Source organism: Streptomyces sp. NPDC127092 (genome assembly GCF_042722475.1).
In the GTDB taxonomy this organism is placed as follows: Bacteria; Actinomycetota; Actinomycetes; order Streptomycetales; family Streptomycetaceae; genus Streptomyces.
The window spans coordinates 124,095-237,040 of record NZ_JBHXFE010000002.1 but is presented as its reverse complement, the minus strand read 5'-3'; the positions used below and the strand labels follow the sequence as shown (position 1 = coordinate 237,040).

98 protein-coding genes and 2 pseudogenes (1 of these 100 only partly in view) are annotated in these 112,946 nt (G+C 73.1%); 46 read left to right on the top strand and 54 right to left on the bottom strand.

The window, feature by feature from the left end:
• Positions 1-812 carry the 3' portion of a carboxylesterase/lipase family protein gene (locus ACFWJO_RS02675; RefSeq protein WP_386863017.1) on the top strand. It extends 652 nt beyond the left edge of the window, so 812 of the gene's 1,464 nt are visible here — the last part of the coding sequence; the start codon falls outside the window, past its left edge; the stop codon is at positions 810-812.
• A gap of 90 nt (positions 813-902) precedes the next feature.
• On the opposite strand, the gene ACFWJO_RS02670 is transcribed toward ACFWJO_RS02675, so the two are convergent.
• Together ACFWJO_RS02670 and ACFWJO_RS02665 are read right to left on the bottom strand one after the other, a co-directional pair.
• Positions 903-1,409, bottom strand: coding sequence for a hypothetical protein (locus ACFWJO_RS02670; protein WP_386863016.1), 507 nt, complete (start codon positions 1,407-1,409; stop codon positions 903-905).
• Between the two features lie 90 nt (positions 1,410-1,499).
• A complete protein-coding gene (locus ACFWJO_RS02665; protein ID WP_386863015.1) occupies positions 1,500-2,021 on the bottom strand; it encodes a GNAT family N-acetyltransferase in 522 nt (173 codons plus the stop codon).
• Positions 2,022-2,142: 121 nt separating this feature from the next.
• On the opposite strand from ACFWJO_RS02665, the gene ACFWJO_RS02660 reads away from it, so the two are divergent.
• Complete coding sequence (locus tag ACFWJO_RS02660; protein ID WP_386863014.1) at positions 2,143-2,838, top strand: RraA family protein; 696 nt, start codon at positions 2,143-2,145, stop codon at positions 2,836-2,838.
• Positions 2,839-2,982: 144 nt separating this feature from the next.
• On the opposite strand, the gene ACFWJO_RS02655 is transcribed toward ACFWJO_RS02660, so the two are convergent.
• The 3 genes from ACFWJO_RS02655 to ACFWJO_RS02645 form a co-directional block, all read right to left on the bottom strand.
• Entirely contained in the window at positions 2,983-3,462 is a 480-nt protein-coding gene (locus ACFWJO_RS02655) for a hypothetical protein (protein WP_386863013.1), read from the bottom strand.
• A 274-nt stretch (positions 3,463-3,736) separates the two neighbouring features.
• Positions 3,737-4,180 (bottom strand): OsmC family protein, encoded by a 444-nt coding sequence (locus ACFWJO_RS02650; RefSeq protein ID WP_386863012.1) that lies wholly within the window; start codon positions 4,178-4,180, stop codon positions 3,737-3,739.
• A 67-nt stretch (positions 4,181-4,247) separates the two neighbouring features.
• Positions 4,248-5,042 (bottom strand): type 1 glutamine amidotransferase, encoded by a 795-nt coding sequence (locus ACFWJO_RS02645; RefSeq protein ID WP_386863011.1) that lies wholly within the window; start codon positions 5,040-5,042, stop codon positions 4,248-4,250.
• 335 nt (positions 5,043-5,377) lie between these two features.
• Here ACFWJO_RS02645 and ACFWJO_RS02640 point away from each other — a divergent pair, with 335 nt between their 5' ends.
• The 7 genes from ACFWJO_RS02640 to ACFWJO_RS02610 all read left to right on the top strand — a co-directional run bounded on the left by ACFWJO_RS02640 (position 5,378) and on the right by ACFWJO_RS02610 (position 11,582).
• Entirely contained in the window at positions 5,378-5,653 is a 276-nt protein-coding gene (locus ACFWJO_RS02640; RefSeq protein WP_386863010.1) for a hypothetical protein, read from the top strand.
• Between the two features lie 11 nt (positions 5,654-5,664).
• Entirely contained in the window at positions 5,665-6,111 is a 447-nt protein-coding gene (locus tag ACFWJO_RS02635) for a glutaredoxin domain-containing protein (protein ID WP_386863009.1), read from the top strand.
• Between the two features lie 116 nt (positions 6,112-6,227).
• Positions 6,228-8,603 carry a molybdopterin cofactor-binding domain-containing protein gene (locus tag ACFWJO_RS02630; RefSeq protein ID WP_386863008.1) on the top strand — a complete coding sequence of 792 codons (2,376 nt, stop codon included), beginning with the start codon at positions 6,228-6,230 and terminating at the stop codon, positions 8,601-8,603.
• 47 nt (positions 8,604-8,650) lie between these two features.
• Positions 8,651-9,130 carry a (2Fe-2S)-binding protein gene (locus ACFWJO_RS02625; RefSeq protein WP_386863007.1) on the top strand — a complete coding sequence of 160 codons (480 nt, stop codon included), beginning with the start codon at positions 8,651-8,653 and terminating at the stop codon, positions 9,128-9,130.
• Positions 9,131-9,174: 44 nt separating this feature from the next.
• Positions 9,175-9,789, top strand: a complete 615-nt coding sequence (locus ACFWJO_RS02620) for a dihydrofolate reductase family protein (RefSeq protein ID WP_386863006.1) — start codon at positions 9,175-9,177, stop codon at positions 9,787-9,789.
• Positions 9,768-10,694: a LysR family transcriptional regulator gene (locus tag ACFWJO_RS02615; RefSeq protein ID WP_386863099.1), complete on the top strand. Its 927-nt coding sequence runs from the start codon at positions 9,768-9,770 to the stop codon at positions 10,692-10,694. The genes ACFWJO_RS02620 and ACFWJO_RS02615 overlap by 22 nt, the downstream gene beginning before the upstream one ends.
• Before the next feature lie 114 nt (positions 10,695-10,808).
• A complete protein-coding gene (locus ACFWJO_RS02610) occupies positions 10,809-11,582 on the top strand; it encodes a hypothetical protein (RefSeq protein ID WP_386863005.1) in 774 nt (257 codons plus the stop codon).
• A gap of 41 nt (positions 11,583-11,623) precedes the next feature.
• Here the strand turns inward: ACFWJO_RS02610 and ACFWJO_RS02605 are convergent, their stop codons facing one another.
• On the bottom strand, positions 11,624-11,989 hold the full coding sequence (locus tag ACFWJO_RS02605; protein WP_386863004.1) for a hypothetical protein: 366 nt from the start codon (positions 11,987-11,989) through the stop codon (positions 11,624-11,626).
• 150 nt (positions 11,990-12,139) lie between these two features.
• Here ACFWJO_RS02605 and ACFWJO_RS02600 point away from each other — a divergent pair, with 150 nt between their 5' ends.
• Positions 12,140-12,574 (top strand): MarR family winged helix-turn-helix transcriptional regulator, encoded by a 435-nt coding sequence (locus tag ACFWJO_RS02600; protein ID WP_386863098.1) that lies wholly within the window; start codon positions 12,140-12,142, stop codon positions 12,572-12,574.
• A 120-nt stretch (positions 12,575-12,694) separates the two neighbouring features.
• Here ACFWJO_RS02600 and ACFWJO_RS02595 read toward each other — a convergent pair whose 3' ends face one another.
• Positions 12,695-13,828, bottom strand: coding sequence for an NAD(P)/FAD-dependent oxidoreductase (locus ACFWJO_RS02595; protein WP_386863003.1), 1,134 nt, complete (start codon positions 13,826-13,828; stop codon positions 12,695-12,697).
• A gap of 147 nt (positions 13,829-13,975) precedes the next feature.
• Here ACFWJO_RS02595 and ACFWJO_RS02590 point away from each other — a divergent pair, with 147 nt between their 5' ends.
• The 5 genes from ACFWJO_RS02590 (at position 13,976) to ACFWJO_RS02570 (ending at position 19,051) form a co-directional block, all read left to right on the top strand.
• Positions 13,976-14,632: a maleylpyruvate isomerase N-terminal domain-containing protein gene (locus tag ACFWJO_RS02590; protein WP_386863002.1), complete on the top strand. Its 657-nt coding sequence runs from the start codon at positions 13,976-13,978 to the stop codon at positions 14,630-14,632.
• A gap of 209 nt (positions 14,633-14,841) precedes the next feature.
• Positions 14,842-15,870, top strand: a complete 1,029-nt coding sequence (locus tag ACFWJO_RS02585; protein ID WP_386863001.1) for an alpha/beta hydrolase — start codon at positions 14,842-14,844, stop codon at positions 15,868-15,870.
• Entirely contained in the window at positions 15,863-17,032 is a 1,170-nt protein-coding gene (locus tag ACFWJO_RS02580; protein WP_386863000.1) for an acyltransferase, read from the top strand. Before ACFWJO_RS02585 ends, ACFWJO_RS02580 begins: the two co-directional genes overlap by 8 nt.
• 43 nt (positions 17,033-17,075) lie before the next feature.
• Entirely contained in the window at positions 17,076-18,368 is a 1,293-nt protein-coding gene (locus tag ACFWJO_RS02575; RefSeq protein ID WP_386862999.1) for a sensor histidine kinase, read from the top strand.
• Positions 18,365-19,051: a response regulator gene (locus ACFWJO_RS02570; RefSeq protein ID WP_386862998.1), complete on the top strand. Its 687-nt coding sequence runs from the start codon at positions 18,365-18,367 to the stop codon at positions 19,049-19,051. The genes ACFWJO_RS02575 and ACFWJO_RS02570 overlap by 4 nt, the downstream gene beginning before the upstream one ends.
• Positions 19,052-19,223: 172 nt before the next feature.
• Here ACFWJO_RS02570 and ACFWJO_RS02565 read toward each other — a convergent pair whose 3' ends face one another.
• The 3 genes from ACFWJO_RS02565 to ACFWJO_RS02555 form a co-directional block, all read right to left on the bottom strand.
• Positions 19,224-20,036 carry a hypothetical protein gene (locus ACFWJO_RS02565; RefSeq protein WP_386862997.1) on the bottom strand — a complete coding sequence of 271 codons (813 nt, stop codon included), beginning with the start codon at positions 20,034-20,036 and terminating at the stop codon, positions 19,224-19,226.
• Positions 20,036-21,337, bottom strand: a complete 1,302-nt coding sequence (locus ACFWJO_RS02560; protein ID WP_386862996.1) for a VWA domain-containing protein — start codon at positions 21,335-21,337, stop codon at positions 20,036-20,038. Before ACFWJO_RS02560 ends, ACFWJO_RS02565 begins: the two co-directional genes overlap by 1 nt.
• 88 nt (positions 21,338-21,425) lie before the next feature.
• Entirely contained in the window at positions 21,426-22,025 is a 600-nt protein-coding gene (locus ACFWJO_RS02555; protein WP_386862995.1) for a hypothetical protein, read from the bottom strand.
• 159 nt (positions 22,026-22,184) lie between these two features.
• On the opposite strand from ACFWJO_RS02555, the gene ACFWJO_RS02550 reads away from it, so the two are divergent.
• The 3 genes from ACFWJO_RS02550 (at position 22,185) to ACFWJO_RS02540 (ending at position 26,027) form a co-directional block, all read left to right on the top strand.
• Complete coding sequence (locus ACFWJO_RS02550) at positions 22,185-22,856, top strand: GntR family transcriptional regulator (RefSeq protein WP_386862994.1); 672 nt, start codon at positions 22,185-22,187, stop codon at positions 22,854-22,856.
• Between the two features lie 391 nt (positions 22,857-23,247).
• A complete protein-coding gene (locus tag ACFWJO_RS02545) occupies positions 23,248-24,894 on the top strand; it encodes a glycoside hydrolase family 27 protein (RefSeq protein ID WP_386862993.1) in 1,647 nt (548 codons plus the stop codon).
• Positions 24,895-24,920: 26 nt separating this feature from the next.
• A complete protein-coding gene (locus ACFWJO_RS02540) occupies positions 24,921-26,027 on the top strand; it encodes a ricin-type beta-trefoil lectin domain protein (RefSeq protein WP_386862992.1) in 1,107 nt (368 codons plus the stop codon).
• Between the two features lie 38 nt (positions 26,028-26,065).
• Here the strand turns inward: ACFWJO_RS02540 and ACFWJO_RS02535 are convergent, their stop codons facing one another.
• A complete protein-coding gene (locus ACFWJO_RS02535) occupies positions 26,066-26,782 on the bottom strand; it encodes a flavodoxin family protein (RefSeq protein WP_386862991.1) in 717 nt (238 codons plus the stop codon).
• Between the two features lie 396 nt (positions 26,783-27,178).
• On the opposite strand from ACFWJO_RS02535, the pseudogene ACFWJO_RS02530 reads away from it, so the two are divergent.
• Positions 27,179-28,054 (top strand): annotated as a pseudogene (locus tag ACFWJO_RS02530) (hypothetical protein); the annotation flags it as partial.
• A 204-nt stretch (positions 28,055-28,258) separates the two neighbouring features.
• Here ACFWJO_RS02530 and ACFWJO_RS02525 read toward each other — a convergent pair.
• Positions 28,259-31,909 carry a LamG-like jellyroll fold domain-containing protein gene (locus ACFWJO_RS02525; RefSeq protein ID WP_386862990.1) on the bottom strand — a complete coding sequence of 1,217 codons (3,651 nt, stop codon included), beginning with the start codon at positions 31,907-31,909 and terminating at the stop codon, positions 28,259-28,261.
• Between the two features lie 210 nt (positions 31,910-32,119).
• Between ACFWJO_RS02525 and ACFWJO_RS02520 the strand changes: the two genes are divergently transcribed.
• The 6 genes from ACFWJO_RS02520 (at position 32,120) to ACFWJO_RS02495 (ending at position 40,710) form a co-directional block, all read left to right on the top strand.
• On the top strand, positions 32,120-33,100 hold the full coding sequence (locus ACFWJO_RS02520) for an alpha/beta hydrolase-fold protein (protein ID WP_386862989.1): 981 nt from the start codon (positions 32,120-32,122) through the stop codon (positions 33,098-33,100).
• Positions 33,101-33,114: 14 nt separating this feature from the next.
• Positions 33,115-34,686, top strand: coding sequence for a peptidoglycan DD-metalloendopeptidase family protein (locus ACFWJO_RS02515; protein WP_386862988.1), 1,572 nt, complete (start codon positions 33,115-33,117; stop codon positions 34,684-34,686).
• A 13-nt stretch (positions 34,687-34,699) separates the two neighbouring features.
• Positions 34,700-36,166, top strand: coding sequence for a hypothetical protein (locus ACFWJO_RS02510; RefSeq protein ID WP_386862987.1), 1,467 nt, complete (start codon positions 34,700-34,702; stop codon positions 36,164-36,166).
• Between the two features lie 26 nt (positions 36,167-36,192).
• Complete coding sequence (locus tag ACFWJO_RS02505; RefSeq protein ID WP_386862986.1) at positions 36,193-38,265, top strand: glycosyl hydrolase family 32; 2,073 nt, start codon at positions 36,193-36,195, stop codon at positions 38,263-38,265.
• 209 nt (positions 38,266-38,474) lie between these two features.
• Complete coding sequence (locus ACFWJO_RS02500) at positions 38,475-39,254, top strand: serine/threonine protein kinase (protein WP_386862985.1); 780 nt, start codon at positions 38,475-38,477, stop codon at positions 39,252-39,254.
• Positions 39,255-39,264: 10 nt separating this feature from the next.
• Positions 39,265-40,710 (top strand): serine/threonine-protein kinase, encoded by a 1,446-nt coding sequence (locus tag ACFWJO_RS02495; protein WP_386862984.1) that lies wholly within the window; start codon positions 39,265-39,267, stop codon positions 40,708-40,710.
• Here ACFWJO_RS02495 and ACFWJO_RS02490 read toward each other — a convergent pair.
• The 5 genes from ACFWJO_RS02490 to ACFWJO_RS02470 form a co-directional block, all read right to left on the bottom strand.
• A complete protein-coding gene (locus ACFWJO_RS02490) occupies positions 40,707-42,104 on the bottom strand; it encodes an alpha/beta fold hydrolase (RefSeq protein ID WP_386862983.1) in 1,398 nt (465 codons plus the stop codon). The genes ACFWJO_RS02495 and ACFWJO_RS02490 overlap by 4 nt on opposite strands.
• A gap of 122 nt (positions 42,105-42,226) precedes the next feature.
• Positions 42,227-43,102, bottom strand: coding sequence for a helix-turn-helix domain-containing protein (locus ACFWJO_RS02485; RefSeq protein ID WP_386862982.1), 876 nt, complete (start codon positions 43,100-43,102; stop codon positions 42,227-42,229).
• Positions 43,103-43,169: 67 nt separating this feature from the next.
• Positions 43,170-43,982 carry an endonuclease I family protein gene (locus tag ACFWJO_RS02480; RefSeq protein WP_386862981.1) on the bottom strand — a complete coding sequence of 271 codons (813 nt, stop codon included), beginning with the start codon at positions 43,980-43,982 and terminating at the stop codon, positions 43,170-43,172.
• Between the two features lie 88 nt (positions 43,983-44,070).
• Entirely contained in the window at positions 44,071-45,561 is a 1,491-nt protein-coding gene (locus ACFWJO_RS02475; protein WP_386863097.1) for a hydrolase, read from the bottom strand.
• Between the two features lie 349 nt (positions 45,562-45,910).
• The gene (locus ACFWJO_RS02470) at positions 45,911-46,366 is read right to left on the bottom strand and encodes an Lrp/AsnC family transcriptional regulator (RefSeq protein WP_384422205.1); all 456 of its coding nucleotides are present in this window, start codon (positions 46,364-46,366) and stop codon (positions 45,911-45,913) included.
• Positions 46,367-46,475: 109 nt separating this feature from the next.
• Between ACFWJO_RS02470 and ACFWJO_RS02465 the strand changes: the two genes are divergently transcribed.
• From ACFWJO_RS02465 to ACFWJO_RS02445, 5 genes are all read left to right on the top strand, one after another.
• Entirely contained in the window at positions 46,476-47,537 is a 1,062-nt protein-coding gene (locus ACFWJO_RS02465; protein WP_386862980.1) for an asparaginase, read from the top strand.
• A gap of 407 nt (positions 47,538-47,944) precedes the next feature.
• On the top strand, positions 47,945-49,372 hold the full coding sequence (locus tag ACFWJO_RS02460; protein WP_386862979.1) for an aspartate ammonia-lyase: 1,428 nt from the start codon (positions 47,945-47,947) through the stop codon (positions 49,370-49,372).
• 147 nt (positions 49,373-49,519) lie between these two features.
• Complete coding sequence (locus tag ACFWJO_RS02455; RefSeq protein ID WP_386862978.1) at positions 49,520-50,125, top strand: hypothetical protein; 606 nt, start codon at positions 49,520-49,522, stop codon at positions 50,123-50,125.
• Between the two features lie 49 nt (positions 50,126-50,174).
• Entirely contained in the window at positions 50,175-51,302 is a 1,128-nt protein-coding gene (locus ACFWJO_RS02450) for a CapA family protein (protein ID WP_386862977.1), read from the top strand.
• Positions 51,303-51,348: 46 nt separating this feature from the next.
• On the top strand, positions 51,349-52,617 hold the full coding sequence (locus ACFWJO_RS02445; RefSeq protein WP_386862976.1) for a phosphoribosyltransferase family protein: 1,269 nt from the start codon (positions 51,349-51,351) through the stop codon (positions 52,615-52,617).
• 79 nt (positions 52,618-52,696) lie between these two features.
• Here ACFWJO_RS02445 and ACFWJO_RS02440 read toward each other — a convergent pair whose 3' ends face one another.
• From ACFWJO_RS02440 to ACFWJO_RS02425, 4 genes and pseudogenes are all read right to left on the bottom strand, one after another.
• Complete coding sequence (locus ACFWJO_RS02440) at positions 52,697-53,281, bottom strand: TetR/AcrR family transcriptional regulator (RefSeq protein WP_386862975.1); 585 nt, start codon at positions 53,279-53,281, stop codon at positions 52,697-52,699.
• A 74-nt stretch (positions 53,282-53,355) separates the two neighbouring features.
• A pseudogene (locus ACFWJO_RS02435) lies at positions 53,356-53,484 on the bottom strand (glyoxalase); the annotation flags it as partial.
• Between the two features lie 70 nt (positions 53,485-53,554).
• Positions 53,555-56,374, bottom strand: a complete 2,820-nt coding sequence (locus tag ACFWJO_RS02430) for a SpoIIE family protein phosphatase (RefSeq protein ID WP_386862974.1) — start codon at positions 56,372-56,374, stop codon at positions 53,555-53,557.
• 130 nt (positions 56,375-56,504) lie between these two features.
• A complete protein-coding gene (locus tag ACFWJO_RS02425; RefSeq protein WP_386862973.1) occupies positions 56,505-57,005 on the bottom strand; it encodes an SRPBCC family protein in 501 nt (166 codons plus the stop codon).
• A 138-nt stretch (positions 57,006-57,143) separates the two neighbouring features.
• On the opposite strand from ACFWJO_RS02425, the gene ACFWJO_RS02420 reads away from it, so the two are divergent.
• A complete protein-coding gene (locus tag ACFWJO_RS02420; protein ID WP_386862972.1) occupies positions 57,144-58,223 on the top strand; it encodes an enoyl-CoA hydratase/isomerase family protein in 1,080 nt (359 codons plus the stop codon).
• 9 nt (positions 58,224-58,232) lie between these two features.
• Here the strand turns inward: ACFWJO_RS02420 and ACFWJO_RS02415 are convergent, their stop codons facing one another.
• Both ACFWJO_RS02415 and ACFWJO_RS02410 read right to left on the bottom strand, forming a co-directional pair.
• Positions 58,233-59,027: a VOC family protein gene (locus ACFWJO_RS02415; protein WP_386862971.1), complete on the bottom strand. Its 795-nt coding sequence runs from the start codon at positions 59,025-59,027 to the stop codon at positions 58,233-58,235.
• Positions 59,028-59,143: 116 nt separating this feature from the next.
• Positions 59,144-60,070, bottom strand: coding sequence for an endonuclease/exonuclease/phosphatase family protein (locus tag ACFWJO_RS02410; protein ID WP_386862970.1), 927 nt, complete (start codon positions 60,068-60,070; stop codon positions 59,144-59,146).
• A 133-nt stretch (positions 60,071-60,203) separates the two neighbouring features.
• Between ACFWJO_RS02410 and ACFWJO_RS02405 the strand changes: the two genes are divergently transcribed.
• Entirely contained in the window at positions 60,204-61,121 is a 918-nt protein-coding gene (locus tag ACFWJO_RS02405) for a glutaminase (protein ID WP_384412772.1), read from the top strand.
• 17 nt (positions 61,122-61,138) lie between these two features.
• Here the strand turns inward: ACFWJO_RS02405 and ACFWJO_RS02400 are convergent, their stop codons facing one another.
• From ACFWJO_RS02400 to ACFWJO_RS02380, 5 genes are all read right to left on the bottom strand, one after another.
• Entirely contained in the window at positions 61,139-61,786 is a 648-nt protein-coding gene (locus ACFWJO_RS02400; protein ID WP_386862969.1) for a 1,4-alpha-glucan branching protein, read from the bottom strand.
• Positions 61,787-61,865: 79 nt separating this feature from the next.
• A complete protein-coding gene (locus ACFWJO_RS02395; protein ID WP_386862968.1) occupies positions 61,866-63,311 on the bottom strand; it encodes a GH1 family beta-glucosidase in 1,446 nt (481 codons plus the stop codon).
• Between the two features lie 94 nt (positions 63,312-63,405).
• A complete protein-coding gene (locus ACFWJO_RS02390) occupies positions 63,406-64,260 on the bottom strand; it encodes a carbohydrate ABC transporter permease (RefSeq protein WP_386862967.1) in 855 nt (284 codons plus the stop codon).
• 4 nt (positions 64,261-64,264) lie between these two features.
• Positions 64,265-65,278, bottom strand: coding sequence for a carbohydrate ABC transporter permease (locus tag ACFWJO_RS02385; protein ID WP_386862966.1), 1,014 nt, complete (start codon positions 65,276-65,278; stop codon positions 64,265-64,267).
• Between the two features lie 121 nt (positions 65,279-65,399).
• Complete coding sequence (locus ACFWJO_RS02380) at positions 65,400-66,749, bottom strand: ABC transporter substrate-binding protein (RefSeq protein WP_386862965.1); 1,350 nt, start codon at positions 66,747-66,749, stop codon at positions 65,400-65,402.
• Between the two features lie 292 nt (positions 66,750-67,041).
• Between ACFWJO_RS02380 and ACFWJO_RS02375 the strand changes: the two genes are divergently transcribed.
• Positions 67,042-68,073, top strand: coding sequence for a LacI family DNA-binding transcriptional regulator (locus ACFWJO_RS02375; RefSeq protein ID WP_386862964.1), 1,032 nt, complete (start codon positions 67,042-67,044; stop codon positions 68,071-68,073).
• A 176-nt stretch (positions 68,074-68,249) separates the two neighbouring features.
• Here the strand turns inward: ACFWJO_RS02375 and ACFWJO_RS02370 are convergent, their stop codons facing one another.
• Both ACFWJO_RS02370 and ACFWJO_RS02365 read right to left on the bottom strand, forming a co-directional pair.
• Positions 68,250-70,001, bottom strand: a complete 1,752-nt coding sequence (locus tag ACFWJO_RS02370; protein ID WP_386862963.1) for a glycoside hydrolase family 6 protein — start codon at positions 69,999-70,001, stop codon at positions 68,250-68,252.
• A 17-nt stretch (positions 70,002-70,018) separates the two neighbouring features.
• A complete protein-coding gene (locus ACFWJO_RS02365) occupies positions 70,019-71,578 on the bottom strand; it encodes a cellulase family glycosylhydrolase (RefSeq protein WP_386862962.1) in 1,560 nt (519 codons plus the stop codon).
• Positions 71,579-71,857: 279 nt separating this feature from the next.
• On the opposite strand from ACFWJO_RS02365, the gene ACFWJO_RS02360 reads away from it, so the two are divergent.
• The 3 genes from ACFWJO_RS02360 to ACFWJO_RS02350 all read left to right on the top strand — a co-directional run bounded on the left by ACFWJO_RS02360 (position 71,858) and on the right by ACFWJO_RS02350 (position 76,577).
• Positions 71,858-74,785, top strand: a complete 2,928-nt coding sequence (locus ACFWJO_RS02360) for a glycoside hydrolase family 48 protein (protein WP_386862961.1) — start codon at positions 71,858-71,860, stop codon at positions 74,783-74,785.
• Positions 74,786-74,968: 183 nt separating this feature from the next.
• The gene (locus tag ACFWJO_RS02355; protein WP_386862960.1) at positions 74,969-75,979 is read left to right on the top strand and encodes a LacI family DNA-binding transcriptional regulator; all 1,011 of its coding nucleotides are present in this window, start codon (positions 74,969-74,971) and stop codon (positions 75,977-75,979) included.
• Between the two features lie 31 nt (positions 75,980-76,010).
• The gene (locus ACFWJO_RS02350) at positions 76,011-76,577 is read left to right on the top strand and encodes a SigE family RNA polymerase sigma factor (protein ID WP_386862959.1); all 567 of its coding nucleotides are present in this window, start codon (positions 76,011-76,013) and stop codon (positions 76,575-76,577) included.
• A 44-nt stretch (positions 76,578-76,621) separates the two neighbouring features.
• Here ACFWJO_RS02350 and ACFWJO_RS02345 read toward each other — a convergent pair whose 3' ends face one another.
• On the bottom strand, positions 76,622-77,551 hold the full coding sequence (locus ACFWJO_RS02345) for a poly-gamma-glutamate hydrolase family protein (protein ID WP_386862958.1): 930 nt from the start codon (positions 77,549-77,551) through the stop codon (positions 76,622-76,624).
• A 90-nt stretch (positions 77,552-77,641) separates the two neighbouring features.
• Between ACFWJO_RS02345 and ACFWJO_RS02340 the strand changes: the two genes are divergently transcribed.
• Positions 77,642-78,250 carry an exonuclease domain-containing protein gene (locus ACFWJO_RS02340; protein ID WP_386862957.1) on the top strand — a complete coding sequence of 203 codons (609 nt, stop codon included), beginning with the start codon at positions 77,642-77,644 and terminating at the stop codon, positions 78,248-78,250.
• Here the strand turns inward: ACFWJO_RS02340 and mmsB are convergent.
• From mmsB to ACFWJO_RS02310, 6 genes are all read right to left on the bottom strand, one after another.
• Positions 78,247-79,479, bottom strand: coding sequence for a multiple monosaccharide ABC transporter permease (gene mmsB / locus ACFWJO_RS02335; RefSeq protein ID WP_386862956.1), 1,233 nt, complete (start codon positions 79,477-79,479; stop codon positions 78,247-78,249). The two genes, ACFWJO_RS02340 and mmsB, sit on opposite strands and share 4 nt — an antisense overlap.
• Before the next feature lie 9 nt (positions 79,480-79,488).
• On the bottom strand, positions 79,489-81,075 hold the full coding sequence (mmsA, locus tag ACFWJO_RS02330) for a multiple monosaccharide ABC transporter ATP-binding protein (RefSeq protein ID WP_386863096.1): 1,587 nt from the start codon (positions 81,073-81,075) through the stop codon (positions 79,489-79,491).
• Positions 81,076-81,095: 20 nt separating this feature from the next.
• Positions 81,096-82,205: a multiple monosaccharide ABC transporter substrate-binding protein gene (gene chvE / locus ACFWJO_RS02325; RefSeq protein ID WP_386862955.1), complete on the bottom strand. Its 1,110-nt coding sequence runs from the start codon at positions 82,203-82,205 to the stop codon at positions 81,096-81,098.
• Between the two features lie 3 nt (positions 82,206-82,208).
• Positions 82,209-83,180 carry a hypothetical protein gene (locus ACFWJO_RS02320; RefSeq protein ID WP_386862954.1) on the bottom strand — a complete coding sequence of 324 codons (972 nt, stop codon included), beginning with the start codon at positions 83,178-83,180 and terminating at the stop codon, positions 82,209-82,211.
• Positions 83,181-83,287: 107 nt separating this feature from the next.
• On the bottom strand, positions 83,288-84,322 hold the full coding sequence (locus tag ACFWJO_RS02315) for a zinc-binding dehydrogenase (protein ID WP_386862953.1): 1,035 nt from the start codon (positions 84,320-84,322) through the stop codon (positions 83,288-83,290).
• Positions 84,319-85,473, bottom strand: a complete 1,155-nt coding sequence (locus ACFWJO_RS02310) for a mandelate racemase/muconate lactonizing enzyme family protein (RefSeq protein ID WP_386862952.1) — start codon at positions 85,471-85,473, stop codon at positions 84,319-84,321. The genes ACFWJO_RS02315 and ACFWJO_RS02310 overlap by 4 nt, the downstream gene beginning before the upstream one ends.
• A gap of 195 nt (positions 85,474-85,668) precedes the next feature.
• On the opposite strand from ACFWJO_RS02310, the gene ACFWJO_RS02305 reads away from it, so the two are divergent.
• Entirely contained in the window at positions 85,669-86,442 is a 774-nt protein-coding gene (locus tag ACFWJO_RS02305) for an IclR family transcriptional regulator (RefSeq protein WP_386862951.1), read from the top strand.
• Positions 86,439-87,284 carry an SMP-30/gluconolactonase/LRE family protein gene (locus ACFWJO_RS02300; protein ID WP_386862950.1) on the top strand — a complete coding sequence of 282 codons (846 nt, stop codon included), beginning with the start codon at positions 86,439-86,441 and terminating at the stop codon, positions 87,282-87,284. Before ACFWJO_RS02305 ends, ACFWJO_RS02300 begins: the two co-directional genes overlap by 4 nt.
• A gap of 16 nt (positions 87,285-87,300) precedes the next feature.
• Here the strand turns inward: ACFWJO_RS02300 and ACFWJO_RS02295 are convergent, their stop codons facing one another.
• The 15 genes from ACFWJO_RS02295 to ACFWJO_RS02225 all read right to left on the bottom strand — a co-directional run bounded on the left by ACFWJO_RS02295 (position 87,301) and on the right by ACFWJO_RS02225 (position 104,021).
• On the bottom strand, positions 87,301-88,437 hold the full coding sequence (locus tag ACFWJO_RS02295; protein WP_386862949.1) for a pectate lyase: 1,137 nt from the start codon (positions 88,435-88,437) through the stop codon (positions 87,301-87,303).
• 55 nt (positions 88,438-88,492) lie between these two features.
• Positions 88,493-89,605: a pectinesterase family protein gene (locus ACFWJO_RS02290; protein ID WP_386862948.1), complete on the bottom strand. Its 1,113-nt coding sequence runs from the start codon at positions 89,603-89,605 to the stop codon at positions 88,493-88,495.
• Between the two features lie 159 nt (positions 89,606-89,764).
• Positions 89,765-91,048: a polysaccharide lyase family 1 protein gene (locus ACFWJO_RS02285; protein WP_386862947.1), complete on the bottom strand. Its 1,284-nt coding sequence runs from the start codon at positions 91,046-91,048 to the stop codon at positions 89,765-89,767.
• Positions 91,045-91,884: a rhamnogalacturonan acetylesterase gene (locus ACFWJO_RS02280; RefSeq protein ID WP_386862946.1), complete on the bottom strand. Its 840-nt coding sequence runs from the start codon at positions 91,882-91,884 to the stop codon at positions 91,045-91,047. The genes ACFWJO_RS02285 and ACFWJO_RS02280 overlap by 4 nt, the downstream gene beginning before the upstream one ends.
• The gene (locus ACFWJO_RS02275; protein WP_386862945.1) at positions 91,881-93,221 is read right to left on the bottom strand and encodes an ABC transporter substrate-binding protein; all 1,341 of its coding nucleotides are present in this window, start codon (positions 93,219-93,221) and stop codon (positions 91,881-91,883) included. Before ACFWJO_RS02275 ends, ACFWJO_RS02280 begins: the two co-directional genes overlap by 4 nt.
• Before the next feature lie 76 nt (positions 93,222-93,297).
• Positions 93,298-94,857, bottom strand: coding sequence for a family 43 glycosylhydrolase (locus ACFWJO_RS02270; RefSeq protein ID WP_386862944.1), 1,560 nt, complete (start codon positions 94,855-94,857; stop codon positions 93,298-93,300).
• A complete protein-coding gene (locus ACFWJO_RS02265) occupies positions 94,854-95,747 on the bottom strand; it encodes a PmoA family protein (protein ID WP_386862943.1) in 894 nt (297 codons plus the stop codon). The genes ACFWJO_RS02270 and ACFWJO_RS02265 overlap by 4 nt, the downstream gene beginning before the upstream one ends.
• Positions 95,744-96,907 (bottom strand): Gfo/Idh/MocA family protein, encoded by a 1,164-nt coding sequence (locus ACFWJO_RS02260; protein WP_386862942.1) that lies wholly within the window; start codon positions 96,905-96,907, stop codon positions 95,744-95,746. The genes ACFWJO_RS02265 and ACFWJO_RS02260 overlap by 4 nt, the downstream gene beginning before the upstream one ends.
• A complete protein-coding gene (locus ACFWJO_RS02255) occupies positions 96,904-97,794 on the bottom strand; it encodes a carbohydrate ABC transporter permease (RefSeq protein WP_386862941.1) in 891 nt (296 codons plus the stop codon). The genes ACFWJO_RS02260 and ACFWJO_RS02255 overlap by 4 nt, the downstream gene beginning before the upstream one ends.
• Positions 97,791-98,744 carry a carbohydrate ABC transporter permease gene (locus ACFWJO_RS02250; protein ID WP_386862940.1) on the bottom strand — a complete coding sequence of 318 codons (954 nt, stop codon included), beginning with the start codon at positions 98,742-98,744 and terminating at the stop codon, positions 97,791-97,793. Before ACFWJO_RS02250 ends, ACFWJO_RS02255 begins: the two co-directional genes overlap by 4 nt.
• Before the next feature lie 136 nt (positions 98,745-98,880).
• Positions 98,881-100,602, bottom strand: a complete 1,722-nt coding sequence (araD, locus tag ACFWJO_RS02245) for an L-arabinonate dehydratase (RefSeq protein WP_386862939.1) — start codon at positions 100,600-100,602, stop codon at positions 98,881-98,883.
• Positions 100,599-101,510: a dihydrodipicolinate synthase family protein gene (locus ACFWJO_RS02240; protein WP_386862938.1), complete on the bottom strand. Its 912-nt coding sequence runs from the start codon at positions 101,508-101,510 to the stop codon at positions 100,599-100,601. Before ACFWJO_RS02240 ends, araD begins: the two co-directional genes overlap by 4 nt.
• 2 nt (positions 101,511-101,512) lie before the next feature.
• On the bottom strand, positions 101,513-102,157 hold the full coding sequence (locus ACFWJO_RS02235) for a GntR family transcriptional regulator (protein WP_386862937.1): 645 nt from the start codon (positions 102,155-102,157) through the stop codon (positions 101,513-101,515).
• A gap of 146 nt (positions 102,158-102,303) precedes the next feature.
• The gene (locus ACFWJO_RS02230; RefSeq protein WP_386862936.1) at positions 102,304-103,431 is read right to left on the bottom strand and encodes a hypothetical protein; all 1,128 of its coding nucleotides are present in this window, start codon (positions 103,429-103,431) and stop codon (positions 102,304-102,306) included.
• Entirely contained in the window at positions 103,428-104,021 is a 594-nt protein-coding gene (locus ACFWJO_RS02225; protein ID WP_386862935.1) for a hypothetical protein, read from the bottom strand. The genes ACFWJO_RS02230 and ACFWJO_RS02225 overlap by 4 nt, the downstream gene beginning before the upstream one ends.
• Before the next feature lie 273 nt (positions 104,022-104,294).
• Here ACFWJO_RS02225 and ACFWJO_RS02220 point away from each other — a divergent pair, with 273 nt between their 5' ends.
• Positions 104,295-105,644 carry an MFS transporter gene (locus ACFWJO_RS02220; RefSeq protein ID WP_386862934.1) on the top strand — a complete coding sequence of 450 codons (1,350 nt, stop codon included), beginning with the start codon at positions 104,295-104,297 and terminating at the stop codon, positions 105,642-105,644.
• 1 nt (position 105,645) lies between these two features.
• On the opposite strand, the gene ACFWJO_RS02215 is transcribed toward ACFWJO_RS02220, so the two are convergent.
• Positions 105,646-106,107, bottom strand: a complete 462-nt coding sequence (locus ACFWJO_RS02215) for a MarR family winged helix-turn-helix transcriptional regulator (RefSeq protein ID WP_386862933.1) — start codon at positions 106,105-106,107, stop codon at positions 105,646-105,648.
• A 153-nt stretch (positions 106,108-106,260) separates the two neighbouring features.
• Here ACFWJO_RS02215 and ACFWJO_RS02210 point away from each other — a divergent pair, with 153 nt between their 5' ends.
• Genes ACFWJO_RS02210 through pcaD form a run of 6 tightly spaced genes read left to right on the top strand, consistent with a single transcriptional unit; the run spans position 106,261 to position 111,577 of the window.
• Positions 106,261-107,013, top strand: coding sequence for a CoA transferase subunit A (locus tag ACFWJO_RS02210; protein WP_386862932.1), 753 nt, complete (start codon positions 106,261-106,263; stop codon positions 107,011-107,013).
• Positions 107,010-107,726, top strand: coding sequence for a CoA transferase subunit B (locus ACFWJO_RS02205; protein ID WP_386862931.1), 717 nt, complete (start codon positions 107,010-107,012; stop codon positions 107,724-107,726). Before ACFWJO_RS02210 ends, ACFWJO_RS02205 begins: the two co-directional genes overlap by 4 nt.
• A gap of 32 nt (positions 107,727-107,758) precedes the next feature.
• Positions 107,759-108,493 (top strand): protocatechuate 3,4-dioxygenase subunit beta, encoded by a 735-nt coding sequence (gene pcaH / locus ACFWJO_RS02200; protein ID WP_386863095.1) that lies wholly within the window; start codon positions 107,759-107,761, stop codon positions 108,491-108,493.
• A 5-nt stretch (positions 108,494-108,498) separates the two neighbouring features.
• Positions 108,499-109,080, top strand: a complete 582-nt coding sequence (gene pcaG, locus ACFWJO_RS02195) for a protocatechuate 3,4-dioxygenase subunit alpha (RefSeq protein ID WP_386862930.1) — start codon at positions 108,499-108,501, stop codon at positions 109,078-109,080.
• Entirely contained in the window at positions 109,077-110,423 is a 1,347-nt protein-coding gene (gene pcaB, locus ACFWJO_RS02190) for a 3-carboxy-cis,cis-muconate cycloisomerase (protein ID WP_386862929.1), read from the top strand. Before pcaG ends, pcaB begins: the two co-directional genes overlap by 4 nt.
• Entirely contained in the window at positions 110,420-111,577 is a 1,158-nt protein-coding gene (gene pcaD, locus ACFWJO_RS02185) for a 3-oxoadipate enol-lactonase (RefSeq protein WP_386862928.1), read from the top strand. The genes pcaB and pcaD overlap by 4 nt, the downstream gene beginning before the upstream one ends.
• A 28-nt stretch (positions 111,578-111,605) precedes the next feature.
• Here pcaD and ACFWJO_RS02180 read toward each other — a convergent pair whose 3' ends face one another.
• On the bottom strand, positions 111,606-112,931 hold the full coding sequence (locus ACFWJO_RS02180) for a lipase family protein (protein WP_386862927.1): 1,326 nt from the start codon (positions 112,929-112,931) through the stop codon (positions 111,606-111,608).
• Between the last annotated feature and the right edge of the window lie 15 nt (positions 112,932-112,946).

Here is a 112,946-nt window from a genome sequence, read left to right as displayed (position 1 = left end):
CCGGTGCCGTGACGAGGCCCGACGGGCCGGAGGTGGCGCGGGCCGTATCCCGCCTGTTCACCTCCCGTACGGGCCGGCCTGCCACGGCCGCCGCGCTCCAGGACCTGAGCGACGACGAGCTCCTCGATCTCCAGGACCGGCTCGGGGAGCCCGGCCCGGACCGGGAGGGACTGCCGCCGATGCTGTCCCTCGTGCCCTTCGCCGACGGTGATCTCATCCCCGAGCCGGTCCTGGACGCGCTCACGACGGGCGACGCCGGCGCCGACGTACCGCTGATGCTGGGCTTCACGGCGCACGAGTTCAACATGATTCCCGCGCCCGGCCCGGACGGCCCGCCGCTCCCGGTGCTGCTCGGCGGTCTCGGCCTCAGCGGCGAGCGGGCCGCGGCGTTCGCGGAGACGTACGCGGAGACCGACCCCGCCGGTCACTTCGGCCAGGCCCTCACCGACGTCACGTTCCGCGCCCCGTCCCTGGCCGTCGCCGACGCCCGGGCGGAGCGCGAACGGCCCACCTGGCTCTACCAGTTCGAGTGGCCGTCACCCGTCAACGGCCAGGCCTACCACTGCCTGGACCTGCCCTTCGCCTTCGACCTCCTGGAAGCACCCGGCGTGGAGGCCGCGGCCGGCCCGACCCCGCCCCGGCCCCTGGCCGACGCCATGCACCAGGCCTGGGTCTCCTTCGTCACCGACCAGAACCCGGGCGCGGACTGGCCCGCGTACACGGCGGCCACCCGCACGACGAGGATCTGGGCCGAGACCCCGTACACGGAGAAGGACCCTCTGCGCGCGGTCCGCCGGATCTGGCTTGCGTGAACGCGATGGGTCCGTTCCTCGCCGGCCTGGTCACGGGAGGCGTGGAGCTCCGAGGGCTTCCGGTGGTCCGTGCGTGAACGGGCGGTGGCATCAGGGGAGCGGGTGGGCCTTCTGATGGGGACCAGGCGGGGTGAAGCGGAGACCGTTCTCGTCGAGCGCGTTGAAGACGGTGACCCGGCCCGTCGTGAAGACGAGGCTGACGTCGACGTTGCCCTGCGCCAGGTCCCTGCCTGTCCACTCGAGCAGTTCGACCCCTGTGAGGGACCGGCCTTGGAGAGCGCGCAGTTCGGGCAGAGGCTCGGCGCGCCACTGCAGGTCGAAGTCGGGCCACCGAACCGGGCGACCGGGGTCGACCGTGTTCCAGGTGACGGAAAGATCGTCGAACTTGTGATGATTGATCTCGACCTGCTCGCCCTCGAAGTCGAAGAGGACCGGGCAGTCACAGAACCACTCGTCAGCCTGGAGGTCCCAGACCATCCAGACCCTCGTCAGAGTGCGTCCGACGAGACCGCGCAGGCGCTGCCCGTGCTCCCGCGTGATGTCACTGCGGCGGTTCAGCCAGGTCGGCTGGTAGCCCGCGATGCCGAAATCGAACATGGCGTCATCCTCGCAGAGCCGCCTCACGCCGCCTCACGCCGCCTCACACAGCCTCACGCCGGCACGCGCCGTGGCCTTGCCGCCGGCGCGTCACACGGGTGCCGCGTAGCAGTGGACGGTGACCGTCTGCGTCGGGCTCCACCGCTGGTGGGCCGTGGTCAGGCGGCGCCAGCCCAGGTGCTCGTACAGGGCGATGGCGGACGTATCCGAGGCGACGACGTCGAGGACGGGGTGCAGGGCGCGGCGCCGGGCTTCGGCGCTGGCCTCCGCGATCAGGCGGGCGCCGAGGCCGTGGCCCCGGGCCTGCGGGGCGACGAAGAGCCTGCCGAGGACGGCGGTCGCGTCACGGGAGGCCCCCGTCCGCTCGCTCCAGGCGGTCGGCGCGAGATCGTCGCCGGCGGCGGGTGACAGGGAGGCGTGGGCGACCGGGCGGCCGTCCCGTACGCCGACCCACGCGCCGAGCACGGGGTCGCCGCGCAGCCAGTCGGCGGGACGGGCGGGCCAGTTCAGCGGGTAACCGTCGTGTCGGTGGACGTCCGTGAGAGCCCTGACGCACGCCTCGAGGTCTTCGTCGGTCCGCCGCCGGACGCCGCACAAGGTCTCTTCCGCCATCACCCCGGGATTCCATCACGAACGCGCGGAGCCGGGCCAACTGCCGCCCATTGGCCCTTTTCCTGCGTCGCGTGACGGCTAGCATCCGGACCGCCGCCCGACTTCGACGATGGGAGAAGCCATGCTCAAGCGGTTCGCCGAGCTGTCCACGCCGCTGGTCGCCGACGCCTGCGTACGGCTCGGCGTGCCGCTGAGGGTCGCGCCCGCCGGAATCACGCCCGTGCTGCCCGGGCGACGGCTCGCCGGGCGCGCGCTGCCCGCGCGGCACTACGGCAGCGTCGACGTGTTCCTCGAGGCCTTCACCACCCACGGCGAGCCCGGCGACGTGCTGGTCATCGACAACGGGGGACGCACGGACGAGGCCTGCATCGGCGATCTCGCCGTCCTGGAGGCGGAGGCGGCCGGCGTCGCCGGCGTCGTCGTCTGGGGGCTGCACCGCGACACGCCCGACCTGCTGGAGATCGGGCTGCCGGTCTTCTCGTACGGCGCCCACGCCCCGGGGCCGGTACGGCTCGACCCGCGTGGTCCGGAGGCCCTGCGGAGCGCCCGCTTCGGGGAGCACACGGTGGGCGCGGAGGACGTGGTGTTCGCGGACGACGACGGCGTCGTCTTCGTGGCGGCCGACCGGGTCGAGGACGTGCTCGACACCGCCGAGGGTATTTTCCGCACCGAGCGGAACCAGGCCCGGCGCATCAGGGCGGGGGAGACCCTCCGCGACCAGACCCGCTTCGCCGAGTACCTGGAGCGGCGCGCGCAGGACCCCTCGTACAGCTTCCGCCGGCACCTGCGGCGGATCGGCGGCGCCATCGAGGAATGAGTCCGCGGGCGCGGGGCCCTCGCGGTGCAGGTGCGGGAGCCGTGCGGTGTGGGGGCGGCGTGCCCGTTCAGGCCCCCGGAAACGCGATGAAGGGCCCGGCCGGGTGGCCGGGCCCTTCATCGTGCGCCCGTGGTGCGGGTCGCGTCAGCGGACGATCTCGGCGCGGATGCGCTCGTCAGGGGTGGCGATGTCCCAGTAGTAGGCGGTGCCGCTCGCGCCCTTGTAGGCGCCGGTGCCACCGGTGATGGCCATCTCGAGCTCCGCCGCCCCCCTTTCCCAGAGGGCCTGCATGGTCAGGGAGCCCTTCTCCAGCCGAGCCGTGATCACGCACTGCGACGTCTGCCTGTCGCCTTCGATGCGGACGACCTCGCACGTACCGCCCCCGAGTCCGACCACGCGGCCATCCTTCGACGTGGTGCCCGAGAAGACGTTCACGTCGCCCTGGCTCGGCCCTGCCGCGCCGACGTCGACCGACTCGTACTGCAGGTTCTCGACCTTGAGCTCGAGGACCTCGACGCGCTTCTTCGGTGCCGCCGCCGTGTCGGCGGCACCGGCACTGCCTACGGCGAGGACGCCGAGGGTGGCGGCGGCCAGGGAGACGGCGACGAACCTCTTGATGAGCATGATGAATCCCCTCGCGACGGAATGCCTTGGAGCTGCCTTGGAAACAGCTTTGGAAGCAGCCTTGGAAACAGCCTTGGAACGCCTTGCGGCGTCGCGCACTTGGACTGCTCTGTGCGACGCCTTCGACGTTATGGCGGTCCGGATCACCGCGTCCAAGACGAATATCGCTATGGCGTCATGCCGTGCGTGGCATGACGGGGGGCACGCTCGTCGGCCCGGTCGGCGAACTGGCGCAGCTTCCCGGTACGGGTACCGGGTACCGGGTACCGCCGCCTCAGCCGGCCCGGAAGCCCGTGGTTCCGTCCGGGAGTACGGCCTCGACCTCCGCACCGTGTTCGACGGTCCGGCTCACTGTGCAGTACTTCTCGTGCGTGAGGCGCACACCCCGCGCGAACACGTCCTCCGCCCGCGGGTTGTTGTCCGGAAGCTCGAACTCGTAGCTCACCCGGATCCGCCCGATCCTGCCGTCGTCCTCCGGACCGGATACGCCCTCCACCACGATCCTCAAGTCGTCGTGGTCGACCGCCCGCGCCGTGCGGTCGATCACCAGGCCGCCGCAGCCTCCCATCGCCGCCAGGAGCAGTTCGACGGGCGTGAACGACGGCTGCGCGTCCGCGTCGTCGGCGGTGGCGATCCGCACCTCCGCGCCACGGTCGTTCCGGGCGGTCCAGGTGCGGTAACCGGTGCGGATGGTCTCGATGCGGTAGTCGTCGGCCATGGCGGCGGGCTCTCCTCGGTGGTGCGGGACATGAATCAAAGACGTCCAGTGGCGTCGGTCCATCCCATCACCTCTCTCCGGGCCGAGCCGGCACGGGCACGCGTGCGCCGCGCACCACCGCACCCCACGCCTCCGCCACGGTGCCCCACACCTGGCGGAGCCGTTGCTCCGCGTCCCGTACCGAGCCGACGGCCGCGTCCGGGTCGATTCCGGCGCTCCGCACCTGCGACTCGTCGGCTGCGGCCCAGAACGCGACCGTGTCGGCCAGCACCTCCGGGTGGAACTGCACGCCCCACGCGTGTGAACCGACACGGAAGGCCTGGTACGCACAGTCGTCTCCGGTCAGCAACGACACGGCTCCGGGCGGGAGTTCGCCGATCTCGTCCCAGTGCCACTGAGCGGCGGGCGCGCCCTCCGGCACCCCGCCGAGTACCGGGTCCCCGTCGGCGGCGGGCAGCCGGCGCAGCGGTACGGCGCCGAGCTCCGGGCCCTGGGGGCGGCGCACGACCCGGCCGCCGAGGGCGTGGGCCATGATCTGGGCGCCCAGGCAGATGCCCAGCACCGGAACCCGGGTCCCGCCCTCGACCGCCGCCCGGACCAGCGACCTGACCCGCGGCAGCCAGGGCGCGGCGGTGTCGTCCTCGCAGTTGGCCGAACCACCGAGGACGAGCAGCCCCGCCCAGCCGTCCAGGGACGCGGGCAGCGCCTCGCCCCGCCACGGGTGGACGACCCGTACGTCGAGCCCGGCCGCGCGCAGCCGCTCGCCGACGAGCCCAGGCCCGGCGCCGTCCTCGTGCTGGACCACCAGGACGGGGCGGCCGGCTCGGCCAGGGCGGCCGTAGTCCGTGGAAGTGTCGGTCACAGTCTTTACGCCTCCGTGATCGTCGACCGTCGTCGTTCGTCGATGCCGTGGTAGGTCTCCAGGGTTGCTGAGGAATCGTTTCGGCGCGGGGGGTTTCCAGGACTTGCCGCGGTATACCCGGACCCGGTCGTGATCGTTGCGGGTTGCGGGTTGCGGGTTGCGGGTTGCGGGTTGCGGGTTGCGGGTTGCCGTTCGCCAGCTGTGGCTGAGGCCGTGACTGAGTACGTACTCCCTCGCGGACTGAGTACCTGGTCGCCGGACCCGCCGGCGCGTGCCCCGGCAGTTGAGTACCGCGCCCGATGCCCACGCCCCCGCCCCGCTGGTGAACTGTCGTCATGACCGACGAAGCCACGCGCCCCCGCCCCCTCCGCAACGTCACCGCCACGGCCACCGCCACCGGCTCGGCGCTCGCGGTGGCGCTGTTGCCCGTCGTGGTCGGTGCGCTGCTGGCCCGTACGGCGGGCGGGGACCCGATGGTCTCCGTCAACGCGCTGATCGCCGGCGGCGGCCAGCGTGCCCGGCTCTCCCGCGCGCAGTTGCGGGCCTCCCGCGGCCGGGCCGTCGCGACGGCCCGCGGGGTCCTCGCCCACTCCGCGCTGCGCGAGCGATAGCCTGCATGTTCATGACGCGTGCTTGGCTTCTGCCGATTCTGTTGGGGCTCTGTGGCGTACTGGTCGCCGTCGGGATGGTCGCGAAGGGCAGTCCCGTCCTCGCCGCCGTGCTCCTCGTGGGGCTCCTGGGGATCGCGGGCGTGAACTCGCCGCTGCTGTTCCCGCGGTCCGTCAGCGCGTCGGAAGCGATGCGGCGCAGCGCGGAGGACGGGCGGCCGGTCGTCTACTGGCGCGCGGGCTGCCCGTTCTGCATGAGCCTTCGCGTACGGCTCGGCCGGGACGCCCGCCGCGTGTACTGGGTCGACATCTGGCGGGATCCGGAGGGGGCGGCGGAGGTGAGGGCGGCCAACGACGGGAACGAGACGGTTCCGACCGTCTTCGTGGCCGGCCGGCCGCACACCAATCCCGACGTGGAGTGGGTGCGCGGGCAGCTGCCGCCGCCCTCCTCCCGCTCGTGAGGACCTGACGGGTCAGCCGTGAAAGCTGCGCGGTTCCCGCCCCGCGGCAGGCCCGAACGGGTGATGATCGACTCGGCGCATCCACGCCCCCCGCCGACGTCGAAAGGGCACCCCTCATGGCAGCGCAGGACCGCGCATCCCACCCCGAGCAGGAAGCCGAGCCGCCACTCGGCGGGCGGGCCCTGGGCCGCCGGCGGTTCCTCGGGTACGTACTGGCCGCGCCGACCCTCACCGTCGCCGCCCGGATCGGCGCGGACGCCCTCGCGGCCACCCCCGCGGTGGCCGCCGCCCCGGCCGCCGCGCCCGCCGTCGTGCCGTCGCTCCCCGGGCCCGCCGAGATCCTCGACCTCAATGACCTGCTCACCGCCGCCGCCCTGCCCACGGCGAACCTCATCACCATCCGTCTCGACCCGGACGGCACCGCCCACTTCGCGCTGCCCCGCGCCGAGGTCGGCCAGGGCATCACGACCTCCACCGCGATGATCGTCGCCGAGGAGCTCGACCTGCCCGTCGAGCGGGTCAGGGTCACGCTCGCCGACGCCCGGCCCGAACTGCTCTTCAACCAGCTCACCGGCGGCTCCAACACCACCGTCTCCACCTTCACCCCGATCCGGGTCGCCGCCGCCGTCGCCCGCGACCGGCTGCTGCGCGCCGCCGCCCTCGAACTCGGCGAGGCCGTCTCCACCCTCACGGCCAAGGCCGGCGTCATCACCTCCGCCGCCGGAGTCCGTCTGACCTACGGCGAACTCGCGGTGAAGGCGGCGGCCCTGACGGACGGCCAGGTCGCCGTCACCCTCAAGGACCCCGACGACTTCACCGTGATCGGCACCTCCCAGCGGCGTCTCGACGCCCTCGCCGCCGTCACCGGCCGCAAGACCTTCGCCATGGACGTCCGGGTCCCCGACGCGCTGCCGACCATGGTCTGCCGCCCGCCGACGATCAACGGCACCGTGCGCTCCGTCGACAACCTGGCCGAGGTCGCGGCCATGCCCGGCATCACCGACGTCGCCACCGTCTCCACCGGAGTCGCCGTCCGCGGCCGCACGTTCGGCCAGTGCATCGACGCGGTCCGCGCCCTCAAGGTCACCTGGGGCCCCGGCACGGCGGAAGGGGCGTCCGACGCGACCGTCCTGGAGAAGCTGCGGCGGGCCGAACTGCCCCTCGTCGTGCCGCCGCTCGACCTGCTCACCAAGGCGGTCGACGTGCGCTTCACCTTCCACTTCGCCAGCAACGGCGCCCTGGAGACCAACTGCGCCGTCGCCGACGTGCGCCCCGGCTCCGCCGAGATCTGGGCCAGCCTCAAGTCGCCGATCGTCGCCCAGGAGAAGATCGCCCTCCAGCTCGGCCTGCCGGTGAGCGCCGTGAAGGTCCATGTCACCGAGGGCGGTGGTTCCTTCGGCCGCAAGCTCTTCCACGACGCCGCCGGCGAGGCCGCCGAGATCTCGCAGGCCATGGGGAAGCCCGTACGGCTCATGTGGCACCGCACCGACGACTTCCGGCAGGGGCGTACGCACCCGATGTCGACCTCACGGGTCCGCGCCACCTACGCGCTCGGCGAGGTCCTCACGTACGAGCAGCGGCACACCTCCGTCGCCACCGACTTCGGCCACGGCGTGGGTGAGATCATCACGTCCGAGGCGGCGAAGCTGCCGGTCGCGAACCTCACGTTCTCCGAGACGATGTTCCAGCTCACCCAGTCCAGCCCCTACCACTTCGGGGTGACCACACAGCTGCTCAGCGAGGTCGACCACGGCTTCAACACGGGCTCCATGCGCAACATCTACTCGCCCAACGTGCGCACCGCCCAGGAGCTCGTCGTCGACGCCCTCGCCGCGCGCATGGGACGGGACCCGCTCGCCTTCCGCCGCCGCTTCCTCAAGGACGAGCGGACCCGCGCGGTCCTGGACAAGGTCGCCGAAGTCGGCCGGTGGGGAAGGCAGATGGAGCCCGGCACCGCCCAGGGCATCGCCGTCCACCCCGAATACCACTCCGTCGTCGCCGTCCTCGCCGAGATCGACTGCCGGCCCGCGACCACGGGACGGAAGGTGCCGGACGCCTGCACGGGTCCGCGCGTCACCAAGGTCGTCTGCGCCGTCGACGTCGGCCTCGCCGTCAACCCGCGCGGCCTGGAAGCCCAGATGATGGGCGGCATCAGCGACGGCATCGCCCTCACCCTCACCTCCGGCCTCCACCTCAAGGACGGCCACTTCCTGGAGAGCAGCTGGGACAACTACTTCTACACCCGGCAGTGGAACACCCCGCCGGAGCTGGAGATCGTCGTCATGCCCTCGACCGGTGACAAGCCGGGCGGGGCCGGCGAGCTGGCCGTCGCCGCCGCGGCGGCCGCCGTCGCCTGCGCCTACGGCCGGGCCACCGGCACCATGCCGACCACCTTCCCCGTCAACCACACGGCGCCGCTGACCTTCACCCCGCTGCCCACCGTGCCCCCGATCCCCGCCGCCCCCACCGACGGCCGCGACCGCGTCCTCTGAGCCGCCGCGGGTCCCGCGCGCGAGCGCACCGCAGAACAGGAGCCACCGTGCCCCAGCACACCTTCATCCTCAACGGCAAGGCCGTCACCGCGGACGTCGAGGACGACGTCCGGCTGCTCTGGGTGCTCCGTGACGTCCTCGGCGTCACCGGACCCAAGTACGGATGCGGCGTCGGCGTCTGCAAGGCCTGTACGAGCCACCTCAACGGCAAGGCCTTCACCCCCTGCTCCGTCCCCGTGAAGGAGCTCGCGGACGACGACGAGGTCACCACCATCGAGGGCCTGCCCGGCACCGTCGGCAAGGACCTGCACCCGATGCAGGAGGCCTGGCTCGACATCGACGTCGCCCAGTGCGGCTACTGCCAGCCCGGCCAGATCATGACCGCCGTGGCGGCCGTACGGCGCGCCCACGAGGCCGGCCGGGAGATCGACGAGGCCGACCTGGACCAGATCCGCAACATCTGCCGCTGCGGCACCTATAACCGTATCCGTGAGGCCATCAAGGAGGGCGCCCGCCGCATGGCCTGAACCGGTGTGACGGGCGGCCTCCGTGAACCAGGGGAGTGCCGCCCGTGCCGGGAAAGATCGTCCAGTTCACCACCGTCTCCCTCGACGGCTACATCGAGGGAGAGAACCACGACATCAGCTGGCACCGCGTCGACGAGGAGCTCCACCGGCACTTCAACGAGGAACTCGCCGCCATGGGCGGGTTCCTCAGCGGACGGCGGACGCACATGCTGATGGCCGAGTTCTGGCCGACCGCCGACACCGACCCGGAGTGCACGCCCGCGATGCGGGAATTCGCCGGGATCTGGCGCTCGACCCCGAAGGTCGTCTACTCCACGACACTCGAGCGGGCCGACTGGAACACCACCGTGGTGTCCCGCGTGGACGCCGACGAGGTCCGCGCCCTCGCGGCCGCCGCCGACGGCGACCTCGCCCTGAGCGGCGCGGAACTCTCCGCGGCCTTCCGCGAACTGGACCTGATCGACGCCTACCAGCTCTACGTCGACCCCGTCCTCATCGGCCGCGGCACCCCGCTCTTCCCGCCCACGGCCACCGGAGCCTCCCTGCGCCTGGAGCGGACGCGCTCCTTCGGCAACGGGGTGGTGCTGCTGAGGTACGAACGCGAGCGCGGGACGACCGGGGACGCGGAGCCGGCGGGATCGAGGTTGGCGGCGTCGTAGCCTTCGTCTGCGTCGTCGAGGAGGGCGGTTTCACCAGAGCCGCCGCCCGGCTGCATCTGGCCCAGCCCGGCCTCAGTGCCCAGATCCGCCAGCTGGAGAAGGAGTTGGGGCAGCCCCTGCTCGACCGCACCGGCCGGTCGGTGACGCCCACCGAGGTCGGGCGGGCGGTCCTGCCGTACGCCCGCGCCGCACTGGCCGCGGCGGAGTCGGTGCGGCAGACGGTCGATGCGTACACGGGGCTGCTGCGCGGCCGGGTCACGCTCGGACTGGTCTCCGGCGCCACCGCCCACGCCTTCGACATCGCCGCCTTGCTCGCGGACTTCCACGACGCCCACCCCTCGGTGGAGGTGGCTCTCACCGAGGACACCACGGAACGGATGCAGGCCGCGCTCCTGGCCGGCGAGCTCGACATCGCCATCATCGGAACGGCAGAGGAGACGCCCCCGCCCGGAGCGGCCTTCCAGACGGTGATCGACGTCCCGCTGGTCGCCGCCGTCGCGCCCGGTGATCCGGTGCTCGACCGCGTCGACGGTGCGAGCGTCCCGCTCGCCGAGCTGCGGGACCGGCCGCTGATCTGCCTGCCGCGCGGCACCGGGGTGCGCACGACGCTCGAACGGGGCTGTGCGCAGGCGGGATTCCGGCCCCGCGTTGCCTTCGAGGCGGCAGCCCCGCACGTGCTCTCGCGGCTTGCCGCGCGGGGCCTGGGCATCGCCGTGGTGCCTGCCGGTGAGGACGATCCCCCGCTCGACGGGCACCTCCGCACCCTGCGGATCGTTCGGCCCGAGATGCGTGCCCGCATCGTGCTGGCCTGGCAGGCCGGCGGCCCTTCGAGCCCCGCGGCCAGGGCTCTCCTCGACCGCCTGCGTGACCTTGTACCCGAGCCGTCCGATTCCCAGGCCCGCTGAAGACCATGGATGGCGCAGGAACCACGCGCCCCGTCCGTCCGTCCTCTTCCCGGGAGTCGTCGCCAACGACGCCGCACCCCTGTCGTTCTTCACCGACGAGGACCGAGGAGAGCCATGGTCGACAGCGTCAACTCACTGACCGCCCGTCTGCACGAAGTGCTGGTGACGCTCCTGACCGACGGCGCCGGTGGGGTGGCGGTCACGGGACTCCACGACGTCGTCGCGCGCGCCACGGCGCTCGGACCCGACGGCACCTGGCTCGTCGCCGCCGGACACGTGAGCCTCGGCGGCCTGGCCGCCGCGCACGGGCAGCCCGACCAGGCGGTGTTCCACCTCGACGCGGCCGTCGCGGCCGGCTACAGCGACTGCGTGGCCCTCCACGTCGCCCCTCTGCGCCCGCTGCACGGGGACCCCCGTTTCCAGGCCCTGTACCGGCGGATGCGCGTCACCCAGGCCGACCTCGACGAGTTGTTCTGGCTGCACCAGGAGATGCAGATCGCGGTGAGGGACGCCCGGACGGCGAGCGTCGACAACCTCGGCCGCCTCGACACCGGGGTGTCGCTGCTTCCGCAGGCCCCCCTGCCGACCCGCGAACCGCACACCCCCGGCGTCCTCGCCACCCGCATGGATCTCGCCGCGGTCCAGACCGCGGTCCAACGCGCCTCCGTGGCAGCGGAGTTCCAGCGCAGCTCCGGCAACGTCAGCCTGAGTCTCATCGACGACTCGTGGGACCACGACCGTGCCCTGACCGACGCCCGGCACGCCGAAGACCTGGAGTCCCGGCGCCTGCGGGCCGCGGAGGCCCGAGCCTTCGTCGAACGGCCGGGCGCCGGCACCGTGCTCATGCCGTGCCCGCCGCTCGGCTCGATCACGTACCCGGCGGCGTAGGCGCCCGCCGCCGCGCCGCCGCGCCGGCGCAGTGGCAGGTCTCAGGCCCGGGTCAGACAGTCTTCCTGAAGGCCGTCGAGAACGAACCCGTTCTCGAAGCGCACCCGGTATCCGATCCGGTCGCCGACGACGGAGTCGAACGCTCCCTGCCGGATGAGCCGCTGACGGAGGTCGTCGATCAGGGCGGTCGTGAAGCCGTCGAACCGCTGGCCGCCCAGCTGCTGTTCGAAGCTCGCGAGCGCGTCGTCGGCCATGCCGCCGGCCGCCCTCGCCGAGCCCGTGACGACGCCCTGGAGGCCCTCGGCCAGGAACAGCGGGCCGGGACCGCCGGGCCTGGCCGCCGTGTCGTTCCCGGTGACCTGCACGTCCCTGGTCAGTCTCACCTTCGCGCCGGTCTCGTACGGCATGGCGTACCCCCTCGTCCGATCGTGGTCGTGACCATGGTGAGCGTAGTGGAGAAACCCTAGTTCGTGGGGCGAATTTCCTGCTTTGCGTGACGTCTGCGGCGCTTTCCCGTGGCGTATTCTGGGCCGATGGGGAAGTCCACGGATGAGAAAATGGGAGTCGTCGCCGCACTGGTGCGCACCTCGTTTCTGGTGAACGCGGTGTACGCGGAGTCGAGCAGGGAGTACGGGATCACGCCGCAGCAGGGACAGCTGCTGTGCGTGCTGATGCCCACGCCGTACGGGATGGGCGAGCTCGGCGCGGTCCTGGGTCTCGCGAAGTCCAGCCTCACCGGACTCGTCGACCGGACCGCGCAGCGCGGACTGGTGCGGCGCGAGCCGGATCCGGAGGACGGGCGGGCGGTGCGGATCGTGCTCACCGAGGAGGGCAGGCGGATCGCCGACGCCTTCTACGAGGAGACGTGCCGCCGCATCGACCTGCTGCCCTCGGGGCTCGAGGCGGGCGAGCGCGACCGGCTCGCCGAACTGCTCGGGCGGGTCGTCCTGGACAACGAGGTGCCGGTCGTCTTCGCCGAACCGGGCGCCTGATCCGACGGCGCCGGCGAGCGAGGCGCCGGCGAGCGAGGCGCCGACGGCCGGGTCGCGGGCCGGCGGCTCCGCCTCGCCCGAGGTGCCGGGGACCGCGCCGCCCGAGCTGGTGCGTGACGACTACCGCTGACGGGGAGCGGGGACGGGCGTCGCCGCCGACGCCGTGCCGAAGAGCTCGGTGAAGCGGCCGGTGAACAGGTCCGCGCCCTTGTACTGGGCGACCGTCTCGGCGGGAAGGATCTGCGGTCCCTCCGGGCTCGGCACCTGGCCCACGCCGCCCGTGGGACCCAGCGGCAGCAGGACCGAGGGCACGGGGGAGGGCCGGTAGACGGCGGTGGGCCGCTCGCCGCGCAGGGCCGACGCGATGTTGCGGGCGACCACCTCGGCGTGCTGCATCGCGTATCCGGCCATCTTCGCCTCGGCGAGGTCGGTGACGTCGCCGACCGCGTAGACCCGCTCCTGTCCCTCGACGCGGAGGTGCTCGTCGACCCGGACGCGGCCCTCCGGGGTACGGGAGGAGGCGAGGGCCCCGCTCAGGAAATCGCTCCGGACGTGGACGCCATGGGCCCGGAACCAGATGTCGGCGGTGAGTTCGGCGCCGTCGGTGGTGGTCACCGTGAAGGTCTTCGCCCGGCCCGGTTCGGCGGGCGGCTGCTCGGCGAGCGTGGTGCCGAGGCGCAGTTCCACGCCGAGTGTGGCCAGCTGGGAGAGCAGGTCCGCGCGCAGTTCCGGGGCGAAGGCGGGCAGCAGCGCGGGTGCCGGGTCGACGAGGATCACGTGCTTCTCGGGCCAGACCGCGGTGATCTCGCCGGCGAGCTCCAGGCCGACCGGGCCGGCGCCCGTGATGAGGACGCGTTCGGCCGACGCCAGCTCCTCGTGGGTCTCGCGGAGTGCCGCGAGCGACTCGGCCGCGGAGTCGAGGCCGGACTTGGCCGGCCGCGGGTAGGCGGAACCGGTCGCGATGACGATGTGGTCGGCGGCCACGCGGGCGCCGGACGCCAGGGTGACGCCATGGGCGTCGACGGCGGCGGCGCGCTCGCGCACCACGCGGCCGCGCTGGAGGAGCCGGTCGTAGGGGAAGTAGATGTTCGGCGCCCAGTCGGGCCGGACCAGGGCCCGCAGCGAGCCGGCCGCGTGCTCGAAGGCGTCCTTCGGCTCGATGAGCACGACCTCGGCCGCGGGTTCCGCGTCGAGTGCCTTGGCGACGGCCGCGCCGCCGTAGCCGCCACCGATGACCGCGACGATTCCAGACATGGGGATACTCCCTCGGAAGGTGGAAGAAGACCTACGTAGTTCGTGACACGAACATTAGTAGTTCGTGTCGCGAACTGTAAAGTGATGGCAGATCAGCCATGGCCGGAAATCGCATCTTTGAGGCGATGGCGCTGATAACGTGCGACGGTGGATCACTTCTCACAGGCATGGAACGCCCTGCGCGCGGCGGTCGCCGGACTCGCCGACGAGGACTTCGCCCAGCCCTCCGGCTGCACCGGATGGCTGGTCCGCGACCTGGTGTGCCACCTCGTCATCGACGCCCAGGACGTCCTCATCACGCTCGCGACGCCCGCCGGCACGGCGCCCACCCGCGACGCGGCGAGCTACTGGGAGGTCTCCGACACGCCGCCGACCGGTGACGACCCGCTCGACGCGCTAACCGTACGGCTCGCCGCCGCCTACCAGGACCCCGCGCTCCTGAAGTTCCATCTCGACGACGTGGGTTCGGCGGCCGGCCGCGCGGCCGGCCTCGCGGACCCGGCCCTCACGGTGGGTACGCGCGGCCAGGTGCTCACCGTCGCCGACTACCTCTCCGCGTACGTCCTGGAGTGGACGCTGCACCACCTCGACCTCGTCGCCCACTTGCCGGGGGCGCCCCGCCCGCCCGCCGAGAGCCTGGCCCGTGCGCGCGACCTCGTCGAGCGCATCGCCGGCACGCCGCTGCCCGCCGCACTGTCCGACACGGACGCCCTGCTCGTGGCCACCGGCCGCCGCATACCCAGCGCCCGCGAACAGGCCGCCCTGGCCACGACGGACGTGCGGCTCCCGCTCTCCCTCGGCTGACCCGTACCGCCCCCGGACACGGCGCGGGCGGCTCGCGGGCTGAGCGGCACACCCCGCGAGCCGGCCGTGCCGGCACCGCCCGGCCCTCGTCGAGCACCCGTCATACCTGAGAGCTACCCGCGTGGTTGGCTCCCCGGCGGGACGCCGACCACACGGCGCGCTTCATAGCTTCCGTAGCGGAACGAACCCCCTACGGAAGGAATCGCCCCATGGCGTCCCTCGCCCGCGCCCCACGGACAGCCCGCGCCCCACGGACAACCCGCGCCCCCCGTGCGGGCCGTCTCCGTCGCGCGCTGCTTGCCGCGCTCGTCACCGCCGCCGTCGCGGTGCCGGTCGCGGGGGCGGCCGGGCCCGGGGAGGTGCCGGCTCCCGAGCCCGCGGCCGCCGTCCCGTCGACCGCCACCGGGCCGCCGACGCCGACCGCACGGCTCGACGCTCTGTACGCGCACCAGCGGACGGCTCTGCGTGCCGCCGCGCGAACTGCGGACGCCTACGGCGCCCACGGCCGGGCGGCCTCGCTGCGGACGATGGCCGGGCCGGGGCGCAGCTTCCTCGCGTTCGACGGGCGGGACGGCGGGCGCGCCGTGGAAGTCGTCGGTGATCTGGCCCGCGCCGAGCGGATCGCGGTCCTCGTCCCCGGTGCCGACACCGGCCTCGACCACTACGACCGCTTCCGGGCCGGCGCGGTCGCCCTTCAGGACGCCCTTCGCCGTACGCCAGGGCCCCCGGCCGCCGTGCTCGCCTGGCTCGGTTACCGGCCGCCCGCCACCGCCAGCACCGCCTCCCTCACACCCGGCCGCGCCGACCAGGCCTCACCCCGGCTCCGCTCCTTCGTCGAGGAGATCCGCCGGATCCGGCCCGCCGCCCGCATCACCCTGCTCTGCCACTCCTACGGCTCCGTGGTCTGCGCCCGCGCCGCCGCCGGGACGACCGCCGACGCGATCGTCCTCTACGGCAGCCCCGGCACCGGCTCCGACGACGTCGCCGCGCTGCGCACCCGGGCCGCCGTCTGGGCCGGGCGCTCCAGCGGTGACTGGGTCGCCGACGTGCCGCACGTCCGCGTCCCGCTGCTTCCCGGCACCGAACTCGGCTTCGGCGCCGACCCGGTGGACCCGGCCTTCGGCGCCCGGCGCTTCGCCGCGGGCGACGGCGGCCACAGCGACTACCTCGCCCCCGGCTCCGTACCGCTGCGCAACCTCGCCCGTATCGTCGCCGGGCAGGAGCCCGCCGATGCGTGACGTCGTCCGCCGCGTCAGCGCCGCCACCCCGCCCGGGCGTGACCGGGCCCTCGACGCCCTGCGCGCCCTCGCGATCCTGGGCGTGGTCCTCGGCCACTGGCTCGTCACCGCCCTGGTCGCCGACAGCGGCACCCTGCGCGTCGAGAGCCCGCTCCGCCACCTGCCCGAACTCACCGCCGTGTCCTGGGTGTTCCAGACCCTGGCGGTCTTCTTCCTCGTCGGCGGGTACGTCGCCGCCCGCGGCCACACCGCCGCCCGCGCCCGCGGCGAGAGCCACGGCCGGTGGACCGCCGCCCGGCTCGGCCGGCTCTTCCGGCCCGTCGTGCCGCTGCTCGCGGTCTGGACCGTCGCGAGCACCGTCATGCTCGGCTGCGGCGTGCCCTGGCAGACGGTGTACGCGCTCGGCAAGCTCGTGCTGTCACCGCTGTGGTTCCTGCTGGTACTCGCCGCCCTCACCGCCGCCACCCCTCTCGTCGCCCGCGTCCACCCGCTGTGGCCGCTCGCCGTCGTCCTCCACGTCGACGTGATCCGCTTCGGCTTCGACGGCCCGTCCTGGCTCGGCGGGCTCAACGTCCCCGCCGGCTGGCTCGTGCCGTACTGCCTCGGCGCCCTGCTCGCCCGCCGCGGTCCGCTCGCCCCGGCCGCCGCCTGGACGCTGCTGCTCGGCGGGGCCGGCGCGACGGGCCTCCTGGTCGCCTTCGCCGGGTACCCCGGCGCGATGGTCGGTGTGCCCGGAGCCCCGGTCTCCAACCTCAACCCGCCCACACTGGCGGCCGTCACCTTCGGTCTCGCCCAGTGCGGAGCGGCCGTCCTGCTGCTCGGCCCGCTGCGCCGCGCGCTGCGCCGGCCCGTCGCGTGGGCGGCCGTCGCCGCGCTCAACCTCGGTGCGGTGACGGTCTTCCTGTGGCACCAGACCGCGATGATCGCCGTCACCGCCGGCGGACTGCTCACCGCCGACCGCCTCGGCCACCCACCGCTCACCGGGCTCCACACCGTCCCCGACGGCCACGACTGGGTCCTGGCCCGGCTCGGCTGGCTCCCGCTGTTCGCCGGCGCGCTGCTCGTCTGCGTCGCCGCCTTCCACGCGTACGAACGCACCACCCGCACGGCCCGCGCCCCGAAGCGGCGGCCCGGGCGAAGGACGGAGACCCGACATGCCTAGGCTGTGGCTTCAGGAAGACGGCACCAGCGGGGGGAACGCTGTGGTGAGGGACTCGGCACGGTGGCAGGGCGCGCTGCGCGCCGCCCCCGGCGTCATACGCGCCGACCTGCGGCCCGGGCGGCGCGACCCGCTGCCCCGCCACCGCCTCCTCGGCCGGCTCGCCCACGGGCACGTCGTGCTGTTCTGCGTCCTCATGGGCATCTGGGAGCAGAACCATTACGAGAGCTTCATGCAGCCCGCCACCGCCGCCGTCTCCTTGCTCGTCGTCGTCCAGAGTGCCGCGCCCGTCCTGGCGCTCAGCCGGCCCGCCGCCGCCCTGTGGGTCTCCACGGCGGCGCTCGCCCTCACCGCCTCGCTGACCTCGTCGGTCTTCGGCGGCGCACGGCCGTGGAGCGTCCCGGCCATCGCCCTGCACACGCTGGTGCTGCTCCTGCTCTCCCTGCGGGTGCGTCCCACCGCCGCCGTCGCGGCGCTCGGGATCTCCCTGCTCACCGGGATCGGCGGCGTCGTCCCGCACCCCGTACCCGGACTGGTCACCCTTCCCCAGGGCGCCGTCGCCTTCGCCGCCGCGACCGTCATCGGCGGCTCGCTGCGCGCCGCCCGCGTCTCCCGCACCCGCCTCGTCGAGCAGGAGGAACTGACCGCCGAGGAACGCGCCCGACGCGCCCTCCTGGAGGAACGCGGCCGGATCGCGCGCGAGCTCCACGACGTCGTCGCCCACCACATGTCCGTCATCTCCATCCAGGCCCAGGTCGCCCCCCACCTGGTCGCCGACCCGTCACCCGAGCTCCGCGAGAACCTGGCCGGCATCCGGCAGAACGCCGTCGACGCGCTCACCGAACTCCGCCGCGTCCTGGGCGTCCTGCGCGGCGACGGCGCGGCCGGCGACACCGCCGCGGGTGTACGGCACGCGCCGCAGCCCACGCTGGAGCGGCTCGGCGAACTCCTGGCGAACGTCCGCGCCGCCGGCCTCGACGTGACCGCCGAGTCGCACGGCGAACCCCGGCCGCTCTCCCCGGGCACCGAACTCTCCGCGTACCGCATCGTGCAGGAGGCCCTGAGCAACGCCGTGCGCCACGCGCCCGGCGCCCGGGCCGCGGTGCGGACCCACTACCACCGCGGCGGACTGACCGTACGGATCACCAACAGCGCCCCGGCCCGCCCGCCCGGCCCGGCGCCCGCCGGCCCCGGCGGGGAACCCGGCCACGGACTGCTCGGCATGCGCGAACGCACCGCCATGCTCGGCGGGGAACTCGCCGCGGGACCCACGCCCGAAGGCGGCTGGGAGGTCACCGCCACCCTGCCCGCGCCCCTCGACCCCAAGGACGGTCCATGACCCACGACGGCACCGGCGACATCAGGGTGCTCATCGCCGACGACCAGGTGATGGTCCGGCAGGGCTTCACGGTCCTGCTGAACGCCGAGCCCGGCATCCGGGTGGTCGGCCAGGCCGTCGACGGGGCCGACGCCGTCGCCAAGGCGGCCGAACTCGCCCCCGACGTCGTCCTCATGGACATCCGCATGCCCGGCACCGGCGGCATCGAGGCCACCCGGCTCCTCACCGCCCCCGCCGACGCCACCGTCAAGGTCCTCGTCCTCACCACCTTCGACCTCGACGAGTACGTGTACGAGGCGCTGCGCGCCGGCGCCTCCGGCTTCCTCCTGAAGGACGCGTCCGCCGAGGAACTCGCCCAGGCGGTACGGGTGGTGGCCCGCGGCGACGGGCTGCTCGCACCCAATGTCACCAAGCGGCTGATAGCCGAGTTCTCCCGGCTGAGCGACGGCCCGCGCGCCCCGCTGAAGGACCGCGTCGGCGCCCTGACGGAACGCGAGACCGAGGTGCTCACGCTCATCGCGCACGGCCTGTCCAACGCGGAGATCGCCGCCCGGCTGGTGGTCGCCGAGCAGACCGTGAAGACCTATGTGAGCCGCATCCTCACCAAACTGTCGCTGCGCGACCGCACGCAGGCCGCCGTCCACGCGTACGAGACGGGACTGGTCCGGCCCGGCGGACGCTGACGCCACGGCACCACCTGGACGCCATGGCGCCACGACGCGAGGACGCCGCGTCGCGAGGAGACGACGAGAAGCGGACCGGCCCCCTGTCGGCGGAGCGACAGGGGGCCGGGTACGCCGGACGCGGTCACGCGTCGGGACTGTCGGGCGGTCACGCGGTCAGGCGGTCAGGCCGTCACGCGGTCGGAGGGACCCGGGACGGGCGGCCCGAACCGCGCGTCAGGATGTAGCCGCCGATGCCCGCGAGCGCGGCCAGCATGCCGCCGGCGGCGGTCCACAGCCAGCGGTCGGACCACCAGCCGGAGGACCAGCCGTCCTCGGGCGCCCGGGCCTCCACCGTCTCCGGCGTCGTCGCCCCGGGCACCAGCGGCACGGCGAGCGCGCCGTCCGTCGCGTACGCCCCGCCCATGTCGCGCGAGGTCGCCGTGATCCGCGCCGAGAACGGCTGGCCCGAGTCCTCCTCGGGCAGCGCGGTGGTGGTGAGCCGGATGAAATAGCTGCCCGGCAGCGGGTCCTGGGACCAGGTGTCGGCCGCGGCCCGTACCGGCCGCAGCGTGCAGGCGAGTTCCACCGTGGCCGCCTCCTTGGCCGCGACCCGGGACTGCATGCCGTACATGCACGGCTGACGCCTGCGCAGCCCGTCGTAGACGTCGATCCGCCAGGTCGACGAGCCGTGCCGCAGCGCGGCCTCGGGGAGCGTGACGGTGGCGGTGACGGTCGGCCGCTGACCGGTGTCGGCGGGGAAGACCCAGTACAGGTAGTCACCCGTGGACGCCTGCGCGGTGGCCTGCTGCTCCTGCCGGAAGAAGGCGGCGGTACGGAAGGAGGTGCCGGCCTCGGTCGGTCCGGCCTGCGCCGCGGCGTCGCCGCTCGCGCTGCCGCTCGGCGTCGGGGTCGCGGTGTCGGCGACTCCGGCCGCGGCGGCCGGGCCCAGCAGCGCGGCGCCGGCGAGCGCGACGGCCGTGAGAAGTCTGCGTACGGTACGCATCAGTGGGTCCTCCAGACAGCGATGCGCCAGCGGGACAGCCAGCCCCAGACGAGGCCGCCGAGGAACCCGGCGAGCGCCAGGGCGCCGAGCAGCCACCAGCCGCGGCCGAGGCCGAAGGAGGCGACGTCCGAGGCGGAGCCGGGACCGTCGACGACGTCGATCGCGAGCTCGACGGGCATTCCGGGCGTGGTCTTCACCGACGGGGGAGCGGAGAAGGAGTTGCTGACCTGGAGGCAGACGGTCTCGGCGGCGGACTTCGTGTCGTCGGCCATCGCCTCCTCGTCCTCCTTCTTCGGGTAGCGCAGTCCGGTCGAGATGACGTCGGTGCGCCCGTCGCCGGCCTCGGAGCCGCGGACGATCTCGCGCCCGTGCAGGGTCACGGCGCGCAGGAGCACCCCGTAGTCGTCGTGGACGGCGCGGTCGGCGGAGACGCTGACGGAGGCGCGCAGTTCCTGGCCGGGCAGCACGTCGACCCGGTACCAGCGGTGGGTGCCGATGACCTGCCGGTCGGTGTACAGGCCGGGCTTGAGGGTCGGCGCGTCGGCGCAGCGCGCGGCGCCGTCGGTGGCGACGGGCGTGACGACCGGGTCGGCGGCGCGGTCGACGAGCTGCCGCACGCGCCCGGACAGCTCCTTGGTGCGGTGCACGGAGGTGTAGGTGCCGCCGGTGGCCTCGGCGATGCACATCAGCTGGCGGCGGGTCTTGGCGTCGGGGACGAGCCCGAGGGTGTCGATGACCAGGTGGATGCCCTTGGCCGCGATGTCGCGGGCGACCTCGCACGGGTCGAGCGGGGCGCAGGTGTCCTCGCCGTCCGTGATGAGCACGATCCGCTTGGTGGCGTCGCCGCCCTTGAGGTCCTCGGCGGCGCCGAGCAGCGCGGGTCCGATCGGCGTCCACCCGGTGGGCGCGAGGGTGGCCACGGCGGTCTTGGCCTCGGTCCGGTCGAGCGGACCGACCGGGTAGAGCTGCCGGGTGTCCTTGCAGCCCCGCTGCCGGTCCTGGCCGGGGTAGTCGGCGCCGAGGGTGCGGATGCCGAGCCGCACCTCCTGCGGGACGGCGTCCAGGACCTCGTTGAAGGCCTGCTTGGCGGCGGACATGCGGGACTGGCCGTCGATGTCGCGGGCCCGCATCGAGCCGCTGACGTCGAGCACCAGCTCGACCTTGGGCGGTTCCTTGGCGGTGTCCGCGGCGACGGGTCCGTCGTCGGCGGTGGCGGGGGTGGCGGTGGCCGGGAGGAGCCCGACGGTCAGGGCGGCGAGCAGTGCGCAGGCCCCGGTCGCCAGCCGTTTTCTCGTGATCATCGGAGGATCGTAGGGATGATCGTCCGCAGAACCAAAACCGGGTGGGGGCCGGGCGGGAGCCGCGCGGGGGAGGGGTGCTGACCGGCGGTCAGGACCGGCTGTTGAGGTAGCCGATCAGGGTCGCTCCCCACCAGCCGATCTGGCTGATCCCGGCCGCGGCCGCGGAGCGGACGAGGAGCCGGCGGGGCGCCTGGCCGTGGTCCCGGAAGCGTTCCAGGAGCTGTCCGAGGCGGTGGGCGTGGAGGCCGTTGAGGGTGACGGCGAGGACCAGGCCCAGCTTGACCAGCGTCAGCGGCGAGCCCAGGTCGGGGCGCAGGAAGAGGCCGGTGACCGTGAGACCGCCGAGCCCCGCCCAGATCGGGGTCTGGAGCGCGCACGCCGTGTCGAGGACGGCGGCGAGCGGCCGGCGGCCGCTGAGCCAGAGCACCGCGAGCCAGTCGACGGCGAGCACCGAGCCGAGGCCGGCGACCAGGCTCGCCACGTGCAGGAAGCGGGCCGTGTTCTGCAGCGTGGCGTCGGCGTGGACGTGTCCGGCGGTCCAGAGGCAGGCCGCGAGGAATCCCGCGGTGAGCACGCCGAAGGCGGTGAGCAGCCAGCCGGGTGTGAGGCGGGGCAGGGGTTCCTCGGTGGCTGCCGCGTCCGCGGTGAGGGCTGTGATGCGGGGCGGACGCGGCAGGGTTCTCGGCATGTCGGTGGTCTCTCGGGCGAGGGAAGCGGAGGTAAGGTAAGGCGAAGCTAAGTTGCTCTTGTGTCCACGTCAAGTGGATCGTGACGGGCGTCGCACCACCCGGAACCGGAGCCGCCGCTCGGGTGGCATACCGTGAGGTGATCGACACCGGGAGGACAGATGACCGGGACACGGGAGGCCGACCCCACCGCGCCCGCCCGCGCGGGCGGCTGGCTCCGCGACCAGGTCTGCGAGGGGCTGCGCGACCGCATCATCACCGGGCGGCTCAAGCCGGGCGACCGGCTGGTCGAACGTGACGTCGCGGAGGAGTTCGGCGTCTCCCGCGTCCCCGTCCGCGAGGCCATCCGCATCCTCATCGGCGAGGGCTTCCTCCAGGCCGTCTCCCAGCGCCGGATCGTCGTCCGCCGGATGACCCGGCAGGACGTCGAGAACCTCTTCGACATGCGCGAGGCCCTCGAGGTGCTCGCCGTGCGCCGCGCCTCGGAGCGCCGGACGGAGGCCGAACTCGACACCCTCGGCCGGCTCCTCATGGAGGCCCGGGCCGCCACCGACGACGGCGGTCCCGAACGGCTCTCCCGCGCCAACACCGCCTTCCACGCCCAGATCGTGCGCATGTCGCGCAACGAACTCCTCGTCACCACCCTCGAATCCCTCGAAGGCCGGCTCCGCTGGCTCTTCCAGCAGGTCGACGAGCCCGGCCCGCTGTGGGAGGAACACCGGATGCTCTACGAGGCGATCGGCGCGGGCGACGCGGACGCCGCCCAGCACCTGGCCCTGCACCACGTCGGCCACTACCGCGAGGTGGCCCTCCGCCTCCTCTTCGAGGCCTGAGACGGGGGCGGCGGAGCCCGGCGGCTTGGACGTCGTCGATCTACGCCGGGAAGCTCTCCGGATGGAGTTCGGATAACCGATATACCGAACAGATCGAATTCTTGGACGCGGTGGCGCTGAACGTAATCGGCGCGCCTTTTTCAGGTCAACTTGTTCGAGGGTCCGGATTTTTTGTTATCCGGGTGGGGTGTAACGCGTCGGAGATGTGGCTCGTCGAAAGCGTTGACGGGGCCTCAGCGCGAAATCTATCTTCTGCTCGAACTGTCGCACGCTGTTCGTGATTTCGAACAATCAGGTCCCTCCTTTGCAGTGGCTGATCGACGGCTCATGACCCCCCCGCCCATCCGGTCGGCACAGCGGCTTCCGTTGTGCGGGCCAGGAAGGAATCCTCATGGTTCTCCTGCCCCGACGATTACTGCGTCTCCTCGCGGCCACCGCATTGACGCTCACCGCGTGCGTCACCGCCTCCGCCCGCACGACCGCCGAGGCCGCGCCGGGCAGTCCGGCGCTCACCCCGCCGATGGGCTGGAACAGCTGGAACAGCTTCGGATGCGGGATCACCGAGGCACAGGTCCGCCAGGCCGCCGACACGATGGTGTCCTCGGGCATGAAGGACGCGGGCTACCAGTACGTCGTCGTCGACGACTGCTGGTTCGACCCGCAGCGCGACGCGGCGGGCAACCTCCGGGCCAATCCGGCCACGTTCCCGAGCGGCATGAAGGCGCTGGGGGACTACATCCACGGCAAGGGCCTGAAGTTCGGCATCTACCAGGCGCCGGGCGAGCGCACCTGCGCACAGGGCGTGGGCACCTACCCCGGCTCCACCGGCAGCAAGGGCCACGAGGCCCAGGACGCCGCCGCCTTCGCCTCTTGGGGCGTGGACTACCTCAAGTACGACTGGTGCTCCGGCAGCGGCACCCTCGGTGAACAGGTCGAACGGTTCACGATCATGCGCGATGCCCTGCGCGCCACCGGTCGCCCGATCGTCTACAGCATCAATCCCAACAGCTTCCACGCCCCCACCGGCGCCACGTACGACTGGGGCGAGGTCGCCGACCTGTGGCGGACGACCGAGGACCTGCTCGACATCTGGCAGAACAACAACACCAACAGCTACCCGATGGGCGTCGGCAACGTCCTGGACGTCACCGCGCCACTGGCCGCCCAGTCGGGTCCGGGTCACTGGAACGACCCCGACATGCTGGTCGTCGGCCGCCCCGGCCTGTCACTGACCGAGTCCCGCACCCACTTCGCCCTCTGGGCGCTGCTGGGCGCCCCGCTCATGGCCGGCAACGACATCCGCACCATGTCCGCCGACGTGAGCTCCATCCTGCGCAACCCCCGCCTGGTGGCGGTGAACCAGGACCCGCTGGGCGCGGGCGGACGCAGGGCGCGCGACGACGGCGCCACCGAGGTGTTCGCCAAGCCCCTGGCCGACGGCTCGGTCGCCGTGGGCCTGCTCAACAGGGGAGGGAGCGCGACGACGATCACCGCCACGGCCGCGCAGGTCGGCCTCACCGGCCAGTCGTTCTCCCTCACCGATCTGTGGACCGGCGGCACGTCGACCACCTCCGGCCAGATCTCCGCGAGCGTGCCCGCGCACGGTGTCGCCGTGTTCCGGATGACCGGAGGGAGCCCGCAGGCCGCGACCACCGCACGCCTGCGCGGCACCGGATCGGGCCGCTGCCTGGACGTGGACCGCGCCTCCACCGCTGCCGGGACGCGGACGCTGATCTGGGACTGTCACACCGCCGCCAACCAGCTCTGGACCACGTGGGCCGGAGGCGAGATCCGCGTCTACGGCGACAAGTGCCTGGACGCCTCCGGCCAGGGCACCGCCGACGGCACGCCGGTCGTCATCTGGCCCTGCAACGGCCAGAACAACCAGAAGTGGACCGCGCGGGCCGACGGGTCGATCCGCAACGTCCACGCCGGTCTGTGCCTCGACGTGAACGGGGCCGGCACCGCCAACGGGACCCCCGTCGTCCTGTGGACCTGCAACGGCCAGAGCAACCAGAAGTGGACCACGCTCCCGTGACGCGCGACCCCATGAAAGGGAACCCCATGAGAAGGTCCTGGATCCGCTCCCTGATCGTGCTCGTCGCCGCCGTGCTCGGAGTGACGGCGGCAGGGGCGGCCCCCGCCTCCGCCGCCTCCGACACACCTCTGCGGGTCATGCCGTTGGGCGACTCGATCACGTGGGGCGTGGGAAGCAGCACGGGCAACGGCTACCGGGGGCCGTTGTGGGAAAGGCTCGTGGCGGACGGCCACCCGGTGGACTTCGTGGGCACGGGGCGGGCCGGTTCGATGTCCGACCCCGACAACGAAGGCCACTCCGGATACCTCATCGAGCAGATCGCCGCCCTCACCGACGCCTCACTGACCCGTTACCGGCCCAACGTCGTGACGCTGCACATCGGCACCAACGACCTCGACAGATCCCACCAGGTCTCCACCGCCACCGCCCGGCTGAAGTCCCTGGTCGGCAGGATCACCGCCGCCGCACCCGACGCCACCGTCCTCGTGGCCTCCCTGGTGGTGTCCACCAGCGGGTCCGAGGAGCAGTACCGTGCCGCGTACAACCAGGCCATCCCCCAGATCGTGAGCGAGGCGCGGGCCGCGGGCAAGCGCGTCGCGTACGTCGACATGAGCGGCCTGACCACGGCCGACCTGGCCGACGCCCTGCACCCCAACGACTCCGGCTACCGGAAGATGGCCGACGCCTTCCACCGGGGCGTCCAGGCCGCGGACAGCGCCGGGTGGCTGAGGAACCCCGCCCCCGCCCCCGCGCGCGTGCAGTCCGGCATCGCCGGCAAGTGCATGGACGTCAGCGGCGCCGGCACCGCCGACGGGACCGCGGTCCAGACGTGGAGCTGCGGCGGCGGCGCCAACCAGTTCTGGTCCGCGTACACCGACGGCACCCTGCGCTCCCTGGGAAAGTGCCTCGACGCCGCCGGCTGGGGTACCGCCAACGGCACCAAGGTGCAGCTCTGGGCCTGCCACGGCGGCGCCAACCAGGTCTGGCAGCCGTACAACGGCGGCTACCGCAACCCCGCCTCCGGCCGCTGCCTCGACGTCCCGGGCTCCTCCACCGCCGACGGCACGCAGCTCCAGCTGTGGGACTGCCACAGCGGCTCCAACCAGAGGTGGACCACCCTGAGCGCCGGGTGACGGCCGGCAGGAGCGGCTGACCGAGCGGTGGCCCGCACTCAGCGGTGCTCCGGGTTCTCGAAGTCGAAGCGGCAGCCGGCGTCCCACTCGGAACGCTGGTTGCCGTACGCGGGGATCCCGCCCGCGTCCTTGAGCATCCGGGCGAGGTGGAGCTGGTTCCACGTCATGAAGGTCGTGTTGCGGTTGGTGAAGTCGTTGTCCGGCCCGCCGGAGCCGGGGTCGAGGTACGACGGGCCCGGGCCCGCCTCGCCGACCCAGCCCGCGTCCGCCTGCGGCGGAACGACGTATCCGAGGTGCTGGAGGCTGTAGAGGACGTTCATCGCGCAGTGCTTGGCGCCGTCCTCGTTGCCGGTGATCAGGCAGCCGCCCACACGGCCGTAGTAGGCGTACTGACCACGCTCGTTGAGGATCGAGGAACACGCGTACAGACGCTCGATGATCTTCTTCATGACCGAGGAGTTGTCTCCCAGCCACACGGGCCCGGCCAGGGTCAGGATGTCGGCGGCCATCACCTGCGAGTAGATCACCGGCCACTCGTCCGTCTCCCACCCGTGCTCCGTCATGTCCGGCCAGACACCGGAAGCGATGTCGATGTCCACCGCCCGCAGCACGTCGACCCGCACGCCCTGGCGCTCCATGATCCCGGTGCTGATGTCGATCAGCCCCTGCGTGTGGCTCCGCTCCGGCGACCGCTTGAGCGTGCAGTTGATCACCAGGGCGCGGAGATCACGGTAGGACGTGGCGGTGTCGGTCATGGATGCGTTCCCCTGCGGACGAGTGGGCGGTCGGGCGGCGCGACATGCCCGGCTGCCGACGTCGACGGGGCTCCGGGTCGGGCCGGCCGAAAATCCCGTCCACTGTCTCGCCTCCTCGGACGGAAGGGTCGAACGCCGCGCCAACGACAGCGAAGTCGCCCCCCGATCACCCGCGTGGCCCCCACCAGCGACGTCCTCACGGCCACCGCCGGCCGCCAGCGGTGGCCGCCGTACCTCACGGCTGCGCTCGATCAGTCCTTCGCCGTTGCTCACCCCGGCAGAGCGCCGCTTCAGCGTCCAGTCGACGGAGCAGGCAACGCGGACGGCCGATCCGACGTCTGGCAAGCGGAGAACGAACTGGGCGGACCGACCCCCAGCGTGTGAAGGGACCTGCTTGTGCTCATAGGACTGCTGACCGCCGTCGCCGCCTCGATCTGTTACGGCACGGGATCCGTCCTGCAGGCCGTCGGCTCCCGCAGGTCCGCCCGCCGCGAGGCGGCCGCGGCGGGGCAGACCACCCAGCACGGCGGGCCGAGCCTGTCGTCGACCGCGAAGGCCGCGATGACCTGGGAGTTCATCGTCGGCACGATCCTGGACTTCGTCGGCTTCGGCCTCGGCGCGCTCGCCGCCCGCCTGCTCCCCCTGTTCCTCTCCCAGACCGTGATCAGCGCCAACCTGGTCATCACGGCCGTCCTCAGCGTCAGGCTCCTCGGCATCCGGCTGACCCGCGCCGAGTGGACCTCGATCGGTGTGGTCTGCTCCGCGCTGGTGCTGCTCGCGAGCGCGGCGGGCCCGGAGGGCAGCGGTCGCACCCCGATCGCGACGCACTGGTGGCTGCTCGCGGTCTCGCTGCTGCTGATGGCCGGCGGCACGGTCCTCGTACGGGTGCTCGGCGCCCGGGCGGCGATCCTCGCGGGCCTCCTGTCGGGCCTCGGTTTCGGCGCGCTCGGGGTCGGGGTGCGGATCCTGAACGGCATCGACCCCTTCGACCCGGGCGCGCTCCTGACGGACCCGGCGCTGTACGCGATCCTCGTGGCCGGCGTCGGCGGCATGTACCTGCACACGGTCGCGCTGCAGATCGGCTCGGTGAACGGGGCGACGGCGGCGCTCGTGGTCGGCGAGACCGTGCTGCCGGGGATGATCGGCGTGTGGTGGCTGGGCGACGCCTCCCGCCCCGGCTTCGCCTGGCTGGCCGTCCTCGGCTTCGTACTGGCGGTCGCGGGCGCGGTGGCGGTCGCGTGGTTCGGCGCTCCGGAGAGCCATGGGGCGGAGCCCGAGAGCGATGGAGTGGAGCCCGGAAGCCGTGGGGTGGAGCCCGGAGCCGTGGGGCGGAGTCCGGGAGCCGTGAGGCAGAGCCCGGGCGCGCGCCGGAGCCGGGAAGCGTCCCGGAGCCCGCGCGCGTTCCGTAGGGCGGCGGAGCCGGCGGGGGCCGGTGCAGGGAACACGCCCGGCACCGGCCCCCTTGGTGTGGGCCCGTCACAGACGGACGTGCGTGCCCTGCGGGGTGATCGTGTCGAAGGGCAGTCGGACCACCGTCGAGCCGTCCGCGGGCAGCGGCGCCCCCACGGCCTTGATCTCGTCGTCCGTCAGGAACCTGCGGACCAGCGTGAACTCGTCCATCGAGCCCTGGAACCAGTCCTTGGGCAGCGCGTCCGGACGGGTTCCGAGCAGGATGCCCTGGACGTCGAATCCGTCCTGGTACGTCAGCGAGCCGGCCACGGCTCCCGACGCGGTCGCCAGGAGCCTCGTCCCGTCACCGATCGACAGCGTCAGCTCCCCGGAGTCGCGGCGCAGCACCACGTGCCGCCAGGTGCCGTCGCCGAACACGGTGTTCTCGGGGGCCCTGGCCACCAGGCTGGTGATCCCCTGGTCCGTCTGGACATGGGCGACGACGTCGTTCGTGCCGGTCCTGGCACGGATCCACAGCTGGCGCTCGGTGGTTCCGACCCCGTACGCCCTGACCAGTACCGGTTCGTCGTTCTCTGCCGCCTGGTAGCGGACCCAGGCCGCCAGGGTGAAGTCGCCGTCGCCGAGCGCCTCGGCCTCCCCGTAGGGAAGCTCCACGGAGTCGTCCACCCCGTCGAAGCCGAGGCCGCGGCCGAACCTGCCGTCCGCGTCCGTGACGGTCGCGCCGCCGCGTACGAGGGCGTTGTTGCACTGCGACGAGGCGTCGAAAGTGCTGCGCGCGGCAGGATCGTCGGCGGGCCGCATCACGAGGTGCTGCTCCGTGTTGCCGCCCTCCATGGTCCACCAGACGGTGGGCGCGGGCTTCAGCGCCGGGGCCCAGCCCCCCTTGGTCGTGTCGAGGATGTCGGCCCGCTCCGCGTCGCTCAACGCCCGCGGGTAGAAGCGGAAGTCGTCGAGCTGCCCGGTGAGGATCTCGATGCCCTCGGGTTTCGTGCCGGTGGCGTCGCGCTTCGAGCCGATCCTGACGCCCTCGGGGGCGGCTACTCCGTCCGTGAAGGAGCCGGTGAGTCCCGTCGCGGTGGCCGGGGGTTCGCCGTCGACGCGCATCGTCAGGGTGTCGCCGGCGCGCGTCAGGGTCAGCAGGTGCCACTCCTTGTCGCCGAACGCCCTGCCGGTCTTCGTGTCCTCCAGATCGATCGTGACGGAGGCGGAGGTGGTGACCGCTCGGGCGTGGAGCCGCTTCGTCGACGGCTTCGCGCCGACCCACAGCGACGGCTTCCCGTCGGTGGACCCGTACGCCGAGAGCAGAGTGGCGCCCTCGGGGTTCACCGCGGAGTCGTATTGGAACCAGAGGGCGAAGGTGAAGTCCCCGGTGCCGTTGTCCACGGCCGGGACGTAGGGCACCTCCACACCCGGGAGGTCCTTGGAGACGGCGAGCGCGGCGCCACCGACGCGCCCCGGGACCTGGGCGCTCTCCGGGTTCCGGGTGCCGAGCAGCGTGCCGTCGGCACACCGGCCGGAGACGTCGTCCTGGATGCGGACGTTCGTCAGCGGCGCGGCCCCGGCGGTGTCGACGACCTCGAAGGGCAGGTGGGCCTTCAGCGAGGCCGGGGCCACGGTCTCCCGCCCGGCGCCGCGCAGCGCCGGCCACAGCGTGGGATCGACGGCCTCGCGGTAGAGGCGGAACTCGTCGAGCGTGCCCGTGAACCCGTCGTTGGCGTCGACCTCGGCGATACCGGTGTCGAGCTTGTCGCCGAGGCGGATGCCCTGGACGTCGTCCTTGCGCCAGGGGGCGAGCCGGCCGACGTCGAACGACTTGACGGCCGGGACGAGCCCGTCGACGCCGAGCTTGATCTCGGCGCCCTTGCGGGTGAGCACCAGGTGATGCCAGACGCCGTCGCCGAAGGCCGGCGTGGCCTTCTTGTCGAGCGGCGCTTCGAAGGTCAGCGTCACGGCGCCCTTGTCACCCTCCACGCGCGCCATGACCCGGTTGTACTCCGGCTGCACCCGGGCCCACACCTGCTGTTTCGGATCGCCGACGCCGTACGCCCACAGGAGCGCCTGCTGCGGGGAGGCGGACGTCGCGTCGTACCTGAAGAACAGGGAGTACGTCATGTCGCCCGAGCCGCCGTTCAGCGACGCGGTCCACGGGAGGTCGGCGTGACCCTTGGTGCCGCCGGCGCCGCCGTTGAGCTTCAGCCCCTGACCGAACGTCACACCCCCGAACGCCGCGCCCGGGCCGGAGGCGGTGCCGTTGCCGAGGTAGGCGTCGTTCGCCTCGACGGTCGTGTCGGGCGAAGTCCGCCCGGCAGCCGGCGCCTGCTGCGGCAGGCCGGCGCCCTTGGCCGCGAAGGTGCCCGCTTCGGGAAGCCGGAGCTGGTCCACCGTGAAGCGGTTGAAGTAGATGTGCTGGGCGGAGAACGACGTGCCGCCCTCGTACACCATGCCGATGTCACCGGCCGACAGCTCGGCCATGTCGGAGTAGCCGGCCCGGTCACCGAGGACCTTGCTGACCTGCCCGCCGGGCGCGTCCTTCCAGGTCGCCCCGTCGTCGAGCGAGTAGCGGATCCTCATCTCCTGGCGCAGGTCCGGGTGGGAGGGGCTCGACATCAGGAGCAGATCGCCCGGGGCGGTCCGATAGGTCCTGCGCGGGGCGAGGACGGACACCTGGACGTCGGGGCCCACCCAGCCCTGGGTGTACCCGAGCCTGGGCACCTTGACCTTCGTCTGCCCGTCCACGGGGTCGACCGCCTCGGTGGCGGTGACGTGCATGCGGTGCCGGTCCTCGTACGCCGCCGGCAGCGTCGTGTTGACGCGGACGTCGTACGGGCTGCGGGCACTGACGTAGACGCTGCCGTCGGCGAGCTCGGCGACCACCGGCTCTCCGGGCTTCGCCACGGGGGACTCCGGGCCCCAGTCCTTCCGGTAGGGGTCGGGCGCCGTCGATACGCCGGGGACCTCCTTGGCCCGCAGGAACGAGTCCTCGGTCAGGCTGCTCTTCCAGCTCGCGCCCCGGTCGTCGCTGTAGAGGACGCCGACGCGCTGGTCGTCCCCGTTCACGGTCTCGTACGCGCCGACGACCATCCGTCCCTCGTGCGGATGGTCCTTCTTGAGGATTTGGATGCCGTGGGAGGGCCCGGTGCCGAACCATCCCGTGCCGGTCGTCAGGCGCGGGACGGCCGTCGGCGCCTGGAAGGTGAGGCCGTCGTCGTCGCTCCGCTGCACCCAGGACGTCCGGGTGCCGCCGGGGACGGCCGGCTCGGAGTTGGAGAAGAGGAAGACGGTCCCCTTCTTGTCGGCCATCACGTCGGCGACGGGCGAGGGGTTGCCTCGCACCTGCGCGGGCCCGGCCGCGCCCGCCCGGCCGGAGGAGACGACCCGGATCGGGGACCAGGTGCGGCCCTCGTTGGTGGAGCGGCGCACCACGATGTCGATGGGGCCGCGGTCGGCGCACGACGGCGAGGTCCTGGCCTCGGCGAACGCGAGGAGCGTGCCGTTCTTCGTCGTCGTCAGGGTGGGTATGCGGAAGCAGCCGTAGCCGGCTGTTCCGGATCGGAAGAGGACCTGCTGCTGGACTCCGAGGTTCGCCGCGCCGGAGAGTTCGGTGCCGCTCGCCGCCGCCGGCTGCGCGGCGGCGAGGCCGAGCAGGGAGGCGCAGGAGGCCAGTGCGGTGAGCAGGGCGACGGGCCGTCTTCGCGACCGTGATCGTGACCATTTCATGATCACGAAGGTAGCTGGCTCCCCACCGGTCACTCGACGCAGGCGGGTCACTCCACGCAGGGCCGCCGTCACCCTATAGCCCACGCGGCCGCCGCTGTCAGTCCGTAAGGTTCCGGGTTCTCCGCCGGGGAGGCGCGTCGCTAGCTTCCGAACCGCCCGTTCCACGGCGGCCGGAACGGCCTTCGCCACGCGTCTTCCCTGGAGGTCACGTTGACCGCGCACCACCCCTCCCGCAGGAACATCCTCAAGTCCGCCGGCGGGCTCACCGCCGCCCTGGCCCTGGGCGCCGGCGGCGTGCTCGCCGCGGCGCCGACGGCCGCGGCGGCCGGCGACGGCTTCGGCCTGCGCATCGTCGACCGCAACGAGAGCGACCCCCGCATGTGGTACTACCGCTTCCAGACCGACGCCATCGGCTGGAACCCCGGTGTCAACGTCCTGCTGCCCGACGACTACCACTGGAGCGGACGCACCTACCCCGTCCTCTACCTCCTGCACGGCGGACTCGAGGACTTCATCACCTTCGACGCACACCACGACATCCGGGGCCTGACCGCCGGCAAGCGCCTCATCGTCGTGATGCCCGACGGCGGACGCGCCGGCTGGTACTCCAACCCGGTCAGCTCGGCCGCCGGCCCGCGCAACTGGGAGCACTTCCACATGGCGCAGCTGCTGCCGTGGGTCGAGGCCAACTTCCGTACGTACGCCGAGTACGACGGGCGCGCCGTCTCCGGGTTCTCCATGGGCGGCTTCGGCGCGCTGAAGTACGCGGCAAAGTACTACGGCCACTTCGCCTCCGTCAGCGCCCACTCCGGCCCGGCCAGCCTGCGCGGCAGCAACGGCGCGGTCACCCACTGGGCCAACCTGTCCTCGGCCGCCGTGGAACTCAACGGCGGCAGCGTCTACGGCATGCCGTTCTGGGACGAGGCCCGGGTCAGCGCCGACAACCCGATCCAGCGCATCGAGAGCTACCGGCACAAGCGGGTCTTCCTCGTCGCCGGCACCAGCCCCGAGGACATCCAGGGCTACGCCAACGAGACCGTGGTCCTCGAGACCCAGCGCGAGTTCAAGTGGAACCTCGACCGCGTGGGCATCCCGCACGAGTCGTACGAGCTGCCCGGCGGCCACTACGTGCGCCGGGACATGCTGGAGCGGGACATCAACGGCGTCGTCGACCGCCTGCGCAAGGCGTGACGGGAGGGCGTCACGTGCTGTCCGGTCTTCCCCGACGCGCGCTGCGCGTCCTGCTCGCCGCGACCGCGGCCCTGGCGCCGGGCCTGCTCCTGGCGTCCCCGGCCGACGCACAGACATCGGCGCGGCCGTCGGCCCAGGCAGCCGCGCAGACATCGGCGCGGGCTCCCGCGCGGGTCCTCGGCTCGGCCGTCGCGTGCCCGGCCGCCGGGCCCGTCACCCAGCACTACCACAGCGGCCACAACGGCGTGGACATCGGCGGCGCCTACGGGGCGCCGATCTACGCCGTGGGCGACGGCGAGGTCACCATCTCGGGATACGAGCCCGGCTACGGCCAGTGGATCCGCATCCAGCACCCGGACGGAAAGATCTCCGAGTACGGGCACATGTTCCAGCGCGACGTGTTCGTGGGCGACCGCGTCGTGGCCGGCCAGCAGATCGCCCTGATCGGCTCCGAGGGCAACTCGTCGGGCCCGCACCTCCACCTGCGGATCTGGGGCGACCCGTCCGCCACGTACGGCATCGACCCCGAGCCGTACCTCGCGGAGGGCGGCGTGGTGCTGCCCTGCGTGCCCGGCAGCGGCCCCCGCCCCACACCCCTGGTGCATCCCGTCGAGTCGGGCCGGGTGGTGTCGGCGAAGTCGGCCGACGGACGCCTGGAGGTGTTCGCCGCCGGGGCCGACGGAGTGCATCACGCGTGGCAGACGAGCGTCAACGGTGCCTGGTCCGAGTGGGAGTCCCTCGGCGGCCCGGCCGGCGCGGAACTGGCCATCGGGCCGAACGCGGACGGCCGGCTGGAACTCTTCGCGATCAACGGGAACGTCTTCCAGCACCGCTACCAGCTCCAGCCCTCCGGAGGCTGGTCCGGCTGGGAGAACTTCGGTGGCGGCGGCAAGGACATCGCCGTCGGCGCGAACGGCGACGGGCGTCTGGAGGTCTTCGCCTCCGGACCTGTGGGCGTCTTCCACAAGTGGCAGACGGCGCCCAACGGCGGCTGGTCGGAGTGGGAGTCCGCGGGCGGCGGACCGGCGAACAGCCGGATCGAGATGGAGAAGGCCCCGGACGGGCGTCTGGAGGTCTTCGCGCTGAACGGCGACGTCTTCCAGCACCTGTACCAGACGGCGGTCAACGGCGGCTGGTCGGCCTGGGAGGACTTCGGCGGCGGCGGACGGGACCTCACCGTCGACCACAACCAGGACGGGCGTCTTGAGGTCTTCGCCTCGGGCCCGGTCGGCGTCTTCCACAAGTACCAGACGAGTCCCACGAGCTGGTCCGAGTGGGAAGGCACGGGCGGCCCGGCCGACTCCCAGCTGACCAGCCAGCGGACCGCCGACGGCCGGGTCGAGGTGTTCGCCGTCAACGGCACCGTCGCCCAGCACATCTGGCAGACCGCGGTGAACGCGCCGTACGACCGGTGGGAGTCCTTCGGCACCGGCGGTACGGAGGTCACCGCCACGGCGAACGCCGACGGCCGCATCGAGGTGTTCGGCACGAGCCACGCGGGAGTCTTCCACAAGTGGCAGACCGGCTTCGCCAGCTGGTCCGAATGGGCCTGGCTCAACAACAGCTCCGGCCCCGCCGTCAGTTGAGGAGAAGGATCAGGTGGCAAGCACACAGCGCGCTCGAAGAGCGCCCCGTCGCGTCGTCCTGTCGGCGCTCGTTCCGTTGCTCCTCGCCGCAGGGGTCCTCGTCGGCGCCTCGCCCGCGTACGCCGCCCCGAGCGACCTGTGCGCCCAGGTCGGCTACCGGGCGGGCTTCCGTGGCGACGCCCTGGTGACCGCCGTCGCCGTCGCCCTCGCCGAGTCCAGCTGCGACCCGTCGGCGACCAACACGTACAACAACACGCCGCCGTCCCGCGACCGCGGCCTGTGGCAGATCAACGACTACTGGCACCCCGAGGTCGACGACGCCTGCGCCTACGACGCCCAGTGCAACGCGAACGCCGCCCACGAGATCTCCAACGGCGGCACGAACTGGCAGCCCTGGTCCACGTACAACGCGGGCCACCACTGGCGGCACATGGACGAGGCCCGGGCCGCCGTCGACCGCCTCGGCCACCACGAGCCGGGGCCCGCGCCGCTGGTCTACCCGGCGGAATCGGGCCGGGTGGTCTCGGCGCGATCGGCCGACGGACGTCTGGAGGTGTTCGCGGCCGGTGCCGACGGCATCCACCACGCGTGGCAGACGGCCGTGAACGGCGCCTGGTCGGAGTGGGAGTTCCTGGGCGGCCCCGGCGGAGCCGAACTCGCCGTCGGCCCCAACGCGGACGGCCGGCTGGAACTCTTCGCCATCAACGGGAACGTCTTCCAGCACCGCTACCAGCTCCAGCCCTCCGGGGCCTGGTCGGGCTGGGAGAACTTCGGTGGCGGCGGCAAGGACATCGCCGTCGGCGCCAACGGCGACGGGCGCCTTGAGGTCTTCGCCTCGGGGCCGGTCGGCGTCTTCCACAAGTGGCAGACGGCGCCCAACGGCGGCTGGTCGGAGTGGGAGTCCGCGGGCGGCGGACCGGCGAACAGCCGGGTCGAGATGGAGAAGGCCCCGGACGGGCGTCTGGAGGTCTTCGCGCTGAACGGCGACGTCTTCCAGCACCTGTACCAGACGGCGGTCAACGGCGGCTGGTCGGCGTGGGAGGACTTCGGCGGCGGCGGACGCGACCTCACGGTGGACCACAACCAGGACGGGCGTCTTGAGGTCTTCGCCTCGGGCCCGGTCGGCGTCTTCCACAAGTACCAGACCGGTCCGGCCAGTTGGTCCGGCTGGGAGCCGACCGGCGGTCCCGCGGACTCGCAGCTCACCAGCGAGCGCTCCCCAGACGGACGGGTCGAGGTCTTCGCCATCAACGGAAGCGTCGCCCAGCACCTCTGGCAGACCGGGGTCAACGCCCCCTACGGCCAGTGGGAGACCTTCGGCACCGGCGGCACGGAGGTCACCGCCGCCACCAACGCCGACGGCCGCATCGAGGTCCTCGGGACCAGCCAGGCGGGAGTCTTCCACAAGTGGCAGACCGGCTTCTCCAGCTGGTCCGAATGGGCCTGGCTCAACACCACCTCCGGTCCCGCCGTCAACTGACCCCCGGGTCCCCCTGGAGAACCGTCATGCGACCGCTCAGCAGGCGGAACCTGCTGCGTGCGGCCGGAGCGGGAGCCCTCGCGCTCCCGCTCCCGGCCCGCGCCGCCGCCCCCTCCGCCATCCCCGCGTCCGCCTCCGCCACCCCCGCGTCCGCGGCCGACCCGCCCCACCAGTGGCTCGCCGCCGGCCCCTTCACCCACGTCCACGACCCCTCGCTCCCCGGCCGCCGCCGCTACCTCAACGACCACACCCTCGTCCGCGCCGGCGACCGCTGGCACCTGTTCGGCATCGTCGGCGACAGCGCCCCGCCCGGACAGGCGCCCGACAGCTCCGCCGAGACCGCCTTCCTGCACGCCTCCGCCCCCAGCCCGTACGGCCCGTGGACCGGCCACCCCGACGCCCTGACCGTCGACCCCGCGTACCACGGCGAGGAACACCTGTGGGCGCCCCACGTCATCGAGGCGGACGGCACCTACTGGATGTTCTACGCCGCCGGCGGCCGCTCCGGCGCCGCGATCAACCTGGCCACCTCCACCGACCTGTTCACCTGGACCCGCGTGCCGTCCGGCCCGCTGTTCCGCGGCATCGCCGCACGCGACCCGATGGTCGTGCGGATCGGCGCCGAATGGGTCATGTACTACACGGAGCTGTCCGCCGCCGACGGCCGGCACCTCGTCGCGTACCGCCGCTCCACCGACCTGCGGCACTGGAGCGCACCCGGCACCGCCTTCGCCGACGAGTCCACCGCCTCGTCCGGCGTCTCGGTCACCGAGTCGCCGTTCGTCGTCGAACGGGACGGCTGGTACCACCTGTTCCTCGGGCCCCGCGGCGGCTACGACGGCACCGACGTCCTCGCCTCGCGCGACCCCTTCCGCTTCGGCCTCGACGGCTACGCCGGACACGTGCCCGGACACGCCGTCGAACCCTTCACCGACGGGCAGCAGTGGTACGCGAGCGCCGCCGGCTGGTTCAAGCACGGCCTGTACGTCGCCCCCCTGAGGTGGCAGGACACGCCCCCGACGTGGCAGAGCCCCGACAACCCCGCCGCGGCCCTGGACGTCCAGGGCCGGCTGACCCTGTTCGCCCTCGACGCGGGGGACCGCTCCATGCTGCGGCGCGTCCAGCTCGACGCCGGCACGGACACCTGGTCGGAGTGGGAGCAGTTCGGCGGCCCGGCCGGAGCGGTGCCCACGCTCGGCCGCGACACCGACGGCCGTCTGGAGGTGTTCTCGCTCGCTCCCGGCGGCGCCCGCCTGCACCACCGGGTCCAGCGGCCCGACGGCACCTGGTACGACTGGGAGGAGTTCGGCGGCCCCGCGGGCGCCGCGCCCGCCGTCGCCCGCGACGCCCTCGGCCGGATCGAGGTCTTCGCGCTCAGCCCCGGCGGCACGGTCGTCGCCCGCCGGCGCCAGTCGTCACCCGGAGCCCTGACCTGGGACCCGTGGGACCCCGGCTTCGGCGGTGCGGCGGGAGCGCCGCCGGTCGTCGCCGCCAACGCGGACGGTCGCCTCGAAGTGTTCGTGCTCGCGCCCGGCGGCACGGCGCTCCTGCACCGCTGGCAGACCACGCCGGGAGGATCCTGGTCCTCGTGGAACCGCTTCGGCACCGCCGCCGGCGCCGCGCCCCGCGTCGGCCGCGACGGCAGCGGCCGGCTCACCGTCACCGCGATCGCCCCGTCCGGTGTCGCCGCCTTCCAGCGTCGCCAGTCGGTGCCGAGCGGCGGCTGGGACGACTGGCAGCCGCTGCTCGGCTGGTCGACCGCCGCACCGCTGCTCGTACCCGGTGAGGACGGGCGGCTCGAGGCGTTCGCCCTCGCTCCCGGCGGCGACCGGCTCGCCCACCGCTGGCAGACCGCACCCGGCGGCGGCTGGGCACCCGCCGACGTCTTCGGCGAGGACTTCGGCGAAGACGGCACCGAACTCGCCGCGACCCCCTCGGCCGCGGCCGACGCCACCGGCCGCATCCACGTCTTCGCCGTCATGACCGACGGACGGATCCGCACCCGCGTCCAGGAACGGCCCGGCGGCGGCTGGCTGCCCTGGACCGCCTTCGGCGACCGTGCGATGGCGCCCCTGAGATCGGGCAGCCCCTCTCCCTGACGCCCTCTCTCCCTGACCCCCTCTTCCTGACCCCCTGTCTCCCTGACCCCCTGACCCCCTGACCCCCTGTCTCCCTGACCCCCTCTCTCCCGGTCACCGCGTCCGGCCGAAGTGGCCGATGCCACGCGGTGAATACCCGTGCGCAGGCGGTAACGTTCGCTGTGTCGGACAGCGGTCGGGACCCATGGGGCGGACGGGACGGGGGAGCGGTGAGCGGGATTGTCGTCCACTTACCCGAGGGGAGCGGCGGCGACGCCGTGACCCTGCGGCTCGGGCCGGGGGAGCGGGTGCGGTTCGGCCGCGGCTCGGCCGCCCACCCGGTGGAACTCCGCATCGCCGACGAGGCGGTCTCGCGCCTCGCCGGAGAGATCCGTGCCACCGACGACCACTGGCAGCTGAGCAACCTCAGCACCACCCACGGCTACCTGGTGGAGAACCCGGAGGGCGCGGGCGAGTACCTGCGGGTCCCGCCGCGGCGACTCGGGGCTCCCATCCCCTTCGAGTTCTCCCGCGTGGTGCTGCCCTCGCGCCGCGACACGCCGGTCTTCTTCCAGGTGTTCGCCCCCGACCACGTCTACCTCGACCCGCACGCAGCCGGCGGCTCGTGGGAGAGCCGCACCCTCACCGCGTACTCCCTCGACGAGACCGCCACCTACTTCCTGGTGCTCGTCGCGCTCTGCGAGCCGTGGCTGCGTGACCGGTCACCTGTGGCCGTGCCCACCACGCCCCAGGTCGTCGAAAGGCTGCGCGGACACGCCTCCTGCGCCCGGCTCACCGCCCGCGCCGTCAGCGCCCACATCGACTACCTCGCCGACGAGAAACTGCGCATCGGCGTCCCCGCTCCCGACGCGGCGGGCCGGGCCGACCGCAGGAACGGCAAGCGCGAGGCCGTCGTCGGGCTCGCCCTCAAGTTCGGGATCGTACGGGAGGAGCACCTCGCGCTCCTGCCGCCGCGTTCCGAACTGGCCGAGCCGGACGCCAGGCGGTGAGGACGGCGTGATGCGGACGTCACGGGACCTGGCCGGCTCCTGGGACAGCGACGGGCCGGAACTCCTGCCCCCCGGCCACCGGGTGGGCGCATGGATCGTCGACGAGCCGATCGGCGCCGGCGGCTGGGCCACCGTCTACGCGGCCCACCCCGCCGACGCGGACCGGCACGGCGGGCCGCCGGTCGCCCTCAAGGTCATGCCCACCGCCGGGCTCGCGCCCCGACAGGCCCGCAACGTCGCCGAATCCGCCCGCCGCGAGGTCGAACTCGGCCGCAGGGCAAGCCACCCGAGGCTCGTCCGGCTCCTCGACTCACTCGTCCTCGCCGCCCCCGACCGGCCGTCCCTGGACGGCGCGATCGTGCTCGTCATGGAACGCGCCCGCTGCACCCTGCGCGAGCTGCTGGGCTCCCCGGTGGACGAGGCCGAGGGCGCCAGGCTGATCACCGGGATCTGCGAAGGACTCGCCCATCTCCACCGCTCCGGCTGGGTGCACACCGACCTCAAACCCGAGAACATCCTGATCGGCCAGGACGGCGAGGTACGCCTCTCCGACTTCGGCTTCGCCATCGAACTCACCGGCACCCACGGCTACTCGGCCCCCATGGGCACCCTCGACTACCTGCCGCCCGAGCGCTGGACGGAGCGGCTCGGCGAGCAGGGCGTCCGGGTGCGGCCCACCGCCGACATCTGGGCGCTCGGGATCGTCGTACACGAGGTCTTCGCCGGCGGCGCGCCGCCCTTCCCCGGCGCCACGCCGACGGCACGCGGAGCCGCGGTGCAGGAGTACGCCGAAGGCCGGGCGGCCCTGCGGCTCGACCCGGCCGTCCCGGAGTTCTGGCGCGCCTTCGCCGCCGACTGCCTCGCGCCCACCCACGCCGCCCGCGCCCCGCACACCGCCGAGCGCCTGCTCGCACGGATCGCGGACCGGACTCCCGGCCCGCCGCGCACCCGGCGGCTCCTGCGGCGCTCCGCACTCCTCGCCCTCGCCGCGTGCGCGGCGGCCGGCGCCGCCCTCTGGTCGTACGCGGGACCGGGCGGGGCCGGCGAAGGCCCCGCCCGTGTCCGGGTGTTCAACGCCGAGCGCGGCTGCCAGGACCGCACCGACCGCGCCCCCGAGTGCAGTCTCGGCCTCGCGATCGACCCCCTGCGGCCCTACACCGCCGAGAACGTCGTCCCCACCCGGGTGTGGCACGGCGACCTCCTCGACGCCGACTGCCAGCTCCCCGAAGGCCAGCCCATCATCGACGAGGACGACCGCCGCTCCTCCGTCTGGCTGCGCGTCCGCCTCCCGCGCGCGGACACGGCCGCCACGGCCTGGCTGCCCGCCGTCCGCACGAGGGACCACCCCGCGCTGCCGCGCTGCGCCGGGCCCGCGCACCCCGCCCGTCCGAGCCTCGGCGGCATGGACCCGGACGGGAACCAGGGTCGCGCCGGGCGGACTGCGCCGACGGGCTAGCGCAGCAGGAAGGCCTCCGCCGCGCGGGCGCCGCCGTCGCTGCGGCTCTGCGTGGAGTGCCCCGCGCCCTCGATCACGACCAGTTCGGCCTTCGGGGTGGCGGCGGCCACCTCGCGGGCCCACTGGACGGGAGTCGACAGGTCCCGGTCACCGGCGAGCAGCAGCACCGGCATGGTCAGGGTGCGGCCCGCCGCCGGCGGGTTCGGGCGCGAGGCGGGCCAGGGCAGACAGGTCTGCGGAATGCCCTGCTCGCCCGCCGTCTCCCGCTGGAACGGCCACACCTCGGCCGGCCTGATCCGCCGTACGGCCTCCCGCAGCGCCCGCTCCCTGCCCTCGACCGGCGCCGAGGCGTCGCCCCACGGCCAGCGGGAGTCCGCGCAGAGCGTCGCCGCGTGCAGTCCCGAGCTGAACTCGGCCGGAGACTCGTCGGAGGGGCCGGAGAAGCCGGCGACCAGACCGTCCAGACGGGCACGGTCACCGCCCGCCGACGCGTGCAGGGCGCTCAGGATGCCGAACCGCGGGTCGTTCAGCTTCGGGTCGATGATGCTCGCGATGACGAGGAGGTTGAACACGCCGACGCCGTTGCCGTCGCGCCGGACCACCTTCGCGAGGTCGGCGGCCGGGTCGAAGCCGCACCGCTGCTCCCGGCACGCCGTGCGCAGCACCCGGCCGGAGTGGCCGAACGCGGCCTCGTAGAGCACGCCCGCGCCGTCGAGCGGCACCACCGAGTCGAGCACGAGCCGGCGCACCCGCTGCGGATGGGCGAGCGCGTACCGGCTCGCGGTGAACGTGCCGTACGACACGCCGTCGACGGTCCACGAGCCCACGCCCAGGGCGCGCCGCAGGTCCTCCAGGTCGGCCACCGTGTCGGAGGTGGTGTAGACGTTCCGGCGCGGTCCGAGGCTGTCGGCGCACGCCGTGACGGCCGCCGGGGTGGGGGCGACGGTGTCGCTGCTGCCCACCTCCTTCTGCAGCGCCGGACAGTCGACGGCGGTGCCGCCGGTGCCGCGCTGGTCGATCATCACCAGCCGGTACTCGGCGAGCGCCTTGGGCAGCCGGGAGCGGATCCGCGCCACGTACGGGACTCCCGGCTGTCCCGGCCCTCCGGTGAGGAAGAGCAGGGTGCCGCGGGGCGCGTCGGCCGCGCCGAACACGGCCGCCTGGAGCTTCAGGGTGCCGGGCGTCGCGCCGCTGCGGTCGAGCGGCACGGTCAGGTCGGCGCAGGTCACGTCCGGCTGCCCGGGGCACGGCCGGTGGCTGGTGAGACCGGGTGCCCCGTCGGCGCGGGCCGCGGGCGCGGAGGGCGCGCCGGCGGCTCCGGGTGCCGAGGTGGCGCACGCCGCGGCGGCAAGGACGGCCGCGAGCGCCGTACCGGCTCTGGTCAGAAGGGTCATCGTCGCGTTCCCCCGCTCGGAAGACGGGATGCCGCGGGTGGCGTCCCCATGACGCCGCGGCACCGGCCGGGGCTCCGGCCGGTGCCATCCTGCGGGGCGTCCGCGCGAGGCGCGTTGGACATTCATGCGCGATCCGAGAGAAGCACCCGCAGGGCGCTGGGGAGCTGACCCGTGTGGCCGCGGCAGAGCCGGGTCAGGTGGGCCTGGTCGGCGAAGCCGTGGGCGTGGGCGAGGGCGCGCAGGCTGTGCTCGCCCTCCTCCAGGGCGTGCAGGACGGCACGGATCCGCAGCTCGTTGCGGTAGTGGGTGAGGCTGGTGCCGGTGACGGCGCGGAACACCCGGCTCAGGTGGTGCGGGGAACTGCCCACGCCGCGAGCCAGTTCCTCCAGCGGGAGCCGCAGCGCGGGGGCCCCGCCGGCGAGGAGCGCGCAGGTGTCCCGGACGAGCCGGGCGTGGGCGCGGGCGGTCGCGGGCCGGGCACCGGTGTCGGTCCGCCAGTGGCCGGAGGAGGCGGCGACGCCGTCCAGCAACCGGTGGAGCCGGTCGGCCAGTTCGAAGGTGTCGGTGCCGCGCCGCGCGGCGGCCAGCAGCGCGCGGTGGCGGACGTCGGTGGCGCCGGTGACCGTGAGGCGACGGGAGACCGGCCGTCCGTCGAAGCGGTCCGCGAACAGCTCCGGGCCGAGGCGGATCTCCGTCGACCGGTCGCCGGGACCCGCCGGGTGCGCCACGTGGTGTTCGTCCCCGGGGCGGGTGAGATAGCCGCCGGCGGCGTCGGCGAAGAACTCCTCGCCCTGCACGCGGCGCACGTAGCCGCCGGAGCGGGTGAGGACCACGGTGTACGCGTCGGCGTGCCCGGGCCCGACGAAGCCCGTGCTGTCCTCGGTGCACAGGATGTCGTGCACGGTGATCCCGCCCGCCGTGATCCGCCCGCACAGCCTGCCGCGCCGCTCCCGCGCGGCTTCCCGTGCCGCCTCCCGGCACGGCGGTTCGTCGTCCACGCCCGTCCCCCGTCCGCATCGTGCGGCCGGGCTCCCCGTCGGGAGCCCGGCGCGTCTCACGCTCGGGTCACCAGATTGCCTCGACCCACTCCGGGTGGTCGATGAACGGATTGCGGTTGCCCTGGTACGAGTTGAAGATGATGTCGTTGCGCCGCTCCTCGAAGGCGCTCGGCGGGTCCTGCTCGTTCCACTGCTTCAGGACCGAGAGCCGGCCGTGGAACGGCACGCTGCCGTTGGTCGACGACTCGTTGGGCTCCAGGTCGGCGAAGGCGTCGTCGCCCTCGTACCGTACGGCCATGTAGAGGATCATGCGGGCCACGTCGCCCTTGTCGGCGTCGCGCGGCTCGAAGGAGTTGCTGTCCGTGTAGCTGCCGGCGGCGCCGCTCACCGCGCTGCCGCCGAAGTCCCAGTCCTTGTTGCCTCGGGTGCTGTTGACCTGGACGTCGCAGGCGCGCAGGTGGTGCAGGTCGGTGCCGGGGCCGGCCGTGGTGCCGAAGCTGCCGTGCGACTGGGCCCAGACGTGCTCGCGGTTCCAGTCGCCGACGTCGCCGCCGCTGAGGCTCTTGCTGCGCGAGACGCCGCTGTAGAGCAGGATCACGTTGGCGCTGTTGTTCGGGTCCTGGTCGGTGACCTTCAGCGCGTTCCAGACGGCGTCGTACGAGATCTTGCTCTGGCTGCTGATGATGGTGTGCAGCGAGGACTTGAGGCTGGTGCCCGTCTTGCCGACCGCGTTCTTGTAGTACGTGCTGTCGTAGGCGGTGGTCGTGGCACCGGCCGGGGTCGCGGTGACCGTGGGAAGGGCGAGGCCGGCGAGGACGGCGGATATCGCCGCCCAGGTCTTCCAGCCGGATCTCTTCGCGAAGGACGGGTTCAGGGACATGGGGGCCCTTTCTGACGTGGCGGACTGACCCGGGCCGCGACCGACGGGCGGTGCGGCACGGGGGTGTGCGGGGGGAGGGAGTCGGGCGTCAGCCCACGGTGAGCGAGGTGTCGTCGATCACGAAGGAGGTCTGGAGCTGGGAGCCCTCGGTGCCGGTGAACCTCAGCGTCACGGTCCGGCCGGCGTACGCGGCGAGGCTGAAGCTCCGCTGGACGTAGCCGCTCGACGCGTTGAGGTTGGAGTAGGTCGCGAGCGTCGACAGCACGCTGCCGGCGCTGTCGAGGACCTGGACCCTGAGCGTGTCGTACGCGGTGGTCGTGGTGGTCTCGGCGGTGTCGATCCGGGTGTGGAAGACGAGGGAGGCGGTGGTGCAGCCCGCCGGGATCGTCACCGTCTGCGCGAGGGTGTCGGTGTGGGCGGAGCCGTAACCGTTCAGCCAGGCCTTGTACGTACCGGTGCGGGCCGGGCGCCCGCTGTCGTTGGTGATGACGCCCGAGGTGGCGGTCCAGGAGGTGTTCCCCGACTCGAAGCCGGGGTTGGCGAGCAGCTGGGCCGCGGTGCAGGTGCCGCCTCCGCCTCCGCCGCTGCCCGTGGCGCCGGAGAGCCAGTCGGTGGCGTTGAGGGCGAGCGCCGCGTTGGTGCCCGCGGAATCGTTCCAGCCGTCGTACAGCGTGTTGCCGGGCTGGCCGGTGCCGTCGTCGACCGGGGAGCTGTCGCCCCACACGGCGACGCGACCGTTGCCGAAGGTGCTGGTCGCGAAGAAGGCGCCGGTCGTGCCGGAGTAGCCGGTGCGGTAGACCAGGCCCTTGACGGCCGGGTTGGCGGCGGGCTTCAGGGTCACGGTGGTGCCGCTGCGGATGATGCTGCCGGTCACCTTGCCGAAGGAGCCGTTGAGGACCGGGTCGGTGGTGTCGGCGATCGCGCGGGGGTTGTCGGTCTGGACGGTGCCGGTGTCGACGGTGAAGCCGAAGGGGTCGGTGTTGTCGACGCCGTTGTCGGACATCAGGTCGTTGATGACCTCGACCGCGTCCCAGCCGTCGTTGTTGCGGTCGGCTCCGGTGTGGTCGGAGACGAGGAAGAGGCCGCCGCCGTTCTGGACGAACCGCATGACCGCGGTCTTCTCGCTCTGGCTCAGCCGGACGTTCGGCTCGGGCAGCACGAAGGTGTCGAAGTTCTGCAGGTCGGTGGCGGCGGTGGTGCCGTAGGTGATCGTGCCGCCGGAGGGCAGCGTCCTGAGCGCGTAGCGACCGGTCTTCTGCAGGGCGACGCCCCAGGCCGAGATGGCCCCGGTCCAGTCGGTCTCGACCGTGGGCGTGGGGTTCTGGGTGAGCGGATCCGGCTGGCCGGTTCCGATGATCCAGTCGGCGTTACCGGCGGTCTCCGCCTTGGAGTTGTCGAAGAGTACGCGGAGCGGCGTGGTTTCGGCGGCCGACGCGGTCCCCGTGGTCCCGGCGGCCGGCGGGGCCTGGGTGACCGGGGCGGCGGCCGCGGGGGTGACGAGCGCGGGCGCGGCGGCGACGAGGGCACCGAGTGCGGTCAGGGCGGCGAAGCGGCGGCGGGACTCCACGCGTCCACGCATCCGCAGTGCGGGCATCCGTAGTCCGGGCATCCGTCGGACCTCCGTGAGGGGATGAGGGGTGAGGGGAAGGCGGGTGCGGGTGCCAACTCTGCGCGCGTAGAACATCGGGAACCGGTCGCCCTTCGCACGCGCGGTTGAACCGTACATGACCAAATAGCGTCGATGGAACGCCTTCCTCCGTGCGAATGCCCTCGAATGACGGAGGTTCAGGGGGTGAGCAGAGGCCCGGCGGGGGCCTGCCGGCCGTCGAGTGACGGCCGGGTGGCGGTCGAGCGACGGCCGGGTCTTGGGCGGGCGATGGTCGAGTCTTGGGCGGGCGGTGGCCGGGGCGCGGCCTTGGGGTCGCCGGTCAGCGGTCGACCGGCAGGCCGCGCGGCTCCTTCACGCGCTTCATGATGATCTGCGAGTTGACCTCCGTGACGCCGGTCAGGGTCGTCAGCCGCTCGATCCACAGCCGCTCGTACGCCGAGAGGTCGGCGACCGCGATCCGCAGCAGGCAGCCGGGGCTGCCGAAGAGGCGGTAGGCCTCGATCACGTCCGGGATGTCCTGGAGGGCCTCCTCGAAGGCCTCCACCGTCTCGCGGTCCCGTTTCACCTCCACCGACACCAGCACCTCGAAGCCGCGGCCCACCGCCTCCGGATCGATGACCGCGCGATAGCCCTGGATCACCCCGTCCTGCTCCAGCTGCCGGACCCGCCGCAGGCACGGGGACGGGCTCAGGCCCACCCGCTGGGCGAGCTCCTGGTTGCTCAGCCGGCCGTCGGCCTGGAGCTCGCGCAAGATGTGGAGATCGATTCGGTCCATGGCGCAATTATCCACCACGGTCGAGGCGCTACACGGGCTGGATTGGCAATCGCATTGCGTGACGATTGGCCTATGGTTGCCGCGCACCCCAGGGAAGGACAGCACCATCATGAAGTGGACGCGCGACGCCCGGCCGCGCCGCATCGTGGTCATCAGCACCGGCGGCACCATCGCCAGCCGCTGGACCGGCAGCGGATACGCCGCCGACGCCTCCGGCGACGACGTCGTGGCCACCGCCGCGGTCCCGGACAACGTCGACGTCGAGGTCCTCGACCTCTTCAACGTCAACAGCTCCCGGATGACCACCGACCGCCAGCTCACCCTGCTGCGCGCCGTCCACGAGACCCTCGCCGACCCGGGCGTCGACGGCATCGTCGTCACCCACGGCACCGACACCCTCGAGGAGTCGGCCTTCTTCCTGGACCTGCACCACTCCGACCCCCGGCCGGTGGTCTTCACCGGGGCCCAGCGGCCCTTCGGCACCGGGGACGGCGACGGGCCCGGCAACCTCTACGACGCCCTCCAGGTCGCCGCCACCGTCCGCGGCCTCGGCGTCCTCGTCGTCTTCGACGGCCTCGTCCACGCCGCCCGTGGCACCGTCAAGACCAAGACGCTCGACTCCGACCCCTTCGCCGACCCCTCCGGCCGGCGCGTCGGCCGGCTCGGCTTCGGGCAGGTCGACATCGAGCGCGAGCCCGAGCGGCCCGCGCCGCTGCCGCTGCCCGCGGCCGCGACCGATGTGACCGCCGGCGGGCGCCGCCTGCCGCGCGTCGACATCGTCATGCACCACTCCGACAACGACCCGGTCCTCTTCGAGGCGGCCGTCGCGGCCGGCGCCCGAGGCATCGTCCTCGTCGGCACCGGCGCGGGCAACGCCACGCCCGAGATAGCCGAGGCCGTCGCCCGCGCCGTCGAGGACGGCGTGCACGTCGTCCTCTCCACCCGCGTGTCCTCCGGCCCGGTCGCCGAGGTGTACACGGGCGGCGGCGCGGTCGACCTGGCCGCCGCCGGCGCCGTGCTGGCCGGCACGCTGCGTCCCGGCCAGGCGCGGATGGCGCTGCTCGCCGGCCTCCTGGCCGAGAGCGGCTCGCCGGAGCGTCGCAACCAGCTTCTGCGCACCCTCCTCGAAGGGCCGGTCCGCGCCGAGCCCGCGCTCGCCGTCGCGCACTGACGCGCACTGACGCGCCGGAGCCGGCGGGGTTCTCGGCGCCGAACGCCATGAGCGCCGGACCCTCACACCCGTGGGTGGTGCGGGGTGGGGTCGGGGCCTCGGTGGATGGCGGGGAGTCGAGGACGTCCGGACCGCACTCCCCTTCGTTTCGTACGTGGCGGACGCCGCCGCTCGTGGCGGGCGCCGCCATGTCCGGGCATCCCCGCCCGTACCCGCCTGCCCACCCGCAGCCCCGCCCCGCTCCGGCCCCGCACCCCTCCCCGCGGTCGCCGGCCTCGGGGCCCGCGCGGCTCTCCGGACCCTCCGCCGTCGTCCTCGGCCTCGCACAGGCCCTTCCAGCGGCCTCGGTTTCCCCCTTCCTCCTTGTCCTCCGCCGTCCCTCCCCAACGCGTAAGGCATCCGTCACCGTGATCCCCGCACAGCAGAAGAACGTCCGCCGCGAGCACGACCTGCTCGGCGACCGCGACGTCCCCGCCGAGGCCTACTGGGGTGTCCACACCCTGCGGGCCACGGAGAACTTCGCCATCACCGGCACCCCGATCTCCGTCTACCCGAAGCTCGTCGAGGCGCTCGCCGCCGTCAAGGAGGCCGCCGCCCTGGCCAACGAGGAGCTCGGCCTGCTCCCCGCCGACAAGGCCGGGGCGATCGTCGCGGCCTGCCGCGAGATCCGCGGCGGCGCGCTGCACGGCGAGTTCGTCGTGGACGTCGTCCAGGGCGGCGCCGGAACCTCGACCAACATGAACGCCAACGAGGTCGTCGCCAACCGCGCCCTCGAACTCCTCGGCCACGGCAAGGGCGAGTACCACCTCCTCCACCCCAACGAGGACGTCAACCTCGGCCAGTCCACCAACGACGTCTACCCGACCGCCATCCGCATCGCCGCCATCGGTGCCGCCCGCGAGCTGCTGCGCGCCATGGCCGTGCTGCAGGACGCCTTCGCGGAGAAGGCCGTCGAGTTCGCCGAGGTCGTCAAGATGGGCCGCACCCAGCTCCAGGACGCGGTGCCCATGACGCTGGGCCAGGAGTTCTCCACGTACGCCGTGATGCTGGAGGAGGACCGTGGGCGACTCGCCGAGGCGATCGAGCTGATCCACGAGATCAACCTGGGCGCCACCGCCATCGGCACCGGGCTCAACGCCGCTCCCGGCTACGCCGAGACCGCGCGCCGTCACCTCGCCGGCATCACCGGCCTGTCGCTGGTCACCTCCGTCAACCTGGTCGAGGCCACCCAGGACTGCGGCGCGTTCGTCCAGCTGTCCGGCGTTCTCAAGCGGATCGCCGTCAAGCTCTCCAAGACCTGCAACGACCTGCGGCTGCTGTCGTCCGGGCCGCGCGCCGGCTTCGGCGAGATCAACCTGCCGCCCGTGCAGGCCGGTTCGAGCATCATGCCCGGCAAGGTCAACCCGGTCATCCCGGAGGTCGTCAACCAGGTGGCCTTCGAGGTCATCGGCAACGACATGACCATCACGATGGCGGCCGAGGGCGGGCAGCTCCAGCTCAACGCCTTCGAGCCGGTCATCTTCCACGCCCTGTCGAAGAGCATCACCTCGCTCCGGGCCGCCTGCCTCACGCTCGCCGAGCGCTGCGTCACCGGCATCACCGCCAACACCGAGGCCATGCGGGCGAGCGTCGAGAACTCGATCGGTCTCGCCACCGCCCTCAACCCGCACCTCGGCTACACCGCCGCCACCGCCATCGCGCAGGAGGCCCTCGCCACCGGCCGCTCGGTCGCCGAGCTCACCCTGGAGAAGGGCCTCCTGCCGCCCGAGCGGCTCGCCGAGCTGCTCACGCCCGCGCGCCTCACGGGCATGGCGGCCGGGCCGCTGAACGCCTGACCGGGCCCTCGGCACCGCGAGGTCGAACGCGCCGGTGCCGAGGGTTCACCCGACGGACGGCTGCCCGGCGGGAACGGCTCAAGCTTGAACGCGACAAAGCCGACATTCCTACCAAAGTGGGAACCAGTCAGTCGTGGAGTCGCCCGTATGACCACCGCAGCCACCACCCCCGACGACCTCGACCGCGAGGCCGCCGCGCTTCTCGACTCCGCCGCCTGGCAGGAGATCGTGGCCCACTGGGCCGAGGCGCCGCCGGTACGGGAGGAGGCCGCCGACTGGCGGCTGCTGCTGTCCGTCCCCGTGGAGCGGCTGGTCGCGGACGCCCTCGACGCCGTCGACCGGGCAGCCGCCGCCCGGCCTGCCGAACGGCCGCTGCCCGGGCGGCTCGGCGCGATCCTGCCCGACCGGCTGCACGTCTGGCGCCGCGTCGGCCGCCCCGACGTACTCCCCTCCGTCCACCTGGCCCACGCCCGGCGCGTCCTCACCGAGTGGGGCTGGCAGAACACCCCGTACCGACTGCGCGACGCCCGCGGCGCCCGCTGCGTGTGCGGCGCGATGCTCGCCGCGCACCGGCTCGGCTACGGCAGTGCCGCCACCATGAACGAGGCCGGCGCCTGGATGCTCGAAGAGCTCCGCTCCCGCGGCTGGCACGCCCTCATCGGTCCGTGGAACCGCGCCCCCGGCCGCACCGCCGAGGACGCGCTCGGCCTGGTCGACGCCACGATCCGCCGCGCCGCCCGCGCCGGCCGCTAGGGGGTGTCTCGAGCCCCCTCGCCCATGGCGTCCGGACTACCCTGGGTGTATGGGCGGCGGCCTGACCGGACTGTTCCTCTGCGGCGACGTGATGCTGGGCCGGGGAGTCGACCAGATCCTTCCCCATCCGCTCGACCCGGCGCTGCCCGAGCGGTACGTGCGCGACGCGCGGGACTACGTGACGCTCGCCGAGGCCGTCTCCGGGCCCGTGCCGCGGCCGGCCGCGCCCGCGTACCCCTGGGGCGAGGCGCTCGACCTCATCGACGCGGCCGGGCCCGCCGCCCGCGTGGTCAACCTGGAGACCGCCGTCACCCGGAACGACGTACCCACGCCCGGCAAGGCCGTCCACTACCGCATGGATCCGGCGAACCTGCCCGCGCTGACCGCCGTACGCCCCGACGTCGTCGTCCTCGCCAACAACCACGTCCTCGACTACGGCAGGCGCGGACTCGACGACACCCTCGACGCCCTCGCCGGCGCCGGGCTGCGCACCGCGGGGGCGGGCCGGGACGCCGAGGAGGCCCGGCGGCCGGCGGTCGTCCCGCTGCCCGGCGGCCGACGGCTCGTCGTCCACGCGCTCGGCCTGGAGTCCAGCGGCGTGCCCCGCGACTGGGCCGCGACCGCCCGGCGCGGCGGCGTCCACCACGCGACCGGCCCCGACGACCCGGCCGCGACCCGGCTCATCGCCCGGCTGCGCGCGGCCCGGCGCCCCGGCGACCTCGTGGTGGTCTCCGTCCACTGGGGATCCAACTGGGGTTACGCCCCCGCCCGCGCCGAGGTCTCCTTCGGCCACGCCCTCGTCGACGCGGGCGCCGACATCGTGCACGGGCACTCCTCGCACCACCCGCGGCCGCTCGAGACGTACCACGGCAGGCTCGTCCTGCACGGCTGCGGCGATCTCGTCAACGACTACGAGGGCATCACAGGACAGGAGCGCTACCGCGACGACCTGCGGCTCCTCCACCTCGTCTGCGTCCACGACGCGGACGGCAGCCTGGCGCGGGTGCGGCTCGTACCGCTGCGCAGCCGCCGGCTGCGCCTGGAGCGGGCCCCGGAACAGGACGTGCGATGGCTCCACGACGTGCTCGGCCGGATCAGCCGCCCGTACGGGATGCGGATCGACCCCGCTCCCGCCGGGGAGCCCGGCGGACCGGCCCTGACGGCCACTCCCGTGTGACCGGCCCGGCGGGCCGGCGCACGGACGGGCAGGAAGGCGAGCGGACATGTACTTCACCGACCGCACCGACGCGGGCAGGCAGCTCGCCGCGCTGCTGGGGGACCTCGCAGGACAGGACCCGGTGGTCCTGGGGCTGCCGCGCGGCGGGGTGCCCGTCGCCGCCGAGGTCGCCGACGCGCTCGGCGCGCCGCTCGACATCTGCCTGGTGCGGAAGCTGGGCGTGCCGTACCAGCCCGAGCTCGCCATGGGCGCGATCGGCGAGGACGGCGTGCGGGTCCTCAACGAGGAGGTCATCGCCCGGGGCGGGGTCTCGGAACACGACCTCGCCGAGGTCGAACGGCGCGAGCGGGCCGTCCTGGAGGAGCGGGCCCGCCGCTACCGGGGTGCCCGCGAACCGGCCGACATCACCGGCCGCACCGCCGTCGTCGTCGACGACGGCTTCGCGACCGGGGCGACCGCGCTGGCCGCGTGCCACGTGGTACGGGCCCGGGGCGCCGGCCGGATCGTGCTCGCGGTGCCGGTCGCGCCGCGCGGCTGGAGGACCCGCGTCGGCGACGCGGCCGAGGAGACGTACTGCGTGCGCGAACCCGACGGCTTCTACGCGATCGGGCAGTTCTACCAGGACTTCGCGCAGACCCCGGACGAGGAGGTCGTCGCCGCGCTGCGGCTGCGGCGCGGGGAGGGCGGTGTGGACACCGAGGTCAGCGTCCCGCTCGGCGGACCCGAGGCCGGCGGGCGGCTGACCGTGCCCGACGGCGCCACCGGCGTGGTGCTCTTCGCCCACGGCAGCGGCAGCAGCCGGCACAGCCCGCGCAACCGCGCGGTCGCCGAGACCCTCCACCGCGCCGGGCTCGGCACGCTCCTCTTCGACCTGCTGACCGAGACCGAGGCGGCCGACCGGGCCAACGTCTTCGACACGCCCCTGCTCGCCGAGCGCCTGACCCGGGCCACCGACTGGCTCGCCGGCCGGCCCGGCACCAAGCAGCTGCGCCCCGGCTACTTCGGCGCCTCCACCGGCGCGGCGGCGGCGCTGTGGGCCGCGGCCGAGCCCGGCAGCACCGTCGGCGCCGTCGTCTCGCGCGGCGGCCGCCCCGACCTGGCGGAGGAACGCCTGCCCGACGTCACCGCGCCCACCCTGCTGATCGTCGGCGGCGCCGACTCCCTGGTCCTCGACCTCAACCACCGCGCGGAGCGCATGCTGCGCTGCGAGCACCAGCTGGTCACCATCCCGGGCGCCGGCCATCTGTTCGAGGAGCCCGGCGCCCTGGCCGGGGTGGGCACGCTGGCGGCGGCCTGGTTCGCCGACCGGCTCTGACGCGGCGGTCCGTCCGCGCGGACGTGTGCCACCGCAGACGGTGCCGCGGCGGCGGCGTGCGGTGACGCCGGTGTGGCGGTCAGGCGGGTGATCCGCCGACGATCCGGTCCACCGCGGCTGCGATCAGTGCGTCCCGCTCCTCCTCCGAGAAGACCTCGGGCAGCGTGAGCTGCTCGACGATCAGCCAGTTGAAGGCCAGGATCAGCAGTTTGACGGCGGTGGCGTCGCCCGGGAGGCCGGAGGCCTCGTGGTAGGTGACGTTGGCCTCGACGTCGGCGCGGACGCGGGCGGTGAGGACCGCGCGGAGCTCCGGGCGGCGGGTGGCCTCCAGGCGGAGTTCCAGGAGGGCGAGGTAGCCGGTGCGGAAGGAGCTGACGCGGCTGACGAGTTCGCGCATCAGCTGCGTGTACGTCTCACGGTCGGGGCTCGCCGCCTGCTGCCGGGCGATCGTCTCCTCGTCCGGCTGGAGCCGCTCGTAGACCCGGGCGCCCGCCTGGGTGAGCAGGTCGTCGCGGTTGGCGAAGTAGTTGGACGCGGTGCCGGGCGGGACGGCCGCCTCGGTGTCCACGGCGCGGAAGGTGAGGCCCCGGGCGCCCTCGCGGGCGAGCACCTCGATCGCGGCGTCGACGAGCGCCGCCCGGCGCTCGGGGTTCCTGCGCGCCACCGTCATCACTCCCGTCCGCGGCCGGCCCTCGCCCTACGTCATTACTCCATGGAGAGTACTACGGGTGGAGTGGCTCACCACTGCGATGCGACCAGCTCCACCTCGAACCCGTCCGCGTTCTCCAGGTATCCCGCACAGCTCTGCTCGCCGCCCGCGTGCGGATGGCGGTCGGCGAACAGCAGCCGCCAGCCCGCCCGTACGGCCTCCCCGACGAGCCGGTCGAGTTCCGGCCCGACCCTACGGGTCCGGCCGCCGACGGCCCCGGGTGGGGGATCACCAGGCGAGGTCCTCCAGGGCGTCCAGGTCGGGAACCGGCCCCGCGCCGTTGCCGCCCGGGCGGTCCGGGGCGACCGGGAGCTCGGCCCAGATGGTCTTGCCGCGGCGGGCGTAGCGGGTGCCCCAGCGCTGGGCGAACTGGGCCACCAGGAACAGCCCGCGGCCGCCCTCGTCGGTGTCCGTCGCGTGCCGGAGGTGCGGCGAGGTGCTGCTGCCGTCGGACACCTCGCAGATCAGCACCCGGTCGTACACCAGCCGTACGCGCACCGGCGGGCGGCCGTAGCGGATCGCGTTGGTGATCAGCTCGCTGAGCACCAGCTCCGCCGTGAACCCGACGTCCTCCAGGCCCCACTCGGCGATCCGCGCGGCCGCCGCCGTCCGTACCGGAGCGACCGCCGACGGGTCCGAGGGCACCTCCCACTCCGCGATCCGGTCCGCCGGGACCCGGTGGGCGCTCGCCACGAGCAGCGCGATGTCGTCCGACGGCATCGGGAACAGCAGCGCCGCGAGCACGTCCGCACACGTCTGCTCCGCGGTCCGCGCGGGCCGCGCCAGGGCCTGGCGCAGCAGCGTGATGCCGGTGTCGTAGTCCCGCTCCCGGCTCTCCAGGAGCCCGTCCGTGAACAGCACCAGCTTGCTGCCCGGCTCCAGCTTCAGCCGCGCCGAGGCGAACGGCCGGTCGCCCAGGCCGAGACCCAGCGGCAGTCCGGCGGGCACCGCCGGGAACTCCACGGTCCCGTCCGGCCGCACCAGCGCCGGCCCCGGATGCCCGGCGCTCGCCATCGTGCACGAGCCCGTCGTCGGGTCGTAGATGACGTACAGACAGGTGGCGCCCGCCGAGCCCTCGGCGCCGCCCTGCTCCGCCTCGGCGGCCCCGCCCTCCCGCTGCAGGCCGGGATCGATGTCCTCGCCGAGCCGGTCGATCAGCTCGTCGAGATGGCTCAGCAGCTCGTCCGGGGGCACGTCGAGCGTGGAGAAGTTCGCCACCGCCGTCCGCAGCCGGCCCATCGTCGCCGCCGCGTGCAGACCGTGCCCCACCACGTCGCCGACCACCAGCGCCACCCGGGCCCCGGGCAGCGGGATCACGTCGAACCAGTCGCCGCCCACGCCCGCCTTCGCCGGCAGGTAGCGGAAGGCGACCTGCATCGCGCTCTGGTCCGGCAGGACCCGCGGCAGCAGACTCCGCTGCAGCGCCACCGCCATCGAGTGCTCGCGCGTGAACCGGCGGGCGTTGTCGATCGCCAGCGCCGCGCGCGCCGCCAGCTCCTCAGCGAACGACAGGTCGTCCTCGCCGAAGGGTTCGGGCGTGTTCTTGCCGCGCCAGAAGTTCGCCATCCCCAGCACCACGCCGCGGGCGAGGAGCGGCACCGTCAGCAGCGAGTGCAGCCCGTACTCGAGCGCCTGTGCCGCCCCCTCCGGGTCCTGGGCCCGCCAGCCCTGCGCCGCGGCCAGATCGGCCTGGATCACCGCCCGGCCCTCCTCCAGGGCCGAGGCCATCGGCGTGGTCGGCACGACGAACCGGATCAGGTCACCGACCGGCTGCAGCGGCGTCTCCTGACTGACGCCGCTCAGCGCCGTCCGCCGCATCTCCGTGAACGCGCCCGACGGCTCCTCGCCCCGCACCACCGGGTCGAGCAGCTCCACCGTCACGAAGTCGGCGAACCGCGGCACCGCCACCTCCGACAGCTCCTCCGCCGTCCGCACGACGTCCAGCGTCGTGCCGATCCGGGTGCCCGCCTCGTACAGCAGCCGCAGCCGGCCCCTCGCCACCTCGGCCCGGCCGGTCAGCGCGGCCAGCTCGGTCGTGTCGCGCATGGTCATCACGCAGCCGCCCTCGGCCACGCCGTCGGCCGTCGGCCGGACGTTCACGGCGAGCAGCCGGTCCCCGGCCAGGTGCACCTCGTCCGTCGCGGCCCGGCCGGACAGCAGCAGCGCGGCGGTACGGGGTTCCAGGCCCAGTTCGCGGACATGGCGCCGCTCGGCGTCCTCCGGCAGCTTCAGGAGCCGGCGCGCCTCGTCGTTCGCGAGCAGCAGCCGCCCGTCGCCCCCGACGATGACCACGCCCTCCTTCACGGAGTGGAGCACGGCCTCGTGGTGCTCCTTGAGCCGGGTCATCTCGGCCGGACCGAGACCGTGCGTCTGCCGCCGCAGCCGCACGCTCACCAGCGCCGCGCCGCCCAGCGCCAGTGCCAGGGCGATCCCGGCGGCGGCGAACAGCAGCGGCAGCCGGGACTCCACCGTCTCGCCGACCGTCGCCACCTCGATGCCGCTGGTCACCATGCCGACCACGGTCCCGTCGTCGTCCCGGACCGGGACGACCGCGCGCACCGCGTCGTTCGGAGCCCCGTGGAAGATCTCGGTGAACGACTCGCCGGCGCGCGCACGGCCGATGTCGCCCCTCGCCCGCTGGCCGATGAGGGAGGGATCGGAGTCGGTGTAGCGGGCGCCGTCCGGGGCGAGCACCGCGATGAAGTCCACACCGGAGCCGATCCGGGCCGCCTCGGCCCGCGGCTGCAGCTCCGCCGTCGGATCGTCGGCCATCAGCGCCTCGGCGATGCCGGGCGCGTGGGCGAAGGTCTCGGCCACGGCCAGGGACCGGTTCCGCGCGTTGCGCTCGCTGTCGTGGCGGTCCTGGAGGACGATCGCGAACGCCGCAGCGGCGATGAGCAGCAGCGCGATGATCGCCTGCAGGGTGAAGACCTGCCCGGCTACGCTCCGCAGCCCGGTGGACCGTCCCCGCGGCTCGCCACGGGACCGGTCCGCGCGTCGCGTCACGGTGCGCTCCTTCCCGCCCTGCTCGCCGGGGCCTCCTTCCATGCTGCCCCCGCCGCCGCCCGCAGGGGAAACGGTGGGCACGCGGGCGCGTCCGCACGGCGCAGTCGCGAGGAAACGGTGACGGAGAGCAGCGGTACGGCCCGCCACGGAGAGCGACCGGACGGGGGACGGGTCAGCCGTCGTCTCGGACCGCGGCGGCCTGCGCCGCCAGACGGGCGAGCGTGGTGCGCATGCCGTGCCGGTTCACGGCGATCCGGCGCTCGGGGTTCGTCCCCGCGAACACCGTGCCCAGCAGGCTCGCCAGCCCGCCGCCACGCCCGGTGCGCAGGTCCTGCCAGGTCTCGGTGACCCGGGTGCCGCCCTCCTCGGTCTCGAAGCGGTAGCCCCAGCGCGCGATCGGCAGGCCGAAGACGCCCACGTCGAAGACGAACTCCTCGCCCGGGCGGGCCGTCGTGACCCGGCCGGTGGTGAACCACAGGAAGGGGCCGCGCCGGTTGAAGCCGACGAACCGCGTGCCCGTGCGCACCGGCGGCCGGCGCACCCACACACCGCGGCACTCCGGGCTCCAGCGCCCCATGTTCCGCAGGTCGGCGACCAGGCCGTACAGGGTCGCGCGGTCCGCGTCGACCAGCACCGACTCCTCGAGACTCCACCGTCGCACCGCGTCCGTCATGTGTCCGCTCCCCTCGGTCGCACCCGGTCGATGTGTTACCCGCGGGTACGCTAGCGGACGGTGGGCCCTGTGCGGGAGCGCCCGGGGACGTTACGGTGGACGGAAGATCGTTTCGGCCCGCCGGAAGGACACACACGCATGTCGGTACCCGCTGGCCTCCCCGAACCGGAGGTCCTCGTCCACACCGAGGGCCGCGCCGGTCTCCTCACCCTCAACCGGCCGCGCGCCCTCAACGCGCTCACGCACGCCATGGTGCGGCGCATCGACGAGGCGCTCACGGCCTGGGAGGACGACCCCGCCGTGACGACCGTGGTCATCCGGGGCGCGGGGGAGCGCGGGCTGTGCGCCGGCGGCGACATCCGGGCCATCCACGCCGACGCCCGCGCCGGGGGCACCGCGACCGAGGACTTCTGGCGCGACGAGTACCGGCTCAACGCCCGGATCGCCCGCTTCACCAAGCCCTACGTGGCGTTCATGGACGGCATCGTCATGGGCGGCGGCGTCGGCGTCTCCGGCCACGGTTCGGTCCGGATCGTCACCGAGCGCTCCCGCGTCGCCATGCCCGAGACCGGCATCGGCTTCGTCCCCGACGTCGGCGGCACCTGGCTGCTCGGCCGCGCGCCCGGCGAACTCGGCACCCACCTCGCCCTCACCGGCACCGAAGCCGGCGCCGCCGACGCCCTGCTGGCCGGCCTCGCCGACCACTTCGTGCCCGCCGCCGACCTGCCCGCGCTCGCCGCCGAACTCACCCGGCTTCCCGCGGCCGAGGCCGTCGCCCGGTTCGCCCGACCGGCGCCGCCCGGCGCGCTCGCCGGACAGCGCGCCTGGATCGACGACTGCTACGCGGCCGGCACGGTCGAGGAGATCGTGCGCCGGCTCACCGACTCGGGGATCCCGGAGGCCAAGGAGACCGCCACCGTCCTCCTCACCCGGTCACCCACGGCCCTCAAGGCCACCCTCGCGGCGATCCGCCGCGCCCGGACGCTGGACTGCCTCGAATCGGCGCTCAACGCCGAGTTCCGCCTGTCCTGCGCGGCCCTGCGCTCACCCGACCTGGTCGAGGGCATCCGTGCCCAGGTCGTCGACAAGGACCGCGACCCGCACTGGACGCCGCCGACCCTCCCCGAGGTGACCGAGGCAGCCACCGAGGCCTGGTTCGCCCCCCGGCCCGAAGGCGAGGAGCTGGGCCTCACACCGCCCGAGGCCGCGAACCGCTGACCGGAGCCCTCAGTCCTCCGCTTCCCCGTCCAGGGTGAACAGCCCGCCCTGCGGGTCACGGACCGACACACAGCGCGCCCCCGTGCCGGTCCAGCCCTGGTCGGCCTCCGGGATCACGTCACCGCCGCGCTCCAGCACGGCCGCGGTCGCCCGCTCCAGGTCGGGCACCCGGAAGTGGACCAGCCAGCGCGGGCGCCGCTGCGGCAGCGCCGAGGCCGCCTCCACCGGGCCGCTGTTCAGCCGGGCCACGGCCTCGCCCTGGGTCCGCAGCACCACCTGCTCGTCCTCGTACGCCACCTCGAAGCGGTCCGCGTTGCCGTCGACCCACTGCAGGACACCGCCGTAGAAGAGCGCGGCATCGAACGCGTTGCGCGTGTGCAGCTCCAGCCAGGCGGGCGCGTGGTGCTCGCCGAGCCGCCAGCGGGAGGAGATCCTGCCCTCCCACACCCCGAACGCCGCGCCCTCCAGATCGGTGGCGAGCGCCGCCCGGCCGCGCGGCGGGAAGGCCACCGGGCCCACGCCGACCGTGCCGCCGCGCTCCCGGATGCGGGCCACCGCCTCGTCGGCGTCGGCGACCGCGAAATACGCCGTCCAGGCCACGGGCACGCCCATGCGGACGGCGACCTCGCCGATCCCGCCGACCGGCACCCCTTCCCGCTCGCCGACGGAGAAGCCCTGGCCCAGCGGCCCGCGCCGGAAGGTCCAGCCGAGCACCGCCCCGTAGAACTCCTCGGCGGCATCGAGGTCGCGCGCCGCCAGGCTCAGCCAGCAGGGCGCTCCCGGCTCATCCGCGGTCAACGGCACTGGGCTCACCTCACTCGTGTTCGCCCCCCAGGCCACCCTCACCCGGACGCACCGGCTCCGCCACTTCTCCGGCCGCCGACCGGGCCGCCCCGCACCCCGTACCGCGCCGCTTCCCGCTACCTGACCGTGACCGTACCGACGAGTATGCGGTGGTCGGAGCAGGCCGCGACGCCCGTGCACGCCGTCGAGATCGCGAGCGAGTCCGCATCGTACGGCCCCGCGAGGGCGCTCTCCCGGACGAAGATGTGGTCGATCTTCGCGTACCCGCCGCACGGCGGCGTCACGCCGGGCGTGCCGTCGGCGGTCCACTCGCCGTAGCCGAGGCAGTTCCCGGCGTCGGCGTCGTCGAGCTCCCGGTACTCACCGGTGTTGTTCGCGTTGTACGCCGTGTCCACGCTGGGCGCGTAGTACGAGTTCAGCCGGCCGTAGTGCGGCTGGGCGTTGAAGTCGCCCGCGATGAGGGCCGTCTCGCCGGCGGCCGCGTACTCCTCCAGCTTCTGGTGCACGAAATCCAGCTGCGCCACGTTGAAGGACTGGCTGGTCGTGATGTGCGTCGTGCAGAACCGCGTCGCCGTCCCGTCGGTGAGCGGCGCGCACAGCATGTTGCGCTTCTCCGCCGTGCCGTCGTCCGGCAGGGCGAAGCGGGCCGCGCCGCCGAGCGGCCGCTTGCTGAAGATCGCGTTCCCGAACGCCTCGCCCCGGCACACCGCCGCGTTCCCCGCCGGGCGGCTCGGCTCGAAGCGCGCGAAGTTGGCCTGGTCCTGCGGCCAGCCCTTGGCCCGCAGCTCGCTCACCAGCGCGCTGTACTGGCCCTGACACAGCTCGTTGAACGCGGCGAAGTCGGCGCCCCGGTTGACGATCGACGCGGCCGCCTGCGTCACCAGGCCGTCGGTCGTGGAGCCGTCGTGGATCGTGTTCCCCGCCACGTTCCACTGCCACACCGTGTACGTGCGCGGCGGCGGCGTGTCGGCCTGCGCGGCCGTCGCCGGCAGCAGCACCGCGGCGAGCGCCCCCGTGAGCGCGAGCCGAAGGCCGCGTCGCATCTGTCCTCGCATGACGGAAACCCCCTCCCTGACCGGCCCCGTCGAGGCCGGGCGCCGCCATGCGGCGACACGGGAAAGATCATAGAGGGGGGCACTGACAGCGCCCGGTGACCGTCCGGCGCATGATGTGTGCATGCTGTTGACGTTCGAACCCGTCCTCGACCGGATCGCCGAGGAGATCGCCGACCTCACGGAACGCGGACGGCCCGCCGACTACATCCCCGCGCTCGCCTCCGGAGACCCCGGCAGTTTCGGCATGGCCGTCGCCGAGCTCGACGGCACCGTGTACGGCGTCGGCGACTGGCAGCGGCCCTTCTCCACCCAGTCCGTCACCAAGGTGTTCACGCTCGCCCTGGCCCTGGCCCGCAAGGGCGAGCCGCTGTGGGACCACGTGGGCCGCGAGCCGTCCGGCAACCCGTTCAACTCGCTCGTCCAGCTGGAGTACGAGAACGGCATCCCCCGCAACCCCTTCATCAACGCCGGCGCCCTCGTCGTCACCGACCAGCTCCACCGCATCACCGGCGACGCCTCCGGCGTCCTGCTCGACTTCCTGCGCGCCGAGAGCGGCAACCAGGACCTCGACTTCGACCGCGACGTCGCCGCGTCCGAGACCGCGCACGGCGACCGCAACGCCGCCCTCGCACACTTCATGGCCTCGTACGACAACATCGCCAACCCCGTGCCCACCCTGCTCCGCGAGTACTTCCGCCAGTGCTCCGTCGAGGCGTCCTGCGCCGACCTCGCCCTCGCCACCGGCTTCCTCGCCCGCCACGGCATCCGCGCCGACGGCTCCCGGCTCCTCACCCGCAGCCAGGCCAAACAGGTCAACGCGGTGATGCTCACCTGCGGCACCTACGACGCCGCCGGCGACTTCGCCTACCGGGTCGGACTGCCCGGAAAGAGCGGGGTCGGCGGCGGCATCATCGCCGTCGTCCCGGGCCGCTGCACGCTGTGCGTGTGGAGCCCCGGCCTCGACGAACGCGGGAACTCGGTCGCGGGCGTCACCGCCCTCGACCGGTTCACCACCATCACCGGCCTGTCCGTCTTCTGACCGGCCGGCCGGCCGCCTCAGGCCGCGTCGAACACCAGGACGTACGCCCCGCGCCGCTCCTCGCCGTCCGGGAGGCGCCAGTCCGCGATCACATGGCCGCGCGAGCCCGTGGCCTTCGGGTCGAGCACCCGCGCCAGCCGCAGCAGGAGCGGCGCGTCCGCGCCCAGCCGCAGGTCCGTGCCGTACGCACCGTCCTCCACGACCGGCGCGGCCGACGTGTCGAACGCGCCGGTCCCGTCGAAGGACGCCTCGACGGTCGGGTCCGGCGTGTCCGACACGCTCTGGGCCTGCGGCACCGCCCGGCCCGCGAGCAGGGCCGCCAACTCGGCGGCCAGGACCGGGTCGTGGGCGCCGTCGTAGATCCACCGGGTGCCGAGCACCCCGTGCTCCGACGTGCCGATCAGCGCGCCCTCGGCGCCCTCCAGCGGCGCCGCCCGGTACGTCATCGGCACCAGGTAGGCGTGGACCTCCTCGCCCGAGGTGTCGGCGACCACCGCGAACTCGATGCCCACCTCGCCCTCCGGGTCGTCGAGCCGGAACCCGCCCGCCTTCTCCAGAGCGGGCACCGCGCCCTCGCCGCCCCGGTACCAGGGGCGGCCCGGCAGCCAGTCCGCCAGGAGCTCCAGCTTGGTCGGCGTCATCGTGGTCTTGTGGATCTCTGCCATTGCCTCGCACTTCCTCCGTCACGGTACGGTTCCCGGGCGCGCGGACCCGTCCCGGAACCGTACCTCCACGGACGGACCGTCAGCCCTCCGCCCCCGGCGCGTGCAGCTCGCCCGACCTGGCGACGCGCGCGTACCACCGGGCACTCGACTTCGGCGTGCGCCGCAGCGTCGCGTAGTCCACGTGGACCGCGCCGAACCGCTTCGCATAGCCGTACGCCCACTCGAAGTTGTCGAGCAGCGACCAGAGGAAGTAGCCGTGCACCACCGCGCCGGCCTCCACCGCCCGGTGCAGCGCCTCCAGATGCGCGTGGACGTACGCGGCCCGCTCCGGGTCGTGCACCGAACCGTCCGCCCCGACCACGTCCTCGTACGCCGCGCCGTTCTCGCTCACCACCAGCGGAAGTTCCGGGTACCGGGCCGAGATCCGGGTCAGCAGGTCCTCGAGACCCGACGGGTCGACCGGCCAGCCCATCGCCGTCCGCGCCCCGTCCGCCTGGTGGAAGGCGACGTCGTCCGCGCCAGGCCACGGCGAGAACTCACTGTTCCCGTGCCCGTCGTCCTGCGGCTTCGCCTCCCCGTCCGCGACCCGCGACACCACCGTCGGCGTGTAGTAGTTGATGCCCAGCCAGTCCAGCGGCTGCCCCGCCGTCGCCTCGTCACCGGCCCGTACGAATCCCCAGTCCGTGAGGTGCGCGGTGTCCGCGAACAGCTCCTCCGGATAGCGCCCGTCCAGCATCGGCCCCAGCCAGACCCCGTTGCCGACCGTGTCGATCCGCCGCGCCGCCTCCCGGTCCTCCGCCGACGGCGTCAGCGGACGCACCTCGTGCAGGTTGAGCGACACCGCCAGCTTCGCCCCGGCCGGCAGCGCCGACCGCAGCGCCTGCACCGCGAGCCCGTGCCCCAGGTTCAGGTGGTGGGCGGCGCGCAGCGCGGCCACCGGATCGGTACGGCCCGGGGCGTGGACCCCGGAGCCGTAGCCGAGGAAGGCGCTGCACCAGGGCTCGTTGAGCGTGGTCCAGCGGCTCACCCGGTCGCCCAGCGCCTCGGCGACCAGACCCGCGTACGCGGCGAACCGCTCCGCCGTCGCCCGCTCCGGCCAGCCTCCCGCGTCCTCCAGCTCCTGCGGCAGGTCCCAGTGGTAGAGGGTGAGAGCCGGCTCGATCCCGGCCGCGAGCAGCTCGTCGACGAGCCTCCGGTAGAAGTCGAGTCCCTTCTGCACCGCCGGGCCCCGCCCGGTCGGCTGGACCCGCGACCAGGACACCGAGAACCGGTAGGCATTGAGCCCCAGTTCCGACATCAGCCGGACGTCCTCGCGGAACCGGTGGTAGTGGTCGACGGCGACATCGCCCGTGTGCCCCTCGAAGACCTTCCCCGGCGTGTGCGAGAAGGTGTCCCAGATGGACGGTGTACGCCCGTCCTCGGCCGCCGCTCCCTCGATCTGGTACGCGGCGGTGGCGGCGCCCCACAGGAAGTCGGACGGGAATCGGCGGACGGCGGTCAGCGGCCGGGTTTCGGACGCGGTCATAGGAGAGCGCTCCCAACGCAGAGACGGGTGACGGACGCACCACGGGCGTGCCGGGGCACGGCGGCGGTACGGAGAAGGAATCGGCGGACGGGCGTCAGCTCTTGACCGCGCCCGCGGTGATCCCGCCGACGATGTGCTTGCCGAGCAGCGCGAAGACCAGCAGCAGCGGCACCGTGGAGATCAGCGCGCCGGTCAGGACCACGGCCTGGTCCACGCTGTGGTTGCCCGAGCCGAGCCCGGCGAGGGCGACCTGGAGGGTCGGGTTGCCGTCGGGCGTGAGCGCGATGAACGGCCAGAAGAAGTCGTTCCACGCCTGGACGAAGACCAGCATCCCGAGGACGGCCATCGCCGGGCGCGCGACCGGGAAGACCACGTGCCAGACGATCCGCAGCGAGTGGGCCCCGTCCATCCGGGCCGCCTCCACCAGCTCCACGGGCAGCGCCTCGATGAGGAACTGGCGCATGAAGAACACGCCGAAGGCGGCCACCAGGGACGGCAGCACCACGGACTGGAGCTGGTCGACCCAGCCCAGGTCGGTGATGATCCGGTACAGCGGGATCACGCTCAGCTGCGGCGGGATGGTCATCGTCGCGACCACCAGGGTCAGCAGGGCGCCGCGGCCCTTGAACGGCAGCTTGGCGAAGGCGAAGCCGGCCAGGGTCGAGAAGAGCACCGTGGACAGGGCGACGAGGGAGGCGACCACGGTCGTGTTGACCAGTGCCTCGCCCATGTCGACCTGGTTCCAGGCGAAGGACAGGTTGTCGAAGAGGCGCGGCCCGGGCAGCAGCGGCGCGGGCGCCGTGACCACACGCTCGCCGGTGTGCGAGGCGGCCACGAGGTTCCAGTACAGCGGGAAGAGGGAGACCAGGGCGGCGAGGCCGAGGAGGACGTAGGTCAGCGGCCCGGCGTGGTGCTGCCGGCCGGCGGTCTGCCGGAAACGAGTGCGCACGGGATCAGGCCCCCAGCTTCTTGCGGTTCGCGCGGGCGATCAGCGACTGCGCGCCGCCGACGAGGAGCAGGAGCAGCAGCATCACCCAGGCGATGGCGGAGGCCTGGCCGAGGGCGCCGGTGACCCAGCCCTTCTCGTACATCAGCAGGCTGAGGGTCTGGAACTGGTTGCCGCTGCCGCCGGAGATGCCGACGCTGCCGCCGTAGAGCATCGGTTCGCCGAAGAGCTGGGTGGCGCCGATGGTCGAGACGATGATCGTGAACAGGATGGTCGGACGGATGGAGGGGATCGTCACGCTGAGGAACTGGCGCCAGCGCGAGGCCCCGTCGAGGGCGGCCGCCTCGTACAGGTCCTGTGGCACGGCCTGCATCGCGGCCAGGTAGATGAGCGCGTTGTAGCCGGTCCACCGCCAGGTCACGATCACCGAGATGGCGATCTGCGCGGGCCACTTGGAGGACTCCCAGTCGACCGGGTCGAAACCGACCAGGCCGAGGGCCGAGTTGATCAGGCCGTAGTCGGTGTTGAACAGCTGGGCGAAGACCAGGGTCGCCGCCGCGATCGAGGTCGCGTACGGGGCGAGGACGGCGACCCGGAAGAACCCGCGGCCGCGGAGCTTGTAGTTGAGCAGGTGCGCGAGGCCGAGCGCCATGAGCAGCTGTGGCACGGTGGAGATCACACCGATGGTGAAGGTGTTGGCGAGCGCGTTCCAGAAGAACTCGCTGTCGGCGAGGCCGGTGTAGTTCTCCAGGCCCCGCCACTCCGGCTCGCCGCCGAGCTCCACCCGGTTGAGCGAGAGCCAGCCCGTGTAGAGCAGCGGGAAGAGGCCGAAGGCGGCGAAGGTGAGGAAGAAGGGGGCGACGAAGGCGTACGGCGTCGCCTTCAGGTCCCAGCGGTAGAGCCGGCGGCGCAGGGCGGACGTGCCGCCGTCCGGGCGGCGGGCGCCGGGGCGCCGGGAGCGGGCGGGCGGTGCGTCGGGCGACGGGGAGCCGCCGTTCCTCGCCCGTACGGAGGTGGCCACGGGGGCGTCCTTCCAGGTCGGTGCGTACGGGTCGGGCGTGGGGCGGGAGCGCGGTGCGCGGGGGCGGTGCGCTGGGGCGGGGGCCCGGCCGGGTCCGCGGTCGGGCCCCCGCCGCCTCCCGCTACTGGTCGATCTTGTCGTCGACCAGCTTCTTGACGTTCTCCCAGGCCTTCGCCGGGTCGGTGCCGCGCTGCTCGATGTCGAGGATGCCGTTGTCGGTGAGGAAGGTCTTCACCTGGCCGTCCCAGCGGCTGATCGGCGCGGGCTTGATCTGGGCCGCCGCGGCCGCGTAGATCTGGCCGACGGGGGTGTCTCCGAAGTACGGCAGCTTGGCGCCGACGACGGCGGCGGAGGAGAGCGTGTCCTTGGTGGACGGGATGTTGCCGTTGACCGCGAACACCTTGGCGTGCTGGGCCGGGGCGGTCAGCCAGGCGGCCAGTTCGGCGGCCTCCTTGGCGTGCTTGCCGGACTTCGGCACGGCCAGGAAGGAGCCGCCCCAGTTGCCCGCGACGGGCGGCGCGGCGATGTCCCACTTGCCCTGGTTGGCGCTGCCGGCCTGGTCCTTGATGATGCCGGTCATCCAGCTGGGGCAGGCGACCGTGGCGAACTTCGCGTTCTTGAAGGCGGCGTTCCAGGTGCCCTTCTCGTCGAACTGCCGCAGCTTGGCGGTGATGCCGCTCTGTGCGGCCGAGACGGCGGTGTCCCAGGCCTTCTTGACGCCCGGGCTGGTCTCCCAGGCGAGTTCGCCCTGGGAGTTCGCGTACTGCTCGGGGTCGCTGTTGACGACGGCGTTGAACAGGCCGCTCGCGGAGTCGTGGAAGAAGGTGCCCGCGGGCGCGTTCTTCTGGTAGGTCTTGCCGGTCTCCAGGAACTTCCCCCAGTCGCCGGCCCACAGCCGGCCGACCTCGGTGCGGTCGGTGGGCAGCTTGGCCTTGGCGAAGAGCTCCTTGTTGTAGCAGATGGCCATGGGGCCGATGTCGGTGCCGAGGCCGATCACCTTGCCGTCCGCGGTGGTGGCCTGCTTGACCTTCCAGTCGAGGAAGGCGCTGACGTCGGCGCCGCCCGTCTTGGAGAGGTCCACCCACTTGTCGGCCATGGCGGGGCCGGTCGCCTCGGCGATGTAGCCGACCTCGACGGCCTGGATGTCGGCGAGGCCGCTGTTGCGGGAGAGGCGCAGCTTGAGGGTGTCCCAGTACTTCTGGCCGTCGGCGACGTTCGACTCGACGATCTTGATGTTGGGGTGGGTCTTCTCGTACTCGGCGTAGAGCTTGGCGCCGGTCTTGTTGTCGTAGCCGAAGGAACCGAAGGTTCCGACCCGCAGCGTGATCGTGCCGCCGTCGGCGGAGTCCCCGCCGTCACCGCCGTCGCCGCAGCCGGTGAGCAGGGCCGTGCCGGCGGTCAGGGCCGCGACCGCCGCGAGCGCGGTTCGGCGGGCGCGGCCGGGGGCCGGTCTGCTGCTGGTAGTGCGCATGCCACTCTCCTCGTCCAAAAGGTGGTGCCTGCTCGTGCCAGGCATGGGAGCGCTCCCACGTCGTTGTTGCCCGAAGGTTCCTGCTTTCCGGGGGGAGGTGTCAAGACATGAACACGAATTCGTCGGGCGCTGGGATGCGAGTATCATGGGAGCGCTCCCATGCATCGGAGGTCGAACGGGGCGCCCCACCGGCGCCCTACGGTGCCACTTGCGGCGGAGGCGGGGGCGGTGGCCTATCTTGACCTGATCGCCGCACGGTACGGGGCGATGCCGCACGAGGGGAGTACGAGGCGTGAGCGGACGGCACAGTGGCAGGCCCACGCTGGAACAGGTCGCGGCCCGGGCGGGGGTCGGCCGGGGCACGGTGTCCCGCGTCATCAACGGCTCGCCCCGGGTGAGCGAACAGGCCCGCGAGGCCGTCGAACGGGCCATCGAGGAACTCGGCTACGTACCCAACCAGGCGGCCCGCACCCTCGCCGGCAGCCGCACCGACGCCGTGGCCCTCGTCATCCCCGAGACCGAGGCGCGCCTGTTCGCCGAGCCGTACTTCCTCGACATCATCCGCGGGATCAGCGCCGAGCTCGGCTCGTCCGACAAACAGCTGCTGCTCACCCTGGTCCGCAGCGAGCGGGAGCGCGAGCGCTTCGGGCAGTACCTCGCCGCCCAGCGCGTGGACGGCGTGCTGCTCGCCTCCGTGCACGCCGACGACCCGCTGCCCGAACGGGTCCGCGAACTCGGCCTGCCCGTCGTCCTCAACGGCCGGCGCACCGCCGACGAGCCCGCCGCCTACGTCGACTCCGACAACGCGGGCGCCGGCCGCGCCGCCGTCGCCCACCTCGCCGGACGCGGCCGCCGCCGCATCGCGACCATCACCGGCCCCCTCGACATGTACGTGGCCCGGGCCCGCCTCGACGGCTACCGCGAGGGAGTCGCCGCTGCCGGCCTCGAAGCCGACGAACTCCTCGTCGCCACCGGCGACTTCACCGAGGAGGGCGGCCGGCGCGCCATGCGCGAGCTGCTCGACCGCGCCCCGGACCTGGACGCGGTCTTCGCGGCCTCCGACGTCATGGCCGCCGGCGCCCGCGGCGTCCTGCGCGAGGCCGGCCGCCGCGTGCCGGACGACGTCGCCCTGGTCGGCGTCGACGACTCCGCCGTCGCCCGCCTGATGGACCCGCCGCTCACCAGCGTCCGCCAGCCCATCGAGGAGATGGGCCGCACGATGGCCCGCATGCTGCTCCGCGAGCTGGCCGGGGAGGCGACGGCGGCGGAGGAGGGCGCGCACCAGGTGCTGCCGACGGAACTGGTGGTGCGGGACTCGTCCTGAGGGCGGGCCGGGACGGTTCTGGCCGTGGGCCCGGACGCACGCTGGCGTCGGCCGGGACGGTTCTGGCCGTGGGCCGGAGCGCGCCCTGGTCGTACGGACGTACGCGGAGGCCCACGCCGGTGGGCGGGCCGGGGCCCGAGGGCTCCGGCCCGCCCTAGGGGTGGGTCAGGGGTGGGTCACAGTGCCGGGTAGGCGTTCTTCATGAGCTCCTGGAACTGGGCCGAGAACCACTTGCCCGAGAGCGGGGCGTTCGGCAGCGCGCCCGACATGTTGTTGTTGTTCCGGGGGTTGCCCGTGTACGTCGGGTCGCACATCCGGTCGAAGCCCTTGCCCTCGTCGTTCGGGATCTCCGAGCTGGCACCGTCGGACTCGCCCGGGGGCTTCATCCAGACGTACGCGTCGATGCCCGGCTGAGGAGCGGCCTTCGGGCGTTCGCCGAGGCCCGCGCCCGCCTGGTTGCACCAGTTGCCGGGGTTGATGCGGCGGTCGTAACGGCCCCCGTCGACGTAGGTGTTGACGTCCGTCTTCGCGCCGGGGCCGGCCGGCCGGGCGGTGCCGCCCCAGCCGTTGCGCGAGGTGTCGATCAGCATGCCGATCTTGGAGTCGAAGCCGATCGAGACCAGCTTGTCGCGCATGGCCTGCGCGTACGACAGCTCGTCGGTGTAGCGGTTCCAGTCGAGCCACTTGGACTGGCGCACCGAGACGCCGTTGACGGAGTCGTTGATGGTGAAGTTCTCCTCCTTCAGGGCGCTGTAGTTGGCGGTGTTGACGATGAAGCCGGTCACGTTGGCGAGGGTCGAGCCCTCGGCCGTCGCCGCCGTCTTGAACAGCTCGGCGGAGGGGCCGAAGTTGTCGTCCCAGCCCAGCCAGCCGTGGTGGCCGGCGTCCAGGTAGTTGTAGACGTTCGGGATGGCGCCCAGCTTGTTCAGGGCGTAGCCGACGCCCTTGATGTAGTTGCCGTTGGCCTTCATCACGTCGCAGTTCGCGGTCGCCGTCGGGCGGCCGCTGACGTTGGTGACGAGGTTGGGCAGGGAGTCGAGCTCGACCGTGGTGACGATGCGCAGGCCCGCGTACTTCGGGTCGGAGAAGATGGCCGCGATCGGGTCGATGTACTGGGTCTTGTACTTGTCGATCTCCGTCGGGCCGAGTTCGCCGTTGGAGGCGAGCGCCGCGCAGTCCCGGCCGGGCAGGTTGTAGATGACGAACTGGACGACCATCTCGCCGTCGCCCTTCTGCCGCAGCGCCTCGTCGAGGTGCGCCCGCACGCCCATGCCGCCGTTCGCGCCGTTGATGGCGGCGATCCGGTCCACCCACACGCCGGTGGGCTGGTTCGACACCCGGGTGCCGCCCGGCTCGGCCGCCGCGTGCGCGGCCCACTCCGGGTTCACGTACACCCGCGCACCGACGTACGGGTTGTCGGCCTTCGTGCCGGCCGGCGGCGGAGTGGTGGGCGGTGTCGTCGGGGGAGTGGTCGGCGGCGTGGTGGGCGGGGTGGTGGGCGGCACCGAGCCGGTGCAGGTCACGCCGTTGAGCGTGAAGCTCGCGGGGACGGCGTTCGTGCCGGTGTAGGTGGCGTTGAAGCCGAAGGACGTCGAACCGCCGGTGGCGAGGGTCCCGTTGTACGACAGGTTCTTCGCGGTGACGGCGGCGCCGGACTGGGTGATGTCGGCGTTCCAGCCCTGCGAGACCTTCTGGTCACCGCCGTAGGTCCAGCCCACGTTCCAGGCGTTCACGGGATCGCCCAGGTTGGTGACGGTGACGTTCGCGGTGAAGCCGGTGTTCCACTGGTTGGCGATCTGGTAGTCGACCTTGCAGCCCGCGGCGGCGGCGCCGGCGGTGGCAGTGCTCAGGGCGGTGGCCGTGGCGCCGGTGGCGGCGATCAGGCCGAGGGCCGCGAGCAGGGCGGTACGGCTGGTTGTGCGGCTCATGGGGGTGGGTAGCCCTTTCAGTTTCCGTTCAGGGAGCGCAGGCGATCACGCAACCCGATGCCGAATGCGGTGGGGGTGCCGTCGTACGAACTGATCAGCGCGGGACCGGAGTTGCAGTTCCAGGTGTTCCAGGTCCAGCCCAGGTACGACAGGCCGCGGTCGTCGAACCACTTCATGACGCGGTCGATGAACGCGTGTGCGCAGGTGTTCTCGCCGATCTCGCCCGCCACCAGGGGGACCTGGGCGGCGACCTGGGCGAGGGTGGAGTTCCAGCACGTCTCGTCGGCGCAGGTGTTGAAGTTGTAGACGTGCCAGGCGGCGGCCAGATTGCCCGCCGGGTCGGTGGGGCGGTGCTGGAGCCACTGGCTCAGGTCGTTGGAGTACGCGATGCCGGGCACCAGGACGAGGTTCCTCGCCCCGGTGGCGCGGACCGCGTCCACCAGGTCCTGCATGCCGGCGACCTCGTAGCCGATGCCCGGGCAGCTGCCGCCGTCGCGCCAGCAGGACCACGCCTGGGCGGCGGTGGAGGTCGCCCGGTCGGGATAGGGCTCGTTGAACAGGTCGAAGACGACGCGCTTGTCGTGCTTGAAGGTGTTCGCGACCGAGGTCCAGAACGCCGGCGTGTACCGAGCGTTCGGCATCGGCTTCTGGCAGGACGCGTGGACGTCGCCGCAGCCCGCGGAGTTGCCCGTGTACTGCCCGTACGACCAGTGCAGCTCGACCACCGGGGTCATGCCGTGCGCGAGGACCCGGGCGACCAGGTCCTTGACGGCGTTCACGTAGTTCGTGCCCCGGTACTCGGGCTTGATGTTGTCGAGGCCCAGCCAGCACTCCTCGTTGAGCGGGATGCGGACCGTGTCGGCCTTCCAGTCGGCGACGGCCTTGATCGCGGCGTCGTCGACCGGGCCGTCCCAGATGCCGTAGCCCTGCACGCACATGAACTCGCCGCCGGAGCGGTTCACGCCGAGCAGGCGGCGGGTGGCGCCGTTCTGGTCGGTGAGCCGGTTGCCGGTGACGCCGAGCTCGGGCGCGCCGGTGACCGGGGTCGGAGGGGTCGTCGGGGGCGTGGTCGGAGGTGTGGTCGGGTCGGTGGGGGTCGGGGTCGGGGTGGGAGTAGTCGGGGTGGGGGTCGGAGTGGGCGTCGGGGTCGGGGTCCCGGCGGTGTCGCACGGTGCGCCGTTCAGCGTGAAGGCCGCCGGGGCCGGGTTGGTGCCCGTCCAGGAGGCGATGAATCCGGCCGTCACCTTCGCGCCGGTGCCGAGCGCGCCGTTCCAGCTCTCGTTCACGACGGTCACGGACTTCGCGGACTGGGACCACTTACCGCCCCAGCCCTGGCTCACGGCCTGGCCGGCCGGGAAGTCGAAGCCGAGGCTCCAACCGCTCAGCGTGGTGCCGTTGTTGGTGATGCTGACGGCACCCTGGAAACCGCCGGTCCACTGGCCGACGATCGCGTACTCCACGGTGCAGGCGGGTCCGGACGCGGCTCCCGAGGCCGTACCCGTGACGGCGAGAGCGGTGCTCGCCGCCGTGAGCGCCGCTCCCGCGAGCAGCGCCGTCAGACGTGGGGGATGTCGCATGAGCGAGTCCTCGCAGCGAGGGCACACCGGGGCGGGCGTGCCGACGGGATGGATTCGCTCCCACTGGTCGGGCAGACCGTAGCGGCAACTGGCGCCAAGGAAAAGAGGAGTTGAGCAAAATTCCGTGTCCGGTGCCTTCGACTCTTCGGCTGTCTTGACGGCGTCTCGTCAGGTCTGCACAGTGGGAGCGCTCCCACTGGTTCAGAGCTTGACCACTCGCCCTCGCACCACACCCGCTCGCACCACACCCCACCTCCGAGCCGCGAGGAGAACCACCGCATGCCACCACGCGCCCGCAGGCCGCACGGACCACGCCGTCCGGCCCGGCCCCTCACCGCACTGGCCGCCGTACTCGCCCTCCCCGCCGCGCTGCTCGCCGTCGGACCACCGACCGCCCAGGCCGCCGCCGGCGTGCAGTGCAGCGTCGACTACAAGACCAACGACTGGGGCTCGGGCTTCACCGCGGAGCTCACCCTCACCAACCGCGCCACCACCGCCCTCGACGGCTGGACCCTCAGCTACGCCTACAGCGGCGACCAGAAGCTGAGCAACGGCTGGAACGGCACCTGGACCCAGTCCGGGAAGACCGTCACGGTCACCAACGCCTCCTGGAACGGCACCGTGGCCGCCGGCGCCGCCGTCACGACCGGCGCCCAGTTCTCGTACACCGGCACCAACACGGCGCCGACCTCCTTCAGCGTCAACGGCACGCCCTGCACCGGTGCCCACCAGCCGCCGGTCACCGTCCTGACCAGTCCGGCGCCCGGCGCCGTCTACACCCAGGGAGACCCGGTCCCGCTCGCCGCCACCGCGGCCGCCGCCGACGGCGCCACCATCGGCAAGGTCGAGTTCTACAGCGACACGACCCTGCTCGGCACCGACACCACCGCGCCCTTCACGCTCGGCGCCACCTCCCTGCCCGCCGGCACCCACTCCCTCTACGCCAAGGCCTACGACTCCCTCGGCGCCACCGGCGAGTCCGCCCCGGTCGGCATCACCGTCGCCGCCGGACCCGCGCTCGTCGCGACCCCCGCCCAGCTCTCCGTACGGCAGGGCGCGACCGGCACCTTCGACCTGAAGCTCTCCACCCAGCCCAGCGCGAACGTCACCGTGAGCGTCGCCCGCACCTCGGGCGTCACCGGCCTCACCGCGAGCCCGGCCACGCTCACCTTCACCCCGGCGAACTGGAACACGGCCCAGAAGGTGACCGTCGCCGCCGCGCAGACCGGCACCGGCACCGCCGTGTTCACCGCCACCGCGCCCGGCCACACCAAGGCCGAGGTCACCGTCGCCCAGCTGGCCGCGAACTCGACGTACCAGGCCCGCTTCCTCGACCTGTACGGGAAGATCACCAACCCGGCCAACGGCTACTTCTCGCCCGAGGGCATCCCGTACCACTCCGTCGAGACCCTGATCGTCGAGGCGCCCGACCACGGGCACGAGACGACCTCGGAGGCGTACAGCTACCTCGTCTGGCTCCAGGCGATGTACGGGAAGGTCACCGGCGACTGGTCGAAGTTCAACGGCGCGTGGGACACCCTCGAGAAGTACATGATCCCCACCCACGCAGACCAGCCCACCAACTCCTTCTACACGCCCGGCAAGCCCGCCACCTACGCGCCCGAGTGGGACCTGCCGTCCCAGTACCCGGCGCGGCTCGACCCGGCCGTCACCGCCGGAGCGGACCCGCTGGCCGCCGAACTGAAGAGCGCGTACGGCACCGACGACGTCTACGGCATGCACTGGATCCAGGACGTCGACAACGTCTACGGCTTCGGCAACGAGCCCGGGAAGTGCTCCGCCGGCCCGACGGCCACCGGACCCTCGTACGTCAACACCTTCCAGCGCGGCCCGCAGGAGTCCGTCTGGGAGACCGTCACCCACCCGACCTGCGACAACTTCACCTACGGCGGCAGGAACGGCTACCTCGACATCTTCACCGGGGACGCCTCCTACGCCAGGCAGTGGAAGTTCACCAACGCCCCCGACGCCGACGCCCGCGCCATCCAGGCCGCCTACTGGGCCGACCTGTGGGCCAAGGAGCAGGGCAAGGGCGCCCAGGTCGCCACGACCGTCGGCAAGGCCGCCAAGATGGGCGACTACCTGCGCTACGCGATGTTCGACAAGTACTTCAAGAAGATCGGCAACTGCGTCGGCCCGACCGCCTGCCCGGCCGGCACCGGCAAGAACAGCTCCCACTACCTGCTGTCCTGGTACTACGCCTGGGGCGGTGCCACCGACACCTCGGCCGGCTGGTCGTGGCGCATCGGCTCCAGCCACAACCACAGCGGCTACCAGAACCCGCTCGCGGCCTACGCCCTCAGCTCCTACGCCCCGCTCAAGCCCAAGTCGGCTACGGGCCAGGCGGACTGGGCCACCAGCCTCGACCGGCAGCTGGAGTTCTACCGCTGGCTCCAGTCGAACGAGGGAGGCATCGCGGGCGGCGCCACCAACAGCTGGCAGGGCCGCTACGCCACCCCGCCGGCCGGCACCCCGACCTTCTACGGCATGTACTACGACGAGAAGCCGGTCTATCACGACCCCGCGTCCAACCAGTGGTTCGGCTTCCAGGCCTGGTCGATGGAGCGGGTCGCCGAGTACTACCAGCAGACCGGTGACGCCGAGGCCAAGACCGTCCTCGACAAGTGGGTCTCCTGGGCCCTGTCCAAGACGACGATCAACCCCGACGGCACCTACCGCATCCCGTCCACCCTCCAGTGGTCCGGCGCGCCCGACACCTGGAACCCGGCGAGCCCCGGCGCCAACGCCGGCCTCCACGTCACCGTCGCCGACTACACCGACGACGTCGGCGTCGCCGCCGCCTACGCCAAGACCCTGACGTACTACGCGGCCAAGTCCGGCCACGCCGAGGCGAAGCGGGTCGCCAAGGCCCTGCTCGACGGCATGTGGACCCACCACCAGGACCCCCTGGGCATCGCCGTCCCGGAGACCCGCGCCGACTACAACCGCTTCGACGACCCCGTGTACGTCCCGAGCGGCTGGACCGGCACCATGCCGAACGGCGACGCCGTGAACTCCTCGTCCACGTTCACCTCGATCCGCTCCTTCTACAAGAACGACCCGGCCTGGCCGAAGATCGAGGCCTACCTGGCGGGCGGCGCCGCGCCCGTCTTCACCTACCACCGGTTCTGGGCCCAGGCGGACATCGCCCTGGCCATGGGCTCGTACGCGGAACTGCTCGAATAATCCGCCGCCCCGCGAAGAGCATCCGCTCCGCGTACGATCCGGCCGGGCCGGCCCCCGCGAAGGGGGCCCGCCCGGCCGCACCACGTGTGCACCCTCGCGTGGTCCGCCGGGGTCACAAGCGCCGTCCCGGACGGTAAGGTCGGCCCGGCATCGTCGAAGCGCTTCACGGGGGCGGAGAAGAGCATGGTCACTCTCGCGGACGTCGCGCGGCACGCCGGAGTCTCGGCCAGCACGGTCAGCTACGTGCTGAGCGGCAAGCGCTCCATCTCCGCGGTCACGCGCGAGCGCATCCAGCGGAGCATCGAGGAGCTCGGCTACCGCCCCCACGCCGGTGCGCGGGCCCTGGCCGGCAAGCGGACCCACGTCCTCGCGCTGATGATGCCGCTGCGGACCGACGTGTACGTGCCCGTTTTCATGGAGATCGCGATGGCCGTCACGACCACGGCCCGCGCCCACGGCTACGACGTCCTCCTGCTCACCGGGGAGGAAGGGCCCGAGGCGGTCCGGCGGGTCGAGGGCAGCGCACTCGCGGACGCGATGATCGTCATGGACGTGGAGCTCGAGGACCCCCGCCTGCCCTGCCTCAGGGCCGCCGGGCGGCCGGCCGTGCTCATCGGGCTGCCCGCCGACACCACCGGCCTCAGCTGCGTCGACCTCGACTTCGAGGCGGCCGGCGCCCGGTGCGTGGACCACCTCGCCGCGCTCGGCCACCGCCGGATCGCGGTCATCGGCGAACCGCCCGCCGTCTACGCCCGCGGCACCGGCTATGCCGTGCGCACCCTGCGCGGACTGCGCGACGCGGCCGCCCAGCGGTCCGTCGGACTGCTGCACCGGCCCACCGACGGCGGCCACGCCGCCGTCGCCGCGACCGTCGGCCGCGTCTTCGAGGAACGCCCCGGCACCACCGCCCTCGTCGTCCAGAACGAGGCCGCCGTCGAACCACTGCTCGCCGTCCTGCGCCGGGACGGCCGCGCCGTCCCCGAGGACGTCTCCGTCGTCGCCGTCTGCGCCGGACAGGCCGCCGCCCAGGCATCCGTGCCGCTCACCTCCGTCGACGTTCCCGCCCACGAGATGGGCCGCCGGGCCGTCGAACGGCTCTTCGCCCACCTGGACGGCCACGAACCGCCCGGCACCGTCCTGATCGCCCCCGAGCTCGCCGACCGCGGCAGCACCGGCCCCGCCCCGACGGCCTAGTCCTCCGTCCGGCGAGCGGCGGGGAGGGACGGTGACGGGCGAGGGTTCCGACGGGCGTACGGCGGGAGGCGCCGGGGCGTGGAGTGACGACGCGGCGGAGTTCCGGGCCTTCTTCGCACGCCACTACGGCGAACTCGCCCGTCTCGCCCATGCGATGAGCGGCGATGCGGAGGCTGCCGACGATCTCGCCGCCGATGCCATGGCCGCCCTCTGGCACCGCTGGGACCGCGTACGCGGCGCCGACCGGCCCCTCGCCTACGCCCGCGGTGTCGTCGCCCACCTCGTCCGCAGCCGCATCCGCGGCGCCGTGCGCGAGCGCCGCCGGATCGCGCTCTTCTGGGACCGGCGATCCGAGCGGGCCGAGGACCCGGACGTGCCGGCCGTCCTCGACGTGCGCAGCGCCCTGCGCGCCCTGCCCTTCCGCAAGCGCGCATGCGTGGTGCTGCGCCACGCCTTCGACCTCTCGGAGCGGGAGACCGCGGTCGCCCTCGGGATATCGGTGGGCACCGTCAAGAGCCAGACCTCGAAGGGCATGGCCGAACTCCAGCGGGCCCTGGGGCCCCGGCCGGCCGCCGGGTCCGCCGCGCGCCGGTCCTGACGGACGGGCACGAGCGGGACCGGGGCCGGTGCCGCCCGGCGGGCTCAGGAAGGCAGGTTGGGGTCCGCCGCGGTGGGGTTGTCCACGTAGAAGGGGTCCTTGCCCATCTCGTGGTTCACGATGGCCCGGCGGACGTTCTTGACGAAGCCGTTCCAGTACAGGTCCGCCTTGGGGCTGTCCGTGCTCGGCACGCCGGCCGAGCTCCTGCGCGAGGCACCGGTCGAGAAGTCGCCGAACATCGCGGCGCGCAGCGGCGTGGATATCTCCAGCTGGGCGCCGGCGCCGGTGCGGGTGCGGTTGACGATGTTGCGGGTGTCGTCGCCGTTGATGGGATCGCCGGGGGCCGCGATCACCACGGTGACGGCCAGGTTGGTCGTGAAACCGGATGCGGTGAAGGCCTCGTACAGATTGCGCTTGAGCCGCTCGTCGCGCCCGCCGATGATGATCTTCTTCTCGACGTCGGTGGCGAAGCCGTGGAGGGAGACGGCGTACAGGTTGCTGCTGCAGACGGCCACGGCGGCAGGGTCGTTGCAGTTGGTCGAGGTGACGTGCTGCGTCGACGAGCTCGCCAGGGCCTCGAACATCCAGAAGTCGCGCTGCGGCTCGCCCGGCTCCGCCGCGGCCGCCGGATCGGTGTCGTAGTCGAACGGCTTGTACCCGGCGACGGCCATGCAGAGCTCGCTGGTGCCCGCCTCGATGCCGCCGCCGTGCGGCGCGAGGACCGCCGTGCTGTTGAGGGGGACGCTCGCGTAGCGGCCGTTGTCCGTGACCGCGCCGCCGCCGATGCGGAACCGGCGCATCCAGTCGATGCCCTCCCTGTCCGCCTTGACGGTGTACAGCTTCATGTTGGAGCTGTACGTGTCGGCCGCGGCGGCGGGCGTGGCGCCGTTGCCGACGACGGCGTTCAGCGTGGGGAGGCCGGCGGCCACGGCCGCCATGGAGGCGAGGACGGTGCGTCTGCTGGTGTGCGTCATGGAAGTGATCTTGCACGACGCGCCCCGTTCCTCACCAGACGTGCGGAAATTCGGATGCCCCCGTCCCGCCGCGCTACCTACCCTGCCGCCATGGACAACGGACCCGCCCTACTGAACGTCGTCGACGTGGAGGCCACCTGCTGGGACGGGCAGCCCCCGGCCGGCGCGGTGAGCGAGATCATCGAGATCGGTCTCACCGTCGTCGACCTCACCGCCCGCCGCCGCGTCTCCCGCCACGGGATCCTGGTGCGGCCGGCCCGCTCGGAGGTGAGCGCCTTCTGCACCGAGCTGACCGGGCTGACGCCCGCCCAGGTCGCCGGAGGCGTCACGTTCGCCGAGGCCTGCCGGATCCTCGCCGACGAGCACGACGCCCGGCGGCGCCCCTGGGCGAGCTGGGGCGACTACGACCGCAAGCAGTTCGACCGGCAGTGCCGGGCCGCCGGGACGCCGTACCCGTTCGGCCGCCCGGCCGAGCGCGGTCACACCAACGCCAAGGCCGTGTTCACCGAGGCGTACGGGCTGCGCAGGCGACCCGGGATGGCGGGCGCCCTGAGGATCGCCGGGCTCCCGCTGGAGGGCCGTCACCACCGGGGCGAGGACGACGCCTGGAACATCGCCGCCCTCGTCCTCGACCTGGTGGACCGGAAGGCCTGGCCGCCCGCGGACCCGTCATGGGGTCCGCTCCAGGGGGGTTCCTAGCGGCCGGCCCGGCGCTTGTTCCAGACGTCGAAGCCGACCGCCGCGAGCAGCACCAGACCCTTGATGACCTGCTGGTAGTCGGTGCCGATGCCGACCAGGGACATGCCGTTGTTGAGGACGCCGAGGACGAGGCCGCCGATCACGGCGCCCGTCACCCGGCCGATGCCGCCGCTCATCGACGCGCCGCCGATGAACGCGGCGGCGATCGCCTCCAGTTCGAAGTTCAGACCGGCCTGCGGCGTGCCCGCGTTGAGCCGCGCCGCGTAGACGCAGCCCGCGAGGGCGGCGAGCACGCCCATGTTCACGAAGACCAGGAACGTGACCCGCCGGTCCTTCACCCCGGAGAGCATGGCCGCGGCCTTGTTCCCGCCGAGTGCGTAGACGTGGCGCCCGATCACCGCGTTGCGCATGACGTACCCGAGCGCCACGAGCAGCGCGCACATGACGAGCATGACGACGGGCACGCCGTGGAAGCTGGCGAGGGTGAGCGTGAACGCGACGACGGCCGCCGTCATCGCCGTGCACTTGAGCACCCACAGGCCGGTGGGCAGCGGGTCCACGTCGTACTCCGCCCGGCGCCGGCGGTCGCGCACCTCGCGCACGAGGAGCAGCACGACGGCGACGAGACCGAGGAGCAGCGTCGGGTTGTGGTACTGCGTGTAGGGGCCCATCTCGGGCAGGAAGCCCTTGGCGATGTTCTGGAAGCCGTCGGGGAACGGCGCCAGCGAGCGGCCCTCCAGGAAGATCTGGGTGAGTCCCCGGAAGAGCAGCATCCCGGCCAGCGTCACGATGAACGACGGGATGCCGAGATACGCGACGAAGTAACCCTGCCAGGCGCCGGCCGCCGCACCCACGAGCAGGGAGAGCGCCAGGGCCAGGACCCAGGGCACGTCGTGCCGGACCATCATGACCGCGGCCAGGGCGCCGACGAACGCGGCGAGCGAGCCGACGGACAGGTCGATGTGACCGGCGACGATCACGATCATCATGCCCATGGCAAGAATGAGGATGTAGCTGTTCTGCTGGATCAGGTTGGAGACGTTGTTCGGCAGGAGCAGCGTCCCGTCGGTCCAGATCTGGAAGAGCACGACGAGGAAGGCGAGCGCGACGAGCATGCCGTACTGGCGCATGTTCGCCCGCACTCCCGCGAGCAGCAGCGCGCCCGTGGACGGGCGGTCCGGCCGGCCGGCGAGTGCGGCCTCCGGTGCGGAAGGGGTCGTGGTGGTCATGTCGGAGCCTCAGCTTCCGCTCGTGGTAGGGGTCGGGGGCGCGGTCCTGGCCGGGGGCGGGCTCGGGTCGCTCGGGGTCATGTGGCGCATCAGGGACTCCTGGGTGGCGTCGGCACGGGCGACCTCGGCGGTGAGCCGTCCCTCGGCCATCGTGTAGATCCGGTCGCACATCCCCAGGAGCTCCGGCAGCTCCGAGGAGATCAGGAGCACGCCCCGCCCCTCGGCCGCGAGCCGGTCGATCACCGTGTAGATCTCGTACTTGGCGCCGACGTCGACGCCCCGGGTCGGCTCGTCGAGGATCAGCACCCGCGGATCGGCGTGGATCCACCGGCCGAGGACGACCTTCTGCTGGTTCCCGCCCGACAGCCGGCCCACCTCCTCCAGGACGGTGGGCGTCCTGATGTTCAGGCCGGCGCGGTAGTCCTCGGCCACCCGCCGCTCCTGGTGCTCGTCGACCACGCCGCGCCGCACCATCCGGCGCAGCGACGCCAGGGAGATGTTGCGGTGGACGGTGTCGACGAGGTTCAGCCCGTACCGCTTGCGGTCCTCGGTGACGTAGGCGAGGCCCGCCGCGATCGCGTCCGGGACGCTCGCGAGGCTCGCCTCCCGTCCGTCGACGGCCGCCGAGCCGGCCACGTGATGCCCGTAGGAGCGCCCGAAGAGCGACATCGCGAGCTCGGTCCGGCCCGCTCCCATCAGTCCCGCGATGCCGACGATCTCGCCCTTGCCCACGGTCAGGGACACGTCGTCGACGACGGTGCGCCGCCGGTCCGCGGGGTGGCGGACCGTCCAGCCGCGCACCCGCAGCGCCTCGCGGCCGGCGTCCTCGCCGTCGTAGGCGGTCCGCTCGGGGAAGCGCCGGTCGAGGGCCCGCCCCACCATGCCCTGGATGATGCGGTCCTCGGAGACGTCGGGCTCGGCGTCCGGGGTGGTGCGGACGGTGAGCGTCTCGACCGTGCGCCCGTCGCGGAGCACGGTCACGGTGTCGGCGACGCGCCGGATCTCGCCGAGCTTGTGGGAGATGAGGACGCACGCGATGCCCTGGTCGCGCAGTTCCAGGACGAGTCCGAGCAGGGCCGCGCTGTCGGCGTCGTTGAGCGCGGCCGTCGGCTCGTCCAGGATGAGCAGCCTGACCTCCTTGGCGAGCGCCTTCGCGATCTCCACCAACTGCTGCCCGCCGACGCCCAGTTCCGACACGGGCGTGCGCGGGTGCTCGCGCAGTCCGACACGCTTCATCAGCCGGGCCGCCTCCCGCAGGGTCGCCGGCCAGTCGACGACTCCGCGCCGGGAGCGCTCGTTCCCGAGGAAGATGTTCTCCGCGATCGACAGGTGCGGGACGAGCGCCAGCTCCTGATGGATGATCACGATGCCGTGGCGCTCGCCGTCCCGGATGTCGCGCAGGGCGAGGGGCCTGCCGTCGAAGCGGATCTCGCCCTCGTACGAACCGTGCGGGTGGACGCCGCTGAGCACCTTCATCAGCGTCGACTTGCCCGCGCCGTTCTCCCCGCACAGCGCGTGGATCTCCGAGGGCCGCACGGTCAGCCGTACGTCGCTGAGCGCGGTGACGCCCGGGAAGGTCTTGGTGATGCCGCGCATCTCGAGCACGGCCGGCCCGCTCACGAGAGCTGTCCTGCCGTGAAGTACCCCTCGCGCACGAGGAGTTGCGTGTTGGACTTGTCGATGCTGACCGGGTCGAGGAGGTACGCGGGCACGGTCTTCTTCCCGTTGTCGTAGTCCTTGACGTTGTTGACCTCGGGCTTGCGGCCGTTGAGGACCGCGTCGCCCATCGCCACCGCCCGGGCGGCGAGCTTCCGGGTGTCCTTGAACACGGTCTGGGTCTGCTCCCCGCGCATGATGGACTTCACCGAGGCGAGCTCGGCGTCCTGCCCCGTGACCACGGGCAGCGGATGGCCCGCCGTGCCGTAACCGGCGCTCCGCAGCGCGGAGATGATCCCGATGGAGATCCCGTCGTACGGCGAGAGGACCGCGTCGACGCTCTCCTCGCCGTAGTTCTTGCTGATGAGGTCGTCCATCCGCTTCTGCGCGGTGCCGCCGTCCCAGCGCAGCGTCGTCGCCTGGTTCATCCTGGTCTGCCCGCTGCGGACCACGAGCTGCCCGCTGTCGAGGTACGGCTGGAGCACCTTCATGGCGCCGTTCCAGAAGTAGCGGGTGTTGTTGTCGTCCGGGGAACCCGCGAACAGCTCGATGTCGTACGGCTTCCCGCCGGCCCTGCCGGGCGCGCCGAGCCGGAGGCGGTCGACGATGTACCGCGCCTGGAGCTCGCCGACCCGCTCGTTGTCGAAGGAGGCGTAGTAGTCGACGTTCCCGGTGCCCATGATGAGCCGGTCGTACGAGATCACGGGGATGCCCGCGTCGTGGGCCCGCTGGAGGACCTCGGTGAGCGCCGAGCCGTCGATCGCGGCGATCACCAGGAGCCGTCGGCCCTTGGTGATCATGTTCTCGATCTGGGCGATCTGGTTCTCGACCTTGTCGTCGCCGTACTGGAGATCGGTCTGGTAACCGGCCTTCTGGAACTGCTTCGCCATGTTCTCGCCGTCGGCGATCCAGCGCTCGGACGCCTTCGTCGGCATGGCGATCCCGATGGTGCCGCCCTTGCCCTTGTCGGGCTGGTAGCGGCTGCCGCCGCGGGCCTCCTGGCCGCATCCGGCGACGAGGGTGGTGAGCAGTGCGGCCGCCGCGGCGGCGCGCAGGGTGCGGGTGCGCATGGATCAGTTCCCTTCGGTCGCGGGGAAACGGCGGAGCTCGCCGGGCAGCCGGGAGCCGAGCGGGGACATGCCGCCGGCGGCGCCGTGCCGGGCCAGCAGATCGAGGACGAGCCGCCCGCGCCGCACGCGCTCGCGCGCCGTGGCGAGGGTGTGCTCGCGCAGATGGGCGCCGTACGGGTAGATCCCGGCCGAGCGGCTCAGACCGAACTTCAGGTAGAGCGGCGCTCCGCGGCGGATGAGCTCGGCGGCCTCGTACATGCGGACGTAGCCGCCGAGGTCGTCCGGCGCCTCCACGTAGAGGTCCATGGGCGCGCGGCTGGCCCGGCGGATCTCCGTGAGATGGGCGAGGGTCAGGTCGGAGGGCACGTTGAGCGAGTCGGCACCGAGCCGCTCGTACACCGCGTACGAGGCGGGGTTGACCGGGCCGATCAGCGCGGACACCTTGAACGTGGTGTCGGCGGGCAGCATGCCGGCCACGCGCAGCCGGTGCAGGGTCCACAGCACGCCCTCGTCGGCGACGAGCAGACAGCGGACCCCGAGCTCGGTGGCGCGCACGGCGTCCTCGACGCACCCCGCGAGCGCGTCGTGGCCGCGGGCCCTCAGACCCGCCCCGCCGGAATCGGTCCGCGTCGCGGCGCCGATGTCCCAGGAACCGCGCGGCCCGGTGAACAGGCAGAGTTCGACGCCGCGTTCGGCGCAGGCGTCGGCCATCTCGGTGATCTCGGCGTCGGTGAGCATCCACACGCCGCTGCCCTGGCTGATGCGGTGCACCGGCACGTCGAGCCGGGTGCTCTCCTTCAGGACCTCGGCGAGCGCCTCGGGGCCCTCGACGGACGGGATCTCCGTCCGCCAGGTCCCGCCGTCGGGAAAGCTGTGCGGCGAGGCGTCGGCGGGCTCGGGGGCGGCCACGGGATGGCCGATCCGCGCCAGCGCGGCGGCGCCGGGGAGGCGGGGTGGTGCGGGCAGAGCGGTCACGGAAGTCCTCTGTCTCTCTGTTCGATATCTCGGACGTCGTTCGTGAACGAGGGTGTGGGCCGGTGAGGGGGCCCGGAGAGGGCGCACCCCGGACCCCGGTGCGCCCGTCAGGGACGCAGCAGCACCTTGCCGGTCCCCGGATCGCCGCCGCCCACCAGGGCGAGGGCCTCCGCGAACCCTTCCAGCGGGAACTCGTGGCTGATCAGCGGTGCCGGATCGATCAGGCCGAGGCCGAACGCGCGCACCGCCTCCGACCAGTCGGCCGAGGAGGCCCCGAAGACGCTGCGCACCTCCAGCTGACTGAGCGAGAGGTGAACGGGATCGATGCCGACCGCCCCCGGCGTGAACATCCCCGTGAGCACCACCCGGCCGCCCCTGCGGGCGAGCAGGCACGAGGAAGCGGCCGTGGTCGGCGCGCCTGCCGTCTCCACCACCAGGTCGAAGCGGCCGTGGGCGGAGTGCTCCGCCTCCTTCGGGGTCAGCAGCTCGCCCGCCCCGTGCCGCAGCGCCTGTTCGCCCCGTGCGACCCGCGGCTCGACCACGGCCAGCACGGCGGGCGAGGAGGCGGCGAGCAGCTGTACGGCGAGCAGGCCGAGGGTGCCGGCGCCGACGACCGCGACCCGCATCCCGGGGCGCGGCCGCCCGGCCCGTACCGCCGCCGCGACCACCGCCGCCGGTTCGAGCAGTGCGGCGGCACGCAGATCGGCCCTGTCGGGCAGGAGGTGGAGCAGCCGCGCGGGCACGACCACGTGGTCGGCGAAGGCGCCGGGCTCGGTGAACCCGGTCTCCGCGTAGCCACCGGTGCACAGGCTGGTCTCGCCGCACCGGCACCGCTCGCAGCCGCCACAGCTGCGGAAGCCCTCCGCGACGGCCTTGCGGCCGGCCAGGGCGGGGTCGCCGCCGGGGCCGACGGCGTCGACGGTGCCCGACCACTCGTGGCCGGGCACCACCGGGTAGCGGACGTAGCCGCGGTCACGGTGGCCGTCGTACAGCTCGCGGTCGCTCAGGCAGATCCCGGCGGCGGCCACCCTCAGCCGCACCTCGCCGGGCCCCGGCTCGGGCACCTCGCGCTCCACCAGCCGGTGTTCACCGGGCGCGGAGACGAGCACCGCCCGGCTCACGCGCCCCGCCGACGTGCTCACTTGGGGGCCCTCCGCTCCCAGCCCTCGGCCCACAGGTCGAACCGGGCCCGCTGCTGCGGGAACTCGGCGGCGGCGTCCACGTCGAGCTCGACGCCGAGCCCCGGCGCGTGCGAGACCGCGAAGCAGCCCGTCTCCGGATCCACCCGGGGCGCCCCGCGCACGATCCCGGTGATCTCCGCGTCCGCGAAGTCGTTGAAGTGCTCCAGGATCTTGAAGTTCGGCGTGCAGGCGGCGAGTTGGAGGGAGGCGGCGGTCAGCACCGAGCCGCCCACGTTGTGCGGGGCCACCATCACGTAGTGGGTCTCCGCCGTGGCGGCGAGCTTGCGGGTCTCCAGGATGCCGCCGATGTGTCCGAGGTCCGGCTGGATGACGTCCGCCGCCTGCGACTCGAACAGCTCGCGGAACTCGATCCGGTCGTGGATCCGCTCCCCGGTCGCGATCGGCAGGTCCACCTTGTCGGCGACCTTCCTCAGCGCCTTGAGGTTCTCCGGCGGCACCGGCTCCTCCAGCCAGGCCGGCCGGAACGGGGCCAGCTCGCGCGCGAGCCGTACCGCCGTCGCGGGGGAGAAGCGCCCGTGCATCTCCAGCATCAGCTCGGTGTCCGGACCGATCGCGTCGCGGACCGCCTCGATGAGGGACACCGCGTACCGCGAGCGCTCGGCGTCCAGTTCGAGGTGGCCGTTGCCGAACGGGTCGATCTTCAGGGCCCGGTAGCCGCGCGCCACGACCTCCTGGGCCGCCTTGTGGTAGGCCTCCGGGGTGCGCTCGGTGGTGTACCAGCCGTTCGCGTACGCCTTGACGCGGTCCGTCACGCTGCCGCCGAGCAGCTGCCACACCGGCACGCCCAGCGCCTTGCCCTTGATGTCCCAGCACGCCATCTCCACCACGGCGATGCCCGACATCACGATCTCGCCCGCACGGCCGTAGTCGCCGTACTTCATCCGGCGGACCAGGTCCTCGACCGCGAACGGGTCGGAACCGGCGATGTGGTTGGCCTCCGCCTCGCGCAGATAGCCGAGGAGTGCGTCGGTATGACCGAGCATGCGGGTCTCGCCGACGCCCGTCAGGCCCTCGTCGGTGTGGACGAGGACGTAGGTGAGGTTGCGCCAGGGGGTTCCGACGACATGAGTGGTGATGCCCGTGATGCGCACGGCAGCTACTCTCCCAGGGTGATGTTCGAGATTTCGTCACACGTTCGAAATGGTGGCGTGACCGTATGCAGCTCTTCCCGGGGTGTCAATGGTCCGCGCGACCGTTGCCCGGTGAACCCCGGTCCGGCTAGCCTCAGTTCGTCATACCGACCAATGGTCGGGATATCGAACGAACAGAGGGGGCGGGTGACGGTCATGGGACGTCTCGTACCTGCGGTGACCAGAGCTTTCGACATTCTCGAGCTCTTCCTGCACAGCGACGACACACTCTCCGCGCCCGAGATCACCCGGCGACTCGGGCTGCCGCGCACCACCACCCACGAACTGCTCACCACCCTGGCGGCCCGCCACTACCTCACCCCGGTCCCCGGGCAGCCGGGCCGCTACCGCCTCGGCGTCCGCACCCACCAGCTCGGCAGCCGCTACGCCGAACAGCTCGACCTCGCCGCCGAGGGGCGGCAGGTCGCCCACGAGATCGCCCAGACCTGCGACGAGACCGTCCACGTCGCCGTCCTGGAGGACCTGGACGTCATCTACATCGCCAAGGTCGACTCCACCCACGCCGTCCGCATGGTCTCCGCCGCCGGCCGGCGCCTGCCCGCCCACTGCACCTCCGTCGGCAAGATGCTGCTCGCCTCCCTGCCCGAGGCCGAGTTCGAGGCGCGCGTGGACGGACGCGAGCTCGCCGCCATGACCCCGCGCAGCATCACCGACCCCGAGGCCCTGCGCGCCGAACTGGCCGGGATCCGCGCCCGCGGCGCCGCCACCGAACACCGCGAGTCCAACCCCGACGTCTCCTGCGTCGCCGCCCCCGTACGCGACGGCTCCGGGCAGGTCGTCGCCGCCCTGTCGATCTCCGTGCCCGTCATCCGCTGGAGCGAGGAGCGCGAGGCCGAACTCGCCGCGCTCGCCGCCAAGGGCGCCGCCGACCTCTCCGTACGCCTCGGCCACCGGGGCGGGACGCGATGACCGCCGAGGTCGCCGTACGGGCCGACGACACCCTCGGCGAGGGCCCCACCTGGGACGCGGCCGGCTCGCGGCTCGTCTGGGTCGACATCCTCGGCGCACGCGTCCACACCCACGACCCGGCCACCGGCAGCCACGACGTCACGCCCGTGGGCCAGCACGTCGGCGCCGCGAAACCCCGCGCGGGCGGCGGACTCGTCGTCAACCTCCGGGACGGCGTCGGCCGCTACGACCCCGACGGCACCTTCTCCTGGCTGCACCACGACCCCGTGCCGGGACGCCGCGGCAACGACGCGGCCGTCGCCCCCGACGGCAGCCTGTGGGCCGGAAGCATGCGCTACGACGAGGCGGAAGGCGGCGGCAGCCTCCTCCGGATCGCCCCCGACGGCAGTGCCACACCGCTCCTCGACCGGGTGACCATCAGCAACGGCATCGGCTGGAGCCCCGCCGACCCCGGCCTCGCCTACTACGTCGACAGTCCCACCCGCCGCATCGACACCCTCCGCGTCGAGGACGGCCGCGTCGTCGACCGCCGCCCCTTCGCGACCGTCGGACCCGGCGCGGGCGTCCCCGACGGACTCACCGTGGACGCCGAGGGCTGCGTCTGGATCGCCCTGTGGGACGGCGGCGGCCTCCACCGATACACGCCGGCCGGCGCACTGGAGCGGGTCGTCCCGCTGCCCGTGCGCCGGCCGACCGCCTGCGCCTTCGGCGGCCCGGGCCTGCGTGACCTGTACGTCACGACCGCCCGCACCGGTCTCGCCGACCCGGAACCGCTCGCCGGGTCCCTGCTCGTCCTGCCCGACGCGGGGGAGGGACTGCCGGCGACGCCGTTCGCCGGCTGACCACCGGCGAACGGGCTCAGTTCATCGTCGAGCCGATCGTCGTCGACCCCGTCGTCAGGAACGTCGTCGCCGGCAGCGAACCGTCCGCCTTCCGGGCTCCGTAGGCGGTGGCCGGGTCGGTGGAGACGAAGGCCGGCGTGGCGACACCGGAGTCCCAGTTGTTGCCCTGCGAGACCACCGACGACCCCTTGCTGACCAGGCCCGAGCCGTTGGACACGGCCAGGTTCCTGCCGAGCCGGGCCGCGCCGGTCGCGAAGTAGTGGCCCCACTTGCCGTTCGCGTACGAGGTCGTGCGATTGATCGCGATGGCGCCCTTGTTGCTGTTCTCGGTGAAGCCGTTGCCCGCGTTGGACCACGCCGCCGAGTTGTTGACGACATGGGCGACGACCTCGCCGTCGCCGCCGAGCTTGTAGCCGTTGCCGTCGCCCGCGAACGCGGAGTCCGACCAGCGGTTCCGCCCGTTGCCCCAGGCCCAGGTGTGCTCGATCGTCAGCGGCGAGGACCACGACCACAGGTCGACGCCGTCGTCGGAGTTGTCGAACAGCCGGGCCCCGGTGATCAGGTTGCCCGTGCCCGAGCCGAACTTGACGGCGAGACCGTCGGCGTTCTCGCCGTGGCCGGCCCGGTCGTAGTGGCCGTACGAGTCCAGGTTCCGCACGGTGTTGCCGTTGGTGTCGTTCCCGGTCAGCGTGAAGCCGGAGTCGCCGCCGTTCCTCGTCGTGATCGTGTTCCAGACGGTGCCGGTGCAGGAGGTGCACACGACCGCGCTGTCGGGCGAGTTCTGGAAGGTCAGCCTGGAGACCGTCCAGTAGTCGGCGGTCAGCTTGAAGATCCACGAACCGGACGGAAGGTTCGAGCCGTCGATCGTGACCTTCTCCGAGCCGTACGGCTCCAGCCGGATCGGTGCGGAGGCGGTGCCGTCGGCCGTGGACTGGAGGGTGGCGGTCGGGTAGTAGGTGCCGCCGCGGACCTGGATGACCGTGCCGGCGGTCGCGTTCCTGATCGCGTGGGAGAGGTCGGTGGCGTTCGACACCACGACGGTCGCGGCCCGGGCCGGCGCGGCGGTGAGGACGCCGAGTCCGGCGGTCGCGGCGAGGACGGACAGGGCGGCGGCGGTGGTGCGGACGGTGCTCTTGACGGTGGTACGAGACATGCGTGCGGCTCGCTCTCGTGAGGGGGATCGTCAGGGGCGGCGCGTGGGGTGGCGGTCAGGGGCAGCGGGTCGTGCGGGGGTCCCAGTCCCCGAGGTACGCGGCCCGCGTGGCGGTCGTGGCCTGGTCGGGGGCGAGCTGCGGGCGGTTCTCCGGGACGGTGATCCGGGCGCCGGGCCCGGTGTTGCGGAACTCGGCGAAGCGCTGCTGCTGCCACGGGTGGGCGTCGCGCATGTTGGCGTACGGCGCCACCGCGTCGGTCCCGGCGGCGAGCACGCTCTCCCGCACCACCAGCGACGGCCACGCCGTCGGGTCCGAGCCGGGCACCCACGGCCGGGCCAGCTTGTAGTGGCCGTCCGGAGCCTCGCTCGTCACCCGGCAGCGGGCGGCGAGGAAGCCGTAGGGGTTGGCGCGCGCGGTCGACGGGGCGAAGACGAAGCCCAGCGGCGCGTCGGTCCGGTCCTCCCGCAGCAGCGTGTGGAAGCGGCAGTGCTCGAAGACCGCGACGGCCCGTCCGAAGACGAAGTCCACGTCGCCCTCGACGTGACAGTGCGCGAAGTACTGCCGGGCGAAGTGGTCCAGCGCCATCGAGTCGGCGTACAGGGTGTCCTGGTGGCCGAGGAAGCGGCAGTGCCAGAACGCCGAGCGGTCGCCCTGCACCTTGAGCGCGACGGCCTGCGTCCCCGGGTTGCCCGGCAGGTCGCCGCGCAGGAAGTCGTTGGCGAAGGTCACCCAGTGCGCGGTGAAACCGTCGGCCTGCACGGTCGTGGTCGCCGAGCCGGTCGTCCCGTACGGGGTGCCGTCGGGGCGCGGGGTGCCGGCCGCGTTGTCGTACACGACCACGACGTCCGCGGCGTCCTCGCTCGCGCCGATCCACGTCATGCCGGTGCGGGCGGCACTCACGGAGACGGTCTCGCGGTACGTGCCCGGCGCCAGGACCAGCGTCCAGCCGGAGCCGCCGGCGGCCGAGACCGCGGCCCGCACGCTCATGTGGTCGCCGAGGCCGCCCGGATGGACGTACAGGGTGCGCGGGGTGAGCCGGGCCGCGGGCGAGCCGAACCGGCCGAACGGGCCGGCGGCTTCCGCCGCCCGGGCGGCGGCGGGCACCGCGAGGCCGAGCATCGCGCCCGCACCCGTGGCGAGCAGGGCACGGCGGCTGAACGAAGGCATGACGGAGCTCCTTGCGCAGGGGAAAGGATGGGGAACGCCGGTGCGGGGCCACCGGGGCCAGATGACGGCGGCACCGCACCGGCCGTACGGGGCCGCACCGGCACCGCGCGGCCGACCGGCGTCCAGGGCCGCATCGGCCGAACGGGCTGGTGCGCCGGCTCAGTGCAGCGAGCGGCCCGCGCCCGCGCGGTGGTCGACCAGGCCCGGCACCGCCTCCGGCACGTCGACCCGGGCCCGCAGCACCGGCGTCCAGCCCGCGTCCGCGCGCAGCGCCTCGCCCGGGAACTCGGCGTTGTGCACGGCGAGCAGATCGACCGGCCGCCCGTTGACCAGGTTGTCGGCCGTGGAGACCGGAGCGTCCTTCCACTTCTTGAGGATCCGCCCGGCCGACACCCCCTCGGCCAGCGTGAACGCGTTCTTCTCGGCGACGAGCTGGGACTCCTGGCCGACGCCAAGCGAGTACGCGTACGCCGAACCCGGCACCACGAAGTGGTTGTTGTACGCGTCGACCTTCCCGAACCGCACCCGGGGCGCCCGCTCTACGACGTTCCGGAACAGGTTGTGGTGCAGGGTGACCCGCAGCTTCCCGCGGTCGGTCGCGCCCGCGCCGTCGCTGTTGCCGATCATCAGCGTCTTGTCGTGGTCGGCGAACACGTTCCACGACACCGTCACCAGGTCCGCGCCGCGCACCACGTCCAGCTCGCCGTCGTGCTGCTGGTACAGCTCCCCGTAGTACGACGGCAGCGAGGAGTCCGGGTGGGCGCCGTCGGTGAACGTGTTGTGGTCGATCCACACGTGCGTGGCGCCGTAGACCACCGCAGAGTCGTACTCGGAGTTCCACGCGCCCGTGGCCCCGTCCGTCGGATCCCACTGCGGGAAGCAGTCCAGCGGGCTCTCCAGGGTGAGGTTGCGCACGATGACGTTGTCGACGCCCGTGATCTGCAGGCTGCCGCCGGTGATCCCCGCGGTGCTCCCGACGCCGATGATCGTCGTGTTGGCCGGCACCTTCACCTTGACGGCCTTGCTCTGGTTCGCGGCGGACGCCGCGCGCAGGTCCTCCTGCGGGCCGCTGACCTCCTTGTCGTAGCCCCAGACCTTCGGGTCGTACGCGGCGAGGTACGCGTCGAAGTCGTAGCCGGGCGCGGCGAACGCCCCGCAGCCGGCGGCGGTCGCGTTCAGCCTGCCGACCACGCGGACGATCCTCGGCTCGGTGCCCGGCGCTTCGAGCGCCCTGCGGAACCCCTCCCAGGTGGAGACGGTGAACACGCGGGAGGCGTCGGCGGCCGCGCCGCCGGTCGTGCCCGTGCCGTCGGACGCCCAGCCGTCCCCCGCGGCCAGTGCCCGGCGGGCCGGGTCGGGGACCGCCTCGGCGGTGACCGCCGGGCCGGTGATGCCCAGGACGAGCGCGGCCGCGGCCGCCGTCCCCAGGGTGCGTCGGGTCATGCTCCGGTCTCCTCCGAATCGGGCCAGGTGATCCACCCGGCGGGTATCTCCTCGTCCAGGCGGCGCGTCTCGTACGGCGCGAGCACCCGGGTGCGCAGCAGCTCCCGCGTGACCAGACGGGCCACGGCGATCGCTCCCGGCGGGTTGAAGTGCGTGTTGTCCTGCTCGGCCGGCGTCCAGTTGAAGTACGTCTTCGTCGCCTCGGGACCGAGCTCCTGCCACAGCGCGAGCGACAGCGCCTCGACGTCGAGCAGCGGTACGTCCTCGCGCGCGGCCAGGTCCCGCATCGCCGCCGGGTACTCGCCCAGGCTCCGCAGGGCCGTTCCGGCCGCGTCGAAGCGGCGCCGTTCGACCGAGGTGGCGAGCACGGGCAGGGCCCCGCGGTCCCGGGCGGCTGTGACGAAGACCCGCAGGTTGTCCTGGTACGTCGTCCACGGATCCGTACCGCGGGCCGGGTCCGTGACCTTCTGGTCGTTGTGGCCGAACTGGACGAGCAGCACGTCCCCGGGCCGGAGGGCGGCCAGGATCGGTTCGAGCCGCCCCTCGGCGAGGAAGCTCCTGGTGCTGCGGCCGTTGACGGCGTGGTTGGCCACGCCGACGTCCTTGTGCAGGAAGAAGGGCAGGGCCATGCCCCAGCCGGTCTCGGGCGCGGCGTCGGCGTACTTCCGCGCGGCGGTGGAGTCGCCGGCGATGTGGAGGGCGCGCATACGGGTCCCCTTCGAGGCCGGGACGGCGACCGGGGCCGGGACCGGGGCACTGGCGGCGGCCGCCGTCCCGGCCGGGGCGAGCGCGAGGCCCGCCCCGGCCGTGAGCAGCCCGCGCCGGGTCAGGTTCACCGGCCGCGGCTCTTCCACTCGGACTGCGCCTCGTTCAGCTGCTCGGCGAGGTCGTCGAGGAAGTCCTTCGCGGACATCGTGCCGAGCAGCACCTTCTGGAAGGCGGGCTCGTTGTCGGCCTTGGAGATGGTGTTCCAGTCCGGCAGGTAGTACGGCAGCTGCACGATGGTGGTCCTGCCGCTGAACAGCGCCTCGGCGGCGAGCCGCGTCGGCTCGGACTTCCGGATCCAGGCGTCCTGCGCGGCCTCCGTGTTCGACGGGATCGCGCCGGCCGACTCGTTCCACTTGCTGTTGGCCTCGTGGGAGGCGGCGAACTCGATGAACCTCCAGGCCGCCGCCTTGTTCCTGCTGGACGAGAAGAGACCGAGCCCGTCGACCGGGTTGGACACCTGCACGCGGGTGCCGTCGTCCTTCGTCGGGTTCGGGATGCCCCGGAACTTCTCCGTGCCGAGGGCCTTCACGTGGTCCTGGTAGGAGCCGAGGTTGTGGTTGAGCATGCCGATCTGGCCGCTGTCCCACTGCGCGACCATCTTCGTGAAGTCGTTGTTGACGTCGGCCGCCGGAGTGGTCTTCTTGAACAGGCCCGCGTACTTCTCCAGGGCGGCCACGTTCGCCGGGTCGTTGACCGTGGTCCTGTCGCCGTTCCAGAAGCTCGTGACGCCGCTCTGGCCGTACATCGCGTCCAGGGCCTGGGCGACGGATCCGGCGCCGCCGCGGATCGTGTAGCCGAAACGGTTGTTCTTCTGGTCGGTCAGCTTCTCGGCGGCGGTGTAGAACGCCGACCAGGTCGTGGGCTCCTGGAGGCCCGCGGCCTTGAACAGGTCGGTGCGGTAGTAGAGGACGCCGTTGTTGGCGGACGTGGGGACGGTGAAGAGCTTCCCCTGACCGCCGGCCGACCTCACGCTCTCGACCATGCCCGCGTTCAGCTTCCCCTTGAGCGGGCTCGCGTCGATCCGCGCGTCGAGGGGTTCGAGGGCGTTCTGCGCGGCGATCCCGGCGAGCATGGCCGCGCCGACACCGCCGACGTCCGGGAGCCCGCCGCCCTGGATGGCGGTGTCGTACTTGGACTGCACCTCCTTCGAGGCGATCCCGACGTACTTCACCTTGACGTCGGGGTTCGCCTTCTCGAAGTCGGCGATGATCTCCTTCCAGATGTCGGTGCGGACACCGCCGTTGTTGTCCCAGAAGGTGATCTCGCCCTTGCCCGAACCCTCGGAGCCCTTGTCGCCCGCGGCACCGCTGCCGTCGTCGCCGCAGGCGGAGACGGTCAGCGCGAGCACGGTGGTCAGGGCCAGGGCGCAGACGGCTCTGCGCCGCCCGCCTCGGAAGACGTTCATCGTCGGCTCTCTTCTCTCGGGGGAATCTCTGGGGGGAATCTCTCGGGGGGAACTGGAGGTGATGCGATGTGGGGGATCAAGGAGTGACGCGGAAGTCGGTGAACAGGGCCGTCCCGGCATGGCCCGCGCCCTGCGGCGCCGCGGCGAACAGACCGAGCAGCGCCCCGACCCACCGCCAGGGCGTGGCGGCGAATTCCTGTCCGAGCGGAACGAATTCCCCGCCGCCACCGGTGTCGGCGGAGAACCTGCAGCGGGCGTCGGCGGTCAGCTCGATCCGCAGGGTCGCCCGCCCCTCCGGCGCGGCCCGGGACCGCGCCGCGTCCCGCTCCCGGTCGGCGCCCGCCGGCGCGAACCGGTGGACGAGCCGGACCCGGCCGTCACCCTCGCGGGCGAGCCCGACCCAGCTGTACGCGTCGCCGAGGACGACGAGGCCCGCCCTGGCCCCGGACGCCACCTCGGGGCCGTCGAGGCGCAGGTCCACCTCGACGGTGCAGGCCCGGGCCGGCATCCGCTGCGTGAGGACCTGCGGCAGCACCCGCAGGTCGTCGAGGAGCGCGGTACGCCCGCAGGTCAGCCGCAGCCCGTCGGCGGAGTGACGGACCGTCCAGCCCTCCGCCGGGTTGGCCGTCCACTGCCACTGCCGGCCGAACCGCCCGCCGGGGAACCGGTCGTCGTGCCCGGGCGCCGACGGCGGCTGCGCCGGCAGGTCCGGCTTGGCGTGCTCCAGGACGGGCTGCCCGTCGCGGCCGAGCACCGGCCAGCCGTCCGCGTCCCAGCGCATCGGCTGGAGGTGGACCACCCGTCCGTGCGCGCCCCGCTGCTGGAAGTGCAGGAACCAGTCCTCGCCGCGCGCGGTGCGCACCCAGCCGCCCTGGTGGGGCCCGTTGACCGGGGTGTCGCCCTGCGCGAGGACGACCCGCTCCTCGTACGGGCCGGTGAACGACCGGGAGCGGAAGGCGCCCTGCCAGCCGGTGGCCACGCCGCCCGCCGGCGCGAGGATCCAGAACCAGCCGTCGTGCCGGTACAGCTTGGGCCCCTCCAGGGTGAACCAGCCCGGAAGCGCGTCCGCGTCGACGAGCGTCGTGCCGTCGTCGAGCAGTCGGGTGCCGTCCGGGCTCATCCGGTGACCGGTGAGCCGGTTGTTGAAGCCCGCCCTGGACCGGGCCCAGGCGTGCACCAGATACGCCTCGCCGGTCTCCTCGTCCCACAGCGGGCACGCGTCGATCAGGCCGCGGCCCGCCTTCACCAGGTGCGGCTCGGTCCACGGGCCGCGCACGGCGGGCGCGTTGACCTGGAACACCCCGTGGTCGGGGTCACCCCAGAAGATCCAGAAGCGCCCGTCGTGACGGCGCAGCGAGGGCGCCCACACCCCGGCGTCGTGCCGGGGCACCCCGAACGCCGCCTCCGGCCGCAGCCGGTCGAGCGCGTGTCCGACCAGGGTCCAGTTCACGAGGTCGCGCGAGTGGAGCAGCGGCAGCCCGGGAACGCGGCCGAAGCTCGACGCGGTCAGGTAGAAGTCGTCCCCGACCCGCAGCACGTCCGGGTCGGACCAGTCGGCCGCGAGCACCGGATTGCGGTAGGTGCCGTCGCCCAGGTCCCCGGTCGGCGCACGCGTCACGTCGTACGGCGGCGTCATGACGTCACCGCCTCGCGGACCAGGGCCGCGGCCCGGGCCCGGTCCAGCCGGCCGTCGGCGACCACGGTCACCACCCGCCGTACCGCCGTGCCTCCGGCCGGGATCTCCAGCCGCCGCTCGTGCGCGAGGGAGGAGCCGACGCCCGGATACTCGGCGGCGCGGACGAACCACGGATCGCTCCGGGTCTCCTCGTCCGCTCCCGCGAACACCAGCGTCCAGCCCTGACCGGCCAGGGCGACCCAGTCGCCGCGCCCCCCGTGCACGGCGGCCTCGCCGTCCCCGGCCGCGCCGAACACGTGCGGCGCCGCGGGCTCCTTGGGCGCGCGCCAGAAGAAGCCTCCGTACGCGGCTCCCGGCCGCCCGTTGGTCGCCGGGCTGCCGATCGACACGCCCGCCCCGGTGGCGTCGGTCAGCGCGAACGCCACGTCGAGCGCCCAGGCCGTCTTGGCGAGCGCGCGGACCCGCAGGGTTCTTTCCTCTCGGAGAACAACTCCGCCTCCGGCCGTCCAGCTCAGCTCCTCGGTGAAACCGTCGGGGCCGAGCCGGCCGAAGCGCTCGTGCCGCTGCGTGCCGTGGTTGGCGAGCTCGGTCGGCCCCTGGTCGCGGACGAAGGTCCGCCCGCCCCAGAAGTTGTGCCCCGCCACATCGGGCACGGCGACCGAGACCCCCAGGTGGTGCGGGTGGTCGGCGGGCAGCAACTCGCTGACCCGCACGCCCGCCAGGGTCGTCACCGGGTGCAGGTACGGGCGGGGCGCGTGGCGCGCGGAGAGGTCGGGCCGGGTCGTGTACGAGGCGACCGGCCGGCCGGCGACCCGCAGCTCCAGCACCTCCGGCCCGCTCGTCGCCGCGGCCCCCGGTCCGCCCGCCCGCGTCACCCCACGTCCGTTCATCGGACGGCCTCCCGGGCCAGGAGCGCCCACGGGGCGCCGAGTTCGGAGTACAGCCGCAGCGTCTCGGCGCTCTCCGCCACCAGCCGGTCGATGCCGGGCACCGAACGGCGCGGCCCGCCCTCGCCCCGTACCGTCCGCCGGTACTCCTCGGGCAGTTCCACCGGATCGGGCGCGCACCGCACCGCCTCCACCACCCGCATGAACGCGCCCGTCGCCTCCGGCGGGACCAGCAGCGGCGCGCCCTCCGTCAGGTGCGCGACCAGGTTCTCCAGGAGGCCGGTCCGGCCGTAGACGGTCTCCACCGGGCCGTGGCCCGCCCGCTGCAGCAGCACCCGGTCCTGCTTGTACCAGAAGGTGATCCGGCCCCGGCTGCCGTGCACCACCACGTACGGCTCGGAGGCCCGCTCCGCGCAGAGCGTCGCCGCGACCGTCACCTGCGGACCGGCCGCCGTGACGATCCGCACGCAGGACGTGTCGTCGGACTCGATCCGGTGGGCGCGCAGCAGCTCCGTCTCGATGTGCGCGACGTCCTCGGCGCCCGGAGCCCCGGCGAGCGCGAGCGCCGTGGCGACCGCGTGCGCCAGCGGGTTGGTCAGTGCCCCGTCGACCACGTCGACGCCGTCGAGCCGCCTCCGGCCCGCCCACGGCGCGCGCCGGAAGTACGCCTCGTCGCGCACCCACGCGCCGGCGCCGCCGACGCCCAGGAGCTCGCCGATCACCCCGTCCGCGATCAGCGCGCGGATCGCGGGCACGGCGTGCGAGCCGAGCGACTGGAACCCGATCTGGCAGGCCGCCCCGGCCGCCGCCACGCCCTCCGCCATCCGGCGGAACTCCGCGTACGACGGCGCCGGCGGCTTCTCCAGGAGCAGGTGCGCGCCGTGACGCGCGGCCGTCAGGGCCAGCTCGGTGTGGGTGGCGATGGGCGTGCAGACGACGGCGATCCGCGCGCCCGTCCCGGAGATCAGCGCGCCGAGGTCGGAGGACTGCCGGGGCGCGTCGAAGCCCGCGAGTTCGTCGGCGTCGAGCGGGCCGAGCTCGCAGACCCCTGCGAGCCGGACGAGGCCCTCGCGTTCCAGGCCGCGCAGACGGTCCAGGTGCCAGCGGCCGTGGCCGCGGGCTCCCGCGAGGACGACGGGCACGGGCGTGCCGAGCGGGCTCATCCCTTCACCGCCCCGGCGCTGAATCCGGTGACGAGCCACTTCTGGATGAACGCGAACACGAGCACCACCGGCACCGCCGCGATCACCCCGCCCGCCGCGAGCGCCCCGAGGTCCACGCTGTCCGCGCCCATGAGGGTGTTGAGCCCGACCGGGATGGTCTGCTTCTCCTGGCTGCTGAGGAACATCAGCGCGAAGAGGAAGTGGTTCCAGGCGTGGACGAAGGCGAAGGAGCCGACGGCCACGAGCCCGGGCCGCAGCAGCGGAAGGACCACGACGCGGAAGGCCCGGAACCGCCCGCAGCCGTCGACCCAGGCGGCCTCCTCCAGCGAGTACGGCACGTTCCTGATGAAGCCGCTGATGAGGATCATCGACAGCGGAAGCTGGAAGACGGTCTCCGCGATGACGACGCTGCCCAGCGAGTTGATCATCCGCAGCCCGGCGAAGATCTGGAACAGCGGCACGAGCAGCAGCGCGCCCGGCACGAACTGCGAGCACAGCAGGGCCAGCATGAAGCCCTTCTTGAACCGGAAGTCGAAGCGTGCCAGCGCGTATCCGCCGGCGAGCGCCACCACGGTGGTGGTGACCAGGGTGGCCAGGGCGATCAGCAGGCTGTTCTGGAAGAAGACGGCGAAGCCGCGCTCGCTCCACACCTTCTGGAAGTGCTCGCCCGTCATCGGCCACGGCACGAGCGAGGTGGAGCCGGCCGGCCGCACCGCGAAGAGCAGGATCCAGTAGAACGGCACCAGCGTGAACAGGAGATACGCTCCGAGCGGAAGGTATATCTGCCAGCGCGGCACCTCGTCCCACGCGCGCCGCCGCCGGCGGCGGGCTCCGGGCCCGGCGTCCGTACCGGCCGGCCGGACCTCGATCCTTTCGAGGACGGTCATCGGTTCTCGCCTCCGAACTTGCTCAGGCGCAGATACACCGTCGAGCAGAAGAGAAGGATCACGAACGCCACCGTCGTGAGCGCGGAGGCGTAGCCGAAGTCATGGGCGTCGACGCTGGTCCGCGCGATGTACAGGGGCAGCGTGGTCGTCTCGCCGGCGGGACCGCCGCCGGTCAGGGTGTACAGCAGGTCGACGTTGTTGAACTCCCACACCGCGCGCAGCAGCGTGGACAGCACGATCGCGTCCCTGAGGTGGGGCAGCGTGATGTGCAGGAACTGCCGCACCCGGCCGGCCCCGTCGACCTCCGCCGCCTCGTACAGGTCCTTGGGGATCGACTGGAGGTCGGCCAGGATGAGGATGGCGAAGAAGGGCACCCCGCGCCACAGTTCGGCCAGCACGGCCGCCGGGAAGACCGTGGCGGTGTCGGAGAGCAGCGAGGTGCCGTACTCGCCGACGCCCGCGTCGGCCAGGTAACGGGTGATCCCGGTCTGGGAGTTGTAGAGCAGCACCCAGATCGCCGACGTCAGCACGCCGGACACGGCCCACGGCGAGAAGACCAGGGCCCGGCCGAGCGCCCGTCCCACGAAGGTCTGGTTGACGATCAGCGCGAGCGCGAGGCCCAGGAGCAGCTGGAGCGCCACCTCGACCACGACCCACTTCAGGCTGAAGGTGAGGGTGTCCCAGAACTGCGGGTCCTCGGTGAAGACGCGGGTGAAGTTGTCGAGGCCCGCGAAGCCGTTGCGCCACGGCTTGGTCGGATTGTGGTCGCGCAGGCTGTAGTAGAAGACGCTGAGCACCGGGTACGCGATGAAGCCCAGCATCAGCAGGGCGGCCGGGCCGATCAGCAGGTACGGCAGTCGACGGGGGGTGGCGCCCGTGCGGCGGCGGCGCGCCGCCGGGGCGGCGGGCGCCCCGGCCTTCGGGGGCGAGGGGGTCACGGCTGTGGCCATGACGGCGGCTCCGTTCTGGGACGTCAAGCGCTTCGCAGACGATGTTCGGTATCTCGGACGAGGTGTGCGGCAGCGAGCCGCCGCCGGGTACGGTCCCGGGCCCAGGGCACGTCGGCGGATCAGGGCCGGACAGGACCTAGCCGGCGTACGGATCGGGCGTGGTCCCCGGCCGGGCCAGGAACGCGAAGTCGCAGCCCGTGTCCGCCTGGGTGATCTGCTCGCTGTACAGGGCGCCGTAGCCCCGCTCGTAACGGGCCGGCGGCGGTGTCCACGCCGCCCTCCGGCGCGCCAGCTCGGCCTCGTCCACGTCGAGACGGAGGGTCCGTGCCCCGACGTCCAGCGTGATCGAGTCGCCGGTGCGCACCAGCGCGAGCGGCCCGCCGACGTACGACTCGGGCGCCACGTGGAGCACGCACGCGCCGTAACTCGTGCCGCTCATCCGGGCGTCGGAGATCCGCACCATGTCCCGCACCCCCTGCTCCAGGAGGTACTTCGGGATCGGCAGCATCCCGTACTCCGGCATCCCCGGGCCGCCCTTCGGTCCGGCGCCGCGCAGCACGAGCACATGGTCGGCCGTGATGCCGAGCGCCGGGTCGTCGATCGTCCGCTGCAGCGTGCGGTAGTCGTCGAAGACGACGGCGGGACCCGTGTGCTTCAGCAGCCGGGACTCGGCCGCGATGTGCTTGATGACCGCCCCGTCCGGACACAGGTTGCCGCGCAGCACCGCCACGCCGCCCTCGTCCGCCAGCGGACGCTCCCGCGGCCTGATCACCTCGTCGTCGTGCACGAGGGCACCCGCCAGCTGTTCGCGCAGCGTCGGGTGGGAGACCGTGGGCCGGTCCAGGTGCAGCAGGTCCGTCAGCCGGGACAGGAAGCCGGGCATCCCGCCGGCGAAGTGGAAGTCCTCCATGAGGAACCGTCCGCCCGGCCGCAGGTTCGCGAGCACCGGAACCGTCCGCGCGATCCGGTCGAAGTCGTCCAGCGTCAGCCGCACCCCGGACCGCCCGGCCATCGCGATCAGATGGATCACGGCGTTGGTCGAACCGCCCAGCGCGAGCACCGCGGCGACCGCGTCCTCGTACGCCTCCCGCGTCAGGATCCGCGAGAGCCGCAGGTCCTCGCGCACCAGCTCCACGATCCGCCGCCCGGACGCCGCGGCCATCCGCTCGTGTCCCGAGTCCACCGCCGGGATCGACGAGGCACCCGGCACGGTCACGCCCAGCGTCTCCGCCGCGGCCGTCAGCGTCGAGGCCGTACCCATCGTCATGCAGTGCCCGGGGGAGCGGGCGAGGCCGTTCTCCAGCTCCGCCATCTCGCGGTCGCCGATCAGCCCGGCCCGCTTGTCGTCCCAGTACTTCCACATGTCGGTGCCCGAACCGAGCGTCTCGCCCCGCCAGTGCCCCGGCAGCATCGGACCGGCCGGCACGAACACCGTCGGCAGGTCCACCGAGGCCGCGCCCATCAGCAGCGCCGGCGTCGACTTGTCGCAGCCGCCCATCAGGACCGCGCCGTCCACCGGGTACGAGCGCAGCAACTCCTCCGTCTCCAGGGCGAGAAGATTGCGGTAGAGCATCGGTGTCGGCTTCTGGAAGGTCTCCGACAGCGTCGAGACCGGGAACTCCAGCGGGAACCCGCCCGCCTGCCACACGCCCCGCTTCACCGCCTGCGCACGGTCGCGCAGATGCGTGTGACACGGATTGATGTCCGACCAGGTGTTCAGGACGGCGATCACCGGCTTGCCCAGGTGCTCCTCGGGCAGATAGCCGAGCTGCCTCGTACGGGCCCGGTGGCTGAAGGACCGCAGCCCGTCCGTGCCGTACCACTGGTGGCTGCGCAGCTCCTCGGGGCGGCGGCTCATACCGGCCACCCGGCGGCTATCGCGGCGACCTCGGCCCGAGCGGCCTCGGGCAGTTCACGGCTCGGCGGCCGGATGTCGCGCCGGCACAGACCGAGCGAGGCCATCGCCTCCTTCACGACCGTGACGTTGTCGGCGCTGCCGTCCGCCGCCCGCAGCTCCTCGAAGCGGCGGATCCGCTCCCACACCTTCATGGCGGCCGCGTAGTCACCCGCGCGCAGGGTGCGCAGCATCTCCAGGGACAGCGCGGGCGCGACGTTGACCAGACCGGACGTGAAGCCGGTCGCGCCGCCCGCGAAGTACGAGGGCGCGTACGGCTCCGCCAGGCCCGCCACCCACACGAAGCGGTCCAGGCCCGCGTCCCGGGCGAAGCCCGCGAACCGCGCCGCGTCCGGCACCGCGTACTTCACGCCGATGACGTTCGGACAGGCGTCGGCCAGCTCGGCGAGCCGGTCCCCGCCGATCCGCGGGTTGCGCAGGTACGGCACGATCCCGAGGTCCGGTACGGCCTCGGCGATGGCCCGGTGGTAGTCCACCCAGCCCGAGGCGGAGACGTACGGGTGCACCGGCTGATGCACCATCAGCATCCCGGCACCCGCTGCCCGTGCGTGCCGTGCGCTCTCGATCGCGGTCGGCAGGTCGTGTCCCACGCCGACCAGGACGGCGGCCCGACCGGCGGCCTCCTCGACGGTCAACTCGGTGACCCGGCAGCGCTCCTGGGGCGTCAGCGCGTAGAACTCGCCCGTGTTGCCGTTCGGCGTGAGCGTCCGCACGCCCGCGTCGAGCATCCGGCGCAGGAGCGACCGGTGCGTCCCGGTGTCCAGCTCGCCGTCGGCGGTGAACGGCGTCACGGGGATCGCCACGACGTCGGCGAGGGCCGCCCGCAGTTCTTCGAACCGTCCGAGCTCCACGCTCACTCCTTCTCCTCGGGGAACGCCCGCGCCACGAACGAGGCGATGTGGTCGTGCACGGCCCGTCCGGCGCCCTCGGCGTCACCGGCCGAGGCCAGCCGCAGGATCTCCGCGTGCTCGGCCGCCTCCCGCTCCCAGGACGGCACCGCCGCCCACGCCACGGTGGACACCAGCGCGGCCTGGTCGCGGACCTCGTCCAGCATCCGGCCGAGCAGCGGATTGCCGCAGGGCAGATAGAGCGCGCGGTGGAACTCCCGGTTGGCGAGCGACCGTTCGGCCGTGTCGTCGGCGAGGGCGGCCCGCTCGAGAGCCTCACGCGCCGCGTCGAGCGGCGCGCCCGCGGCCACGGACCTGCGCACCGCCTCGGGCTCCAGGAGCAGCCGCACGTCGTAGACCGCGCGGGCCATGTCCGCGTCGACCATCCGGACCGTGACGCCCTTGTACTGGCTGAGCACCACGAGCCCGCTCCCGGCCAGGGTCTTCAGCGCCTCGCGCACCGGCGTCTTGGACACCCCGAAACGTGCGGCGAGTTCGGTCTCCACCAGGGCCTGTCCGGGACTCAGACCGCCGGTCAGGATGTCGTGCTTGATCGCCTCCAGGACGAACTGGGTGCGGGACGGAATGGGACTGGGGGCGGCGAAGGCCATGGCGCACTCTCAGATCTCGCGTATCGCGTCTCATATATGACGTACGAAGTGCAACGCCGATGAAGCTAAGGGGGCGGTGATGTTTCGTCAATGCTTCGCGCACACCATTCGGAAAGCGCTTGCTGCCGTGTGCCCCTTGGGCCGGCTCAGCAGGAAGGGACGCGCGCCCGGCCGCCCGCCGCCGCACTCGGCGGCGGGCCGAACTCGAGCCGTACCGAGTCGTTGCGGGGGAGCACCAGGGCGACTCCGTCGGCCGGCGTCCAGCGCGTCGGGACCAGGACGTACTGGTTCCCCGACTGGAGGATCAGCGTGAGGCCGTCGTAGCGGTAACCGTAGGCGGCGTCGTCGTCCTTGCCGCCCTTGGCGCCCCCGCACCTGGTCTCGCTGACACCGGGACCGCTGATGCTGAGGCTGTGCTCGCTGTAGACCACGGTCGACGGGTAGTGGGGCAGCCCGGCCACGAAGCGCTGTGCCCGAACGGTGCCGACGGAGGCGGCGTAGTCGTTGGCGGCCCAGACGAGCCCCAGCATGACGAGGGCGAAGACCATCGCCCACTCGGCGAGCACGGCCCACTCGGGCTGTATGGGTTCGAGGTGCGGCGGGGCAGGCTCCGGGGCGGGGTCCGCATCGGTGTTGGTGTCGGCTTCGGACTCGGCTTCGGCCTCGGGTGCTGCCGGTGTCGGTGCTGCCGATGTCCGAGCCTCTGTCTCTGCCTCTGGCTGTGCGGGCTCAGACGCAGGTTCCGGGGCAGGCTCTGCCTGCGGCTCCTGCGCGACGGGGGGCGTCGTGGCCGGCGGTCGGGCGGCGTTCCGCCGGGCGAGGTGTCGTGCGTACGCCAGCATGCCCACCCCGGCGGACAGGCTGAGCGGGGCCAGGGTGAGCACACGGCTGAGGAAGGTCACCTGGAACGTGGACCAGAGGCCGCCGGTCATGAGCAGGAACCCGGCCGCGGCCAGCGCCGCGGTGGCACGGCGCCGCGCTGTCGGCCCCATGCGGGACGCGATCCGGCGCCGTGCCAGGTCGTGGCCCCAGAAGGCCGCCACCCCGCAGGTCGCGGTCACGGTGAGCGGCACCCACAGGGCGTCGAGACTGCGCAGCAGGTAGTCCGTCGTGCCGAAACCGAGGACGGTCGAGTTCACCCTGAAGTACGCGAAGAACCAGTACGCGTGGAAGTAGCCGAAGTAGTAGAGCAGCGCGGTGACCAGGCCAGTCGGCGCGGCGATCGCCCCGACGAGCGTGGCGAGACGGCCGGGACCTCCGGAGCCTTCGTTCACGAGGCCGTCGCGGTGTCAGTGTCCGTGGGCTGCGTGGCGTCGGTCGGCTGGGTCGGTTCGGTCGTGTCCGTCGGTTCAGGGGTCTGGCCCGGTTCCGTCGATTCGGGTGGATCCGTGGGCTCGGAGCCGCAGACGCCGACCACGAACACCGTGGTGTCCTTGCCTCGTTGCACCCGCGTGCCGGCCGCGGGGTCCATGTGGTCGTAGCCGCAGGGACCCTCGACGAGCACACCGTCCTCTGAGCGGTAGATGCGTTCGAGTCGGACGCAGAGCGTGCCGTCGCCGCACGCTTCGATGAACATGTTCTGGATGGAGGCCCATTTCTCCTTGCCGAAGGTGCTGTTGTCGAAGAGGGCGCCGTTCTGGCCCCACTCCGGGATCTTCAGCGGCCCCGGCTTGCCCCCGCCGTCCTTCCCGCCGCTGCCCCCTCCGGCGCCACCGCCTTTGCCGGGCCCCGGCACGCCGCCGCCCTCGACGCCGCCGCTGGGGCCGGCCCCCTCGTCGCTGCCCGCGTCGTCGCAGGCCACCGCGACCGGCAGACAGAGAAGAAGAGCAACGCCCCAGCGCACAGCACGAGTGGGAAGTCCCATGTCGCGTCCCCGATCCCTCGAAGAAGGCCAGACCCCCGGAGAATGGCACAAGCGGCGACGCAGCGTAAGGGAATATGCCCCCTCCTCCGTCCACCCTGCCTGAGTGCCCCGCGCGATAGAATCGTCAGTGCACCAACGGTTTTCGGTCCCGGCCGTTGACACCCGACCGCTCCGCGCGGACACTCATGCCACCTAGCCGGTGAAATGAACTTCACCAGGCGAACAATCTTGGTGAGCCAGAGCCGACGACCGAGCCGCGTCCCAGGGAACCCCATGACGAACCCCTCCGCTCCGCCCCGCCCCCACACCCTCCGTTCCGTCCTGCCCGTCCTCGCCCTCTGCTGGGTCGCCGTCTTCTTCGACGGCATGGACGTCACCATCTACGGCGCCGTGATGCCGCACATGCTCGACGACCCCGGCCTCGGCCTCACGCCCGCGAGCGCCGGCACCATCGGCAGCTGGACCACGTTCGGCATGCTGATCGGTGCACTGACGGCCGGGACCGTCACCGACTGGCTCGGCCGCCGGCCGATGCTCGTCGCCAGCATCGTCCTCTTCTCCGCGGGCTCCGCCGTCTGCGCCCTCGCCGGGAACCTCGTCCTCTTCGGCGCCGGGCGCTTCGTGTCGGGCCTGGGCCTCGGCGGCCTCATGCCGCTCTGCCTGGCCATGGTCCTGGAGTTCGCCCCGCCCCGGCGGGCCGCCCTGATGACCGGTCTGCTCATGACCTCGTACCACGTGGGCGGCATGGCGGCCACCGGCCTCGGACTCGTCCTCGCGCCCGCCGCCGGCTGGCGCTGGGTGTTCTGGGCGGGCGTCCTGCCCGCCGTCGTCGCCGTACCGCTGCTGCTCGCCCTGCTGCCCGAATCGCCCGGCGTGCTGCTCGCCCGCGGTCAGCGGGAGCGGGCCCACGCCGTCGCCGACCGCTACGGCCTCGCCCGGCCCACCCCGGTCGCCGCGCCGACCGCCGGCGCCCAGGGGCGCGTCGCCGCCGTGCGGGCGCTCTTCCGCGCCGAGTCCCGCTGGGTGACCCCGCTCCTGTGGGTGGCGTCCTTCTGCGGCCTCCTCCTCGTCTACGGCGTCGCCACCTGGCTGCCGACGATGATGCGCGCCTCCGGCTACGGCCTGGACTCCTCCGTCGCCTTCCTGATGGTCGTCAACGCGGGCGGCATCCTCGGCCTGCTGTTCTCCGGACGGCTCGCCGACCGCTTCGGCCCGCTGCGGATCGCCGCGATCTGGTTCGTCCTCACCGCGGTGGGCGCGCTGCTGCTCAAGGCCCACCTTCCGCTCGGCGTCACCTACGTCGTCGTCGCGGTCACCGGCGTCTGGCTGTTCAGCGCCCAGGTGATGGTCTACGCGGCGACCGGCGGCGTCTACCGGGGCGCCGAGCGCGCGGCGGGCCTCGGCCTCGTCACCGGTGTCGGCCGGATCGGCGCGGTCGTGGGGCCCTGGCTGGTCGGCGCGCTCGCCGCGGCCGGCAACCAGAGCTGGGGCTTCACGACCTTCGCCGTGGCCGGGATCGTCGGCTCGGTCGCTGTCGCCCTGGTCCCGCTCGCCGCGCGCATCGGCCGCCCGGCGGCGCCCGTCGGCGCCCCGCCGGCCGCCACGGCGGCCGCGGGGGAGTGAGTCACGGTGCGGGGAGGGGCTCCGCCGGGTTGCGGAGCTCCTCCGCGGCGTCCGACACCCGCCGGATCAGGGACAGGAAGAGGGTCTGCTCCTCGGCGGAGAGCGGGGCGAGGAAGATCTGGTTCATCCGGGCCGTACGCACCGTCAGTTTCCGGTGCACCCGCGTGCCTTCGGGGGTGAGGTGCAGCAGGAAGCGGCGCCCGTCCGCGGGGTCGCGCACCTTGTCGAGCAGCCCCCGGCGGATCAGCCGGCCGACCACCTCGGCGATCGTCGAGCGGTCGAGGGCCACCCGCTCGCCCACCGTCCGCTGGTCGAGACCGGGTTCGGCCGTCAGCGCGTTGAGGACGCCGAACTGGGGGGAGGTGATCTCCTCCGAGACCATCGTCGTCCACAGCAGGTGGTGCGCCTGCTGCAGTCGCCGGGCCAGATGCCCGGGATGCGTGGCCAGATCCACCGCGGCCATGAGCGCCTCCTCCTGTGGAGCCGTCGTCTTTCGTCGGTGCACGGAACGATACCCGTTGACGCCGCGGTGAGGGCCTGCCAGCATGACCCGCAGGTAGTCAGTGCACTGATTAATTCCGAGAGAACTCCCGAGAGCAGAACGAAGGGCCATCCCATGGACAAGGTGGTCGCCACCGCCGCGGAGGCCGTGGCGGACGTCCCGGACGGAGCGTCGCTCGCGGTCGGCGGCTTCGGCCTCAGCGGCGTGCCGAACGCCCTCATCCAGGCCGTCCACGAGCGCGGCGTCGGCGGCCTCCGCGTCGTCTCGAACAACTGCGGGGCCATGGACACCGGGCTCGCCGTGCTCCTCGCCGCCGGCCGCATCGCCCGCGTCACCGGCTCGTACATCGGCGCGAACAAGGAGTTCGCCCGCCAGTACCTCGCCGGTGAACTGGAGGTCGAGCTGATCCCGCAGGGCACCCTCGCCGAACGCCTGCGCGCCGGCGGCTGCGGCATCCCCGCCTTCTACACGCCCGCCGGCGTCGGCACCCTCGTCGCCGACGGCGGGCTGCCCTGGCGCTACGACGGCCGGGGCGGCGTCGCCCTCGCCTCCCCGCCCAAGGAGGTGCGCGACTTCGACGGCGTCCCGCACGTCCTCGAGCACGCCATCCGCACCGACTACGCCCTCGTCCGCGCCGCCAAGGGCGACCGTCACGGCAACCTCGTCTTCCACGCCTCCGCCCGCAACTTCAACCCGCTGGCGGCCATGGCCGGCCGGATCACCGTCGCGGAGGTCGAGGAGCTGGTGGAGCCCGGGGCCATCGACCCCGACCACGTGCACCTGCCCGGCATCTTCGTCCGGCGCGTCGTCGCCCTCAGCCCCGAGCAGGCCGCCGACAAGGCCATAGAGAAGAGGACCACACGATGAGCCGGACCCGTGAGGAGATGGCCGCCCGCGCCGCCCTCGAACTCCGCGACGGGCAGTACGTCAACCTCGGCATCGGCCTGCCCACGCTCATCCCCAACCACCTCCCCGAAGGCGTCGAGGTCGTCCTCGAATCCGAGAACGGCATCCTCGGCACCGGCCCCTACCCGGCCGAGGACGAGGTCGACCCCGACCTCATCAACGCCGGCAAGGAGACCGTCACCGTCCTCCCCGGCGCCTCCTACTTCGACTCCGCCCTGTCGTTCGGCATGATCCGCGGCGGTCACGTCGACGTCGCCGTCCTGGGCGCCATGCAGGTCTCCGCCCGCGGCGACCTCGCCAACTGGGCCGTCCCCGGCCGCCTGGTCACCGGCATCGGCGGCGCCATGGACCTCGTCCACGGCGCCCGCACCGTCATCGTCGTCATGACCCACACCGCGAAGGACGGCACCCCGAAGATCGTCGAGGAGTGCGACCTGCCGCTCACCGGCCGCGCATGCGTCGACCGCGTCATCACCGACCTCGCCGTCCTCGACGTCACGCGCGACGGACTCGTGCTCGTCGAGACGGCGCCGGGCGTGACGGCCGAGGAAGTCGCCGCACGGACCGCGGCGCCCCTGCTCGGACCGGAGCTCCGGGCCGTCCCGGTGCCGGACCCGGCAGCGGCGCGCCACCGCCCGCGTCCGTCCCTCCCCGACCCGCTGGAGCTCTCGTGAACGACCTCACGCAGGACCGCATCGACACCGAGATGGCAGCTCTTCAGAGCGCCTACGACACCGCTCTGGCCGCCGGCGCCCCGGCCCGCCATCACCCGGCCCGCGACTACGCCCCCTACCGCAGCTCCCTGCTCCGGCACCCCCGCCGGCCGCTGGTCGCCGTCGGCGGCGACCCCGAGGCCGTCGAACTCGCCGGGCCGGTCTTCGGCGTCACCGATGTCACCGAGCACGACAACGACCTCACCCGGATGCACGCCGGCGAACCCCTCGGCGAGCGGATCACCGTCTCCGGCCGGCTCCTCGACCGGGCGGGCCGGCCGGTACGGGGCCAGCTGATCGAGATCTGGCAGGCCAACGCCTCCGGGCGGTACGCCCACCTCCGGGACCAGCACCCGGCCCCGCTCGACCCCCATTTCACCGGCGTAGGACGCACCCTGACGGACGATCAGGGCCGGTACGCCTTCACCACGATCAGACCCGGCGCCTACCCCTGGCGCAACCACACCAACGCCTGGCGCCCGGCCCACATCCACTTCTCCGTCTTCGGCACGGCGTTCACCCAGCGGCTCGTCACCCAGATGTACTTCCCCGGCGACCCGCTCCTCGCCCACGACCCCATCATCCGCTCCGTCACCGACCAGGCCGCCCGCGACCGGCTCGTCGCCCGCTACGAACACGGCCTGTCCCGCCCCGAGTTCTCCCTCGGCTACGCCTGGGACATCGTCCTCGACGGGCCGACCGCCACCTGGATCGAGGAAGGACGCTGACCGCCGTGGAGTCCACGCCGTCGCCGCACCCGCCCCTGCCGCCCACGCCCTCCCACACCGTCGGACCGTTCTACGGGTACGCGCTGCCGTTCCCCGGCGGCGAGCGCATCGCGCCCGACGGGCACCCCGAGCGCATCACCCTCCACGGATACGTCCTCGACGGCGCGGGCGAACCCGTACCCGACGCCCTCCTCGAGTTCTGGCAGGCCGCCCCCGACGGCTCCCTCGCCGGCGCGCCCGGCTCGCTGCGCAGGGATCCCGTCACCGGCGGGTACCTCGGCCGCGACGGCACCGGGTTCACCGGCTTCGGCCGCGTGGCCACCGACGCCGACGGGCACTACGCGCTGCACACCCTGCCGCCCGGAAACCCCGGCCGACCGCACATCAGCGTCTGCGTGTTCGCCCGCGGACTGCTCCACCACCTCTACACCCGCGCCTACCTCGGCGACGGGCCCGACCCGCTGCTCGACCGGCTCCCGGCCGACCGCCGCGCCACCCTGATCGCGGCCCAGGAGCCGTACCGCACCCACCGCTTCGACATCCGGCTCCAGGGCGAGCGCGAGACGGTGTTCCTGGAGTTCCCGTGACCGACCTCGACACAGGCCTCCTCGATCCGGTACGGGCGGGCTCGCCCGCCGAGGCCGCCACCGGCGACACGGCCTTCCTCCAGGCACTCCTGGACGCGGAGGCCGCGCTCACCCGCGCCCAGGCCGCCACCGGCACCGCCCCGGCTCAGGCGGCCCGGGCCGTCACCGAGGCGGCCGATCCGGCCCGCTTCGACCTCCGGTCGATCGCGCTGCGGGCGCCCGCCGGGGGCAACCCGGTCATCCCGCTGGTCGCGGACCTGACCGAGGCGGCGGGGGAGTGGGGGCCGTACGTGCACCGCGGCGCCACCAGCCAGGACGTCCTCGACACCGCCGCCATGCTGGTCGCCGTCCGCACCCTCGGCCTCGTCCTCGACGACCTCGCCCGGACGGAACGGGCCCTCGGCTCCCTCGCCGCCGCGCACCGGGACACCGCGATGCCCGGCCGCACCCTCACCCAGCACGCCGTCCCCACCACCTTCGGCCTGAAGGCGGCCGGCTGGCGCTCGCTCGTCCTGGACGCGCGGGACCGGATCGCGACCGTACGGGACGGCCTGCCCGCCCAACTCGGCGGCGCGGCCGGGACCTTGGCAGCCTTCGCCGACCACGGTGCCGGGGCAGGCCCCGCCGCCGGCGCGGAGCACGCAGCCGCCCTCCCCGCCGCGTACGCGCGTGAACTCGGGCTCGCCGCCCCGCTCCTGCCCTGGCACGTCCTCCGCACCCCCGTCGCCGACCTCGCGGGCGCCCTCGCCCTCACCGCCGGAGCACTCGGCAAGATCGCCGCCGACGTCCTCGTCCTCTCCCGCACCGAGATCGCCGAAGTCGCCGAAGGGGCGGGCGGCGGGTCCTCCGCCATGCCGCACAAGGCGAACCCGGTGCGCGCCACCCTCGTCGCCACCGCCGCGCGGCGTGCCCCGCACCTCGCCGCGAGCCTCTACGCCTGCCTGGCCGCCGAGGACGAACGGCCCGCCGGTGCCTGGCACGCCGAGTGGGAACCGCTGCGCGAACTGCTGCGCCTCGTCGGCGGCGCGGCCCACCACACGGCCGGCCTCGTCGAAGGACTCCGCGTCGATCCCGCCGCCATGCGGGCCCACCTGGATGCCGCCGGCGGGCTGCTCGTCGCCGAACGGCTCTCCGTGGCGCTCACGCCGCTGCTCGGCCGGACCCGCGCCAGGGCGCTGCTCGCCGAACTCGCCGCCCGTAGCCGGGCCGAGGGCCGGCCGCTCGCCGAACTCCTCGCCGGGCAGCCGGAACTGGCCGGCGCGGACCTCACCGGCCTGACCGACCCGACCCTCGCCACCGGCTGCGCCGGAACCCTCACCGACCAGGCCCTGGAGCGACGTTGAGCCCTCGCATCCCGCACCATCTCGTCGAGGGGCCGGTCACCGCGCCGGCCCTGGTCCTCGGACCCTCGCTCGGCACGTCGACGGCCCTGTGGGACGCCGTGGCCCCGGAGCTGTCGACCACCCATCGGGTCGTCCGGTGGGACCTGCCCGGGCACGGCGGTTCGCCCGCCGGTCTCCTCGGGCCCGGGGCGACCGTGGCCGACCTGGCCCGACTGGTCGTCGACCTCGCTGACACCCTGGGCCTCGACCGCTTCTCGTACGCGGGGGTCTCGATCGGCGGTGCCGTCGGACTCCACCTCGCGGTGCACCACCCAGAGCGGATCGACCGCCTCGCGGTCCTGTGCTCCTCCGCGCACTTCGGCGGCGCGGCGGCCTGGGAGGAGCGGGCGGCCACCGTACGACGCGAAGGACTGGCGAAGCTCGCCGACACGGCCGACGCCCGCTGGTTCACCCCGGGGTTCAGCGTGCCGCGCCTGGTGGCCGACCACCGGGCCGCCGATCCGGAGGCGTACGCGGCCTGCTGTGACGCGCTGGCCGCCTTCGACCTGCGGGACCGGCTCGCCGGCATCACCGCGCCCACGCTGCTCGTCGCGGGCCGCGAGGACCCCGCGACCCCGCCCGCCCACCTCCGGGAGATCGCCGACGCCGTCCCCGAGGCGGCCCTGACCGAGCTCCCCGGCGCCTCCCACCTCGCCCCCGCCGAACGGCCGGAGGCCGTGACCGCCGTCCTGCGGGCGCACTTCGTGGGTACGTCCACCCGCAGCGGGACGAGCGTGCGCCGCCAGGTCCTCGGCGACGCCCATGTGGACCGGGCGCAGGCCCGGCAGACCCCGCTCACCGCCCGCTTCCAGGACTTCATCTCCCGCTACGCCTGGGGCGAGATCTGGACCGACCCCACCCTGTCCCGGCGCGAACGCAGCCTGATCACCCTCACCGCCCTCGTCGCCCACGGACACCACGACGAACTCGCGATGCACCTGCGGGCCGCCCGCCGCAACGACCTGTCCGACGACGAGATCGCCGCGGCCCTGCTCCAGACGGCGGTCTACTGCGGTGTCCCGGCGGCCAACGCCGCCTTCGCCGTGGCCCAGCGGGTCCTGGGAGAGGAGGAGGACACGGGTCTGCCGGGCCGACCCGGGACGGACACCCCCTGAGGGTGAGCGGCCCCGCGCAACCGGCAGGTCAGGACAGCGGCGCCGGCTTCTCCGGGGCCAGCGAGTTGCCCGCGGGGATGCGGCCGCAGTCGGACGGCGCGGGCCGGCCGGCGAACCGGTCGTCGAGCCAGCCCAGCGCGGTGGGTGCCCAGACGACGGGGGCGCCGACGTGGCTGAGCAGGTCGTACTGGTCGTAGGAGATGGCGGAGTTGCCGGTGGCGCAGTACTGACGGGCGAGCGCCCGCACGTCCCCCGCGACCATGACGCCGTCGCCCGTGCCGATGCCCGGCGGACTGTTGAAGGTCCCCTCCAGGACGCCGGCGTTGCCCTGGGCGATGAGACCGGGGACGGTCGGGGTGGCGGCCGAGCCGAGGTTCACCTTGTTGACCGCCGCGAGGAACTCCGGCACGGAGTTGGGGTCGGCGTACTCGGCCTTCGCCATCTTCTTCCAGGTCAGGCCGGGGTAGCGGCCGAGGGCGTCGGTGATGGAGCCGTGCTCCAGCTTCGCGTACACCTCCAGGCCGTAGCTGCTCATGTACTTCTTGAGGTCGATGTCGTAGGACCGTGCGACGCCGATGATCGCCATCGGGATGACGCCGGACCAGGTGAGCGAGCCGTCCACGTACTTCAGGTTGTGGGCCGGAGCCACCAGCAGTCCGCCCTCGGCGAAGCCGACCAGTCTGCTGTTGACGTCGGGGGCGTACCGGGGTGCCAGCGCGGCGGCCCAGCCGGTCGCGATCGCGCCGCCCGAGTAGCCCATGAGACCGAAGCGCGTCCCGGAACCCAGTCCCGTGTGCGGGGACCGCGTCGCGGCCCTGATCGAGTCCAGGGTGTTGGTTCCGTACTCGGGCCCGGCGGCGAAGTCGGCCCGCTGCCCCTCGGTGTCCGGGATGACGACGTCGTAGCCCTTCGCCAGCAGCGGGGCGATGAAGAGGGCCTCGGCGTTCGGGATGAGACCGCCCAGGGTCACGTTCCCGGCGATGGCCCGGGAGGGGCCGTCCTCGGGGTCGAGGGAGTCGTAGAACGACTGGTACGACACCGCCTTCGATCCGTCGCCGACGAGGCTGCGCACGACGGTGGTCACGTTGGCGGACGGGCGGCCCTGGGCGTCGGTGGTGCGGTAGAGCAGCTGGATCGCGGTCACCGGCGTGGGAATGCCGACGACGTGGTACCGCAGCGTCCGTGTCTTGAGCACGCTGCCGGGCGCGTAGGCGGACAGCGGCGTGCTGCCGTCGTAGGTGTAGAACGCGTCGGCCGGCGTGGTCGCGGTCGTGGGGGGGGGGGCGAGGGTGTTGGGCTCCTCGGCGAGGGGGGCACGAGGGGAGGGGAGGGGAGGAGAGGGGGGGAGGGGCACGGGGGGAGAAGGAGA

What these genes read in the sequence shown, in the direction of transcription:
- ACFWJO_RS02495 (WP_386862984.1), top strand. Translation starts at nt 39,265, where the DNA reads ATGCGGACGTCACGGGACCTGGCCGGCTCCTGGGACAGCGACGGGCCG.
- ACFWJO_RS02605 (WP_386863004.1), bottom strand. Translation starts at nt 11,989, where the DNA reads ATGCCGTACGAGACCGGCGCGAAGGTGAGACTGACCAGGGACGTGCAG.
- ACFWJO_RS02370 (WP_386862963.1), bottom strand. Translation starts at nt 70,001, where the DNA reads ATGAGCCGCACAACCAGCCGTACCGCCCTGCTCGCGGCCCTCGGCCTG.
- ACFWJO_RS02410 (WP_386862970.1), bottom strand. Translation starts at nt 60,070, where the DNA reads ATGCGACGCGGCCTTCGGCTCGCGCTCACGGGGGCGCTCGCCGCGGTG.
- ACFWJO_RS02655 (WP_386863013.1), bottom strand. Translation starts at nt 3,462, where the DNA reads ATGCTCATCAAGAGGTTCGTCGCCGTCTCCCTGGCCGCCGCCACCCTC.
- ACFWJO_RS02665 (WP_386863015.1), bottom strand. Translation starts at nt 2,021, where the DNA reads ATGGCGGAAGAGACCTTGTGCGGCGTCCGGCGGCGGACCGACGAAGAC.
- ACFWJO_RS02630 (WP_386863008.1), top strand. Translation starts at nt 6,228, where the DNA reads ATGGCAGCGCAGGACCGCGCATCCCACCCCGAGCAGGAAGCCGAGCCG.
- ACFWJO_RS02265 (WP_386862943.1), bottom strand. Translation starts at nt 95,747, where the DNA reads ATGAACGGACGTGGGGTGACGCGGGCGGGCGGACCGGGGGCCGCGGCG.
- ACFWJO_RS02670 (WP_386863016.1), bottom strand. Translation starts at nt 1,409, where the DNA reads ATGTTCGATTTCGGCATCGCGGGCTACCAGCCGACCTGGCTGAACCGC.
- ACFWJO_RS02635 (WP_386863009.1), top strand. Translation starts at nt 5,665, where the DNA reads ATGACGCGTGCTTGGCTTCTGCCGATTCTGTTGGGGCTCTGTGGCGTA.
- ACFWJO_RS02255 (WP_386862941.1), bottom strand. Translation starts at nt 97,794, where the DNA reads ATGACCGTCCTCGAAAGGATCGAGGTCCGGCCGGCCGGTACGGACGCC.
- ACFWJO_RS02305 (WP_386862951.1), top strand. Translation starts at nt 85,669, where the DNA reads ATGGGACGTCTCGTACCTGCGGTGACCAGAGCTTTCGACATTCTCGAG.
- ACFWJO_RS02595 (WP_386863003.1), bottom strand. Translation starts at nt 13,828, where the DNA reads ATGTCTGGAATCGTCGCGGTCATCGGTGGCGGCTACGGCGGCGCGGCC.
- ACFWJO_RS02570 (WP_386862998.1), top strand. Translation starts at nt 18,365, where the DNA reads ATGACCCACGACGGCACCGGCGACATCAGGGTGCTCATCGCCGACGAC.
- ACFWJO_RS02545 (WP_386862993.1), top strand. Translation starts at nt 23,248, where the DNA reads ATGGTTCTCCTGCCCCGACGATTACTGCGTCTCCTCGCGGCCACCGCA.
- pcaH (WP_386863095.1), top strand. Translation starts at nt 107,759, where the DNA reads ATGGCAGCTCTTCAGAGCGCCTACGACACCGCTCTGGCCGCCGGCGCC.
- araD (WP_386862939.1), bottom strand. Translation starts at nt 100,602, where the DNA reads ATGAGCCGCCGCCCCGAGGAGCTGCGCAGCCACCAGTGGTACGGCACG.
- ACFWJO_RS02660 (WP_386863014.1), top strand. Translation starts at nt 2,143, where the DNA reads ATGCTCAAGCGGTTCGCCGAGCTGTCCACGCCGCTGGTCGCCGACGCC.
- ACFWJO_RS02270 (WP_386862944.1), bottom strand. Translation starts at nt 94,857, where the DNA reads ATGACGCCGCCGTACGACGTGACGCGTGCGCCGACCGGGGACCTGGGC.
- ACFWJO_RS02525 (WP_386862990.1), bottom strand. Translation starts at nt 31,909, where the DNA reads ATGAAATGGTCACGATCACGGTCGCGAAGACGGCCCGTCGCCCTGCTC.
- ACFWJO_RS02455 (WP_386862978.1), top strand. Translation starts at nt 49,520, where the DNA reads ATGACCACCGCAGCCACCACCCCCGACGACCTCGACCGCGAGGCCGCC.
- ACFWJO_RS02300 (WP_386862950.1), top strand. Translation starts at nt 86,439, where the DNA reads ATGACCGCCGAGGTCGCCGTACGGGCCGACGACACCCTCGGCGAGGGC.
- ACFWJO_RS02560 (WP_386862996.1), bottom strand. Translation starts at nt 21,337, where the DNA reads ATGATCACGAGAAAACGGCTGGCGACCGGGGCCTGCGCACTGCTCGCC.
- ACFWJO_RS02250 (WP_386862940.1), bottom strand. Translation starts at nt 98,744, where the DNA reads ATGGCCACAGCCGTGACCCCCTCGCCCCCGAAGGCCGGGGCGCCCGCC.
- ACFWJO_RS02235 (WP_386862937.1), bottom strand. Translation starts at nt 102,157, where the DNA reads ATGGCCTTCGCCGCCCCCAGTCCCATTCCGTCCCGCACCCAGTTCGTC.
- mmsB (WP_386862956.1), bottom strand. Translation starts at nt 79,479, where the DNA reads ATGACCACCACGACCCCTTCCGCACCGGAGGCCGCACTCGCCGGCCGG.
- ACFWJO_RS02285 (WP_386862947.1), bottom strand. Translation starts at nt 91,048, where the DNA reads ATGACCCGACGCACCCTGGGGACGGCGGCCGCGGCCGCGCTCGTCCTG.
- ACFWJO_RS02290 (WP_386862948.1), bottom strand. Translation starts at nt 89,605, where the DNA reads ATGCCTTCGTTCAGCCGCCGTGCCCTGCTCGCCACGGGTGCGGGCGCG.
- ACFWJO_RS02420 (WP_386862972.1), top strand. Translation starts at nt 57,144, where the DNA reads ATGTCGGTACCCGCTGGCCTCCCCGAACCGGAGGTCCTCGTCCACACC.
- ACFWJO_RS02400 (WP_386862969.1), bottom strand. Translation starts at nt 61,786, where the DNA reads ATGGCAGAGATCCACAAGACCACGATGACGCCGACCAAGCTGGAGCTC.
- ACFWJO_RS02610 (WP_386863005.1), top strand. Translation starts at nt 10,809, where the DNA reads ATGGTCGACAGCGTCAACTCACTGACCGCCCGTCTGCACGAAGTGCTG.
- chvE (WP_386862955.1), bottom strand. Translation starts at nt 82,205, where the DNA reads ATGCGCACCCGCACCCTGCGCGCCGCCGCGGCGGCCGCACTGCTCACC.
- ACFWJO_RS02580 (WP_386863000.1), top strand. Translation starts at nt 15,863, where the DNA reads ATGCGTGACGTCGTCCGCCGCGTCAGCGCCGCCACCCCGCCCGGGCGT.
- ACFWJO_RS02425 (WP_386862973.1), bottom strand. Translation starts at nt 57,005, where the DNA reads ATGACGGACGCGGTGCGACGGTGGAGTCTCGAGGAGTCGGTGCTGGTC.
- ACFWJO_RS02445 (WP_386862976.1), top strand. Translation starts at nt 51,349, where the DNA reads ATGTACTTCACCGACCGCACCGACGCGGGCAGGCAGCTCGCCGCGCTG.
- ACFWJO_RS02380 (WP_386862965.1), bottom strand. Translation starts at nt 66,749, where the DNA reads ATGCGCACTACCAGCAGCAGACCGGCCCCCGGCCGCGCCCGCCGAACC.
- ACFWJO_RS02205 (WP_386862931.1), top strand. Translation starts at nt 107,010, where the DNA reads ATGAGCCGGACCCGTGAGGAGATGGCCGCCCGCGCCGCCCTCGAACTC.
- ACFWJO_RS02360 (WP_386862961.1), top strand. Translation starts at nt 71,858, where the DNA reads ATGCCACCACGCGCCCGCAGGCCGCACGGACCACGCCGTCCGGCCCGG.
- ACFWJO_RS02220 (WP_386862934.1), top strand. Translation starts at nt 104,295, where the DNA reads ATGACGAACCCCTCCGCTCCGCCCCGCCCCCACACCCTCCGTTCCGTC.
- ACFWJO_RS02395 (WP_386862968.1), bottom strand. Translation starts at nt 63,311, where the DNA reads ATGACCGCGTCCGAAACCCGGCCGCTGACCGCCGTCCGCCGATTCCCG.
- ACFWJO_RS02450 (WP_386862977.1), top strand. Translation starts at nt 50,175, where the DNA reads ATGGGCGGCGGCCTGACCGGACTGTTCCTCTGCGGCGACGTGATGCTG.
- ACFWJO_RS02475 (WP_386863097.1), bottom strand. Translation starts at nt 45,561, where the DNA reads ATGCGTGGACGCGTGGAGTCCCGCCGCCGCTTCGCCGCCCTGACCGCA.
- ACFWJO_RS02345 (WP_386862958.1), bottom strand. Translation starts at nt 77,551, where the DNA reads ATGACGCACACCAGCAGACGCACCGTCCTCGCCTCCATGGCGGCCGTG.
- ACFWJO_RS02295 (WP_386862949.1), bottom strand. Translation starts at nt 88,437, where the DNA reads ATGTCTCGTACCACCGTCAAGAGCACCGTCCGCACCACCGCCGCCGCC.
- ACFWJO_RS02365 (WP_386862962.1), bottom strand. Translation starts at nt 71,578, where the DNA reads ATGCGACATCCCCCACGTCTGACGGCGCTGCTCGCGGGAGCGGCGCTC.
- ACFWJO_RS02505 (WP_386862986.1), top strand. Translation starts at nt 36,193, where the DNA reads ATGCGACCGCTCAGCAGGCGGAACCTGCTGCGTGCGGCCGGAGCGGGA.
- ACFWJO_RS02540 (WP_386862992.1), top strand. Translation starts at nt 24,921, where the DNA reads ATGAGAAGGTCCTGGATCCGCTCCCTGATCGTGCTCGTCGCCGCCGTG.
- ACFWJO_RS02480 (WP_386862981.1), bottom strand. Translation starts at nt 43,982, where the DNA reads ATGTCCCTGAACCCGTCCTTCGCGAAGAGATCCGGCTGGAAGACCTGG.
- ACFWJO_RS02340 (WP_386862957.1), top strand. Translation starts at nt 77,642, where the DNA reads ATGGACAACGGACCCGCCCTACTGAACGTCGTCGACGTGGAGGCCACC.
- ACFWJO_RS02260 (WP_386862942.1), bottom strand. Translation starts at nt 96,907, where the DNA reads ATGAGCCCGCTCGGCACGCCCGTGCCCGTCGTCCTCGCGGGAGCCCGC.
- mmsA (WP_386863096.1), bottom strand. Translation starts at nt 81,075, where the DNA reads ATGCGCGGCATCACCAAGACCTTCCCGGGCGTCACCGCGCTCAGCGAC.
- ACFWJO_RS02225 (WP_386862935.1), bottom strand. Translation starts at nt 104,021, where the DNA reads ATGGGACTTCCCACTCGTGCTGTGCGCTGGGGCGTTGCTCTTCTTCTC.
- ACFWJO_RS02600 (WP_386863098.1), top strand. Translation starts at nt 12,140, where the DNA reads ATGGGAGTCGTCGCCGCACTGGTGCGCACCTCGTTTCTGGTGAACGCG.
- ACFWJO_RS02470 (WP_384422205.1), bottom strand. Translation starts at nt 46,366, where the DNA reads ATGGACCGAATCGATCTCCACATCTTGCGCGAGCTCCAGGCCGACGGC.
- ACFWJO_RS02275 (WP_386862945.1), bottom strand. Translation starts at nt 93,221, where the DNA reads ATGAACGTCTTCCGAGGCGGGCGGCGCAGAGCCGTCTGCGCCCTGGCC.
- ACFWJO_RS02565 (WP_386862997.1), bottom strand. Translation starts at nt 20,036, where the DNA reads ATGCGTACCGTACGCAGACTTCTCACGGCCGTCGCGCTCGCCGGCGCC.
- ACFWJO_RS02550 (WP_386862994.1), top strand. Translation starts at nt 22,185, where the DNA reads ATGACCGGGACACGGGAGGCCGACCCCACCGCGCCCGCCCGCGCGGGC.
- ACFWJO_RS02405 (WP_384412772.1), top strand. Translation starts at nt 60,204, where the DNA reads ATGCTGTTGACGTTCGAACCCGTCCTCGACCGGATCGCCGAGGAGATC.
- ACFWJO_RS02535 (WP_386862991.1), bottom strand. Translation starts at nt 26,782, where the DNA reads ATGACCGACACCGCCACGTCCTACCGTGATCTCCGCGCCCTGGTGATC.
- ACFWJO_RS02555 (WP_386862995.1), bottom strand. Translation starts at nt 22,025, where the DNA reads ATGCCGAGAACCCTGCCGCGTCCGCCCCGCATCACAGCCCTCACCGCG.
- ACFWJO_RS02355 (WP_386862960.1), top strand. Translation starts at nt 74,969, where the DNA reads ATGGTCACTCTCGCGGACGTCGCGCGGCACGCCGGAGTCTCGGCCAGC.
- ACFWJO_RS02210 (WP_386862932.1), top strand. Translation starts at nt 106,261, where the DNA reads ATGGACAAGGTGGTCGCCACCGCCGCGGAGGCCGTGGCGGACGTCCCG.
- ACFWJO_RS02585 (WP_386863001.1), top strand. Translation starts at nt 14,842, where the DNA reads ATGGCGTCCCTCGCCCGCGCCCCACGGACAGCCCGCGCCCCACGGACA.
- ACFWJO_RS02215 (WP_386862933.1), bottom strand. Translation starts at nt 106,107, where the DNA reads ATGGCCGCGGTGGATCTGGCCACGCATCCCGGGCATCTGGCCCGGCGA.
- ACFWJO_RS02430 (WP_386862974.1), bottom strand. Translation starts at nt 56,374, where the DNA reads ATGGAAGGAGGCCCCGGCGAGCAGGGCGGGAAGGAGCGCACCGTGACG.
- ACFWJO_RS02490 (WP_386862983.1), bottom strand. Translation starts at nt 42,104, where the DNA reads ATGACCCTTCTGACCAGAGCCGGTACGGCGCTCGCGGCCGTCCTTGCC.
- ACFWJO_RS02640 (WP_386863010.1), top strand. Translation starts at nt 5,378, where the DNA reads ATGACCGACGAAGCCACGCGCCCCCGCCCCCTCCGCAACGTCACCGCC.
- ACFWJO_RS02650 (WP_386863012.1), bottom strand. Translation starts at nt 4,180, where the DNA reads ATGGCCGACGACTACCGCATCGAGACCATCCGCACCGGTTACCGCACC.
- ACFWJO_RS02465 (WP_386862980.1), top strand. Translation starts at nt 46,476, where the DNA reads ATGAAGTGGACGCGCGACGCCCGGCCGCGCCGCATCGTGGTCATCAGC.